Here is a 115,343-nt window from a genome sequence, read left to right as displayed (position 1 = left end):
AGCCCTTCGAGGCGGTCGACCCGGTATCCGCCGCCAACATCCGGGACATCCTGGCGGACTACGTGTCCCACGGTGGCACCGTGGTGGTGTCCAGCCACGTAATGGACCTCGTGCAGCGCATGTGCTCCCACGTGGCCGTCATCGCACAGGGCAACCTCTTGGCGTCCGGGACAGTGGCGGACGTCCGCGGCGATTCCAGCCTCGAGGACCGCTTCGTGGAGCTCGTCGGTGGACGCGGAAGCAGCGAGGGCCTGTCGTGGTTGCACAGCTCCTAAGACTGAAGGCGCGGCTGCTGGCCAACGGATTCCGGCGGAGCCCCTGGCAACTTGTCGGCGTCATCCTGGGCGGGCTCTACGGCCTGTTCATCGCCGCCACCCTGATAGCCGGCATGTACTACCTCGGCACGCAGCCGGACGAACTGGTGCGCGCCGTGCTCGTGATCTTCGTCGCCGTGTTGGTGCTCGGCTGGGCGCTGCTGCCGGTGATCCTCACGGGAATCGACCTCACCCTGGACCCGTCCCGCTTCGCGACGTTCACCGTTCCGCCCAAGCAGCTGGTCATCGGCCTGTTGCTGGGCGGCTTCATCGGTGTCCCGGGACTCGTGACACTTATCCTGCTGTCCAGCCAGGCGGTGGCGTGGCGGCAGGATCCCGCCGCCGCGGCCGTCGCCATCCTCTGCGGCGCGCTCACCGCCGTCCTGTGCCTCGTGCTGGCGCGGTTGACCACAACGGCGGCAACGGCGCTGACTGCCAACCGCAGGTTCCGCGAGATAGGGACGGTCCTGCTCTTTGTGCCCCTGCTGCTGCTCGGACCAATCCTCGGCAGCGTGCAGAACGGATTCGAGGAGGCGCTGTCCTGGCTCCCCGCCGCCGCGGACGTCCTGGCGTGGACGCCGCTGGGATCCTTCACCGCCGTACCCGCCGATGTGGCCGCGGGCGCGTGGGGGATCGCGGCGGCGCGCTTCCTGGTCTCCGCCGGCTATCTTGCGGCGGCGGTGTGGGTCTGGAAGAACGCCCTCGTGCGCGCCCTGGAGACGCCGCCGAGGGCCTCCGACGGCGGCAAGGGCGCGGAGGGGCTCGGCGCGTTGCGCTGGTTCCCGCCCACCCCGTGGGGCGCGGTCGCCGGCCGTTGCCTGACCTACTGGCTCCGCGACCCGCGCTACGCCGCCAGCATCGTCGTGGTGCCGCTGATGCCCGTCCTGTTCTGGTACTGGGGCGCCCAGTCCGGCGACTACACGGCGATGCTCTTCATCGCGCCGCTGATCGCCGTGCTGATGGGATTCTCGATCTCGGCGGACGTCTCCTACGACAACACGGCGTTTTCCCTGCACGCCGTGGCGGGGATCCGCGGCTTCCACGACCGGCTTGGCCGGGCGCTTGCCTGCGCGGTCCTGGCCGTCCCGGTCGTGCTGCTGTCCGCGATCCTGCCGCCGCTGATCCTGGGGCGGGCCGAGCTGATGCCCGGAGTGCTTGGGCTCTCTTTCGGCGCCCTGATGACGGGACTGGGAGTCTCTTCGATCACATCCGCCCGCTTCACCTACTCCGTGCCCCTGCCAGGGGAGAGCCCGTTCAAGACACCGCCCGGGGCGGGCATGCGGATGATGGTGGTGCAGTTGGCCACATTCGGCGTGATGGGCCTTCTGCTGCTGCCGGAACTCGGCCTGATGCTGGCACAGCTGGTCACCGGCAACGACGCCTTCGGTTGGGCGGCTCTGGCGGCCGGGCTTGTGCTGGGGTCCGTGCTCCTGGTGGCCGGCCTGCGCGTGGGTGGTCGATGGTTCGACGCGCGCGTGCCGGAGCTGATGCAGGCGACGGTGTTGAACAGGTAGGCGGCACCGAACAAGCTGGCCCACCGGGGACGCCCCAAGGCGTGTTCGTCTCGCCGGCGTGGCGCTCTACGGTTGCTAGACTGGTGGGCATGAGCCTGCCCCCAGATCCCTTCGAAAGCGACCCGCGCGATCCCGGCACCGGCGGTGGAACCGCCACACTCGAACGCGAGGAGCAGCTCCAGGAAGTCGAGCCCGGCGACCGCGAGCGGTTTGCGCACTACGTGCGCAAGGAAAAGATCATGGAGTCCGCCCTGACCGGCGAGCCCGTCATCGCCCTGTGCGGGAAGGTCTGGACCCCGGGTCGGGACCCGCAAAAGTTCCCGGTGTGCCCGGAATGCAAGTCGATCTACGAAGGCATCAACCCGGGCGGGGACAAGGACAAGTAGCCGCCGGCCGGATTGCGGACGGCGCCTTCGCGACGTCCGCCCGGCCGCTGGCCCCGGGCTGCGCAGCCTGCAGTGCGCGTCCTCCGCTGGTGTGGTCCCACCAGTACGCGGAGGGCGACGGCCCGTGGGTCTTCGCCCACCCGGAACGCCGCCCCCTGAAACGTGGCGCCGGGCCAGCCGCCGCGGACCACCGCCGTTTCGGAGCCGGGGCTTTCCGTTCCAGCGGCTCGCCTCGCCCCGCACGCCGCCCCGCACGCCCGCCCCGAGTCTGCCGGGCAGGCGGCGGACACACACCATCAAGCACCGGTCCAGCCCCGCACCCTGACCATACCCACGCGCCGTTCGGCGTTCCGAGGAGTTTTTTCGTGGACGATGCCCTGTTCCATGTGGGCGAAAGCATGCCACCCGCGTACCCGGAGAGGGCCGCGTGGGGGACTGCCCCGAAGCTGCGCCAGTGGCAGAGCGAGGCCCTGGCCGCGTACTTCGCCACCGGTCCCCAGGATTTCCTTGCCGTCGCAACGCCGGGCGCCGGCAAAACGACGTTCGCGCTCCGGGTGGCGGCAATGCTGGTGGATTCCGGCACGGTGAACCGCATCACGGTGGTCGCGCCGACGGACCACCTGAAGCGCCAGTGGGCCGACGCGGCCGCCCGCATCGGACTCTCGCTCGACCCCAACTTCAAGAACGCGGACGGACGGCACGGCGCCGGCTATATCGGGGTGGCGGTCACGTACGCGCAGGTCGCGAGCAAGCCCATGCTGCACCGGGCCAAGACCGAGGCGGCCCGCACCCTGGTCATCCTCGACGAGATCCACCACGGTGGCGACGCGCTGAGCTGGGGCGAGGGAATCCGGGAGGCCTTCGAACCCGCCACCCGCAGGCTCGCGCTCACCGGCACGCCCTTCCGCTCGGACACCGCCCCCATCCCGTTCGTCGACTACGTGGAGGACAAGGCGGGCATCCGCCGCTCCCGGGCCGACTACACCTACGGCTACGGCAACGCGCTGAAGGACAACGTGGTCCGCCCGGTGATATTTATGGCGTACTCGGGCCAAATGCGCTGGCGCACCTCGGCCGGAGAGGAAATGGAGGCCCAGCTCGGCGAGGGCTTCACGAAGGACATCACCGCCCACGCGTGGCGCACCGCCCTGGATCCGCAGGGGGAGTGGATCCCCTCGGTGCTGGCGGCCGCCGACCAGCGGCTCACCGAGGTCCGGCGCACCATCCCGGACGCCGGCGGGCTGGTCATTGCCACCGACCACGACGACGCGCGGGCCTATGCAGCCCAGCTCAAGCGGATCACCGGGGAACCGGTGACCGTCATCCTGTCCGACGACGCCAAGGCCTCCGGAAAGATCGAGGCGTTCTCCGACGGCGAGCAGCGGTGGATGGTCGCGGTACGCATGGTGTCAGAGGGCGTCGACGTTCCCCGCCTTGCCGTGGGCGTGTACGCGACGTCCACGGCCACCCCGCTCTTCTTCGCGCAGGCAGTGGGCCGGTTCGTCCGCTCGCGCAAGCGCGGGGAGGTCGCCTCGGTCTTCCTGCCCTCCGTCCCGATCCTCATGGAACTCGCCAACCAGATGGAGCTGGAGCGGGACCATGCGCTGGACAGGCCGGAGCAGCATGTCGAAGATCCGGAGCACGTCCCCGAGGACGCGCTCATGGAGGAGGCCAACCGCGAGGACAAGGCCTCGGACGCCCTCACCAAGCAGAAGTTCGAGGCTCTCCAGTCCCAGGCGTCCTTCGACCGCGTCCTGTTCGACGGCGGCGAGTTCGGCATCGGAGGAATGATGGGCTCCGACGAGGAGCAGGACTTCCTCGGCATACCCGGGCTCCTCGACGCCGAGCAGGTTGGACAGCTGCTGCGGCAGCGCCAACAGGAGCATGCGACGCGGCGCAGCCGCAAGTCCGCGGTGCAGGGCCAGGAACCCGCCCCCGCCGTGGTCGACCACCGCCAGCTGATGGACCTGCGCGGCGAGCTCTCGAAGAACGTCTCCGCCTGGTCGGCGCGAACCGGTACGCCGCACGGCGTCATCCACACCAAGTTGCGCGAGGTCTGCGGAGGCCCGGCGGTGGCGCAGGCCAGCGCGGAACAGCTGACAAAGCGCCTCACCAAGCTGCAGGATTGGTTCGTCGGCCGCAAGTAGGGCAGGGCGATCCGCTCCTCCCGCCGTGCTGCCACGGAAGGGGCGGGGCATGGAATTCCTGCAAGTCGCACAGCACGCCAGCGACCTGGATCGGGCCGCCGCGTTCTATGCGCGGCTGCTCGGCGCAAAGCCGGCCGGGCACTTCGACCCGCCCGGCCTGCTGTTTTTTCGCCTCGGCTCCACCCGCCTGCTCCTAGAGGCCAATGCGCCGTCTTCCCTGCTGTACCTCCGGGTGGACAGCGTGCGGGAGACGGTGGACCGACTGCGTGCCGAGGGCGTGGAGATCGTGGCGGAGCCCCACATTATCTTCATCCACACGGACGACTCCCTCGGACCGGCCGGCAAGGCGGAGTGGCAGGCCTTCCTCAAGGACAGCGAGGGCAACACCGTGGCCGTCGCGAGCTGGGAGGACGGCGAGGCCTAAGGCCGGCCGGCCGCGCGGACGGCGACCCCGGCCCCGCGCAGGGCCGCCAGCGTCGTTTCGGCGTTCTCCGGATGGACCGCGGCCGTGAGATCGGACAGCACGGCGGTTTGGAAGCCGTCCGCGGCCGCGTCCCTGGCCGTGGCAAGCACGCAGTAGTCGGTGGCGATGCCAACAACGTCGATCGCGTCGACACCGCGCGAGCGCAACCAGTCTCCCAGCAGGTGCCCCGCCGGCCGCTCGCCCCGGTCGGGTTCGCGGTCCGGCGCGGTGGCCGCCGTGCCGGACGTCTGCGGCGCCCCGTGCCCCTCGAACCCCGAATACGCCGCCTCGTAGCGCCCCTTCCGGAACCACGCGTCCACCAACCCGGCGGCGATGGCGGGGGCGAGCCCGCGGTGGGGTTGGGCGCCCGCCGAACCCGCGACACAATGTGGCGGCCAGCTGTCGACGTAGTCGGGGCGTTCCGCGAAGTGCGAACCGGGATCGATGTGCCAATCTTGCGTGGCCGCCACGGCGAGGTATTCGGCGCGGTAGTCCGCCAGGTGTGTGGCAATGAGGGAGGCCACCGCGGCTCCACCGGACACGGCCAGAGACCCTCCCTCGCAGAAGTCGTTCTGCACGTCCACGATGATCAGCGCCCTGCCCGCCATGGCGTCCTTCCGGGTCCCGTTCGGCTAGTCCTGGTCGATGAATTCGGTGGGAACGACCGCCTCGCCCTTCTGCAGGCGGCGCGCCACCCCCGGCATCTCCTGGACGCTGTCGTGGTGCCGCTGCGCGGCGCGCACGACGCCCGCCGCGCCGGTCCAGCCTTCCAGGACCCTACCCGCGTCGACGAACTGGTGCAGCAGCTCCCGGTCGTTGGCGTCGGAGACCGGCCGCTCGCCCACGCCGACGAGTTCCGCCGTCGCGCGTCCGCGCTCGTTCAGCCGCCGGACGGCCGTCTTTCGCCCGCCCACGCTCGCCTTGTTCTTGGCAGCTTTGGCCACATCGACGAACGTGCCGGCGTCGTCCTCCCGGCTGACGAGCTTGTAGACCATCGACGCGGTCGGCGCGCCGGAACCGGTGACCAGCTCCGTGCCGACGCCGTAGGCGTCCACGGGCGCGGACTGGAGGGCGGCGATGGCGTACTCGTCCAAGTCCGAGGTCACCATGATGCGCGTGTTGTGGTTGCCGAGATCGTCGAGCAGGGTGCGCACCCAGCGCGCCTGCTCCACGAGGTCGCCGGAGTCCAGCCGGACGGCCCCCAGGTCGGGGCCGGCCACCTCGACCGCGGTGCGCACGCCCTGCTCGACGTCGTAGGTGTCCACCAGCAGGGTGGTGCCCTTGCCCATGGACGCGACCTGCGCCTCGAACGCGGCGCGCTCCGAATCGTGCAGCAACGTGAAGGAGTGCGCGGCGGTGCCGACCGTCTTCAGCCCATAGCGGTGCCCCGCCTCGAGGTTGGACGTGCTGTGGAATCCCGCCACGATCGCGGCGCGCGCGGCCGCGACCGCCGACTCCTCGTGGGTCCGCCGCGCGCCCATTTCAATGCAGGGGCGCGTCCCGGCGGAGGCGACCATCCGCGAGGCGGCCGACGCGATCGCGGAGTCGTGGTTTAGGACCGACAGGATAAAGGTCTCCAGGATGCAGGCCTCCGCGAACGTCGATTCGACGATGAGGATCGGCGAGTTGGGGAAGTAGAGGTCGCCCTCGGCATAACCGTGAATGTTGCCCGAGAAGCGGAAGTCCGCGAGGAAGTCGAGAGTGACCTTGTCGACGACCTTGTGTTCGGCCAAGAAAGCGAGCTGTTCCGCGCCGAAGCGGAAGTGTTCCAGCCCCTCGAGGATGCGCCCGGTGCCGGCGACCACGCCGTAGCGGCGGCCCTCCGGCAGCCGGCGGGCGAAGGCCTCGAAGACGGAGCGGCGGTGGGCCGCCCCGGAGTGCAGGGACGCCTGCAGCATGGTGAGCTCGTAGTGGTCGGTGAAGAGCGAGGTGGGCTGCTGCCACATGCGCGGTACTCCTCGGTCGGCGTCGATCGGCTTGGCGGCCGGGGCCGCACGTTCCATGCCACTCTAGTCCGGCACCGCGCGGGCACGGTCGTAGAATGGACGCATGCCAGTGATCACCGCCCAATCCGATGTCCTGCCCCGGGCCGAGACCGAAGGCAGCGTCCACCTCGACGTTCCCTACGTGCTGATCGTCTGGAACGATCCGGTCAACCTCATGAGCTACGTCAGCTTCGTTTTCCGCAGCCACTTCGGCTACAGCGAGGCGAAGGCCGACGCCCTGATGATGGAGGTCCACCAGAACGGGCGGTCCGTGGTGTCGACCGGCACGCGCGAGAAGGTCGAGGCGGATGTCGCCGCCATGCACGGCTTCGGGCTCTGGGCCACCCTCCAGCGGGCGGACGAGTCCTAGGCGTGGCGAAGGCATTCAAGAATTCCCACCGCGGCCTGAGCTGCCAGCTCGACAAGGCCGAGCGCGACCTCCTGAGGAACCTGTTCGAGGACGTCGTGACGATGCTGGAACCCGAGCCGCCGGTGTCCGGCGCCGCGGACGAGGATCCGCTGTGGGCCATGGTCGGCATGGATCCGCGGGCTGGCGCCGACGGGTTCGCCCCGCCGAGCGACGAGGCCGTGCTGCGCCTGCTCCCCGACGCAGTGAAGGACGATCCGAAGGCGTCGCTCGAATTTCGCCGGCTCACGGAGCGCGGACTCCGCGAGTCCAAGGTAGGCGCCCTGAGGGCGGCGGCGCTTGCCGTCGAGTCGTCCCCGGTGCTGCTGGCGCCCGCGGCCGCCCCGCAGTTCGCCGCGGCCCTCAACGACGTCCGGCTGGTCCTGGCCAAGCGGCTGGCGTTGGAGACGGAGGAGGACGCCGAGCGTGTCCACGCGGTCGACGACTGGGGGCGCGCCGAAAGCGTCGACGAGTATCTGGCGCTGGTCTACAACTTCGTCACGTGGCTGCAGGAATCGCTGATGCTGGCCCTGCACGAGTCGCTGTGACGTGGGCGACACTTGCCGCGCAAGCCGCCGGAGCGCGCGCCCGAAGCAGTAAGGTCTGTAGATCATGACTCACGAACCAGGCCCGCGCGCATCGGCGGACACGGTGACCTCGCCGCGGGCGGCGTCGCCCCTGGGGATCTTCGACTCCGGCGTCGGCGGTCTCACGGTTTCGCGCGCCATCATCGACCAGTTGCCCAACGAGTCCACGCTCTACGTGGGCGACACGGCGAACAGCCCCTACGGCCCCCTGCCCATCGCCGAGGTCCGGGCCAACGCGCTGGGAGTGATGGACGAGCTGGTCGACTCGGGCGTCAAGCTCCTCGTGATCGCCTGCAACTCCGCCTCCTCCGCCGTGCTCCGCGACGCGCGCGAGCGCTATACGGCGCGCTACGGGATACCGGTCGTCGAGGTTATCCAGCCGGCCGTCCGCCGCGCCGTGGCCGCGACGCGCACCGGCCGCATCGGGGTCATCGGGACGGCCGCGACCGTGGGATCGCGCGCCTACGAGGACGCCTTCGCCGCGGCCCCGCACCTGAACATCACGGCCGCGGCGTGTCCGCGCTTCGTCGAGTTCGTGGAGCGCGGCGTCACCACCGGTGAGGAACTGCTGCAGACTGCCGAGGAGTATCTGGCGCCGCTCAAGGCCGCCGGCGTCGACACCCTGGTGTTGGGTTGCACCCACTACCCGCTGCTGACGGGCGTCCTCTCCTATGTGATGGGCGACGGCGTGACGCTGGTTTCGAGCGCGGAGGAGACCGCGAAGGACGTCTACGCCGCGCTGCTGCGCCACGGGCTGTCCCGACCGGACGGGGCCGCGCCAACCCACGAGTTCATCGCGACAGGCGACGCGGAGTCCTTCGAGGTTCTTGCCCGCCGGTTCCTGGGGCCGGAGGTGCTCGGCGTCCAGCACGTGGACCACGTCGCCGCCCGCTACCCGACCGGCTCCATCGCCCGAATCACCCCCGAGATGATCGCCCGGGCCAGCGTTGGGGCGGGTGGCCGGCCGTGAAGCTCACCATCATCGGATGCAGCGGATCCTTCCCCGGCCCCGGCTCGCCGGCGTCGTGCTACCTGGTGACGGCGCACGACGGCGAGCGGCCGTGGCGGATCCTGCTGGACCTCGGCTCCGGGTCGCTGGGGGTCCTGCAGCGCTACATGGACCTTAAGGACATCGACGCGATCTTCCTGAGCCACCTGCACCCCGACCACTGCATGGACCTCTGCGGCCTGCACGTTGCCGTCCACTGGGACCCGGCAGGCTGGAACCGGGACCGCATCACCGTGTGGGGTCCCGCCGCCACGGCGGACCGCATGGCAACGGCCTACGGGCTGCCGACGGACCCGGGCATGCACGAGGACTTCGACTTCAACCACTGGGTCGCGCGGGAGCCCGTGACGCTGGGTCCCTTCACCATTACCGCCGTGCCCGTCCGCCACCCCGTCGAGGAGGCCTACGCCCTGCGCATCGAAGCCAGCGAGCCCACGCGTGACGGCGGCATCCGCACGTCGGTGCTGGCCTACTCCGGCGACACCGACACGTGCGACGGGCTGGTCGAGGCGGCCGCCGACTCGGACATGTTCCTCTGCGAGGCCGCGTTCGAGGAGGGGCGGGACGACGGGATCGACGGCGTCCACCTGACCGGGCGCCGCGCGGGGCAGATGGCGACGGAGGCTGGCGCGCGCCGGCTGCTGCTGACGCACGTCCCGGTCTGGACGGACATCAACACCGTGGTCGAGGAGGCCAAGGCAACCTACGACGGCGGCCTGGCGGTGGCCGTTTCGGGCGTCACCTACGGCGTCTGGTCCGGGAGCCGGCTCGGGGAGCCCCAGGCGGCCCCCGAGGTGCACGACCCCACCCGAGCCTAGGGCGGGGACGGCCGGACGGGTGTTCCGGGCGGGGTCCCATCCGCGCCTAAGCTTGGATCATGACTGACGCATCCACCGTTTCCCCCGTCCTGCGCGCCGATGGGCGCACCCCCGCGCAACTCCGCCCCATCAGCATCACCCGCGGCTGGTCCCGGCAGGCCGAGGGGTCCGCGCTGATCGAGTTCGGCAACACGCGCGTGCTGTGCACCGCGTCCTTCACGGCCGGGGTGCCGCGCTGGCTGAAGGGGGAGGGCAGCGGCTGGGTCACCGCCGAATACGCGATGCTTCCCCGGGCCACCAACACGCGTTCGGACCGCGAGTCCGTCAAGGGCAAGATCGGCGGCCGGACCCACGAGATTTCCCGCCTGATCGGCCGCTCGCTCCGTTCCATCATCGACACCAAGGCGCTGGGCGAGAACACGATCGTCCTGGACTGCGACGTCCTGCAAGCCGACGGCGGCACGCGCACCGCGGCCATCACCGGCGCCTACGTCGCCCTCGCCGAGGCGGTCCGCTGGGCCAAGGAGCAGAAGCTGGTCAAGCCCAACGCGACCGTACTCCGCGACACGGTGGCCGCCGTGAGCGTCGGCATCATCGACGGCGTCCCGATGCTCGACCTGCCCTACGTCGAGGACGTGCGGGCGGAGACTGACATGAACGTGGTCGTGACCGGGTCCGGAAAGTTCGTCGAGGTCCAGGGAACGGCCGAGGGAGCCCCGTTCGACCGCGACGAGCTGGACCTCCTCCTGGACCTGGCGCTGGCCGGAACCACCGAGCTCTCCCGCATCCAGCGCGAGACGTTGGGCGAGTCCGCGTGAGCGCGGCGGGAGTCGGCGCCCCGGCGCCGCGCCTGGTCCTCGCCACGCGCAACGCCGGCAAGCTGCGCGAACTCCGCGAGCTCCTCCGCGGCCGGATTCCCGGAGTGGACGTGGACACGCAGGTGGTGGACGCCGCCGCGCTGGGGGCCCCGGACGTGGCCGAGACTGGGACGACCTTCGAGGAGAACTCCCTCCTGAAGGCGCGCGCGGTCGCGGAGTTCACGGGCGTCCCCGCGATAGCCGACGACTCGGGCCTGTCCGTCGAGGTCCTCGGGGGCGCGCCGGGCATCTTCTCGGCCCGCTGGGCCGGAAAGCACGGCGACGACGCGGCCAACCTGCGGCTGCTGCTGGACCAGCTGGCCGACATCGCCGAACCGCACCGCGCGGCCGCCTTCGTTTGCGCCGCGGCCTTGGCGCTGCCGGGCGGTGGAGAGGCCGTGGAGGCGGGCTCCCTGTCGGGCACCCTGCTGCGAGAGCCGCGCGGCGCGGGCGGCTTCGGCTACGACCCCATCCTGCGCCCGGACGGCATGGAGCTCAGCTGCGCGGAGATCAGTTCCGAGGAGAAGAACGCCATCAGCCACCGGGGGCAGGCCTTCCGGGCGCTGCTCCCGCACATTGTGGAGGCCCTGTCCCTGGATGCCCCCGATTCCTGAGGGGTTCGCCACACGGGCGGCAGGGTGGCCGTGATTCGCCGGGGATCTAGGGCACACTTGAAGGCAATGAATATCTTGACTGCAGTCATCGCCGCCCAGTCCACAGAGCCCGCATCGGGCGGCTGGTTGTCCGGCTTCGCGGACTGGGCCGTGCGGTTGATGGAGACCATCGGCGCCCCGGGCGCGGCATTGGCCATCGCCCTGGAGAACCTGTTTCCGCCGTTGCCCTCCGAGGTCATCCTGCCGCTCGCCGGCTTCACCGCGAGCAGGGGGTCCTTCACGCTCGCGGAGGCGCTGATCTGGACCACCCTCGGCTCGGTGGTGGGTGCCATAGCGCTCTACTGGGTCGGGCGCGCGCTGGGGCGCCAGCGCACCCGGTGGGTCGTCTCCAAGCTTCCCCTGGTCGACCTCAAGGACGTCGACAGGGTCGAGGCGTGGTTCGACCGGCACGGGGCCGTGGCCGTCTTCTTCGGACGGATGATACCGATCTTCAGGAGCCTGGTCTCCATCCCGGCGGGCGTGACGGCCATGCCGCAGTGGAAGTTCATCGGCCTGACGACCGCGGGCAGCCTGATCTGGAACACCATCTTTGTGCTCGCGGGCTTCTACCTGGGCGAGAACTGGCAGATCGTCGAGGCCTACGCGGACACGTTCCAGAAGATCGTCATCGCGCTGGTCGCCCTCTTCCTCGTGTACTTCGTGGTCAGCCGCGTCGTCAAGCACCGGCGCGGCCGCGCCAGGGTGTCGAGCCCCGATTCGGTCAACGACGGCCAGTCCAGCTAGGGGCTGACGGGCATGTCCTACGACTTCACGTCCATCGACTTCGAGACGGCCAACGGGTTTCGCGGCTCGGCCTGTAGCGTGGGCCTGAGCAAGGTGCGCGACGGCGCGATCGTCGAGGAGGCATCGTGGCTGATGCGTCCTCCCGAGGGGTTCGACCACTTCGACGCGCGCAATGTCCAGATCCACGGAATCACGGCGGACATGGTCGCGGCCGAGCCCCGGTTCGGGGACCTCTTTCCGGAGATCGCCGGCTTTATCGGCGGCGACACGCTGGTCGCCCACAATGCGGCCTTCGACCTCGGTGTGATCCGCTCCGGCCTGGAGGCCTCCGGCCTGCCGGGGCCCGCCTACGACTATGCCTGCACCGTGATCCTGGCCCGCCGCAGCTACCAGCTTCCCTCCTATTCGCTGCCGTTCGCCGCCGAGGCCGCGGGCGTGCCGCTGCGGAACCACCACGACGCGGTCGAGGACGCCCGCGCCTGCGCCGGCATCATGATCGACATCGGCCGCATCCACGCCGCGCACACGGTGCAGGGGCTGCTTGGGGCGCTGGCGGTGCGGCCCGGCCGCGCCGAGGCCTTTGTGCCCGGAGACCCGCTCTCCAAGGCGACCCGCGACGCGCAGGGCTGGAAGCAGGCAGGTGGCCGGGTCCCCCAGCAGCCGGATTGGGCGGTGTGGCCGCAAGAGGGCAAGGACCCAGATCCGAATCCAGACGCCGACGCCTCGCACCCGCTGTTCGGCGAGACCGTGGTCTTTACCGGAAACCTCGGCATCAGCCGCCAGGAGGCCAAGAACCGCGCCGCCGCCGTCGGGGCCGCCACGGCGAGCCGCGTCACGCGCAGGACCTCCGTGCTGGTGGTGGGGGACGGCTTCACGGCGGCCGACCTTCGGGGCGGGCGGTTGACGTCGAAGGCAAAACACGTGCTCAGGCTCCGCGACTCGGGCGCCCGGGTGGAGGTGCTGGCCGAGGGGGAGTTCCTCCAGATGGTAGGCGGCTCCTGGCCGGCCGGCCGCTAGGCCTCCCCGAACGTCAGGCGGCGCCAGCGGCCCGCCATCTCGAGGATGGTCTCCGCCGACGGCGTGGCGTCGCCCCAGCCATCGGGCAGGGCGGCCGTGCCGTGCGCGGCGGCGACGAGCGCGCCGGCGAAAGCCGCCTCGGCCGTCCGCCCCTCCGCCGCCAAGGGGCCAACCGCTGCTGCGAAGGCGGCGCGCGCGTCCGCCGTGCCCGTCCCCGCGGCCCGCGCCGCCGAGACCGCGGCGCGGAGCGCGCCCCAGGCCGGGCCCTCGCCCCACCGGGCGTCGACGCTGTCCGCTCCGTCTGGCAATCCAAGGTCGCCTTCGAGCGCGCGCCGCACCCGGAGGGCCGCCTCCGCGGCCGCCGACGTCGCTGCGGCCGAGCCGTGGGTCAGCGCCGCGGCGTCCGTCGCGAACTTCGCCGTCGTGGCCCGCGTGACGCGCGGAAGCAACGCGGCGACCGCCGAGCGCGCCAACACCCCGGGCCCGTCCGCGGACGGATCGTTCGGGCGTCCCACCGTTCCCATGGAGTCGTGCGCCAGTCCCGCCAGGTCCTGCGGGTCCGCCGGTGTGATGCCGCCGGAAGCCAACGGAGCCAGCCGATCGTCGATCCAGCGCGGCCGCGGCTCCGGGGCGCCGTCGGGGAAGGAGCCGGTGGCCAGGCGGTGCCAGCGCAGGCCGGCGAGCCACATGCACGCGGCCTCGTCCGAGCCCACGCCGTCGTTGGCCCATTCGAGGGCCTCGAGCAACCCGTCCATCAGGAACAACTGCAGGCTGGATCCCCCGTCCACTCCCGCGCGGGGCGTGGACGGGGCACCCGGCCGGAAGCCCGGCGCCACCGCGGTCGCGGCGAGCACGGCCACGACGCGGTCGGTGAAATGTTCGGAGGAGAGGGAGGTTTCGTCGGTGGAAGTCACTCGGCAAGTGTAGTGAAGGCGTGGCAAATCCAACCTGTCGGAGCGCGCCAGTAACGTGGTGGGCATGCGAATGCTCCACACTTCCGATTGGCACCTGGGCCGGTCCTTCCACGGCGCCGGGCTCCTCGACGAGCAGCGGGCGTTCATCGACGAGATCGTGCGCGTCGTCGAGGAACGCTCCGTCGACGTGGTGCTCGTGGCGGGCGACGTCTACGACCGCGCCCTGCCGGGCGTGGACGTCGTTTCGCTGTTCGACGAGGCGTTGGTCCGGATCCGCCGGGCGGGCGCCCAGGTTGTGGTCAGCAGCGGCAACCACGATTCCGCCACCCGGCTGGGGTTCGGTCGCCGGTTGTTCGAGGAGGCGGGGTTGCACCTGCGGACGAGCGTGGCGGACCTGGACGCTCCCGTGGTCTTCGACGGCGCCGACCACAGCGTGGCCGTCTACGCCCTTCCGTATCTTGAGCCGCGCATGGTCGCCGAGGCGCTCGGCGTCGAGGGCGCCAGCCACTCGGCCGTTGTCTCCGCGGCACTTGGCCGCGTCCGGCGGGATCTTGCCGCCCGGCGTGCGGAATCCGCCGTTCCCGTCTCTTCCGTGGTCCTCGCGCACGTCTTTGCGGGCGGCGGAGCGACGTCCGAGAGCGAACGAGACCTGAGCGTCGGCGGACTGGACGTGGTTCCCGTGTCCCACTTCGAGGGATTCGACTACGTGGCGCTAGGGCACCTGCACGGCAGGCAACGCCTCGCGGACCACGTCCACTACTCCGGCTCCCCGCTGGCCTACTCCTTCTCCGAGGCGGGGCACACCAAGGGGGCGCTGCTGGTGGACGTCGACGCCGGCGGGCTGGCGGCGGTTGAGAACGTGCAGTGGTCCGCGCCCAAGCGCCTCGCCGTGCTCCGCGGCGAGCTTGCCGACCTGCTTGCCGACGGCGCGCTCGACTGGGCGGAGGGGGCCTGGTGCCAGGTCACGCTCACCGACGCGGAACGGCCATCGCGGGCCATGGAGCTTCTGCGGGCCAGGTTCCCCGGGACGCTGGTGCTGTCCTTCGACCCGCAAGGGCGGCGGGACCAGCCCGCCACGACCTACGCCGAGAGGCTGGCCGCGGCGGAAAGCGCGTTCGAGGTCTGCGAGGGCTTCGTCGAGCACGTCCGCCAGCGCCCGGCCAACGGCGCGGAGGCCGTCCTCCTGAACGACGTCCTCGCGGATGCCGCCGCGACACTGGTGAGCGCATGAGGATTCACCGCCTCGAAGTAGCGGCGTTCGGGCCGTTCGCCGACCGCCAGTCCGTCGACTTCGACGAGCTCTCGAGCGCCGGCCTCTTCCTGCTCAATGGCGAAACCGGTGCCGGGAAAACCAGCGTCCTGGATGCCATCTGCTACGCCCTCTACGGCGGCCTGCCCGGCGCGCGCGAAGGCTCGACCCGGCTGCGCAGCGACCACGCGGCGGACTCGGTGGCACCGGAGGTGGTCTGCGAATTCAGCACGGGGGGCCGGCGTTTCGAGGTCCTGCGCAGTCCCGCGTGGGATCGGCCGAAGTCCCGCGGCGCGGGGACCACTAGGCAGCAGGCGCAAAGCCGCCTCCGCGAGCTCGTCGACGGCGTTTGGCTGGACAAATCGGCCCGCAACGACGAGGTCTCCGGCGAGGTGCGTGCCGTGCTCGGCCTGGACAAGGAACAGTTCACCAAGGTGGCCATGCTGCCACAAGGCGAATTCGCCTCGTTCCTGCGCGCCAAGGATAGGGACCGTGAGTCCCTGCTGAAGAGGCTCTTCGACACCACCACCTATGCGTCCGTCGAACAACTGCTGGCCGACCGCCTCGCCGCGGCGAGGACGGAGGCCGAGGACGCGGGGCGCGAACGGAGCACACTCCTGGAGCACCTGCGCACCGAGGCCGCCGCGGAGCTGGCGGTGGCGCCGTCGGCTCTCTCGGTGACCACCGCCGCGCCGGCCGTGGAAGGCGACATTGAGGCCACGGCCGCGGACGCCGCCGCGACGGCCGGGGCCGTCGGCACTGTCGACGACCCTCTCGATGTCCCAGACGAGCTGCTCCCGCGGGCCGTGGCGGACCTCCTGGAGCTTCGGCTCTCGGAGAGCGACGAGGACCTGCGGTCAGCGGAGTCGGCCCTCTCGGAGGCCCAGGCGGCCAGCCGGGACCTCGAGGCCCGGCGGGACGACCACCGGCTCTTGCGCGAACTCGACGAACGGCGTGCGCGCCACGGTGACGCATCGGCCGCCGCCCAGGAGGCGACCGCGGCCCTGCGCGCGCACGTCCGGGCGCAGGCGGCCACAGGGCAGGCCAAGGCGCTTGCCGAGGCGGAGGCGGGGGACACCTCCGCGCAGGCCGCCAACCGCGAGGCCCTGGACGCCGTTCGCGTCCACCCCCTGGCCGACGCGTATCTGGGACGGCGGGACGCCGCGGAGGAGGCCTGGGCTACTGCCTCGGACCAGGCCGCCGTCCTTCTGGCGGCCCTGCCCCGCGAAGAGGAACACCTCGCGCAACGCCGGCGCGAGCTGGGATTGGCCCGGGACATCGAGTCGCTGGAGCGCGCACTGGCCAAGGACGAGGCGGACGACGCCGCAACCCGCTCCGCGCTGCCGGCGCTCCGCGAGGACGTCGAGGAGTCGGGTGTGCTCGCCGCGACGCTGGAGGCCCGGCGTGGCGAGTTGGAGAACTCCCGGCGCACGCTTCAGTCGGTGCGCGCACGTGAGGCCCACCGGCCGGTCGTGGCGGCCGCCGCCGAGGCGTGGGTCCGGGCGCAGGAGGCTGCCCTGCGGGCGCGCGGGGACACCACCCGCATGGCCCGCGCACGGTTGGCGCAGGCCGCCGCCGCCCTGGCCATCGAACTGGTCGACGGCGAGCCGTGCGCCGTGTGCGGTTCGCCGGAACATCCCGAACCGGCGTCTCTCGGGGGCGGCACCCTGGTCTCGGAGTCGGACGAGGCGGTTGCGGAGGCGAAGGCACGGGAGGCCGAGGAACGCGAATCCGTGGCGCGCGCCGCCCTGGAGGCCGCCCGCGCGGAAGAGGCCCGGTTGGATGCCTTGGCCGGCGGAGCCGACGCGAGCGGCGCGGAGCAGGCGGTCGGCCGTTCGGAGCTCGGGCTCGCCGAGGCCCAGGCCGCGGTTGAGCGCCACCTCGCGGCCCGGTCCGCCGAGGCCGAGGCGCGCCGCGTGATCGACGAGCTCGGATCGCGCCTGGCCCAAACGCGGCAGCGGCTGTCCGGGCTGCGGTCCGGCCTGGCGGAGCTGGAGGCGGCGTCCGAGCGGAGGCAGGGCGAGCTGGCCGACCTCCGCGGCGACCACACCACGCTCAAGGGCAGGCTGGACGACGTCCGCCGGGCCGAGCGCCTCCTGAGGAGCAGGGCCGACGCCGAAAGGGCGGCGGCGGACGCGGCCGAGGCCGTGGCCGGTGCCCGCGCCGCGTGGCACGCCGCCCTGCGGGAGCAGGGCTTCAGCGACGCGGAGGATCGCCTCGCGGCCCTGCTGGAACCCGACCGGGAACGGCAGTTGCGCACCGTGGAGGCCGAACACCAGGCCGAGGCGGTGCGCCTGGAGACGCTGGCGGCGCACCCGGGGATCGTACGGGCACGGGGTGCCGTCGCGGAGGGCGGCGGCGGGCCGACGGATGCCGCGGTGGCGGAGGCCGCGGCCCTCCGCGCCGCGCGCTCCGCGGACCGGGACTCCGCGCACCGGCGTCGCGCGGTCCTGGACGCCTATGCGGCGCGCTTCGGGGCGACCCGGACGTCGCTCGATCAACTGCTCTCGGGGCTGGGGCCCGTTTTGGAGCGCTACGAGACGGTCAAGTCCGTGGCGGAGCTGGTGCGCGGCGGCGGAGAGAATCTGTTGCGGATGACGCTGTCCACCTATGTCCTGGCGGCCCGGCTTGAGGCCGTGGCCGCCGCGGCCACCGAGCGGCTGCGGGTGATGAGCAACGGGCGCTACGCCATGGTCCACGACGACGGCCGCCGGGGAAACAACAAGTCCGGGCTGGGCCTTCAGGTGGTGGACGCCTGGACCGGTCAGCAGAGGGACACCTCGACCCTCTCGGGCGGCGAGGCGTTTATGGCGTCCCTGTCCCTCGCGCTCGGCCTCGCGGACGTTGTGCAACACGAGTCCGGCGGAATCGACATGGAGACCCTCTTTGTCGACGAGGGCTTTGGTTCCCTCGACGAGGGGGCACTCGAGTTGGTCATGGATGCCATCGACGGGCTTCGCGACGGTGGTCGCACGGTGGGCGTGGTCAGCCATGTCCCGGAGATGAAGCAGCGGATACCCGCCCAGCTACGCGTTGAGAAGGGACGGCACGGGTCCCGGCTGAGCGTCGTTATGGACGCGGTAGGCGTCCACTAGTCCAGCCGGTAGAATGGGAGGGTTCACGGGTTGGGCGCTCCGGGTGGCTGGGACGGGGCGCACATCCTTTGAGGAACCCGGAAACAATGGACACCCACACCGAACGGCCGTCGTCGTTCCGCTCCCTGCTTGATCTCGCAGGTCCCGCCTTTTTCCCCATAGCCTTCTTCGCGCGCCTTCCGCTGGCCATGCTGACCATCGGCGCCCTGACCCTGGTGTCGTCGACCACCGGGTCCTACGCGGCCGGCGGCCTGGCGGCCGGTGCCGTCGGCATCGGCTCCGCAGCCGGGGCGCCCCTGCTCGGCTACGCCGCCGACAAGTTCGGTCAACGGCCGGTCCTCCTGCCGTCCTCGATCGCGCACGCCCTGGTGGTCTCGGCATTGCTCGTCGCCGCAACCGCAAGCGTCCCAACGACGTGGGTCGTTCTCCTGCTCTCCCTGGCGGCGGGGGCGACGTGCCCCCAGGTGGGCCCGATGGCCCGCGTCCGCTGGATGTCGCTGACCGCGGGCCGGCCCCGGGCGCGGCGCGAGCTCGAGACTGCCCTGAGTTACGAGAGCACGGTCGATGAACTCACGTTCGTGATGGGACCCGCATTTGTGGGCCTGCTGGCGTCGCTTGTGGCGCCGTGGCTTCCGTTGGCCCTTGCCGCCGCCTTGACGGTGGTGTTGGTGCCCGCGTTCGCCATCCATCCCACCGGCGCGTCCGTCCCGCGGCACGGACGCCCGGGGCAGGCGCCTGCCGCCCAGTGGGGCCGGAGCCGGATCGTTCGTGTCGGCACGGCCGTGGCCGGCATGGTGGGAATGGGAACCCTGTTCGGGGCCACGGCCGCCGGCACCGTCGCCTTCGCGGGCCTGCGCGGCGACTCGAGCGCCGGCGGGCTGCTTTACGCGGCACTGGGACTGACGTCGGCCGCCGCGGCCCTCTCCGTGTCCGCCTGGCCCACCGGTTGGGCGCAGCCGGCGCGTTGGGTGGCCTGCGCGGCCGCGCTGGTGCCGCTGACCCTCCTGCTGCAGCTGCCAAACTCCATGTGGAGCATGGTCGTCGCGCTCTTGCTCGTGGGCCTTCCCGTGGGTCCCGTGATGGTCACCATCTTCACCGTCGGGGGCGACGTGGCGCCGTCCGGCCGTCTGGGAACTGTCATGACGCTCCTCGCCAGTGGCATCGTCGTGGGGACGGCCATCGGCAATTCGCTCGCCGGAGCCCTGGCCGACGGCTACGGGCACCGCGGCGCCTTTATGGTCGCCGCGGCGGCCGCGCTGGTCCTGCTGGCCACCGGGAGCCTGATGGCCCGTCTCCGCCGCGCGGGACACCGGACGGTGTAGCGCGGCGCCCTGGTTGTGACTTGGCGGCAAGGGGGTGTCGCGACGGTAATCGTGCCGTAGTATGAGCTTCAACACATAAACCGTCCGAACGGTCGGTATAGCCCATCTGCACCGGTCAACCCGCGCACCCACAGCGCCGAACAACGGAGTTCACATGTCAGGAGCCACCACCCTCCCCTCGGGGTCGTCAAAGGCGGAGGAGCGCAAGGTCCTCGCCGGCACACTGGTCGGCACATCGATCGAATGGTACGACTTCTTCATCTACGCTCAGGCGGCCGCTTTGGTGCTCGGCCCGCTCTTTCTGGCGCCGGTCTCGAAGGACAACCCCGGCCTGTCCCAGGTGATCGCCTTCGCGACGATTGGCATCTCGTTCCTGTTCCGCCCCCTGGGCGCCGTGGTCGCCGGACACCTCGGCGACAAGCTCGGCCGCAAGCAGATGCTCGTGTTCACGCTGGTCATGATGGGCGCGGCCACGGCGCTCATCGGCGTCCTGCCCACCTACGCGCAGATCGGCGTGTGGGCACCCGTCCTCCTGGTGTTCCTCCGCATCCTGCAGGGCTTCTCCGCCGGCGGCGAGTGGGGCGGGGCGGCGCTGATGTCCGTCGAGCACGCCCCACTCAACAAGCGCGGCTTCTTCGGTGCCTTCCCGCAGATCGGCGTCCCGATCGGCATGATCCTGGCCACGAGCGTCCTGTGGATCCTCAGCTCCACGATGAGCCCGGAATCCTTCAACTCGTGGGGCTGGCGCGTACCGTTCCTCTTCTCCATCGTGCTGATCGTCGTCGGCTTCCTGATCCGCCGTTCGGTGGAGGAGTCGCCGGTCTTCAAGGAGATGCAGCTGCGCAAGAAGGAGTCCTCGGCCCCGCTGGGGAGGCTCTTCAAGCACAACACCCGCGAGGTGGTCCTGGCCGCCCTTATCTTCGTCGCCAACAACGCGGCGGGCTACCTGCTGATCGCCTTCTTCCTCTCCTACACCACCCGTGTCCTGGGCATGGAGCGCCCGCCGGTGCTCTTGACCACCACGGTGGCCGCGTTCGGCTGGCTGATCTTCACCCTCGTCGGCGGCATCCTCTCCGACAGGATCGGCCGGGTCCGCACCTTCCAGATCGGCTACGCGCTGGTCTTGGTCTGGGTCATCCCGATGTGGTTCCTGATCGACTCGAAGAACCTGTTCCTGTTCTTCATCGCGGCGTTCGTGCTGACGATCGGCCTGGGCATCTCCTACGGTCCGCAGTCCGCGCTCTACGCCGAGATGTTCCCCGCCAACGTGCGGTACTCGGGCGTTTCCATCGGCTACGCGTTCGGCGCGATCCTCGGCGGTGCCTTCGCGCCCATGATCGCCGAGTCGATCTTCAACGCCACGGGCGTCTCGTGGCACATCGGCGTCTACCTGGCCGTCGCCACGCTGGTGTCGCTGATCGCGGTGAGCATGGTGAAGGAGACCAAGGGTGTCGACCTGCATGTCAAGGAGGTGCACGAGGAGTTCCTCCGCGCGCACCCCGAGGCGGCGCAGGAGTTCGGCCTGGCCGGCGAGCACCAGACCAAGTAGCGCTCCGGCGATGAGGGGCGGGACCCAACGGGTCCCGCCCCTTTTTCGCGTGCCCGCCCCGCCCGCGTGCCCCCGTGCATGCACGTCCCGCCGACGGTCCCGAGCGCGCGGGCGCGCCTTTCCGCGCGGTGCGGCGCACTCAGGCGCCCGTGCCCGGTTCTGCCTCGGCGGCGAGGAAAGCGATGGCCTCCCGCTTGAAATCCCGCGATGTGATGGCGTTGGCGTGGGTCCGCGCGGGCAGGATGTGCTCCCTGACCTCGGTGCCGCGCCCACGCAGCAGCCGTTCGAGCTCGCCCAGCGAGCCGGCGACGTCGTCGCGTTCGCCGGAGACCAGCAGAACGGGCATGGGCGGCACCGTGTGGGCCGGATCGAAGGGCTCGGACTTGACCGCCTCCACCATGCTCATCAGCGCGAAGAGGTCGTTGTCGGGCACCAGCCGCGCCATGCGCAACAATTCGGCGGTGGTCGGGTCCGAAATGGGTGAGCCGTCCGCCAGGTGGCGCTGCGCCGCCACGAGGTCGAAGTCGGCCAACGGATCGCGGGCGGCCGCACCGCCCAGCACCAGGCGGTGGACGAGCTGTGGCTGTGTTGCCCCGAACTCCCAGGCCAGCCGCGCGCCCAGTGAATATCCCAGCACGTCGACGCCCGATCCGGGGTCGCCGTCGCGCAGTGGCCGCACGTGCTGGTCCAGCAGGACCTGCAGGATGTCCGCCCGGATGCGGCTGGGAGTGTAGGCATCCAGCTCGTTCGGCGCCGGGCTCTGGCCATGGCCGGGAAGGTCGACCGCGACGACGCGGCGCCCGCCGTCGTTCAGCGCGGCGATCCATCCCGTCGCGACCCAATTCAGTTCGCTCGACGACGCGAAGCCGTGCACCAGAAGCACCGGCCGAGCCCCGCCGTAGTCGGCCGGAGTGAAGAGCCGAACCGCAAGCCCGTTCGCGGATCCCTCCACCAGGTGCCCGGCGGTCAGCTCAGCCACGGCGGTACTCCAATCCTTGTCGACGCGAACCGGGGGCCCTTCTGCGCGGTCCCTCGAGGGCTACGGTACGTCGAATCCGGTCGCCTGCTCAACGGGTGCCCCGGAGTTCCGCCGGCGGCGGCGCACCGTGGGCTCGGCGAATCGTTTGTTGTGGGGACCGCATCGGCGTATCCTGAGTTAGAGTCATAGTGACAATAACTGAGCAACTTCGGACCGAGGGGTGGGCACGTGGAATTCGCCAACGTCTCCGAGCGTCGGGACCTGACGCCGGAACTCGCCGTTTCCACCGTGATCTTCTCCCTGCGCCAGGACGAGGCCACCGGCAGGAAGTCGCTCTGGCTCCCGTTGGTCCGCAGGACGCGCGAGCCTTACAGGGGGCGGTGGGCCCTGCCGGGCGGACCCCTGGGGGCCCGGCAGACCCTGCGGGACGCCGCCGCGCAGAACCTGCTGACCACCACAGGCCTGGTGCCGCGCTACCTGGAGCAGCTCTACGCGTTCGGCGGGCTCGATCGTTCACCGACGCGGCGAGTCGTCTCGATTGTCTATTGGGCGCTGGTGCGGGAGAGCGACTCGCCGGACTCCGGCCCGGGCACGGGCGACGCCACCTCCGTGCTGCGCGAGGACCCGAACGTTGCGTGGTTCCCCGCGGGGGGAGCCGAGGAACAGGAGGCGCTGGCCTTCGACCACACGGAGATCGTGCGCTACGCCCTGTGGCGGCTGCGGAACAAGGTCGCCTACGGGTCCATAGCCCACCGCCTGCTGGGGGACCGGTTCACGCTGGCCCAGGTCAGGGAGGTCTACGAGGCCGTCCTGGGCCGCGAGATCGATCCGGCCAACTTCCGCCGGCACCTCCGAGGCGCCACGGACATTGAGCCCACGGACGACTACCTCCACGGCGGCAAGCACCGGCCGCCGCGTCTCTACCGCTACACAGGGCCGGCCGCCGCGGCGGGCCCGGACGGCCCCGCCGCGCAACCCGGCGCGTCGGGCACCATCGAAATCCCCATCGGCACCCTCGGCAGAACCAGGAACCAAGCATGAGCAGCGTGAACACCACCATCCAGCGTCTGACCCTGGGCAAGGCCCCCGACGCCACCTGCACCACGGACCTCGCGAAGGCGCCGTGGAACTTCGACGCCGGCGCGCCGACTTACGGCCCCGGCTCGTCGATGTACGACCCGGCACCGCCGGCCACGCCGCGGCAGGGGGAGCTGCCCCAGGGGTACCGGACGGCCACGGACGAGGAACTCGACACGCGCATCCTCGCCGCAAAGCGCGAGCTGGGGGACCGGCTTGTGGTGCTCGGCCACTTCTACCAGCGCGACGAGGTGGTTCGCTACGCGGACTTCGTCGGCGATTCGTTCCAGCTCGCGAACGCGGCGCAGTCCCGCGGCGAGGCGGAGTACATCGTGTTCTGCGGAGTCCACTTTATGGCGGAGACGGCGGCCATCCTCTCGCGCGACGACCAGGCGGTCGTCCTGCCGAACCTGGCCGCCGGATGCTCCATGGCGGACATGGCCGACGAGTCCTCCGTCGAGGAATGCTGGGAACAGCTGATGGAGTTGTACGCGGACGAGTCGGACGCCGACGGCAGGGCACCGGTCCTACCCGTGACCTACATGAACTGCTCGGCTGCGCTGAAGGCCTTCGTCGGCCGGAACGGCGGAATCGTCTGCACCTCCTCCAACGCCGCGACGGTGCTGGAGTGGGCCTTCGAGCGCGGGCGCCGCGTGCTGTTCTTCCCGGACCAGCACCTGGGACGGAACACCGCCAAGGCCATGGGGATCCCGCTGGAGCGCATGCCGCTGTGGAGACCTCGCAAGGCGCTGGGCGGAAACAGCGCGGTGGAATTGATGGACGCGCGGGTGATCCTGTGGAACGGCTTCTGCTCCGTCCACAAGCGCTTCAGCGTTGCGCAGATCGATAAGGCCCGCGCCGATTTCCCGGGCGTGCGCGTCATCGTGCACCCTGAGTGCCCGATGGAGGTGGTCGACGCCGCCGACGCGGCCGGGTCCACCGACTTCATCCAGAAGGCCGTTGCCGCCGCCCCTGCGGGATCCACGTTCGCGATCGGCACGGAAATCAACATGGTCAACCGATTGGCGGCCCAATACCCGCAACACACCATCTTCTGCCTCGATCCGGTGATCTGCCCCTGCTCAACCATGTACCGCATCCATCCCGGCTACCTGGCCTGGGTGTTGGAGGAGCTCGTCGCCGGGAGAATCGTCAACCGCATCAGCGTGGCCGGCCCGGTGGCCTCCCACGCCAAGGTGGCGCTGGACCGCATGCTGGCCGCCCGCCCGTGACCGCGCGCCGCACGCTGATCGTGGTGGGATCCGGCATCGCCGGGCTCTACGCGTGTGTTGTGGCCGCCGAGCGCGGCCATGCGGTCCGCCTGCTGACCAAGGACCGGCTCCAGGACTCGAACACCTGGTACGCACAGGGAGGCCTGTCCGCCGTCGGACCTCAGGGTGTGGCCGCCGGCGACTCGGTCATGGCGCACGTGACGGACACCCTCGTTGCCGGCGCCCACCTCAACGATGTGCGGGCCGTGCGCATGGTGTGCCAAGGAGCGTGGGGACACGTGGAGCGCCTGGCCGGGCTGGGGGTCGCCTTCGACGGGGAGACTGGGACGGACGGCGCGACGCGCCACCATCTGGGCCTCGAGGCGGCGCACTCCCGGCCGCGGATCCTGCACGCGGCCGGAGACGCCACGGGGCGCGGCATCGTCAGGAGCCTCATCGCGGCCTGCCGACGCCTGGAGGCCGCCGGTCGGTTGGCCATCGACGAGAACGTCTTCGTCGACGCGCTCGAGCGCGACGCCGGGCGGGTCACCGGCGTGCGAACCACGGTACCCTCCGCCGGGGAGGCCGTCCGGACCACGCACCGTGCGGACGCGGTGCTCCTCGCCACCGGGGGGATCGGGGGGCTATACCCCCGAACCACGAACCCGGCGGGGGCGACGGGCGACGGCGCGGCGTTGGCCTGGGAGGCCGGCGCGGCAATCGCCGACGCCGAATTCGTCCAGTTCCATCCGACCCTCGTGCCCGACGGCCCCTTTATGGTTTCCGAAGCCGTCCGCGGCGAGGGCGCGGTCCTCCTCGACGGCACGGGACACCGTTTTATGCCCGGCATCCACGCGGACGCCGAGCTGGCGCCACGCGACGTGGTCGCCCGGGCCATCCACCGCGTCCGTGCCGACACCGGCGCCGTCTTCCTCGACGCCACGGGAGTGGAGTCCGCCCGCGGGGCCGGGTTCCTCGCAGGGCGGTTTCCCGGGATCACCGCCCGGCTGCGCGAACTCGGGCACGACCTTGCCTCGGCGCCGGTACCCGTCGCGGAGGCGCAGCACTACTGGATGGGCGGGATCCTCACGGACTCGGGGGGCCGCAGCACAGTTCCGGGGCTGCTGGCCGCGGGGGAGGCGGCGTGCACCGGTACGCACGGCGCCAACCGGCTCGCCTCCAACTCGCTGCTCGAGGCGTTGGTTTACGCCTGGGCCTGCGTCGCGGGACTGGAGCACGCGGGCGCCGCAGAGGCCGAAGTTCCGGCTGTAATCGACGTGGTCGGCGTAGCTTCCGACGCCGCGCCCCATCGCGAGCCCGGCAACCAGCCCGTGGACACGCCCTCCCTGCACGCGCTCACCGGGCGTGCGCTCGCAGTGGAGAGGGAGGGAGGCACCCTGCGCGTGGCCACCAAACAGTTGGCCGCATGGACGGCCGGCGGGACAACGCGACCCCGGCGCGAACTGGCCAACCTGCTCACCATCGGCCGCATAGTCGCGGCCGCCGCCCTGGCCCGCGAGAACTCGCTGGGCGCGCACTACCGCACGGACTTTCCGCACCCGCCGGCCTCTCCGGCCAGAACCGCACTCGTCAAGACAGGACACTAGGACATGACCCCGCCCGCCACCTGGCCCGTCCCGGCGCGCATCCTCGGCCCGATCGTCGACGCGGCGCTCGCCGAAGACGCCCCGTCCGGCGACCTGACCGGCTCCGTGCTCATCCCCGCCAATGCCACAGCGCGGGCGGACGTGGTGGCACGCGAACCCGGCACGTGCGCCGGCCTGGAGGCCTTCCGCAGCGCAATGCTGGCGTCCGATCCCACCCTCGAGGTGCGGTTCGTCGCGGTGGACGGGGCGCGGTTCGAGGCCGGGGACACCCTGGCGACGGTCACGGGCAACGCCCGTGCCGTGCTGGCGGGGGAGCGCGTGGGCCTGAACCTGCTCCAGCGCCTCAGCGGGATCGCCACGGCGACCGCCGCCTTCGTCCACGCGGCCGCCGGACACCGCGCGCGAATCGCCGACACGCGCAAGACGACGCCCGGGCTGCGGGTGCTCGAACGGTACGCCGTCCGGTGCGGCGGGGGCTTCAACCACCGCGACAACCTGTCCGAGGCCGTGATGGCCAAAGACAACCACCTGGCCCTGCTCGGGACGGGCGACACCCTGACCGCGGCGCTCCGCCAGGCCCGGGGACGCCTTGGGCACACCGTCCACTTCGAGGTGGAGATCGACTCCCTGGACCAGCTGGAGTCGGTGGTTGCGGCCGGAATCGACACGGTCATGCTGGACAACTTCACCCTCGCCGACCTCGCCGAGGGCGTGCGGCGCGTGGACGGACGATGCCTGGTGGAGGCGTCCGGCAACGTGCGGCTGGACACCGTGGGGGACATTGCCGCCACGGGCGTTGACGTGATTTCCTCCGGAGCGCTGACCCACAGCGTCCGGGCGCTGGACTTGGGCTTGGACTTCCGCCTGGAGGGCACGCCACGGGGGAGCCTCGCGTGATCTACCTTGACGCGGCGGCGACGACGCAGACACTGCCAGAGGTCCTGGACACCGTCTGGCCGCTGATGACAACGGAGTTCGGCAATCCCTCCAGCCGCCACACCGTGGGGGAGACGGCGGCGCGGGCCCTGGACTACGCGCGCGCCACGGCCGCCTCCGTCCTCGGCGTCCGCGAGGGGGACATCGTCTTCACCTCCGGAGGGACGGAGTCCAACAACCTTGCCCTCAAGGGACTGGCGCTCGGCCGGCCGCGGGGCCGGCACCTGGTGGTCTCCGCCGTCGAACATTCCTCCGTCCGCGAGGCCGCCGGGTATCTCGAGCGGCACCACGGGTTCGCCGTGGATGTGTTGCCCGTCGACCGGTTCGGGCGCATCGACGTCGACGAACTCGCCGGCACGGTGCGCGCGGACACGACCCTCGTGTCGATCATGGCCGTGAACAACGAGGTGGGCACCATCCAGCCCGTCGCCGAAGCGGCCGGCGTCGCGCACGGCGCGGGTGCGCTGTTCCACACCGACGCGGTGCAGGCCGCCGGCTGGCTCGACCTGGGGCCGCTGGCCGCCGCGTCGGACGCGCTCAGCGTCTCCGGACACAAGCTGGGCGGCCTCAAGGGCGCCGGCCTGTTGATGGTGCGGGGCCGCCACGAGCTCGAGCCGGTGGCCCACGGCGGGGGGCAGGAGCGCGGCCGCCGCAGCGGAACCGAAAACGTGGCCGGCGCGGTCGCCACCGCCACCGCGCTGCGGATCGCGGCGCGGGCCGTCGAACGGGGAGGCCCCGAGGAGGGGTACGGCGGGTACCTCGTCCGGTCCGTCGTGGACGGGCTCGCCGGGGACGGCGCGGTCCAGCCGACCCCGACCGGCGACCCGGCACGCCGTGTGCCGGGCATCGTCTCCTTCTGCTTCCCGGGGACCTCGGGCGAGGCCGTCCTGCTCGAGCTGGAGCGGCGCGGCGTCGTCTGTTCCTCCGGCTCCGCCTGCCACGCCGGCTCGACGGACCCGTCGCACGTCCTGTTGGCGATGGGCTACGACGCCGATACGGCACTGACCGCCGTGCGGCTCAGTTTCACCCGCAGGGTGAAGGAGGCAGAGATCACCACGGCGGCGCGCAGCCTGGTCGCGGCGGTGCGGGCGGTGGCTGGCAGCGCGTCGCGCCCCTAGCTTTGCGTGGCCGACGTCCGCAGGCACTACGCTGGACGCGTATCCGCCGAAAGTGCCCACGACGGTCCCCGCCGGCGCACTTCGGACCCAGGCCGACCCAGCAACGGAGCCACACCCTATGAAGCGCACTGTCTCCTCGCGGATCGTTTCGCGAACGAGCGCCGGAACACGCCTGGTATTCGCCGTGGCCGCCGTGCGGGATCCCGGCTACGACTCCTTCTCGGAGGAGCTTTCCGTGCAGGTCGACGGCAGATTGGTCGAGGCGCGCGAGGTGGCGGACCACCATGGGGGGCGCTTCCACGTTGTCGAGACGCCGGAAGCGGCCAAGGTCGTCGTGGAGTACCGCGCGGAGGTCGCGGGACTGGCGCGCCCGGCGCCCGCGGAGCCCGCGGACCTCATCCGCTACGTGAGGCCCTCCCGCTACTGCGAGTCCGACAAGCTGCTGCCGACGTCGTATGCGGAGTTTGGTTCCCTCGGCGGCGAGGAGCTGGTGCTGGCCGCCCGCCAATGGGTGGCGGGCAAACTGGACTACGTGCTGGGTTCGTCGCGCGGGACGGACGGCTCGGTGGACACGTTGTTGGCCCGCCGCGGGGTGTGCCGCGACTTCGCACACCTCGTTGTGTCGCTGCTGCGCGCCAAGGACGTGCCGACGCGGCTGGTGGCGGCGTATGCGCCGCATCTGAACCCGATGGACTTCCACGCCGTGGTCGAGGCCCACGTCGGAGGCCGCTGGGTCGTGGTCGACGCCACCGGCCTGGCGCCGCGGCAGGGGCTCCTCCGCATCTCCACGGGGGCGGATTCCTCGGACACCGCCTTCCTGTCCACCGTCGGCGGCTCGCTGACCCTCGACGAACTCAAGATCACCGCCGGCAGCGACGGGCCGCTCGTTGACCCGGGCGGGGAGACGCTCGTCGAACTGCGCTAGCGGATGCCGCGGCTAGGGACGCGGCTGGAGCTCGGCCACGCGGCCGGAGTCGACGCCCCACCTCTGGTCCAGTCGCACGTTCTCCAGGAGCCGCCGGTCGTGCGAGACCAGGAGTAGCGCGCCCTCGTAGCTCTCCAACGCCTCCTCCAGCTGTTCGATGGCGGGCAGGTCCAGGTGGTTGGTCGGCTCGTCCAGGACCAGCAGGTTCACCCCGCGAGCCTGGAGCAGGGCCATGGCGGCCCTGGTCCGTTCTCCAGGGGAGAGCCGTGCCACCGTGCTGGACACCTGGTCCGCCTTGAGGCCGAACTTGGCCAGGAGAGTCCGCGACTCGGCCGGGGCCACGTCGGGCAGCGCCGCCGCGAACGCGTCGCCCAGGGGCAGCCCGTCGTCGAGTCCGGTGCGTGCCTGGTCGATCTCCCCGATGGCCACGCTGGCGCCGAGGCTCGCCGTGCCCGTGTCCGGGGCCTCACGCCCCAGCAGGAGACGCAGCAGCGTTGTCTTGCCTGCACCGTTGGGTCCCGTAATGCCGATCCGTTCCCCCGCATTGACTTGGACCGACGCGGGACCGAACGCGAAACCGCCGCGCCGCAGCGCCGCCGCGTTGAGCGTCGCCACGACCGAGCTGGAGCGCGGCGCGGCCCCGATGCTGAATTGGAGCGCCCACTCCTTGCGGGGCTCCTCGACCTCCTCCAGCCGCGCGATGCGGGACTCCATCTGTCGCACCTTCTGGGCCTGCTTCTCCGAGGATTCGGTGCTGGCCTTGCGGCGGATCTTGTCGTTGTCGGGGCTCCTTTTCAGGGCGTTGCGGACGCCCTGGCTGCTCCACTCGCGCTGCGTGCGCGCGCGCGAGACCAGGTCGGACTTCTTGTCCGCAAACTCCTCGTACGCCTCGCGGGCATGCCGCCTGGCCACGGCGCGTTCGGCGAGGTACGCCTCGTAGCCGCCGTCGTAGAGCGCGACCTTGTTCTGGGCGAGGTCCAGCTCCACGATCTTGGTGACGCACCGCGCCAGAAACTCCCGGTCGTGGGACACCAGCACGACGCCGGAGCGCAGTCCGCGCACGAAGCCTTCCAGGCGTTCGAGCCCGGCCAGGTCCAGATCGTTGGTGGGTTCGTCGAGGAGGACCAGGTCGAAGCGGCTCAGCAGCAGCGCGGCCAAGGCCACCCGGGCGGCCTGGCCCCCGGAGAGCGCGGTCATGTGCGTTTCCGCGGCCAGGTCCAGCCCCAGCTCGGCGAGGACGGGGGGGATGCGCTCGTCAAGGTCGGCCGCGCCGCACGCCATCCAGTGGTCGAAGGCCCTCGAGTACGCGTCGTCGACTCCGGGATCTCCGGACGCCAGCGCCTCAGCGGCGGACTCCATGGCCCGGGTTGCCTCGGTGCCGCCGGTTCGCCGTCCCAGATAGGCGGCGATGGTTTCGCCGGGCAGCCTCTCGTGTTCCTGCGGCAGCCAGCCGACGAAGGCGTCGGAGGGGGCCGTGGAGACGGTGCCCGCCTGTGGCCGGTCGGCGCCGGCCAGCAGGCGCAGGAGCGTCGACTTGCCCGCACCGTTGGCACCGACGACTCCGACCACGTCCCCGGGCGCGACGGTGAGGTTGAGGCCGGAAAAGAGGGTGCGGTGGGCGTGGCCTCCGGAGAGGTCCTTGGCCACGAGGGTAGCGCTCATCCCTCCATCTTAGGAGGCCGCGATCGCCGCACCCAGCCGGCGGGTCAGGGTGGCCAGCTGGGCCAGCTCCTCCCCGTCGAGCGCGGGCGCGAGCAGTTCGTGGATGTGGCGGACATGCTCGCGGCCGATCGCGCGCTGACGGTCGGCGCCGGCCGCCGTCAGCTTCAGGAGCACGGCGCGCTGGTCCCGCGGGTCCGGGCCGCGCTCCACGAGGCCCTTGGCCTCGAGGCGCTCCACCATGCGGCTCAGGCTGGGCTGGCTCATCACCAGGTGCTCGTTGAGGTCGCCGAGCCGCTGCCCGCCCTCCGGGCAGCGGGACAGGTTGAACAGCACGTCGTATTCCCGCATGTTCAGGTCCTTGAAGACGGGGTGCTTCTGCAGGCGCCGCATGATCGTAACCTGGCAGCGGAACAGGGACTCCCAGGCCTCGGAGGTTTCCCGGAGGGACGGCTCAGGCACGGCCTGCCTCCACTTTCTCTGCGGCGGGCTGCGCTGCGGCCTGCTTGGCGGCGACCCTATTGGCGTGGGTGGGGGACGCCGGGTGGTCGGCGGGCTTGCGCTTGGCGTACTCGGCGCGCAGCTCGGGAAGCACGGTCTCTCCGAACAGGTCCAGCTGGTTGAGCACGGTCTTCAGTGGCAGCCCCGCGTGGTCGATGAGGAAGAGCTGGCGGTGGTAGTCCCCGAAGTACTCCTGGAACGAGAGTGTCTTCTCCAGCACCTCCTGGGGGGATCCGACGGTCAGCGGGGTCTGGGACGTGAAGTCCTCGAGCGATGGCCCGTGGCCGTAGACGGGGGCGTTGTCGAAGTACGGGCGGAACTCCTTGACGGCGTCCTGCGAGTTCCGTGCCATGTAGAACTGGCCGCCCAGGCCCACGACCGCCTGGTCCGCCCGGCCGTGGCCGTAGTGCTCGTAGCGCTCGCGGTAGAGGCCGATCAACTGCTGGTAGTGCTCCTTGGGCCAGAAGATGTTGTTGGCGAAGAACCCGTCGCCGAAGTACGCCGCGATCTCGGCGACCTGGGGGGTGCGGATCGATCCGTGCCAGACGAATGGCGCGACCCCGTCGAGGGGGCGCGGGGTCGAGGTGAAGTTCTGCAGCGGGGTCCTGTGCTTGCCGGACCAGGTCACCGAGTCCTCGTCCCAGAGGCGCCGCAACAGGTTGTAGTTCTCGATGGTCAACTCCACCGAGTCCTGGATGTTCTTGCCGAACCAGGGGTAGACCGGCGCGGTGTTCCCGCGGCCGAGGACCAGGTCCACGCGGCCGTCGGAGACGTGCTGGAGCATCGCGAAGTCCTCGGCGATTTTCACCGGGTCGTTCGTGGTGATCAGGGTCGTGGCCGTGGAGAGGATGATCCGCTCCGTCTGCGCGGCGATGTTCGCGAGCAGGGTCGTAGGCGAGGAGGAGAAGAACGGCTCGTTGTGGTGCTCGCCAATGGCGTAGACGTCCATCCCGATCTCTTCGACCTTTTTGGCGATCGCCACGGCGGCCTTGATGCGCTCGTTCTCGGTGGGGATCCGTCCGGTGGTCGGGTCCGCCGTGATGTCGCTGACGCTGAAGACGCCGATCTGCATGGGGTGCTCCTCTGTGTGGTTGCCGGTTTCCATTATGCCAGACTTTAGATGCATATGCATATAAAAGGTCTGTCGGGGCCGGATCATTCCCCGCGGCCGGCGTGACGTTGCTTACGCGCCCGGGCACGCAAAAGGCGGCCCCGCCGGGGCCGCCTTTCGTCGGCGCGTGCCTTCGCGTCCCGCGGGTGGCGCTAGGCCAGCTCCAGCGCCCCGTTCGTGGCGGCGGTGACCTCGGCTAGCAGGGCCGGGTTGTCGTTGAGCTTGCGCCCGTAGCTGGGGATAATGTCGGTGAGCTTCGGCTCCCAGGAGGCGAACTGCTGCGGGAAGCAGCGACGCAGGACCTCGATCATGATCGGGGCGGCGGTCGAGGCGCCCGGAGAGGCGCCGAGCAGGCCGGAGATGCTGCCGTCGGCGCTGGTGATGACCTCGGTGCCGAACTGGAGAACCCCTCCCCGCTTGGCGTCCTTCTTGATCACCTGAACGCGCTGGCCGGCGCTGATGAGCTCCCACTCGGAGCCGTCGGCGGTCGGGAAGTATTCCGTCAGCGCTTCGTCCTTCTTGGAGCGGGACTTGGCGACCTCCTTGACAAGGTACTTCGTCAGGTCAAGATTGTCCTTGCCCACCGCGAGCATCGGAAGGATGTTGTGGAGGCGGACGGACAGCGGCAGGTCCAACAGCGACCCCGTCTTCAGGAAGTTCGTGGAGAATCCGGCGTAGGGGCCGAACATCAGGGAACGCTTGCCGTCGACGAAGCGGGTGTCGAGGTGCGGGACGGACATGGGAGGGGCGCCGACCGAGGCCTGGCCATAGACCTTGGCATGGTGCCGCGAGATCGTGGCGTCGTTCGTGTTGCGGAGGAACTGGCCGGAGACGGGGAACCCGCCGAAGCCCTTGATCTCAGGGATGCCCGCGTCCTGCAGGAGCCGGAGCGCGCCTCCGCCGGCACCGACGAAGACGAACTTCGCGGCGACGTCGCGGGACTGGCCGGTCGCGTTGTTCTTGACCGTCAGCTTCCAACCGGCGCCCGCGCGCTCCAGCTTTGTGACGCGGTGCCCGAAGTTCAGGTCGGCCCCGACCACGCCAAGGTGGCTGGTCAGCTGGCGGGTCAACGAGCCGAAGTCGACGTCGGTTCCGCCCGCGACGCGGGACGCCGCGACGCGGATCGCGGGATCGCGGCCCTCCGCGACGAGCGGCGCCCACTGCCCGATGGTGTCCAAGTCTTCCGTGTGTTCGATGGTCTCGAACAGCGGCTGCGGGCGCAGGGCCTCATAGCGTGTCTTGAGGTAGTCGGCGTGTGCGTCGCCAATGACGAAGCTCATGTGCGGGAGGGCGTTGATGAACGACTTCGGCGAACCGATGAAGCCCTTGCGGACCATGTGCGCGTAGAACTGCCGGGAAACCTGCCACTGCTCGTTGATTCCGATCGCCTTGGCCGGGTCCACGCTTCCGTCGGCGGCCGCGGGCGTGTAGTTCAGCTCGCACAGGGCCGAGTGGCCAGTGCCGGCGTTGTTCCAGGGCCCGGAGGACTCGAGTCCGGCCTGGTCAAGGTTCTCGAAGAGGCCGATGCTCCAGTTGGGCTCGAGCTCCTTGATGAACGTGCCAAGCGTCGCGCTCATGATGCCACCGCCGATCAGGGCGACATCGAGGTTCTGCGAGGGGGTTGTGGCGGGCACGTTGTTTCTCCATCCGACGGGTCTGGTGGCTTAGGGCAAGGTTAGCGCTCCGTCGTCACGGGGAAGAAATCATAACGGGCCGGGTGCGGACTACGTGGCGAGGGTCACCCGGTTGAACGCCTCGTCGAGGACCGGGCTCGACGGGTAGCTCGTCACGCGGTCGCTCACGGCCACCGCCGAGATCGGGTACGCGATCGGCAGCGCCGGCAGGTCGGTGGCGAGGAGCTCGCCGATCTGTTGGTAGGCGGCGGCCCTGTCGTCGCCGTTGGGCATGGAACGCGCCGTGACAACCATCGATCGTAGCCGGGGTGAGTCGTAGCCGAACTCGGCGGTCTCCGACCCGAACATGGATCCGATGAAGTGGTCCGGATCCCGGTAGCTGCCGTTCCAGCCCAGGAGGTGGAACCCCGGCCGCTTCCCGGAAACGACGGTGTCCACGTAGCCGTCGGACCAGTCGATCGGGACGGGCTCGATGTTGAAGCCGACCGCGGTGAGCTGGCTGCTCAACTCCGCGTAGATGCGTTCCGGCAGCGGCAGGTAGGCGCGGGTGACGTTCAGCGGGTAGACGAAGGGGATGGGCTCGCCGTCGTATCCCGACGCCGCCAGGACCTCGCGCGCCCTGCCTTGGTCGAATCCAAAGTATGTCTCGGCATCGGGCACGCCGAGGCTCGGCGGCACAAACCCGCGCGCCTCCTTGGTGCCCGCGATAAAGAACTGCTCGATCAGTCGCTGGCGGTTGACCGCGCGCGCGGCTGCCTGCCGGACGTCGTCGGAGGCAAGGTGTCCGTTCTTGCGGTTCATGCCCAGGTACAGGACCGAAAAGGGATCGCGCTGCAGTATCTGCTGGCCGGCGCGCACCAGGTCGCGAAGTTCGTCCAGGGTCACCATGTCGTAGCCGTCGATCTCGCGGCGCCGCAGCGCGCGCAGCCGCGAGGGCGGATCGCGCAGGACGTCGAAGGTGACCGAATCGATCTGTCCCCGCTCCTGCCAGTGCCCCGAATGGGCCTCCAGGGTCACCGAGTCCCCCTCGCGGGACGCGAAGGTGAACGGGCCGGTGCCTACGGGATTGCGCCCGAATTCGGAAGCTGTCCTGCCCGATTTGTCTGCGACCGGGTCGTCCGCCGAAAGCTCCTTCAGGGCCGTTGGCGAGGCCATGCCGAATCCGGGCATCGTCAACGCATCGATCAGCCCCGTCAGCGGCTTGCGCAACCTGAGCACGAAGGTGTGGGAGCCCTCGGCCCGGCAACCGCCGTAGTAGGTGGCCGCCGTTCGGGCCTTGCCGGCGTTTTCCTGGTCCAGGGCGTCGGCAACAGGCAGGTCGTTGTGGTGGAACACCGACTCGAAGGCCTGCCCGGCGGATCCGCCGATCTTCTTGCGCAGCGCCGTCCAGCGACGGAAGTTGGCAACGACCGCGTCGGCGTCGAACGCGGTGCCGTCATGGAAAAGGACGCCCTCGCGCAGCGTGAACGTATAAGTCAGCCCGTCGTCGGAGACCTGCCACGCGGTGGCCAGCGACGGGGTAGGGGCGCCCGTGTTGGGATCAACGCCCACAAGACCCTCGAAGATCTGTCGGCTAATGCGAAGGGACTCGGTGTCGGAAGCCAGGGCGGGATCCAGCGTTTCCGCTGCCGCGGCCGCCCCGAAATGGAAAACGCGAGGCGCCGTCGCCGTACCGCCTGTTGTGCTCCCGCTGGAGCCCGGCAGCGGACCGCCGGCTCCCGTGCAGCCCGTGAGCGAGGCAAGTGCCACCGCACCGAGGCCCAGCACCGCGCGGCGGGACGGCTGCCTGCTCCGGACGTTGGTGTCCAGGGGTGCGCCTTCGGTGTGGGGGCTGCGCTGCACGCCGTGTTGCTCCTTGCCGCCGGAGGGCCTTGATGGGTTTGGCTGGACGAACTCGAGCCGGGAACCATTGTGGGGCGCCCAAAAACCAGTCTATGGGGAGAACGCGCGGGCCCCCGGAAAGTTCCGGGGGCCCGCGCGGATCCGAGTCGGGGATCGCGACCCTCTTGTGCGAGCGGGGGGACTTGAACCCCCACGTCCGAAGACACTGGAACCTAAATCCAGCGCGTCTGCCAATTCCGCCACGCTCGCCGGTTTGCCGGGGAGTTCTCCCCGGCGCCCTCCCGCGCCGACCGCCGCGGCCCGGGGCCGCGGCCCCTAGCGGGAGCCTGAACCAGTGTAGCGGAACCGCACCCGTGGGCCGCGGCCGATCGGCGTCAGGCCGCGTCGAGCCCCAGGTCCCGGCGGAGCTTGGCGACGTGCCCCGTGGCCCTCACGTTGTATTGGGCCAGCAGGACGGCGCCGGACTCGTCGACGACCACGGTGGAGCGGATGAGGCCCTCGTAGGTGCGGCCGTAGTTCTTCTTTTCGCCCCATGCGCCGTAGGCCTCGGCAACCGCGTGGTCCTCGTCGCTGAGCAGGGGGAAGGTCAGGGCCTCGTCGTCGACGAACTTCCTGAGCTTGGGGACCGGGTCCGGCGACACGCCGACTACCTTGAACCCCGAGCCGGCCAGCGCCGCGAGGCTGTCGCGGAAGTCGCAGGCCTGCGTGGTGCAACCCGGGGTCGCGGCCGCGGGGTAGAAGTAGACGACGACCTTCGATCCGGCGAAGTCGGCCAGCGAGACGGTCTTGCCGTCGGCGTCGGCCAAGGCGAAACCTGGTGCCGTGTCTCCGGGGGACAACCGGTTGGCGGTGGTGGACATGACGCTCCTTGGGCTCTGAATGCGGATGCTTCGGTGGAACGAAAAAGGAGGCCGACCCAGCGGGTCGACCTCCTTTTTCCGTGGTGCACCCCCCGGGACTTGAACCCGGAACCCATTGATTAAGAGTCAATTGCTCTGCCAATTGAGCTAGAGGTGCATCATGCTCCGCAGCCCGTCCGTTTCCGGCCCGGCTGCTTCAGCAACGGGATGAAACATTACCAGCGTCTTGGCCCCGATGCAAAACGGAACGGCCCCCTGAGATGGACGTCACGTCCCCTTCCGCCGGGGGCGGGGGAGCGCGGGCCGGCCGGCTAGACCGGGTCGGAGTCCGTGGCGGCCTCGAAGCCGTCGATGATGGTCATGAACTCGTCCATAAACGCGGTGAAGTCCAGCGCGTCCGTGCTCTGGTCCAACCGCACGCGGCTTGCCTCGCCGGGGACGACGGCCGCGGGGACGTCGATGGTCGGGACGTCCGCCACGTCGAACCGGAAGACGCGACCCGTGCTGGTTCCCACCTCGTGGCCGCCGGCGCGGACCTCGGCCAAGTGGCTGAGGTTTGTCAGGTTGATGGCCACGGCCGGCTCGAGCGCGGCCAGCGTGGTCGGGTGGAGGGGCGCGACCACGATTTCCATCGGCTGGCGGCGGAAACCGACCACGAACTGCCCGCCTTCGCCCGCCCTGCCCGCGGCGTACACAAGGTTGTAGCTGCCGAAATTGGGGATCTGCTCGTCGAATGCATGGTGCAGGTGGGCCTTCAAGGCCGCGTCCTGACCGTTGGCGTTTGCGTGGGTCCCCATGTCTCCAGTCTAGGCGGGGAGGATAGTTCGCCCGCGCAATGAATGTTTCACGAGCGGGTCACGGGTTCGTTGTGGCCCGCGCCGAGTCCTAGAATCGGGAGCATGAGCCAGGACACCACCCCAGACATCAAGCCCCGTAGCCGCGCGGTCACGGACGGCATCCACGCCATGCCCGCGCGCGGCATGTTCCGCGCCGTCGGCATGGGCGACGACGACTTCGCCAAGCCGCAGATTGGCGTGGCGAGCTCGTGGAACGAGATCACGCCGTGCAACCTCTCGCTCAACCGCCTGGCGCAGGGGGCGAAGGAGGGGGTCCACTCCGGCGGAGGTTTCCCGATGCAGTTCGGGACCATCTCCGTCTCCGACGGCATCTCCATGGGCCACGAGGGCATGCACTTTTCGCTGGTTTCCCGCGAGGTGATCGCCGACTCGGTCGAGACCGTAATGATGGCCGAGCGCATCGACGGCTCCGTCCTGCTGGCCGGCTGCGACAAGTCGCTGCCCGGCATGTTGATGGCGGCGGCGCGCCTGGACCTTTCCTCGGTCTTCCTGTACGCGGGGACGATCATGCCCGGCTTCGCCCGGATGAGCGACGGCACTGAAAAGGAAGTCACCCTGATCGACGCCTTCGAGGCCGTCGGCGCCTGTGCCGCGGGAAAGATCAGCCAGGAGGACTTCGACGCCATCGAGCGCGCCATCTGTCCGGGCGAGGGCGCCTGCGGCGGCATGTACACGGCCAACACCATGGCCTGCATCGGCGAGGCCCTGGGTATGTCGCTTCCCGGCTCGGCGGCCCCGCCGTCGGCCGACCGGCGGCGCGACATGTACGCGCGCAAGTCTGGCGAGGCCGTTGTCAACCTGCTCCGCAAGGGGATCACCGCCCGCGACATCATGACGAAGAAGGCGTTCGAGAACGCCATCGCCGTCACCATGGCCTTCGGCGGCTCCACCAACGCCGTCCTGCATCTGCTGGCCATTGCGAGGGAAGCCGAGGTCGAGCTGACCCTCGAGGACTTCAACCGCATCGGCGACAAGATCCCGCACCTGGCCGACCTGAAGCCCTTCGGCCGCTACGTGATGTTCGACATCGACAAGATCGGCGGCGTCCCGGTCATCATGAAGGCTCTCCTCGATGCCGGACTCCTGCACGGCGACTGCCTGACGGTGACCGGCAAGACGGTCGCCGAGAACCTCGCCGAGATCGACCCGCCCGCCCTCGACGGCGAGGTGCTCCGCACGATGGACAACCCGATCCACAAGACGGGCGGCATCACGATCCTCCACGGCTCGATGGCTCCAGAGGGTGCGGTCGTCAAGAGCGCGGGCTTCGACGCCGACGTCTTCGAGGGGACCGCGCGCGTCTACGAGCGCGAACAGGGGGCACTGGACGCCCTCGACAACGGAGAGATCCATGCGGGCGACGTCGTGGTCATCCGCTACGAGGGCCCCAAGGGCGGCCCGGGAATGCGCGAGATGCTCGCGATCACCGGCGCCATCAAGGGCGCCGGCCTGGGCAAGGACGTGCTTCTGCTGACGGACGGGCGATTCTCCGGGGGCACCACGGGCCTGTGCATCGGCCACGTTGCGCCCGAGGCTGTCGACGGCGGGCCGATCGCCTTTGTCCGGGACGGCGACAGGATTCGTGTGGACATCGCGGCGCGGACCTTCGACCTGCTGGTCGAGCCGGCCGAACTCGAGGCGCGCAAGGCCGACTGGACCCCGTTGCCCGCAAAGTTCACGACGGGGGTTCTGGGCAAGTACGCCAAGCTGGTGCACTCCGCCAGCACGGGAGCGTACTGCGGCTAGCGTCCGCGCGTCCGATGGGTGGATGTCCACCCATCGGACGTCTTGTCCGCATTGTGAGACAAGCAGTGGGTTTGTTGACAGTCCACCCGGCGAGGGGAAGACTGGCAGCATGCTGATCCGCACCGACGTCCTACGAGTTACCAAGCGCGTGGCCTAGGCCCTCGTTGGTAGGACCGGTGACGCGCAAACCCCACTGAAGCCGCAAGGCCAAGAGGGGTTTTTTTATGCGCAGAACAAGAGAAGAGAAGGAAGAATCCTATGAGTAACGGAACACCCATCAGCCCATCGCTGGTGGCCAAGGCCGCTGGCCGCGCCAAGGATGCAGCTCCTGTCTCTTCCGTCGTGGATGCGTCGAGCCCCGTCCAGGGCCCGAACAACATCGTTGCGCCCACGGAGATGACTGGCTCACAAGCCATCGTCCGCTCATTGGAAGAACTGGGCGTCACAGACGTCTTCGGGTTGCCGGGCGGGGCCATCCTCCCCACCTACGACCCGCTGTTGGACTCGACCAGGATCAACCACATCCTGGTCCGCCACGAGCAGGGGGCCGGACACGCGGCCCAGGGCTACGCCATGGTCACGGGACAGGTCGGCGTCTGCATCGCGACCTCGGGCCCGGGCGCCACCAACCTCGTCACCGCGATTGCCGACGCCCACATGGACTCGGTTCCGATGGTGGCGATCACCGGCCAGGTCAACAGCGCGTTCATCGGCACGGACGCCTTCCAGGAGGCGGACATCGTCGGCATCACCATGCCGATCACCAAGCACTCGTTCCTGGTCACCAACGCGGACGACATCCCGCGGGTGATGGCGGAGGCGTTCCACATCGCCGGGACCGGGCGCCCCGGACCGGTCCTTGTGGACATCACGAAGGACGCGCAGACGTCCAACACGGTCTTCTCCTGGCCGCCGAAGATCGACCTGCCCGGCTACCGCACGGTGATGCGCGGCCACGCCAAGCAGGTCCGCGAGGCGGCCAAGCTGATCGCCGGCGCCTCCCGCCCGGTCTTCTATGTGGGAGGTGGGGTGATCAAGGGCCACGCGTCGGTCGAGCTGCTGGAACTGGCCGAGTTCGTGGGTGCCCCTGTCGTCACCACATTGCAGGCGCGGGGCGCCTTCCCGGACTCCCACACGCAGCACGTGGGCATGCCCGGCATGCACGGCTCGGTCTCGGCCGTGACGGCCCTACAGCAGTCGGACCTGCTCATTACCCTCGGCGCCAGGTTCGACGACCGCGTCACCGGCGTGCTCAGCTCGTTCGCGCCGAACGCGAAGGTCATCCACGCCGACATCGACCCCGCGGAAATCTCCAAGAACCGGACGGCGGACATCCCCATTGTGGGTTCCGTCAAGGAGATCATCCCGGAACTGCTCGACGCCTGCCGTACGCGCTTCGAGGCGGACGGGACGCCGGACCTCGACGCCTGGTGGGCGACCCTGAACCGTCTGCGCGAGACCTACCCGATCGGCTACACGGACACCGCGGACGGGCTTTCCGCCCCGCAGAACGTGATTGGGCGGATCGGCGCCCTGACCGGGCCCGAGGGCGTCTATGTCGCGGGCGTCGGCCAGCACCAGATGTGGGCGGCGCAGTTCATCAAGTACGAGCGCCCGCACCAGTGGCTGAACTCAGGGGGCCTCGGAACCATGGGCTATTCGGTCCCCGCTGCCATGGGCGCGAAGGTAGGCAACCCCGACCGCGTGGTGTGGGCCATCGACGGGGACGGCTGCTTCCAGATGACCAACCAGGAGCTGGCCACCTGCGTGATCAACAACATCCCGATTAAGGTGGCCGTGATCAACAACTCCTCGTTGGGTATGGTCCGCCAGTGGCAGACGCTCTTCTACGAGGCGCGGTACTCGAACACCGACCTGAACACGGGGCACGGAACCGTGCGCATCCCCGACTTCGTGAAGCTGGCGGACGCCTACGGCTGCGCGGGCCTGCGCTGCGAGCGCGACGAGGACATCGACGCGACCATCGAGGCGGCACTGGCCATCAACGACCGCCCCGTGGTCATCGACTTCGTCGTCAGCCGCGACGCGATGGTGTGGCCCATGGTCCCGTCAGGCGTCCCCAACGACGCCATCCAGATCGCCCGCGGCATGACCCCTGACTGGGAAGAGGAGGACTAGGGCATGGCACGCCACACCCTTTCCGTACTGGTGGAGGACGTCCCCGGCGTCCTCACCCGCGTCGCCGGGCTTTTCGCCCGCCGCGCGTTCAACATCCACTCGCTCGCCGTGGGCCCGACCGAGGTCGCGGGCATGTCCCGGGTCACGGTCGTCGTCGACGCGGAGGGCGATCTGCTGGAACAGGTGACGAAGCAGCTGAACAAGCTGATCAACGTCATCAAGATCGTAGAACTGACCCCAGAATCTTCCGTGCAGCGCGACCACATCCTGGTCAAGGTACGCGCGGATGCCGCAACGCGACTGCAGGTAACCCAGGCAGCCGACCTCTTCCGCGCCTCTGTGGTGGACGTGTCCACCGACTCGGTCATCATCGAGGCCACCGGAACCGCTGAGAAGCTGAACGCCCTCCTGGCCGTTCTCGAACCCTTCGGCGTCCGTGAAATCGTCCAATCCGGGACCCTGGCCGTCGGCCGCGGTTCCAAGTCGATGTCGGACCGCGCGCTGCGATCCGTCTCCGCCTGATCCCCAGTCCAACCAAGGAGTAAACAAAGTGACCGACATGTTCTACGACGACGATGCCGACCTCTCGATCATCCAGGGCCGCACCGTTGCCATCATCGGCTACGGCTCCCAGGGCCACGCCCACGCGCTGAACCTGCGCGACTCGGGCGTCGATGTCCGCGTTGGCCTCAAGAGCGGCTCCAAGTCGATCGCCAAGGCCGAGGCCGAGGGCCTTCGGGTGCTTTCCGTTGCCGACGCGACCGCCGAGGCCGACCTGATCATGATCCTGACGCCGGACCAGGTCCAGCGCTCGGTCTACGCCGAAGAAATCGCCCCCAACCTGCAGAAGGGCGACGCCCTGTTCTTCAGCCACGGCTTCAACATCCGCTTCGGCTACATCACGCCGCCGGCCGACGTCGACGTCGCGCTGGTGGCTCCGAAGGCTCCCGGCCACACCGTGCGCCGCGAGTTCGAGGCCGGACGCGGAATCCCGGACCTGATCGCCGTGGAACAGGACTTCACGGGCGCCGCCAAGGGCCTGGCGTTGTCCTACGCCAAGGCCATCGGCGGCACCCGCGCCGGCGTCATCGAGACCACCTTCACCGAGGAGACCGAGACGGACCTGTTCGGCGAGCAGGCGGTCCTCTGCGGCGGCACCTCGCAGCTGGTCCAGTACGGCTTCGAGGTCCTCACCGAGGCCGGCTACAAGCCGGAGATCGCCTACTTCGAGGTTCTCCACGAGCTGAAGCTCATCGTTGACCTGATGTGGGAGGGCGGCATCGCCAAGCAGCGCTGGAGCATTTCCGACACGGCGGAGTACGGCGACTACGTCTCCGGCCCCCGCGTCATCACCCCGGAGGTCAAGGAGAACATGAAGGCCGTTCTCGCGGACATCCAGAGCGGCGCCTTCGCCAAGCGCTTCATCGACGACCAGGACGCCGGCGCGCCGGAGTTCCTGGCCCTGCGGAAGAAGGGCGAGGAGCACCCGATCGAGTCCACGGGCCGCGAACTCCGCAAGCTCTTCTCCTGGGTCAAGAGCAGCGACGACTACACCGAGGGCGTCACCGCCCGCTAGGGGCGTTGCCTCCCACACCGTTGCGCCCGCCCGGGCTCCAGTCCGGGCGGGCGCTCCCGTTTCCACCGCGGAATCGCCTCCTCCGCGTAACATCCGTGCCCAACCCGTCCGGTCGACCGGACGGACCATAAACTTGGCCCCGGGCGGGCTTGCCCGTCCCACGTCATTCCCCTTCACAGCAAAGGTGCCACTCCCGTGTCAGTGACCAAACCCGTCGTCCTCCTCGCCGAAGAACTCTCGCCAGCCACCGTCGAGGCCCTCGGCCCGGACTTCGAGATCCGGCAGACCGACGGTTCCGATCGCGCCCAGCTGCTTGCCGCGATCGCCGACGTCGACGCGATCCTGGTGCGCTCGGCCACGAAGGTCGACGCCGAGGCCATTGCCGCCGCCAAGAAGCTGAAGGTCATCGCCCGCGCCGGAGTGGGCCTCGACAACGTCGACATCAAGTCCGCCACCCAGGCCGGTGTGATGGTGGTCAACGCGCCGACGTCGAACATCATCTCCGCCGCCGAGCTCACGGTCGGGCACATCGTCTCCCTGGCGCGCCGCATCCCCGCCGCGAGCTCCTCCCTGAAGTCGGGGGAGTGGAAGCGCTCCAAGTACACCGGAGTCGAGCTGTACGAAAAGACCGCCGGAATCATCGGGCTCGGCCGCATCGGCGCGCTCGTCGCGGCGCGCCTCCAGGGCTTCGGCATGGACGTCGCGGCCTACGACCCCTACGTCACCTCGGCACGCGCCCAGCAGCTCGGCGTGCGCCTGCTCGAGCTCGACGAACTGCTGGCGCAGTCGGACTTCATCACCATCCACATGCCCAAGACGCCGGAAACCATCGGCATGCTCGGCGCGGAGGCCTTCGCAAAGATGAAGGACACGGCGTACGTGGTCAACGTCGCGCGCGGCGGCCTGGTGGACGAGGACGCTCTCTACACGGCGCTCAAGGACGGGACCATCGCCGGCGCGGGCATCGACGTTTTCGTCAGCGAGCCGAGCACGGACCTCCCGTTCTTCGGGCTGGAGAACGTTGTGGTCACGCCGCACCTGGGCGCGTCCACGGACGAGGCGCAGGAAAAAGCGGGCGTCTCCGTCGCCAAGTCCGTTCGCCTGGCCCTCGGCGGCGAGCTGGTGCCCGACGCGGTCAACGTGGCCGGAGGCGTCATCGACGAGAGCGTCCGCCCCGGCATCCCGCTGATGGAGAAGCTCGGGCGCATCTTCACCGCCCTCACCCAGGATTCCCTGACCTCCCTGGACATCGAGGTCGCCGGCGAGATCGCGTCGCTGGACGTGAAGGCGCTCGAGCTGGCGGCGCTGAAGGGCGTCTTCACCGACGTCGTCTCCGAACAGGTCTCCTACGTCAACGCGCCGGTCCTGGCCGAGCAGCGCGGCATCACCACCCGGCTGGTCACCACCTCCGAGTCACCCGAGTACCGGAACCTGCTCACGCTCAAGGGCGCGTTGTCCGACGGCACGCAGCTGTCCGTCTCCGGGACGCTGACCGGCCCCAAGCAGATCGCGAAGCTGGTGGGCATCAACGGCTACGATCTCGAGATCCCGATCGCCGAACACCTGATAGTGCTGCTGTACCAGGACCGCCCGGGCGTCATCGGCGCGCTGGGCACCGCGTTCGGCGCACACGGCATCAACATCGCCGCCATGCAGGTGGCGCGCAAGGAGGAGGGCGGCTCGGCGTTGGCCGTCCTCGCCGTCGATTCCGCCGTGCCGGCCTCCGTGCTGGATCAGGTGCGCTCGACCGTCGGCGCGACCGTGGCCCGCGGGGCCGACCTAGCCGACTGATCCCGGTGCGCGACGGCGGCGGGCGGCTTCACATCGGAGCCGCCCGCCGTCGTCGTACGGTAGATTTCTTAGGTGACTTCGACCCAGGACCAGACCCCTTTCTACATCACCACGGCCATCTCGTACCCCAACGGCGTTCCGCACGTCGGCCACGCCTACGAGGTCATCGCGACGGACGCCATGGCGCGCTTCAAGCGGCTCGACGGGTTCGACGTCTTCTTTATGACGGGCACGGACGAGCACGGCCAGAAGATGCTGCAGACGGCCGAGAAGGAGGGGATCACCCCGCGCGAGCTGGCCCAGCGGAACTCGGACGCGTTCCAGGCCATGAACGACGAGCTGGGCATCAGCTACGACCGCTTCCTCCGGACCACGGACGCCGACCACTACGAGGCGGCCCAGGCCATTTGGAAGCGCATGGAGGCCAACGGCGACATCTATCTGGACAAGTACTCGGGCTGGTACTCCGTCCGCGACGAGGCGTTCCACAACGAAGAGGACACCGAAGTCCGCGAGGACGGCCTGCGCTACGCGAAGGACACGGACACGGAGGTCACGTGGACGGAGGAGGAGTCCTATTTCTTCCGGCTGTCCGCCTACCAGGACAAGCTGCTGCGGCTCTACCGGGACCGGCCTGCCTTCGGCGCGCCCCAGTCGCGCTTCAACGAGGTCATCCGCTTCGTCGAGCGCGGCCTTGAGGACCTGTCGATCTCCCGCACCACCTTCGACTGGGGCGTGCCGGTGCCCGGGAACAAGGACCACGTGATGTACGTCTGGGTGGACGCGCTGACCAACTACCTGACGGGCGTCGGTTTCCCGGACGTCGAGTCCGCGGCCTTCCGCAAATACTGGCCGGCGGACGTGCACGTGATCGGCAAGGACATCTCCCGTTTCCACGCCATCTACTGGCCGGCATTCCTGCTCTCGGCGGGCCTGGAGCTGCCCAAACGCGTGATGATCCACGGCTTCCTGAACAACAACGGCGTCAAGATGTCCAAGTCGCTGGGCAACGTGGTGGCGCCGTCGGAATGGGTCGACCAGTACGGCCTGGACCAACTGCGCTTCTTCCTCCTGCGCGAGGTGCCCTTCGGGGCGGACGGCGCCTACAGCCACGAGGCCATTGTGGGGCGGATGAACGCGGACCTCGCGAACAACCTGGGCAACCTGGCCCAGCGTTCCTTGTCCATGGTGGGCAAGAACTGCGGCGCCGCCGTCCCCGCGCCCGCCGGCTTCGCGCCGCAGGACGAGGCCCTGCTGGAGGCCGCCGACGCGCTGATGGAGTTCTCCCGCGACGCCTACTCCCGCCAGGAGTTCAGCCGGTCGCTCGAGGGCATCTGGACCGTCCTGGGCGACACCAACGCCTATTTCGCCGAACAGCAGCCGTGGGTGCTCCGCAAGACCGACACCGAGCGCATGCAGACCGTCCTCTACGTGACCCTCGAGGTGCTGCGCAAGGTGGCCCTGCTGGTCCAGCCCGTGATGCCGGGCTCCGCCGGCGCCCTGCTGGACGCGCTGGGCCAGTCCGGCGGTTCGGCGCGCACCTTCGCCGCCTTCGGCCACCGGATCGAGCCCGGGACGGCGCTGCCCGCTCCCACCCCGGTGTTCCCGAAGTACGAGGAGGCCGCGGCCTAGCCACGCCCTCCACCGTGCGAAAGCGGCCGGGATCCGCATGGATCCCGACCGCTTTCTTGTGTGGTTGTTTGCCTTGGGCTACTTCTCGGCGCCCGTGCCCGGGAGCGGGTCCACGTCCCCGGGGTTCTCGGCCTCCGACAGTGCGGAGGACTCTTCCGTCTCCGGTGCCTGGACCGCGAACGGCACGGTGCTGGGCACCGCTACGGCGCCGCGAACCGGGCCCATCCGGCGCTGGCGCAGCGGGTCGCGGCGCAAGTCCACGTACAGCGAGACGCACAGCCCGATGATGATCAGCACAAACGGAGTCGACGCCAGAATCGTGAAGGTCTGGAGTGCCTGCAGCCCGCCCACGTAGAGGAGCACCGCGGCCACGGCGCCGGTCAGGACGGCCCACAGGATCACCAGCGGTGTCCACGGCTCTTGGCGGCCCCGCGAGGACAGCGTGCCCAGCACCAGGGCACCGGCGTCGGCGCCGCTCACGAAGAAGACCGCGGTCAGGACCATGACCACCAAGGCCGCCCCGAAGAAGAACGGGTACTGCTGGAGGACGGCGAAGAAGCCGGCGGCCTCGTCCCCGAGACCGGCAATGTCGTTTCCGCCCAGCTGCTGCTGGATGCCGGCACCGCCGAAGATGGTGAACCAGACGACGCTGACGGCCGTGGGCACCAGCAGGACGCTGAGCACAAATTCCTTGATGGTGCGTCCGCGCGAGATCTTGGCGATGAACGTGCCGACGAACGGCGTCCAGGAGATCCACCATGCCCAGTAGAAGATGGTCCAGCTCGCGAGCCACTCGGAGCCGCCGAAGACGGCCGAGTGGAAGCTCATGGGAACGAGCTCGGAGAGGTAGGCGCCGATAGTCGACGGCAGGAGGTCGAGGATGAAGACGGTCGGGCCGACGACGAAGACGAAGATCAGCAGCACGAACGCGAGGACCATGTTGGTGTTGCTGAGCCACTTGATGCCGCGCGAGACGCCGCTTGCGGCCGAGATGACGACGCCGACGGTCAGCACGCAGATGATGATGATCGGAACGGCGGCGCCGGGGTTCTCCTCGAACTCGCCGGTGGTCAGCAGGGACAGGCCCGCGGCGATCTGCAGCGCGCCCAGGCCCAGCGAGGTAGCCGAGCCGAACTTGGTGCAAATGATGGCGAGGATGTCGATGGGCTTGCCCCATCCCTTGTCCTCGATGCGTTCCTTGCCGAAGATCGCCTGGAAGGGCGAGCTCATCAGGTTCCCGCGGCCCATGCGGTAGGTGGAGTAGGCCAGCGCGAGCCCCACCACCGAGTAGATGGCCCAGGGGTGGAGGCCCCAGTGGAAGAGGGTGTACGCCATGGCCGTGCCCGCGGCATCCGGCGAATTCGCGGCGGAGTCGACGAAGGGCGGCGGCGAGGCGAGGTGGGTGACCGGCTCGTAGACGCCGAAGAACATCAGGCCGATGCCCATGCCGGCGCTGAACATCATGGCCACCCAGGACAGCGTCGAGAACTCGGCGGCCTCGCCGTCCTTGGACAGCGGGATGTTGCCATAGCGGCCGAACGCCAGCACCAGGGAGAAGACGACGAAGCCGCTGGCGCTCAGGATGAACAGCCAGCCGAAGCTGCCGGTGATCCACGCGAGCGCGGCCGCCGCGGCGTCGCCCATGGCGGTGGTGAACAGAACACCGAGAAGACAGACGACGACGATGATGCCGAACGACACACCGAAAACCGTCTTGTCCACTGTGGCCCATCCGCGCTGGGGCGGATCGGCCAAGGGTATGTCCTCATCGAGGATGTGGTCGGGGGATTTATCGCTCATACTCCAACGCTACCCGCTCCGCAATAGTTGGAGTTAAGCCGATGGCGGTTCGCAACCCCCGGAAGTGGACGGTTCCACCCTTAGTACGGTAGGGAAATGTCCACTTCGCGGGGTGGGTGCGGCGGGCAAAGCGCGTTCCGTATAGTTGAAGGAATGACCCACAACCCCGACCCGACCAATGCAGACCAGCCAATCATCGAGCACCGCGGTGACACCGGGACCATTGTCCTCGGCGGGCACGGCGAAATCTCCAAAAACGATGTGCGCGCCGTTGCGGTGGCGGAATGCGACGCCGCCAACGCGGCCATCGCGATGGCGATGGCCGGCGGGGGACTGCCCACCGACATCGTCGCAATGCTGCTCAGCACGCAGAACGACCTTTTCGACCTCGACGCCGACCTCGCCGTGCCCACCACGGCGGGGGAGGAGTCCACGGTGCGGATCGTGGCGGCGCACATCGACCGCCTCGACCGTGCGATTGAACACTATCGGGAGCACGCCTCCGACCTCGACGGGCTGATTCTGCCCGGCGGGACCGTGGCCGCGGCGCTGTTGTACCAGGCCCGCGCGTCCGTGCGGACGGCCGAGCGCGCCGTCTGGGCGGCGGCCGAGGCCCACCCGACCGCCATCAACGCGGAGGCCGCGCGCTACCTTAACCATCTCTCCACCCTCATCTTCACGATCGCGCGCGGCGCGAACGCCGAGCACGGCGACGTGGCCTGGGTGCCGAACTGGTCGGTTCAGGCCACCCCCGAAGAGCAGTAAAAGAGCACTAGCAGCGCCGCAGCGGGAGGTGGCTGCCGAGGGGCCGCAACGGTTCCTCGCCGACCGGGGCGGGCCGGACGGGCCCGCCCCCGGGGTACTCCGCTACTCGGTGGCCAGGCCCGCCACCGGCGACATCCGGGCGGCCCGCCGGGCCGGCAGCACGGAGGCGGCCAGGGCGGCGATGCCGGCCGCCGCGACGACGCCAGCCAACTGCGCCCAGGGGAGCGCCACCACCAGGGCGCTGAAGGATCCCAGCGCGGACTGGGCGCCCAGGATGCCGTAGGCGGCTCCCAGCACGCATCCGAGGACGGACGCGACGGCGGCCACGAGGACGGCCTCGAGGGCAAGCATGCCCCGGAGTTGCCCCCGCGTCAGCCCCAGCGCACGCAGCAGCGAGGACTCCCTTGTCCTCTCCAACACGGAGAGGCTGAGGGTGTTCCCGACGCCGACGAGCGCGATGAACACTGCGACCGCTAGCAGCCCCGTCACCACCAGCAGCAACGTGTCGATGACCTGCGTGTACATCTGCTTCTCCATCAGCCCGCCGCCGACGGCGTACTCCTCCACGCCGAGCGAGGCGGCGAGTTCGGTGCGCAGGTCAAGGGCGTCGTCGGTCCCCAATCCGGGCACGGCCTTGATCCACAGGACGGCGGCCGCCGAGGCGACCGAATCCCCGCCGCGGGCGGCGCCGCCGAGAGCCTCGGCGGTCTCCGACGTCATCACGGCCGGCATAAAGGCCCCGCCCGACTTGACCATGGACAGGTCCGACGTTCCCGACGCTCCGGCGACGCGAAGTATGGTGCCCTCCATCTCCTGGGCGACCAGAACCTGCCCCTTGCCCGGGACCTGCGAGGGGTCGTTCAGAACCCGGGTCAGGTCTGCGGCGGGGGCCGCATAGACGGGCGTCTCTCCCGTGCCGGTGCCCCCGGGGCGCAGGAGCGCCACGCTCCTGACCCCGTCGAGGGTGCGGATCCTGACCACGTCCTCCTGCGCGAAATCGGCGCCATCGCCCATCGGCTCGACCGTGATGTCCACGGGGAACTCCGAACCGAGTGTCGCGTCGAGGCTGGCCTTCGTTGTCTGGGCGCCCACCATCATCATGGACACCAGCGTGACGCCGATCAGCAGGGCCGTGGCGGTGGCGGTGGTCCGGCCCGGATTCCTGACGGCATTCAGCGCGGCGAGCCGCCCGGGGACTCCGGCGGGGCGCGCGAGCGCGCCTGCGGCGGCGACGGATGGCGGCAGGAACAGCGAGCCGAGCAGCATGATGCCCGGGAACGAGAGGAAGCCCCCGCCGAAGGCGACCAGAAGATCGCCCTCGGCCGCGCCGAGAGCCAGGAGGATGCCGCCGCAGACCACCATCAGGCCGCCGCACACAAGTCGGATTTTCCCGCCGCGGTTGCGCAACCTCGCGGGGTCGGCCGGCCGCAAGGCGGCGAGAGGTGCGATCCGTGTGGCGTTCCGGGCAGGAACCCACGCGGCAAGGAGCGTCGTCAGCGTCCCGACGGACACGGCCCAGGCCACCGTGGGCCAGGTGACGGACAGCACGGCGAAGCCGCTGCCCGGCAGTGTCGCAACGTAGGCGACGAGCGCGGCCATGATGCCGGTCGCGAGGGCCACTCCCAGCACCGACGACACCAGGCCGACGAGCAGCGCCTCGGCGAGCACCGCGGATCGCAGCTGACGCCGCAGGGCCCCGATGGTGCGCAACAGGGCAAGTTCCCTGGTGCGCTGCGCCACCAGCACCGAGAACGTGTTCATCACCACAAGCCCGGTCACCATCAGTGCAACCAACGCGAACACCAGGAGCACGATGGTCAACTGGTCCTGCCCGCCCGACAGGCTGGCCACGTCCGCCACCGTCTGCTCCCGTGCCGTCAACACGCTGGGATATTCGATCCCGTCCGCGCGCAGTGCGGCGGCGATGTCGGCGACGGCCGCCGCCGGGTCGACGCCGTCGCCGATCCGGAGATGCAGTTGTTGGTAGACGGGCGTCGCGCCGAGCAGTTGCCCCATAAACGACGGAGCGACCGTGGCCTGCATCATGCCGCCGGCGAGCGGATCGCTGCTGGGAACGGTCAATCCCGTCAGGACAAGCCCGGTGGCACGCCCCGGCGCGTCCCCTACGGACGCGAGGGTCACGGAGTCGCCGATGGCCAGGCCGGCCTTGGCGGCGGAGGTCTCGTCCAGCGCGACGTCGCCGGCCGAGGCGGGCAAGTCGCCTGAGGCGACCTCCACCGAGCGCAGATCGCCATCGGATGGATAGTCGGAGACCAGCGCGTTCTGTTCCGCGTCGCCGGTGTCGATGCGGCCGGAGAGGACGGCGCGGCCGTAGGACGCCTCGACGCCGGAGACGCGGCCGGCCGCCTGGAGGGAGCCGGCGTCGAGGGAATCCTCGACCGCCCCGGGATAAGCGTTCCAATCGATGCCGACAACCACGTCGGCGCTCCGGTACGCGGCGCCGACGCTTTGTTGGAGCGAGGCCGTGGTGCTGGAACCGACCATTAGGGTCGCCGCGAGGAAGGCGGTGCCGATCATCACCGCAAGGCATACGGCGACAAAGCGCCGGGCGCGGGATTTCAGGTTGGCGAGGGCAAGCGTCAGCACCGTTCAGCCGCCCAATCCGGCCAGCGCGGCCGAGACCGAGGACGTCGACGGGCCGACGATGTTGCCCACCAGCGCGCCGTCGCTCATTAACAGCACCTCGTCGGCGTAGGTGGCGGCCACCGGGTCGTGCGTCACCATGATGACGGTCTGCCCCATTTCCCGCGCCGAGGAACGCAACAGCGACAGCACCTCCATGCCTGAGCGTGAGTCGAGGTTGCCGGTCGGTTCGTCGGCGAAGACGACGTCGGGGCGCGTCAGGAGGGCGCGCGCGACGGCGACGCGCTGCTGCTGGCCGCCGGAGAGTTCGTGGGGCTTGTGCGCCAGGCGTCCACCGAGACCGAGGGTGGCGACGACGGTGGCCAGCCGCGGGGCTTCCGGAGAGCGGCCGGCGAGTTGCAGGGGGAGCAGGATGTTTTGTTCCGCGTTCAGCGTGGGCACCAGATTGAACGACTGGAAGACAAAGCCGATCTTCTCCCGGCGGAGCCGCGTCAGCCGGTTGTCGTCGAGGCCCGTGATCTCCTGTCCGCCGATGCGGATGGAACCGGCGCTGGGGGAGTCCAGGCCGGCGAGGCAGTGCATCAGCGTGGACTTGCCGGAGCCGGAGGGGCCCATGATCGCGGTGAAACGGCCCGCGCCGAACTCCACGTCGACGCCGCGCAGGGCTTCCACGCGCGTCGAGCCGCTTCCATATGCCTTGGTCAGGCCGCTCGCTGCGACCGCGAGTGTGCCGGTGTGTTGTTCGCTGGTGATCGTCATGCAGACAACGCTATGCATCCGGGCGGCGGACCGCGTCACCCGCACGGCCCCCTTTGCCCGCCCCCACGTCATACCGGGGTATGACGTGGGCTAACGCGGCATGGGCCCTAGGGAGTCACCACCCCGGTGGCGTAGGCGATCAGGACGGCCTGGACCCGGTCCCGCGCACCCAGCTTGGCCAGGATGCGCCCCACGTGTGTCTTGACCGTCGCCTCGGACAGATACAGGCCGGAGGCGATCTCCGGGTTGGAGTGCCCGGCCGCGATCAGCTCGAAGACTTCGCGCTCCCTGGCGGTCAGGGAGGCGACCGCGCTGGCATGCACGGGCGACTGGATACTTTGCCGGCGCAGCATGGGCGCCACATGGTCCAGCAGGCGGCGCGTCGTCGACGGCGCGATGACGGCGTCGCCCCGGTGCACGGTGCGGATGGCCTCCAGCAGTTCCTCGGGCGGCGCGTCCTTTAGCAGGAAGCCGCTGGCCCCCGCTTCGATGGCGGAGATGGCGTACTCGTCCAGGTCGAAGGTGGTCAGGACGATGATCCGCGGACCGGCGCCGATGGCCCCGACGGCCGGGCCTCCCTCGGCCCCGAGAAGGCGCCTTGTGGTGGCGATGCCGTCCAGCACGGGCATGCGCACGTCCATCAGGACCACATCGGACTGCCGCAGCGCGGTCGACGCCAACGCCTCGCGCCCGTCGGCGGCCTCGGCCACGACGTCGAGGTCCGGCTGGGAATTGATGAGCATGCGGAAGCCGCTGCGCACCAGGAGCTGGTCGTCCACGAGGGCGACCCCGATCGGTCGCATTGGGATGGTGTCCACTAGTCCTCCGTATAGGGAATGAAGATGCGCGCGGCGAACCCGCCGCCGGGGAGCGGGCCGGTCTCGACCCTGCCGTCGTAGAGCGCCGCCCGCTCGGCCATGCCCACGAGGCCTTGGAGGGATCCCGCGGTGTCCTCCGCGGCCGCGGCGCCGCGGCCGTCGTCGGTGACGGACACGGTCAATCCCTGGCTGGTCCACTCGAGTGCCACCTCGCTGCGGGCCGCCGGTCCGGCATGCTTGAGCACGTTCGTCAGGCCCTCCTGCACGGCGCGGTACGCGGTGAGCTCCGCCCCGGCCGGCAGTTCGCGGCGGGGCTCGGAGGTGACCGTGCTTTCGACCTCGAGTCCTGCGCGCCGCGCCACGTCGACAAGGCCGGGGATGTCCCCGAGCGTTGGCAGCGGCCGGACGGAAGCCTGTTCGTCGCTGCGGAGGACCCCCAGGAGCCTTCGCATCTCCCGCAGCGACTTTCGGCCCGCCCCGGAGATCGTCTCGAGGGTCTGCCGCGCGACGTCGGGATCGGCGGCGCTGGCGTACCTCGCCCCGTCCGCCTGGGTGATGATCACCGAAAGCGAGTGGGCCACGATGTCGTGCATCTCGCGGGCGATGTGGTTGCGCTCGTCGGCGGCCGCGAGCTCACGCTCCTGCAGGCGCTCGACCTCGAGGCGCCGGGCACGGTCCTCCAGTGCCCTGACAGCCAGGCGGCGGGTCCGGGCCAGGTCTCCGAAGGTCCATGCAAGCAGGACGATCAGGCCCAGTCCGAGGAAGCTGAGCACCAGCCCCTGGGCGCTGAACGTGCCGCCGACGGTTCCGAACCTCAGTGTCGCCATGGCCGCGCCCGCGAATCCCGCGGCCAGGCCCGCGAAGGACTGCCAACGGCGGCCGTACGCCGCGAGCGTGTAGACGGTGATCGGCACGGACAGCTGGGACAGGAGGTACGTGTCCAGCAAGAGGACCTGCACCAGGCTTCCAAGGACCACGACGGCAGCGCTGGCGGCCGGTCGGGAACGGCGCCAGGCGAGGGGAACGGTCTGCATGGTTCCGGCCACGAAGGCGACGGCGGAGAGCCCGGCGCTGTACCCGAAGCCCCAGGTGCCGATCGCGACCAACGCGAACCACAGGCCCAGGGCGATGGCCCGGTCCACCTCGTGGGGGTGCTCGCGCACCCAGCGGTCGATGGTGCGGTGCGGCGTCATGTGGTCAATCGTAGTTTCGCCCCGCACCGCTCCGCGTCATGCCCTGGGTTGACCCCTGGCCGCCCCAGACCGGCGCCACAGCCGGCGCATCGTCGTCTTCTCAGATATTGAGATGGTTTGTTCATGATGTGGACAACGTCTTAAAGTTGGGTCATGAGCACAACCATTGATCTTGCAGTCATCCCGGGCGACGGAATCGGACCGGAAGTCATCGCCGAGGCCGTGAAGGTGCTCGAACGGGCGACGTCGGGAGAGGACGTCGCTCTGCGCCTGACCCACTACCGCCTGGGTGCCGCCCATTGGCTGGAGACCGGGGAAACCCTCACCGACGAGACCCTCGCCTCCCTCCGCCGGCACGACGCCATCCTCTTCGGGGCGGTCGGAGCGGCGCCTGGGGACACGCGCGTCCCTTCCGGCCTGATCGAGCGCGAGATGCTGCTCAAGCTGCGCTTCGCCCTGGACCACTACGTCAACCTTCGCCCGTCGCGCCTCTATCCGGGCGTTCCCAGCCCGCTGGCGGACGCCGGCGACGTCGACTTCGTGGTTGTCCGCGAGGGAACCGAGGGCCCCTACGTCGGCAACGGCGGCGCGCTGCGCGTGGACACTCCCCAGGAGATCGCCACCGAGGTCTCGGTCAACACGGCCTACGGCGTCGAGCGCGTCGTGCGCGACGCGTTCACGCGGGCATCCGCTAGGCAGCGCAAGCGGGTGACCCTGGTCCACAAGCACAACGTGCTGGTCCACGCGGGGCACCTCTGGCGCCGCACCGTGGAGACGGTCGCCGCCGAGTTCCCCGCGGTCCAGCACGACTACATGCACGTGGACGCGGCCACCATTCACATGGTCACGGACCCGGCGCGCTTCGACGTGATCGTTACCGACAACCTCTTCGGCGACATCCTCACCGATCTGGCCGGCGCCATCACGGGCGGCATCGGGCTCGCGGCGTCCGGCAACCTGAACATGGACCGCACTGCACCCTCCATGTTCGAGCCGGTCCACGGGTCCGCCCCGGACATCGCAGGACAGCAGAAGGCCGATCCCACGGCCGCCATCCTCTCCGTCGCGCTCCTGCTGGACCACGTGGGGCTGCCGGGGGCTGCCCGTCGGGTGGAGGCCGCCGTCGAGTCGGATATCTCCTCCCGGGCGGAGCTCACCGACTCCCGCACCACCACAGAGATCGGCGATGCAATCGCCTTGGCCGTGTCATAAGCTGAGGTGGCTCCCGAGGGGGCCACCGCGGTGGCATGCGCACGGCAAGCCACCGTCCGAAAGTCGAAGAGGAAGTGCGCCGGCACCATGGAATTTTCCCAGAAGCTCTCCACCAACCCGAAGAGCGCGGAACAGCGCGCCGAGATCCTGGCGAACCCGGGATTCGGCGACTATTTCACCGACCACACCGCCGTGGTCGATTGGACGCAGACCGCCGACGGCCACGGAGAGTGGCATGACGCCCGGATCGAGCCCTACGGACCGATCGCCATGGATCCGGCGGCCGCCGTGCTGCACTACGGCCAGGAGATCTTCGAGGGCCTCAAGGCCTACCGCCACGCGGACGGTTCCGTCTGGACGTTCCGCCCGCAGGCGAACGCCGCGCGGTTCAACAAGTCCGCCGTGCGGCTGGCGCTGCCGGAACTGCCGGAAGAGACCTTCGTCGAGTCCCTGCGGGAACTCGTCGCAGCGGACCAGGCGTGGGTGCCGGAGGGCGACGGCGAGGCCCTGTACCTGCGTCCGTTTATGATCGCCACCGAGGCCTTCCTCGGTGTGCGCCCGTCGCGGGAGGTGTCCTACCGGGTCATCGCCTCACCGGCGGGCAACTATTTCGGCGGTGAACTCAAGCCCGTCTCCATCTGGCTGTCCACCACCTACGCCCGCGCGGGACGCGGAGGCACCGGCGAGGCCAAATGCGGGGGCAACTACGCCGCTTCCCTCGCCGCCCAGCTGGAGGCCGAAGCCCACGGCTGCAAGCAGGTGCTCTTCCTGGATCCGTTCAACGACAACGCGGTCGAGGAACTCGGTGGCATGAACGTGTTCTTCGTCTTCAAGGATGGAACGCTCGTCACGCCCGCGCTGAACGGGACGATCCTCCACGGCGTGACGCGCTCCTCGGTGCTCGAGCTGGCCCGCGACCGGGGGCTGCGCGTCGAGGAACGCAAGTTCACCATCGACGAATGGCGCCAGGCGGTCCGGGACGGCGCCCTGGCGGAGGTGTTCGCCTGCGGAACGGCGGCGGTCATCACCCCCATCGGCGAACTGAAGACTGCGGAGGGTTCCATCGTCTCTCCCACCGCGGGCCCCGATTCGGTCAGCATGGACATCCGGGCACAGCTGCTAGGCATCCAGACGGGCACGGTCCCGGACACGCACGGCTGGCTGACGCGGCTGGCCTAGCCACACGCCACACGACGGGGTCCCGCTTTTCGGCGCGGGGCCCCGCGCTTCTTCTAGACTTGACCCATGCGCATTCTTGTCACCGGCGGGGCCGGCTACATCGGGTCCCACACGGTCCTCCAACTGCTCGACGCCGGACACGACGTCCACGTGCTCGACAACCTCAGCAACTCCGCGCCCGAGGCGCTCAGGCGCGTCGCCGAACTCGCCGGGCGGGAGGCCACCCTCCACAAGGTGGACCTGCTCGACGTTGAGGGGACCCGGGCCGCGCTCGCCGCCGCCCGCCCGGAGGCGGTCGTCCACTTCGCGGGTCTGAAGGCCGTGGGGGAGTCTTCCGCGAAGCCCCTGTGGTACTACCGCAACAACGTGGTGGGCACGCTGAACCTGCTCGAGGCCATGGAAGCGCAGGACGTCCGGACCCTGGTGTTCAGCTCCTCGGCGACGGTCTACGGAGAGGCCGGAGGCGTCGTTCAGTACGACGAGGACCTGCCGCTGGCGGCCATGAACCCGTACGGGCGGACGAAGATGCACATCGAGCAGATGCTCGACGATCTTGCCGGGTCCGATCCCCGCTGGGCCATCGCCAAGCTGCGGTACTTCAATCCGGTGGGGGCCCACGAATCCGGACGGATCGGGGAGGACCCCCAGGGCATCCCCAACAACCTCATGCCGTTCGTGGCCCAGGTCGCCGTGGGGCGCCGCGACCACCTCGACGTCTTCGGCGACGACTACCCGACGGCCGATGGCACGGGCGTGCGGGACTACATCCACGTCGTGGACCTGGCCACCGGGCACCTCACCGCGCTCGAGTACCTTGTGGCCCACGGTGGACTCCACGCGTGGAACCTCGGCAGCGGCGCGGGTTCCTCGGTCCTCGAGGTCGTCGACGCCTTCGCCCGCGCGTCCGGAAAGGACATCCCGTACCGCATTGTCGAGCGCCGCCCCGGCGACCTCCCGGCATACTGGGCGGATCCCACGCTCGCGCGCGTGGAGCTGGGGTGGAAGTCGGAGCGCGGCCTGGAGGACATGGTCGTGGACGTGTGGCGGTGGCAGTCCGAAAACCCCGAGGGCTATCTCCCCGAGCCGGATGAGGAAGAGGGCGCGGGCTCCCACTAGGCTGTAGTCCATGCGTATAGCTCGATTTGTGGTTGACGGTGATCCCCTCTACGGCGTGGTTGAAGGCGACGAGGTGGCGGTGATCGCCGGCGACCCGTTCTTCCAAGGCATCAAGCCGACCGGCACCAGGCACCAGCTGGACGACGTCCGACTGCTGGCGCCGATCATTCCGCGCTCCAAGGTCGTCGGCTTCGGCCGCACCTACGCGGACCACGCCCGCGAGCTCGGCAATCCCGTGCCGGTCACTCCGCTGATGTTCCTGAAGCCGAACACCTCGGTGGTGGGACCGGGCGATCCCGTGACGCTGCCGGCGTTCTCGGAAGAGGTCTCCTATGAGGCCGAGCTCGCCGTCGTCATTGGACGCATCTGCAAGGACGTCCCGGCGGACAAGGTGGCGGACGTGGTGTTCGGCTACACCTGCGCCAACGACCTGACCGCGCGCGATGTCCAGAAGACGGACGACCAGTGGGCGCGCGCCAAGGGCTGGGACGGGTCTTGCCCGCTTGGACCTTGGATCGAAACGGACCTGGATCCCGAGGACCTGCGCATCAGCGGCCGGCTGGACGGGCAGACCGTCCAGGACGGCAGCACCAACCAGATGATCTGGAGCGTCGCCGACCTGGTCGCCTACGCGTCGCAGGCGTTCACGCTCCTTCCCGGCGACGTCGTGCTGACCGGCACGCCGGCTGGCGTCGGCCTGATCCGCGAGGGTCAGCGCTTCGAGGTGGAGATCGAGGGCATCGGCACGCTCTCCAACACCTTCCGCAGCTAGGGTTCCGGCCGGGGAGGGCGCCCCGGGCGGCGGGCCGAGGCGCGGGGCGCGCAGCCGGGCCGCGCGCGGGCGGCGTACTAGGATTGGATCATCATGACTGACGCATCCCAGATCCCCACTGTCACCGCAGAGACGCCCGTCCGCGTGCGCTTCTGCCCGTCCCCGACCGGCACGCCACACGTGGGGCTGATCCGCACGGCCCTGTTCAACTGGGCGTACGCCCGCCACACCGGCGGCAAGCTGATCTTCCGCATTGAGGACACCGACGCCCAGCGCGACAGCGAAGAGAGCTACAACCAGCTGCTCGAGGCTTTGGACTGGCTTGGCATCACGTGGGACGAGGGCGTCAACGTGGGCGGCCCGCACGAGCCGTACCGCCAGTCGCAGCGCGCGGACATCTATCGGGGCGTCATCGCCAAGCTCAAGGATGCAGGGCACCTCTACGAATCCTTCTCCACCCCGGAGGAGGTCGAGGCCCGCCACCGGGCCGCGGGCCGGGACCCGAAGCTGGGGTACGACAACCACGACAGGACCTTGGCGCCGGAAGAGGTTGCCGAGCTCCGCGCCCAGGGCCGCGAGCCGGTGCTGCGGGTTCGCATGCCCGACGACGACATCACGTTCACCGACCTCGTCCGCGGCGAGATCACCTTCCGGGCGGGCTCGGTCCCGGACTTTGCGGTGGTGCGGGCGAACGGCAAGCCCCTCTACACGTTGGTGAACCCGGTCGACGATGCGCTGATGGGCATCACGCACGTGCTGCGCGGCGAGGACCTTCTCTCCTCGACTCCGCGGCAGATCGCGCTGTACCGCGCCCTGATCGATGTCGGGGTGGCGCCGTACATGCCGCTCTTCGGCCACCTTCCCTACGTCATGGGCCAGGGGAACAAGAAACTTTCCAAGCGCGACCCCGAGTCGAGCCTGTTCCTGCACCGCGACCGCGGCTTCATTCCCGAGGGCCTGTTGAACTACCTCTCGCTGCTCGGCTGGAGCCTGTCCGCGGACGAGGACATCTTCACGCGCGAACAGCTGGTCGAGGCCTTCGACGTGCACAGCGTCCTGTCCAACCCGGCGAAGTTCGACCTGAAGAAGGCTGAGGCGATCAATGGATCGCACGTCAGGCTGCTGGAGGCCGACGATTTCCGCGGCCGGCTGGTTCCGTACCTCCGCCACGCCAAGCTCGTGGGGGAGACGCTGACGGAACGGCAGGAGGAGATCCTCACGGAGGCCGCGCCGCTGATCCAGGAGCGCATCACCCTGCTGGGCGAGGCCCCCGACATGCTCGAGTTCCTGTTCCTCGCAGACGACGACGTGGTGGTGGCCCAAGACGCGCTCAAGGGGTTGCCCGGAAACACGGACGAGGTTCTGGACGCCGGCATCGCCGTCCTCGAGGAACTGCAGGAGTGGACCGCGGAGTCGATCCAGACCGCGCTGCGTGCCGCGCTCATCGACGGCATGGGGATCAAGCCGCGCCTCGCCTTCGGCCCCATCCGCACCGGCGTATCCGGCAAGCGCGTCTCGCCGCCGCTGTTCGAATCCATGGTCATCCTCGGGAAGGAATCCTCGCTGGCCCGCCTGAGGGCCTTCCGCCTGGACATCGACTCGCTCTAGGGAAACGGTGCGCACCGCCCCGGCGTCGGTGCGCGCCGCCGCCCGATTTTGGATTTGCGCGAGGGGTCGGGTAAAGTAATTACTCGTGCTGAGGCGCCGGGAACTGCTCGAATAGGGCGGTAAACGGGAGTCCACAGCCCATTGGGATATGGTGTAATTGGCAACACATCGGTTTCTGGTACCGACATTCTAGGTTCGAGTCCTGGTATCCCAGCGCTACAGTCCCCGCAGATTCTGTGGGGACTGGCATTGTCGGAGGACATGCTCCGGCAGAGCTACGGCCCCATCGTATAGCGGCCTAGTACGCTGCCCTCTCACGGCGGTAACGCGGGTTCGAATCCCGCTGGGGTCACGGTTCGCGAGAACTCAGGCGGCATCAGCCTCTAAACGATGCAAGCTATGCGGCCCCATCGTATAGCGGCCTAGTACGCTGCCCTCTCACGGCGGTAACGCGGGTTCGAATCCCGCTGGGGTCACGTGTTTTTGGAAGGGTCCCGGACTTCGGTCCGGGACCCTTCTTGTGTTCCGGCCGCGGCGTCCGGGGCCGGACGCGGCGGAGCCGGGTGGCATCTTTGGCATGATGTAGGGGTGAGCACAGACCAGCAGTCAGACGGACCGGATCCAGCAGCGGGGGCCGTCGGCGTGCTTGAGGGCGCCAGAGACTCCCTGGCCCGCACCACGCTGCCACTGGAGCTTCCCGGCGCAGCCTCGGCCCGCGAAGCGGCCCATGCGGCGGTGGGGCAGTTGGACGACTATGTGCTGCCCCGCTACCGCAGTCTCGAGGCCCCGCTCCTCGCCGTGGTGGGCGGGTCCACGGGCGCCGGAAAATCCACGCTCGTCAACGCTCTGGTGGGCCACCCCGTGACCCGAGCCGGCGCAATCCGGCCCACAACGCGCCAGCCGATTCTCCTGCACCACCCGTCCGAGGCCGGCTGGTTCACGGACCAACGAATCCTTCCCGGCCTCTCAAGGGTTGTCGGCCGCAAGGCGGACCCGTCGCGGCCGCTGCCCGCGGACCGCGTGGGGGCCGAACCCGATGCCGGTGCGATGGCGTCGCTCGTCATGCTGGGGGACGAGGCCATCCCCGCCGGCATCGCCCTGCTCGACGCCCCGGACATCGACTCCGTCTCCGACGACAACCGCCGCCTCGCCGGCCAACTGCTGGCGGCGGCGGATCTCTGGCTGTTCGTGACCACCGCCAACCGCTATGCGGACGCCGTCCCCTGGCGGCTCCTGGTCGAGGCCGCGGGACGCGACATCACGGTGGCCGTGATCCTGGACCGCGTACCGCCCGGCGTCGAGGACGAGGTGGCGTCCGACCTACGGGGCATGCTGGGCCGCCAAGGGTTGGGAGACGCCGAGCTGTTCATCGTGCCCGAAGCGCGGCTCGACGAATTCGACATGTTGCCGGCGGCCGCCGTGGCCGAGCTCCGGTCGTGGCTTGCCCGGCTGGCCGGGGACGCCGCGGCCCGGGCCACGTTGGCCCGGCGGACCCTGGACGGCGTCGTCCGGCAGTTGGCCACCAGGATCACGGACATCGCGGACGCCGAGGAATCCCAGCACGACGCCGGCGCAAGATTGCGTTCGGATGTCCTCGAGGCCTACGCCACGGCGGCCGACCGTATTGGCGAGTCGACGCGGGACGGCACGCTGCTGCGCGGCGAGGTGCTGGCCCGATGGCAGGACTTCGTGGGGACCGGGGAGTTCTTCAGGTCCCTCGAGTCCGGGATCGGACGGCTGCGCGACCGGATCGGGGCGTTCCTCTCGGGCAAGCCCCAGCCCGTGGAAACGGTGGAGGAAGCCATCGAGTCGGGCCTGCTCGCCGTGGTTGTGGATCAATGCGCGCAGGCGGCCGAGGAGGCGGACGCCCGCTGGCGATCGGACCCTGCGGGACGGCAACTGCTGGGATCCCAGGACCTCGCCCACCCGGGCGCCGACTTCGCGGAGCGGGCGGCGGCGGAGATCCGCGCGTGGCAGGGCGACCTGATGGAGCTGATCCGCACCGAGGGCGAGGGGAAACGCTTCACCGCGCGCATGGTCTCCTTCGGGGTCAACGGTGTGGCGGTCGCCCTGATGGTGGTTGTCTTCGCGTCGACCGCGGGCCTGACCGGACTCGAGGTGGGCATCGCAGGCGGTTCGGCGATCGTCGGGCAGAAGCTGCTGGAGGCGATCTTCGGCGAGGATGCCGTGCGGCGGCTCGCGAAACAGGCGCGGGAGTCCCTGGACCGCCGCTGCCGGACACTCCTGGACGCCGAAAGCGGGCGCTTCCTGGACCGGCTGGACGTCCTCGGCGAACCTGGCGCCGCGGAGCTGCTCCGCGGCCATGCCCGAAGGTTGGAGCGCCTGAACGCGGGGGAGGCAGCGTGAGCCGGCGGCGGCTTGAGGGGAGCGCGTCGCCGCTCGTGGCGCAATTGGAGGCCCTGAACCTGGCGCGGGAACTGGGAGAGGGACGCGTCGACGACACGGCGGCGGCCGCCGCGCTGACCGTTCTGGAGCGCGCGTCGACACGCCGTTCGCTGAGCGCGGAGCACACGGTCGTCGGGTTCTTCGGCGCCACGGGCAGCGGAAAGTCCTCCTTGTTCAACGCGGTGTCGGGAGAGCAGTTGGCGCGGGTGGCGGCGACCCGGCCCACCACGTCCAGCCCGCTGGCCGCCGTCTGGGGCGCGGCGGGGAGCGCGGAATTGCTGGACTGGCTGGGAGTGGACCAACGGCACGAGCTCGGGTCGCCGCTGGGCGCCGGCCGCCGCCCGGGATGGCTCGGAGGCCAGCGGGAGGAGCCAGGGGGGCTCGTGCTTTTGGACCTGCCGGACTTCGATTCCACCGCGCTTGCGCACCGGGAGACCGTGACACGGCTCTCGGGGCAGGTGGACGTGCTGGTGTGGGTGTTGGACCCGCAGAAGTACGCCGACGCCGCGGTGCACCACGACTTCATCCGCCCGTTGTCGGCCTACGGAGCGGTGACCATGGTGGTGCTCAACCAGACGGATCGCCTCCGGCCCGGCGCGCTGGAGCCCGTCCTGGATTCGCTCAGGGGCATCCTGTCCGACGACGGGCTCGGCAAGGTGCCGATCTTCCCGGTCTCGGCGGTGACGGGCGACGGGATCGAGGAACTCCGGGCAACCATCGCGGCCGTAGCCGCCAAGCACGACGCCGCCACCCAGCGGCTCCGCGCGGACGTCTCCGGGGCCGCCGGCCTGCTGGGCGACGGCACCGCGTCCGCGGCCATCGACCCCCCGGGAAAAGACGCGGAGCGCCGCCTGGCCGGCGCGCTGGCGCAGGCGTCCGGCGTCGACACCGTGGTTTCCGCCGTCGCGCGCTCCTACAGGATCAGCGCCGCCGCGAGAACGGGCTGGCCGGTGACCAGATGGCTGGGACGGCTGAGGCCGGATCCGCTGCGCCGCCTGAACCTGACAAGCCGGGACGTCAATCCCGCCGTCAACCGGACCTCGCTGCCCGCGCCGGGCGCGGCGCAGCGCGCGCAGGCGGACTCCGCCGTGCGGGCCTATGCGGACGCGGCGAGTGGCGGCGCGCCCGAGGCCTGGCGCGGCTCGATCCGCCGCGCCGCCAGGGCAAGCGCGCCGACGCTTCCGGACGCGCTGGACCAGGCGATCGCCCGCACCGACATCGGCGCGGGCAAGGGGTCCTGGTGGTGGCCGGTGGTGGGCGCCGTCCAGTGGATCGCCCTGGCAACCGCGCTGGCCGGAGCCGGGTGGCTCGGCGTCCTGTTCGTCCTGGGATACCTCCAACTCGACGTGCCGGAGGCTCCCGCCGTCGAGGGCTTCCCGGTCCCCACCCTGATGGTCGCGGGCGGCGTGCTGCTCGGCGTCGTCCTGGCATTGGCGACCGGACTGGTGGCCCGCTTGGCGGCCCGTGCGAGGGCGGCTGCGGCCCGGCGAAAGCTGAGGGCTGCCGTGGCCGACGTCGCGATGGCGCGGGTGGTGGCGCCGGTGGTCAACGAGATCGATCGCTACAACCGGTTCCGCGCGGCCGTGAAGGCCGCACGTGGCTGATCCCCAAGCGGATACGGAAACCGTCGGCGGGATGTCGGAGCGCGGTGTCCTCGAACGAATCCTTCCCAGGCTGAGGGGAGCGTCGGCGCTGCTCGGACCGGGCGACGACGCCGCGCTGGTGGCCGCGCCGGACGGCCGCTTTGTCTTCAGCGTGGACACGGTGGTCCAGGACCAGGATTTCCGGCTCCGCTGGCCCAACGGCAGGGTGGGCACCGGGTACGACGTCGGATGGAAGTCCGCCGCGCAGAACCTCTCCGACATCAACGCGATGGGCGCCGACGCCACTTCCGCGGTCATCAGCCTGACACTTCCGCCCGAGACCGCCGTGGCCTGGGTCGAGGACTTCGCCGACGGCTTCAGCGCCGCGGTCGCCGGGCTCGGCGCCACCCGCTGCTCCATCGTGGGCGGCGATCTGGGCCGGGGGAGGGAAATCTCCGCGACCACGGCGGTCACGGGAGACCTTGGCGGACGCGCTCCGGTCCTGCGCTCCGGCGCCCGGCCGGGCGACGTCCTGGCCGTCTGCGGGCGGCTCGGCGCCGCCGCGGCGGGACTCGCCCTGCTGGAATCCGGAACCGGGTCCGGCACCCTCGGCGACGCCGCGCGAGGGCTCGTGGAGCTGCAGTGCCGCCCCCGCCCACCGCTGGGCTCCGGTCCGAGCGCCGCGGCCTCGGGAGCCACGGCCATGATGGACCTCTCCGACGGGCTCGAGCGCGACGCCCCCAGAATGGCGAGGGCAAGCGGCGTGGACTTCGACCTGTCCGCCGCGGCCCTGGCGCCGTTCGCCGAGGCCCTGGCGCCGGCCGCGTCCGTCCTGGCCGGGGATCCGCTCCGGTGGGTCCTGCAGGGGGGCGAGGACTTCGCCCTGCTGGCGACCTTCCCGGGGACGTCGCCATTGCCCGAGGGGTTCGTCGCCATCGGGGCCACCACCGCCGGGGACGGCGCGGTGACGTTGGACGGGTCACCGGTCGAGGACGGCGGGTGGGACCACTTCCTGCCTACTCCGCGCCCTTCCTGAGGGCCGCGCTCAGCTGGGCCGCCGCGGAGCAGACGACCTCCGAATGAACCCGTCCCGGTTGACGGGTGAGGCGCTCGATGGGCCCCGAGATCGAGACGGCGGCGATCACCCGACCCGAGGGACCGCGGACGGGGGCGGACACCGACGCGACGCCCGGCTCGCGTTCGCCCAGGCTTTGGGCCCAACCCCGGCGCCGCACTCCGGCCAGGATGGTCGGCGTGAAGCGGGCGTTGCTCAGGCCCTCCAGCAGCCGCTCGTGGTCCTCCCACGCCAGCAGTACCTGCGCCGCCGAGCCCGCCTTCATGGACAATTGTGTGCCCACCGGGATCGTGTCCCTCAGGCCGACGGGGCGCTCGGCGGAGGCCACGCACACGCGGAAGTCCCCCTGCCGTCGGAACACCTGGCTGCTCTCACCGGTCGAGTCGCGGAGCTGGATCAGGATGGGTCCCGCGGCCGCGATCATGCGGTCCTCACCCGCGGCCGATGCAAGCTCCACCAGGCGGCTTCCCAGCACAAAGCGCCCGTGGATGTCCTTCCCGACCAGCCGGTGGTGGACCAGCGCCTGCGCCAGCCGGTGGACGGTCGGGCGGGAAAGGCCGGTCGCGGCAACGAGTTGCGCCAAAGTGGTCGGGCCGGCCTCGAGCGAGTCGAGCACCATGGCCGCCTTGTCGATGACGCCAACGCCGCTTGATGTGTCCATAGAATGATATTGCCGTCTCATTATGTGAGATGCAAGTCGAAGTGGTGGCCTCCGTGCGGGTGGGGTGCTTAAGTTGGGGGCAACAGGTTTACGTTGACGGAGGGAGCCGGAAATGTTCGGTGGCAAACCAGCGCAGACGCTGGCCGAAAAGGTCTGGGGCGCGCACGTGGTGCGCGAGGGCGACGGCGACGGTGCCGCGCGGCAGCCGGACCTGATCTACATCGACCTGCACCTGGTGCACGAGGTGACTTCGCCGCAGGCCTTCGAGGGGCTCCGCCTGGCCGGACGGCCGCTTCGCCGGCCGGACCTGACGATCGCCACGGAGGACCACAACACCCCGACGCTGGACATCGACAAGCCGATCGCCGACCTCACCAGCCGAACCCAGATCGAAACGCTGCGCACCAACTGCCGGGAGTTCGGCGTCCGCCTTCACTCCCTGGGTGACAAGGAACAGGGCATCGTCCATGTGGTCGGGCCGCAGCTCGGCCTCACCCAGCCCGGCATGACCGTGGTGTGCGGCGACTCGCACACGTCGACACACGGCGCGTTCGGCGCCCTCGCCTTCGGGATCGGCACGTCCGAGGTGGAGCACGTCATGGCCACCCAGACGTTGTCGCTGAAGCCGTTCAAGACCATGGCCATCAACGTCAACGGGGCGCTCAAGCCGGGCGTCACGGCAAAGGACATCATCCTCGCCGTCATCGCCAAGATCGGCACCGGAGGCGGCCAGGGCTACGTGCTCGAGTACCGCGGCTCCGCCATTCGCGCGCTGTCCATGGAGGCGCGCATGACCATCTGCAACATGTCGATCGAGGCCGGCGCCCGCGCCGGCATGGTCGCCCCGGACCAGACGACGTTCGACTACCTGCAGGGGCGGCCGCACGCCCCGCAGGGCGGGGACTGGGACGCGGCGGTCGAGTACTGGCGGACCCTCCGTTCGGACGACGACGCCGCGTTCGACGCCGAGGTCTTCCTCGACGCCGACACGCTCGAGCCGTTCGTGACGTGGGGAACCAACCCGGGCCAGGGCGTTTCGCTCTCCGAAGCGGTGCCCTCCCCGGAGGACTTCGAGGACGAAAACGCGCGGTCCGCGTGCGAACGCGCGCTGGAGTACATGGGCCTGGACGCCGGCACGCCCATGAAAGAGATCCGGGTGGACACGGTCTTCCTGGGGTCCTGCACGAACAGCCGGATGGAGGACCTCCGCACGGCGGCGGCCATCATCAAGGGGCGCGCCAAGGATCCGAACATCCGCATGATCGTTGTGCCGGGATCCGCCCGCGTGCGGCTCGAGGCCGAGGCGGAGGGCCTGGACCGCGTCTTCAAGGACTTCGGCGCCGAGTGGCGGTTCGCCGGCTGCTCCATGTGCCTGGGCATGAACCCGGACCAGCTCGCCGAGGGGGAGCGCTGCGCCTCGACCTCCAACCGCAACTTCGAGGGGCGGCAAGGCAAGGGCGGCAGGACCCATCTGGTCTCTCCCGTGGTCGCGGCGGCCACCGCCGTCCGCGGCACGCTCAGCTCGCCCTCAGACCTCCCGCCGGCCGCACAGGCCGCGCCAACGACCAACGCCGCCTAAGGAGAGTCACCATGGAGAAGCTCACCACCCACACGGGGATCGGCGTGCCGCTGCGCCAGAGCAACGTGGACACGGACCAGATCATCCCCGCCGTGTACCTGAAAAGGATCACCAGGACCGGCTTCGAGGACGCGCTGTTCGCCGGATGGCGCAAGGATCCGACCTTCATCCTGAACACGGAGCCGTACGCCGCGGGGTCGGTGCTGGTCGCCGGACCGGACTTCGGGACCGGTTCGTCGCGCGAGCACGCGGTCTGGGCGCTGAAGGACTATGGGTTCAAGGCCGTCGTCTCCTCCCGGTTCGCCGACATCTTCCGCGGGAACTCGGGCAAGCAGGGGCTCGTCGCCGCGGAGGTCGCGCAAAGCGACGTCGAGCTGATGTGGAAGGAACTGGAGAACCACCCGGGCACCACGGTGACTGTGGATCTCGTCTCACGAACCGTCACCTGCGGGTCCCTGGTCGCACCCTTCGAGATAGACGACTACACGCGCTGGCGCCTTCTGGAGGGACTCGACGACATCGGCCTCACACTGCAGCACGGCGCCGAGGTCTCGGCCTTCGAAGCCTCGCGGCCCGCCTGGTTGCCCACCACGCTGCCCGCCAAATCCTGACGTCCGGACACGCTCAACCCGACCCTGGCCACGGCCCCCGCCCCGAGCGGGGGCTGTATGCTTACGGGGAACCTCTGGCCATCCGGAGTCCAACCAAAAGATAGGTATTTCTTTCATGGGCAAAGTCCTGACTATCCACGGCGGCGTGCCGCTCAAGGGGAAAGTAACAGTCAGGGGCGCCAAGAATCTGGTGCCGAAAGCCATGGTCGCGGCCCTTCTGGCCGACAGCCCGTCCCTCCTGCGCAACGTGCCGGAGATCCGCGACGTGGAGATCGTGACCAGCCTGCTGACCATCCATGGCGTCACGGTTGACAAGGATCCGGTGACCGGCGACCTCACACTGGACCCCAAGGGTGCGACGTCCGCACCCTCTAAGGAGATCGACGCCCACGCGGGCGACTCGCGCATTCCCATTCTTTTCTGCGGTCCGCTGATCCACAGCATCGGCGAGGCGTTTATTCCGGACCTGGGCGGCTGCCGCATCGGCGACCGGCCGATCGACTACCACCTCAACGTTCTGCGCCAGTTCGGCGCCGTCGTGGACAAGCGTCCAGGTGGCATCGCCATCTCCGCGCCCCACGGCCTCAAGGGCGCCAAGCTCGAGCTCCCGTACCCCAGCGTCGGGGCCACCGAGCAGGTGCTCCTCACCGCGGTCAAGGCCGAGGGCATCACCGAGCTCAAGAACGCCGCCGTGGAGCCGGAGATCATGGACTTGATCGCGATCCTCCAGAAGATGGGCGCCATCATCTCGGTCCAGACCGACCGAGTCATCCGCATCGAGGGTGTCACCCACCTGACGGGCTACAAGCACCGGGCGCTGCCGGACCGCAACGAGGGCGCCTCCTGGGCCTCGGCGGCGCTCGTCACCCGCGGCGACATCTACGTCGAGGGCGCGGACCAGGAGGACCTCACGGCCTTCCTCAACACGTACCGCAAGATCGGCGGCGCGTTCGAGGTCGAGGACGACGGCATCCGCTTCTACCACCCGGGTGGCCCGCTGAAGCCGCTCGTCCTGGAAACGGATGTGCACCCCGGCTTTATGACCGACTGGCAGCAGCCGCTGGTGGTGGCGCTGACGCAGGCGGAGGGCGTGTCGATCGTCCACGAGACGGTCTACGAGAACCGTTTCGGCTTCACCGACGCCCTTGTCCGCATGGGCGCCACGATCCAGCTCCACCGCGAGTGCCTCGGGGCCGTCCCCTGCCGGTTCGGTCAGCGGAACTTCCTCCACTCGGCCGTCATCACCGGCCCTGCGCGGCTCCACGGGTCGGACATCGACATCCCCGACCTGCGTGGCGGATTCTCGCACCTGATCGCCGCGCTGGCTGCCGAGGGCACCAGCCGCGTCACCGGCATCGAGCTCATCAACCGCGGCTACGAGAAGTTCCTGGACAAGCTGCAGGGTCTCGGAGCCCGCGTCGAGCTCTCGAGCACCAGCTAGAGGCCGCCGTGCGCGAGACTACCGGAGCCAAGGCGCTCTTCGCCGTCCTGGCGGGCATCGTCCGGCCATCCATGAACCTGCTCATGGGCCGGACATGGGAGCGGTTCGAGGGCATGCCCGCGGGCGGCTTCATCGCCTGCCCCAACCACGTGACCGAGATCGACCCGCTGGTGGTGGGGCACGCCCTTTACCGGCACGGCCGCCTGCCCCGCTACATGGCCAAGGAATCGCTTTTTCGGGTGCCGGTCCTCGGATCCGTGCTGCGCGCCAGCCGCCAGGTGCCGGTCGAGCGTTCCAGCGTCGGCGCCAGCCGGTCGCTGGAGATCGCGCGGGACCTGATCGAATCGGGCGGCGTGGTGGTGGTGTATCCGGAGGGCACGCTGACGCGCGACCCCGACCAGTGGCCCATGCGCGGCCGCACAGGTGCGGCGCGCCTGGCCCTGCAGACCGGCGCGCCCGTTGTGCCCATCGCCCACTGGGGCGCGCAGGAGGTCTTCCCGCGGTACGGGAAGGGGCTGCGGCTTTTCCCGCGCAAGCGGGCGCGGGTCCGCCTCGGCGATCCGGTTGACCTCAGCGACCTGATGGACAAGCCGCTCACGCGGACCGTCCTTGAAGAGGCGACCTCCCGCATCATCGCCGCCCTCACCGAGGGTGTGGCGGAACTGCGCGGAGAGGTTCCGCCGAAGAGCCCTTGGGATCCCGCGGTGCATGGGCAGACGTCCACCGGACGCGATTTTCAGGCCAAGCCGGGGGCCGGCGAGTGAGGCCTGCGCCGGCCAAGATCGCCGTTCTCGGCGCTGGTAGCTGGGGCACGACCTTTGCCAAGGTGGTCGCGGACTGCGGCGCCGAATCGGGCACCGCGGTCCAGCTCTGGGCGCGCCGCGCCGAGGTAGCGGAGGAGATCAACGCCCTGCACCTGAATTCCCGCTACCTGGGGGACATCGGGCTCCCGGCGAACGTGACGGCGACCGACGACGTGTCCCAGGCGCTGGCCGGCGCCGAACTCGTGGTGCTGGCCGTTCCTGCACAGACGCTCCGTGCCCAGCTTCGCGCCGTGCGCGGTCACATGCCCGCGGGCGCGGTCATCGTGTCGCTGATGAAGGGTCTGGAACGCGGCACCGACGCGCGCATGAGCCAGATCATCGAGCAGGAACTGGACTGGCCGCCGGAGGCCATCGCCGTTGTTTCGGGGCCCAACCTCGCCATGGAGATCGCGCGCGAAGAGCCCACCGCATCCGTCGTGGCCTGCCCGGACGCCGAGACCGCCGCATGGATCGCGGCGGCCTGCACGCCCGACTACTTCCGTCCGTACACCAACACCGACCTCATCGGTGTGGAGATCGGCGGCATCGTGAAGAACGTGATCGCGCTTGCCGTGGGCATCTGCGACGGACGCGGCATGGGGGACAACACCAAGGCCTCCGTCATCACCCGGGGACTGGCGGAGACCACGCGCCTCGCGTTGGCATTGGGCGGTCAGCTGGAAACGATGTCCGGCCTGGCCGGGCTGGGCGACCTCGTCGCCACGTGCTCGTCCCCGCTGTCGCGCAACCGCACCGCCGGGCGCCTGCTGGGCGAGGGGCGGAGCCTGGTCGAAGTCAACGACGCCATGACCCAGACGGCCGAGGGCATCAAGTCCGGGCCGGCCGTGTTGGACCTCGCGCGGGGCCTTGGCATCGAGATGCCCATCACCGAGGCCGTGGTCCACGTCCTCGAGGGGGAGCTGACGGTCGACGACATGGCCACCAGGCTCCTTGGCCGAGAACTTAAATCCGAAGGGGAAAAGGCATGACAGCCGAGAACAACACGAAGACGCGCGTCGCGCTGCTTTTCGGCGGGCGTTCGTCCGAACATGCCGTGAGCTGCGTGACCGCCGCGGGCGTGATGCATTCCATCAACCGCGACAAGTACGACGTCCTCCCCGTGGGAATCACGCGCGACGGACGCTGGTCGCTCGTCGACGCGGACCCCGAAACCTGGTCCCTGGCGTCCGGCAACACGCCCGAGGTCCTCCCGGGCGCCGAGTCCCTTCGCCTCGACGTCCTCGCGGAGGGACGGGAGCTCGTGGCGCACACGGACGGCGGGGCGACGCGCAGCCTCGGCGGCGTCGACATCGTCTTCCCGCTGCTTCACGGCCCGTTCGGCGAGGACGGAACCCTGCAGGGCCTGCTCGAACTCGCGGACGTCCCCTACGTCGGTTCCGGCGTGTCCGCCAGCGCCATCGGCATGGACAAGCACTACATGAAGGTCGTCTTCGAGGCGGCCGGGTTCCGGGTGGGCCCGTACGCGGTCATCACGGACAAGCAGTGGCAACGCGATCCCGAGGCCGCGTTGGCATCCGTCGGAGTGTTGGCCTACCCCCTCTTCGTCAAACCGGCGCGCGCCGGATCCTCCGTCGGGATCAGCCGGGTCGACTCCCCGGAACACCTGCGCGAGGCGATCGAGGCCGCGCGCGTCCACGACCCGAAGGTCGTCGTCGAGCAGGGGATCGCCGGCCGCGAGATCGAATGCGGCGTCCTGGAGGGCCGCGGGCACAACGTGCCCCGGACCTCGCTTCCGGGCGAGGTGGCCGTCGCCGCCGGAGCCCACGACTTCTACGATTTCGAGGCCAAGTACGTCGACGGCGCGGCCGCGAAACTCAGCTGCCCGGCCGAGCTTCCCGACGGCGCCGTGGACGAGGTGCGGCGCCTGGCCGCGGCCGCCTTCGACGCCGTGGGCGCCGAAGGACTGTCCCGCGTCGACTTCTTCTACACCGGGGCGGGCGAGTGGATCATCAACGAGATCAACACCATGCCCGGCTTTACCCCGATCAGCATGTATCCGCAGATGTGGGCCAAGACCGGGATGGAGTATCCGGACCTCATCGACGAGCTGATCTGGCTGGCGCTGAACCGCCGGACCGGGCTGCGCTAGCGGCGCCGGCCCTCAGGCCCGGTCCTTGCCCTTCAGGGTGAGGATTTCGGCGCCGTCGTCGGTGATGGCTATCGTGTGCTCGCTGTGCGCCGTCCGGCAGCCGGTTGCGCTGCGCAGCGTCCAGCCGTCCGCGTCCGTGACGAGTTCGGCGGTGTCCGCCATGACCCAGGGCTCCAGGGCAAGGAGAAGGCCGGGCCGCAGCCTGTAGCCGCGGCCGGCCCGTCCGGTGTTCGGAATGTGCGGGTCCTGGTGCATCGTCGAGCCGATGCCATGCCCCCCAAACTCGGTGTTGACCGGATAGCCCGCCGTGCCGAGGACGGTGCCGATGGCGTGGGAGATGTCTCCGACTCGCGCCCCGGGCCCGGCCGCGGCGATGCCGGCGGCCAACGCGCGTTCGGTCGCCTCGATCATCGCGGCGCTCTCCGGTGGCCGCGAACCGCCCACGAGGAAACTGATGGCCGAGTCCGCTGCCACCCCGTTCTTGGACACGGCCAGGTCCAGGGTCAGCAGATCGCCGTCGGCCAGCGCGTAGTCGTGGGGCAGTCCGTGGAGCACGGCGTCGTTGACTGCCGTGCACACGTAGTGGCCAAACGGCCCGCGTCCGAAGGACGGCGCGTAGTCGAAATAGCAGGATTTCGCTCCGGCCTCGGCGATCATGTCCCGCGTCCACCGGTCGATGTCCAGAAGGTTCGTGCCGACCGCGCTGCGGCTCTTCAGGGTCTGGAGGATGTCGGCGACCAGCGCTCCCGTCTCCTTGGCGCGTTCCAGCTCGGCGGGGTTCAGGAATTCGATCATGTGGCGCCCTTCGTGTACGGCCAATAACTATACCGTCCATATTATCCCGGTATTACAATTGGATCCATGGTCAGATTGCCCCTCACGTCAGCGGAACTCCAGCGCGGAGAGCGCCTCGGCGCCCTCTTGCGCCGTGCCAGGGGAGAGCGCTCGATGCTTGAGACCGCCCTCGACGCCCGCGTGTCCCCGGAGACCCTTCGCAAGATCGAGTCGGGGCGCGTGGCGACGCCCGCCTTCCCGACCATCGCCGCAATCGCCGAGGTGTTGGGGCTGTCACTCGACGCGGTGTGGCTTGAGATCAACCACGCCGAAGACGACGCCGGGCCGACGGCGCCCGCGCGCGGCGCCCGCGAGCGGTTGGCGTCCTAGGAATCCGGGCCGGTCACGGAAGGTCGATGCTCTGGTCCAGCGTGGTGCAGGCGCCGTCGGCGGGAATCCGCCCGGCCGCGGCGGCGATCTCGGCCAGCACCGTGCTGGAGGGGACCGCGTCGGGGTCGAAAAGGATCTCCGTGGCGGGCTTTCGGCCGTAGGTGGTCAGGGTCCACGCGGGCTCGCCCTCCCTCGCAAGCCAGTCCACACCGTTGACGCTGACGCACGGGTCGGTCGACGGCGGGGGTGCCGGCACGCCGCACCGCAGGACGATCTCCGTCGGTTCGCCCCAGGCCGCCGTCGCCTGGCTGTTGGTTTCCCGCAGCGCCTTTCCGGCGAGTTCGTCGGGCAGGGCGACCATCATCTCGGCGCAGGTGGGGTTGGCGGCGTCGTCCGCCGCCTGGACATCGACGGGCGGCGAGCAGGCGGTCAGGGCGAGCACGGCAAGCGACAGGGCCACTGCCGCGCCGAAGCGGTTCTTGGTTGATGTGGCGGGGGTTGGCACGCCTCCACACTATCGCGTGCGTGCGCCGCTAGGATGGAACGGCAAGGATGGCGGCCTCGAGAGGGAACACACCGGAATGTCGGTCAAGATCAGCACGGGAACGCCTGCGGTGGCCCTCTGGCTTGAGGGCACGGTCCGGAGCCTCGGCAACCACAGCGACCGCCTCAACGCCATCAACATCTTCCCGGTCGCCGACGGCGACACGGGAAGCAACCTCTACGTCACGGCCCGCATCGCCCACGACGCCGTGTCCGTGTTCGACACGGACGACATCGGTGCGCTGCTGGGATCGGCCGGACGGGCGGGCATGGAATCAGCCCGCGGCAACTCCGGCACGCTGCTGGCCGTCTTCCTCCTCGGGTTTTCCGAGCCCATGGTGGGCCACACCCGGCTGACCGGCCGGCTGATCGCCGCCGGCCTCGAGCGCGGCCGGGTCCGCGCCTGGTCCGCCCTGAGCGATCCCGTGCCGGGCACCATGCTCTCCGTCATCAAGGCCGCCGCCGACGCCGCCACCGGCGCGGTTCGCTCCTCGGCGGCCGACGAGTCCAGCCGCGCGGCGGTCGTCGAGGTGCTCGACGCCATCGACGCCGCGGTCCTCGGCGCGGTCGTGAGCACAGAGGAGCAGCTCGGCCCGCTGCGCTCCGCGCACGTGGTGGACGCCGGCGCGGTCGGCATGATGGTGGTCCTGGACCAGCTGCGCGCGGCCGTGGTGGGGATCCAGGTCGACGAGTCGCGCTACGGGCCGCTGCACGGCTACGGCATCCAGGACCCGCACATCCACCAACAGCGGCCGGCGGACATCGGCGTCGAGGTCATGTGCACCATCGAGCTCGGCGCCCTCGAGGCCGCCACCCTGCGCGCCAAGCTGGACGCGATAGGCGACTCGGTCATCATGAGCGCGGTCAACGAGCGCGGCGAGAACTACCGGTGGCGGGTACACGTGCACGTCGACAACGCCGAGCTGGCCCTGTCGGCGCTCCGGCTGGCGGGCGAACCCGTGAACGTCAGCGTGACGGACCTGTGCACGCATGACGGTTGACGCCACGTCGTTCGGGCCCGCGACACCGCTGCGTTCGGCCATAGGGGCGAAGTCCGCGACCGCCGTCGAGAAGGCTTTCGGCTACGGCACGTGCGGAGAGCTGCTCCGGCACTTCCCGCGCAGGTACCTGGAGGTGGGGGAGCTGACCCCCATCGCCACGCTGCCCGTCGGGGAGGACGTCACCATCGTCGCCGAAGTCGATTCGGTCTCGCAGCGGCGCATGCAGTCGCGCAAGGGAATGCTGGTCGAGGTGGTCGTCCGCGACGCTCTCGGTCCCGAGCAGAGCATGCTGCGCATGACGTTCTTCAACGGCTACCAGGCCGCGAAGGACCTCAAGGCCAAGACGGTTGCCATGTTCAGCGGGAAAGTGGTCCTCTACCGGAAACACCTGGAACTGACGAACCCCGAGTACTCGCTGCTGGACGACGCCGAACAGGCCGAACCACGGCCCATTCCCGTCTACCCGAGCAGCGCCAAGCTCGCCAACCACAAGATCCGGGCCGCCGTCGAGACGGTGCTCGCCGGCGTCACGGAGTCGTCCTTCGAGGATCCGGTGCCGGATCCGATCCGACGACGCAGGCGGCTCGCTCCCGTCGCGACCGCCCTGGAGGCCATCCACCGGCCCCGGGACGTGGCCGAGGCCTACCGCGCCAGGCACCGGTTCCGCTACGACGAGGCGCTGCTCCTGCAGTTGGCGATCGCGCAGAGGAAGCAACACCGCCGCGGCCAGGCGGCCGTGGCCCGCCCCGGATCCCCGGCCGGGCTGCTGTCGCGGTTCGATGCCGCGCTGCCGTTCACCCTGACCGACGGGCAGATCCTGACCGGGAAAGAGATAGCCGCCGACCTCGCGGGCGGCAGTCCCATGAACCGGCTGCTCCAGGGCGAGGTCGGATCCGGCAAGACGCTCGTGGCCCTGCGCGCGATGCTGCAGGTCGTGGACTCGGGCGGGCAGGCGGCACTCCTGGCTCCCACGGAGGTGCTGGCCCAACAGCACTACCAGTCGATCCGCAGGTCGCTTGGCGCCCTGGCGGAGGCCGGCATGCTGGGCGGCGACGCCGAGGGCACGCGCGTGGACCTGCTGACGGGATCCATGGGCACGGCGGCGCGCAAGAACACCCTGTTGCGGCTGGCGTCCGGGGAGACCGGCATCATCGTGGGCACGCATGCCCTCCTGTCCGAGAACGTCTTCTTCGCCGAATTGGGCCTCGTTGTGGTCGACGAGCAGCACCGGTTCGGCGTCGAGCAGCGGGACACGCTGCGCTCCAAGGCGGGAACCACACCGCACATGCTGGTCATGACCGCCACGCCCATCCCGCGGACCGTCGCCATGACTGTTTTCGGCGACCTGGAGGTCAGCGTCCTCCACGGCCTCCCCGCGGGCCGTGCGCCGATATCGACGCACGTTGTCCCGCTCTCCGACCGCAAGTTCCGGGAGCGGATGTTCGCCCTGATGGGCGAAGAGGTCCGCAAGGGCCACCAGGTGTACGTCGTGTGCCCGCGCATCACCGAGACCCAGCCGGAGGACGACGACGGCGCGCGGTCCGGTGCGGCGGACGGTGACGACGGCTCGGCCGGGCGGGCGTCGCTGGACCACGGCGACGGCGACAGCGCCGCGCGAAGCGGGCCGCCCTCCGCCAAGCCGGCGGCCATGACCGTGGAGAAAATGCACGCCATGCTCGAGTCCCTGCCCGAGCTGCGGGGACTCCGCGTGGGCATGCTCCACGGGCGCATGCCCTCGGAGGAGAAGGCCGCCGCGATGGAGGCATTCGAGGCGGGCGCCATCGGCATCCTCGTGTCCACCACGGTGATCGAGGTGGGCGTCGACGTTGCCAATGCCACGCTGATGGCGATCGTCGACGCCGACGCCTTCGGGATCTCACAGCTGCACCAGCTGCGCGGCCGGGTGGGGCGTGGCGGGCACCCGGGCACCTGCCTCTTGGCCACGTGGCTGGAGCCGGACCACCCCTCGGCGGCCCGGCTCAAGGCCGTCCAGTCCACGACCGACGGTTTCGCCCTGGCGGAGGCCGACCTCCTGGAGCGGCGCGAGGGAGACATCCTCGGGGCGAGCCAGTCGGGCAGGAAGTCCAAGCTGAAGCTCCTGCGGGTCATCCAGGACGCCGAGACCATCGCCCAGGCACGCGAGGACGCGGAGTCGATTGTCGCCGGGCCGGGAGGGCTCTCCGCCCACCGGGGCCTCGAACGGGACGTCGCCGACTGGGTCGACGAGGACATGCAGGCATTTTTGGAGAGGGGCTGATCCGCATGGGGCGCATCATTGCCGGCGTCGCCGGTGGACTGGGGCTCAAGTCGGTGGCCGGTGACGCGACACGGCCCACCACGGACCGCGTGAAGGAGGCGCTCTTTTCCCGCTTGTCCTCCTACGGCGTGCTCGACGGCGGGCGTGTGCTTGATCTCTTCGCGGGCTCGGGAGCCCTCGGCGTCGAGGCGGCCAGTCGCGGGGCCCGCGCGGTGGTGCTGGTTGAGCAGGCCCCGAAGGCGGTGGCCGTGTGCCAGGCCAACGCCGCCCTCGTGAACAAGAAGCTTGGCCGCGAGGCCGTCGCCGTCCGCAGGGGCTCCGTCGATTCGTTTCTCGACGCGGAGACCACGACCGGTCGCGGGTGGGACCTGGTGATGATGGATCCCCCGTACCCGCTGACCGAGGACGGCCTGGCCGCGACGCTCGGGCGGCTGGTGCCTCTCCTGTTGGACGGCGCCGTGGTTGTCGTGGAGCGGTCCTCCCGCTCTCCCGAACCCGGATGGCCCGCGGGGGTCCGCCGGTTCGCCGAGAAGAAGTACGGCGAGACGGTCCTATGGTTTGCGGAACCCGTCGAGGGCGGTGCCGGCTAGCACCGTTCCGGGGTGTGGCCCGGACAGGCGGAGGGCCTCGAGTCTGTCCGCGCCCCACGGCGCGTCGGTGCCCATCAGGATCATGTTCCCGGGATAACGGCCGCTGAATAGCTCGGAGGGTGCGCTCGCGGACACAAAGCCGAAGACGGCTTCCATGGCGGACAACTGCGATCTGGCGAAGCGCAGCGGCGGATCGTCCCCGACGTTCACCAGCGCCGCGCCGCCCTCCCGCAGGTGCTCCGAGAGCTCCGTGTAGAAGCCGGCGTCCGTCAGGTGCGCAGGGGCGTCCCACCCGGTGAAGATGTCCAGCACGATCGCGTCGAAGCGACGCCCGGAGAGCTGGTCGGAGAGCACCTGGCGCGCATCCGCGCAGATCGCCTCGAATGTCGTTCCCGCCTCCAGCGGGAGGACCTCCAGCACAAAGGACATCAGCTCGCGCTCCGAATCGACGCCGACCTGCGCGCTGCCCGGCCGGGTCGCCGCGACATAGCGCGCAAGCGTCAGAGCACCGGCGCCCAGGTGGAGGACCTCGAGTGGGCGGCCCGCGGGCGCGAGGAGATCCATGTGGTTGGCGAGACGGCGCAGGTACTCGTAGAAGATCTCCTCAGGCCGCCTGGCGTTCACGTGGGACTGTTCGGCCCCGCCGATGGACAGCACCCACGCACCGGGAATCCACGCGTCCGGAGCCAGGACGGCGTGTTCGCCGATCCCGGACAACCACCTGCGCCTCTCGCTGCTCACGGTGTGCCGGCGGAGGGGAGGCGGCCCAAGGCTCCGCCCGGAGGCGGAGCCCCGAGGAGCGACCCCAGGCGGGACAGCCGCTCGACCGCCTCCTCCAGCACCTCGGCCCGCTTGCAGAAGGCGAAACGAAGCAGGGAGCGCGTGCGCCGCGCGCCCTCTTCGTGGCAGAAGGCGGACACCGGGATGCCGGCGACGCCAACCAGCCCGGGCAGCCTGCGCGCCAGCGTGGCGGCGTCGTCGAAGCCGATGGGTCCGACGTCGGCAATAACGAAGTAGGTGCCGGCGGGGCGGTACACGGTCATGCCCGTCCCTTCCAGTCCGGCGGCCAGCAGGTCCCGCTTGGAACGCAGCGCGTCGGCCAACGGGGCGAACGCGGATGCCGGCTGTGCGAGTGCCTCGGCGACCGCGGGCTGGAACGCCGGTCCCGAACTGTAGCTGAGGAACTGCTTGACCGTCCGGAGCGCCGCCACCAGCGGCGCGGGTCCGGTGGTCCAGCCAACCTTCCACCCGGTGTAGGAGAAGGTCTTTCCGGCGGAGGAAATGGTCAGGGTCCGGTCCCAGGCGCCGGGCAGCGTCGCCACGGGAACATGCTCCACGCCGAAGGTGAGGTGCTCGTAGACCTCGTCGGAGACGATGATGCAGTCGTGCCGGACGGCAAGCTCCACAATCTGGCCGAGCACCTCCGCCCCGAAGACCGCCCCGGTGGGATTGTGGGGAGTGTTGAGGATGATCATGCGGGTCCGGTCCGTGACCGCCGCGGCCAGGTCGCCGGCGTCGGGCTGGAAGTCGGGCGCCCCGAGGGGCACCGTGCGGTGGACGCCGCCGGCCAGCGCGATCGTCGCACCGTAGGAGTCGTAGAAGGGCTCGAAGGTCAGCACCTCGTCGCCGGGCCCGACAAACGCGAGCACGGCGGCGGCGATGGACTCCGTGGCGCCCGTGGAGACCACCACCTCGGTGTCGGGATCGGGGGACAGGCCGTAGAACGCCCGCTGGTGGGCCGCGATCGCCTGCCGCAATTCCGGGATCCCGCCGCCCGGGGCGTACTGGTTCCTGCCCGCGAGGACGGAGGCGCTGGCCGATTCGGCCATCCACCGCGGGCCCTCCTCGTCGGGGAAACCCTGGCCGAGGTTGATGGCGCCCGCGCGCGCGGCCAGGCCGGTGATCTCCTCGAAAATGGTCACGGCCAGGCGCCCGTCGGCGCCCAGCAGGTTGGCGCCCGCGGCGGCGCGTTGCCAGGGAAAGGTGTGGGACATGCTGCCAGTATCGCAAGGCGCGCCGCCGTGCGGCCACTCGGGTCCGGCGCCTGGACGAGTTGGTAGATTGGGGGCATGCGCCGCGCCGTCTGCCCCGGGTCCTACGACCCGATCCACAAGGGCCACATCGAGATCATTGCCCGTGCCAGCAGCCTGTTCGACGAAGTGGTGGTCGCCGTGTCGACCAACTACTCGAAGAAGTACCGGTTCGCCGAGGAGGAACGCCTGGCGATGGTGCGCGAGACGGTGACGGGCCTGCGCGGCATCAGCGTAGAGCCCATGGGCGCCGGACTGCTGGCGGACTTCTGTAGGGACATGGGCGCCGATGCGATCGTCAAGGGGCTCCGCTCCATGACCGACTACCAATACGAGGTCCCGATGGCCGCCATGAACCGCCACCTGGCCGGAGTCGAAACCGTGTTCCTGACGGCCGACAACAGGTACACGCACCTGTCCTCGAGCCTCCTGAAGGAGGTCCAGGCGCTCGGTGGCGACGTCGACGAATACCTGCCGCGCGCCGTCCTGAACCGGTTCCGCGCCGGCAACTGACGGCCTCCGTGCTTTGGGGGAACGCGCGGCCAGTCAAGTAAAGTCGAATCCATGAACCTTGCGAAGCGCGTCACAAAAGCCGTCATTCCGGCCGCGGGCCTGGGCACCCGGTTCCTTCCCGCGACGAAGGCCATGCCCAAGGAGATGTTGCCGGTCGTGGACGAACCGGCCATCCAGTACGTGGTGGCCGAGGCCGCAAAGGCCGGGCTGAGCGACGTCCTGATGGTCACCGGACGCAGCAAGCGCGCGCTGGAGGACCACTTCGACCGTGTCCCGAGCTTGGAGGCGATGCTGGAGGCGAAGGGGGACTTCGACAAGCTCCGCCGGATCCAGGAGGCGACCGCCCTGGGAGACATCCATTACATCCGGCAGGGTGATCCGAAGGGACTTGGCCACGCCGTGCTGTGCGCTCGCCACCACGTGGGGAACGAACCCTTCGCCGTCCTGCTCGGCGACGACCTCATCGACGAGCGCGACGAACTGCTCTCGACCATGATCGATGTCCAGGCCAAGACCGGCGGATCCGTCATCGCCCTGATGGAGGTTGAGCCGGAGAAGATCAGCGCCTACGGCTGCGCCGACGTCACGGAGGTCCAAGGCGAAGACCACGTGCGGGTCAACGGGCTCGTGGAGAAGCCATCTGTCGACGAGGCGCCCTCCAACCTCGCGATCATCGGGCGGTACGTGCTGCACCCGTCCGTGTTCGATGTGCTCGAAAACACCGAGCCGGGCCGCGGTGGCGAGATCCAACTCACCGACGCGCTCCAGGAACTCGCCGCCTCGACCGCCGAGGGCGGGGGAGTCCACGCCGTGGTGTTCCGCGGCCGGCGCTACGACACCGGCGACAAACTGAGCTACATCAAGGCCGTTGTCAGCCTCGCCTGCGACCGCGAAGACCTCGGCCCGGACCTCAAGCCGTGGCTCAAGGCGTTCGTCGAGACGCTGTGACGCCGCGCCGCACAGCGGTTTCTCAGGCTGATCGCATAGCCTGAGTCTCAGCGATTGTCCTCAATCGCCCCATCTTTCCCGTCCGGCCCAGCACGGACACGCACACCGTGGAGCCTGATTGACTGACAGCAAGACCCCGCCCAGCTATACGCCGCGCCGACTCGCGCGCGGTCGGCACCCCCGTGTGCGCGCGGTTCTGATCGCCGTCGTCGGACTGGTGGTCGTCGCCACGCTGGTGGCGGGGGGATATCTGGTCAACCTCGCCCAGACCTTCAATTCGAAGACCCAGGACATCGCCTCCGCGTTCCCGGACGATGCGTTGCGTCCGATCAAGGACCCGGCCGACGGCTCCATGAATGTCCTCCTCATGGGGGCCGATTTTGGCGGCGCCAACCAGATTCCGGAGAGCATGCTGGCGGGCGGGGCCACGGGCCAGCGCTCGGACACGATGATGCTGGTCCACATCCCCGGCGACCGGTCCGGCATCTACGTGATGTCGATCATGCGCGATACGTGGACCGAAATCCCGGGACAGGGCGAGCACAAGATCAACGCGGCCATGGCCTTCGGCGGCGTGCCCCTGGTGGTGCAGACCGTGGAGGGCCTCTTCGAGACCAAGATCGACCACGTGGCGATGATCGACTTCCAGGGTTTCCGCGACCTGACGACCGCGCTGGGCGGGGTCGAGGTCCAGAACGACATCGCCTTCACCGCCGACGACACCGACTACTTCTATCCCGAGGGCGACGTTGTCCTCGAGGGGGACCGGGCGTTGCGTTTTGTGCGCGAGCGAAAGTCCTTCGTCGACGGCGACTACCAGCGCGTGCGCAACCAGCAGAAGTTCATGATGGCGATTCTGGAGAAGTTCCTCACCGCGGAGACGCTCACCAACCCGGGCACCGTCTACCAGGTCATCGACAAGGTCTCGCCGTACCTTTCCCTCGACGATTCCCTGGACGCCGCTGCGGCGGCGGGCATCGCGCTCCAGCTCAAGGACGTGCGCACGGACGACGTGCACCTGTTCACGCTGCCCAACGCCGGCGGCGGAACGTCCGCGGACGGGCAGTCCATCATCCTGAAGGACGAAGAGGCCATCGCCGCCGTCGGGCAGGCGCTGCGCTCGGACGCGCTGGGCCCGTACCTCGAGACGGTCGACACCGCCGAGGACGCCACGGCCTCGAACCCCTGATCCCCGGGAGGCCCCGTCCGCGGGGCGGCGGGGACGATCCAGTAGACTCGAGTCGGCCATTGCCTCTTGGCGGAACGGCCCTCGAGCGCGAGACGAACAGGAATATCCACGCATGACAGTTGTAGACACCGGCGAGGGCCACGGCCTGCACAGGGTGGGCGCAAGGCCACCGCTGCCGGAGTACCTGCGGCAGGCGTGGGGCCGGCGGGACTTCGCCTACGAGCTCGCGAAGAGCCGGATCCAGGCGGGCAACGAGCGCAACCGGCTCGGAATGCTGTGGATCGTGATCAAGCCCACCCTGAACGCCCTGCTCTACGGCGCGATCTTCGGTGTCCTGCAGGGCGACAGCAAGCCCCCGGGCTTCCCCATGTTCGTTGTCATCGGAGTCTTCCTCTTCGAATTCTTCAGCTCTTCCATGACCAGCGGGGCCAAGTCGATCACCGGGAACTCCGCGCTGGTCCAGTCGCTGTCCTTCCCGCGGATCACCCTGCCGCTCTCCATCGTGCTGCAGCAGTTGCTCACGCTGGTCCCCATGCTGGGCGTGATGTTCGTCTACTGCCTGGTTCTCGGCGCCGTCCCCATGTGGAGCTGGCTCCTGATCGTGCCGCTGGTCGCGCTTTTCACGATGTTCAACACCGGGGTGGCGCTCGTCTGCGCCCGCCTGACCGTCCACGTGCGGGACCTGACCCAGATCCTCCCGCTGGTCAACCGCGTGTTGTTCTACACGTCCGGCGTCCTGTTCAGCGTCGACCGGATCCTGGGGCACTTCCCCGTTCTGGTCACCCTCTTTGATTTCCATCCACTCCACGAAGTGCTGTCGATCGCCCGCGGCAGCATTATGCAGGGCAACGACTTCCCGCCCATCTACTGGCTGTATCTGAGCGTCTGGTCGCTGGTCGTCCTGGTTGCCGGGGTGTTGTTCTTCTGGGCGGCTGAGGAGCGTTATGGCCGAATCGACTAGCTACGACGAAGTATCACGGGCCGGCGGGAACGCCGACGCGCCCGAGGCCGTGTCCGTTCCGGCCTCGGGACCGGAAGCGGCCGAGGCCCTTGCGGACGGGCGGCGCCCCGTCGTCGTCGTCGAGAACCTCCACGTGCGGTACAAGGTGTACTCGAGCGGGAAATCCGCGGGCGGCGCAAGCGGCCGCAAGCTCTTCACCAAGACGCGGGGACTGCGCGAAGTGCACGCGGTCAAGGGTGTCTCCTTCACCGCCTACGCGAACGAGTCGATCGGCGTCATCGGCTCCAACGGTTCCGGCAAATCGACACTGATGCGCAGCATCGTGGGGCTGACGCCGCCATCGGAGGGCGCCGTGTACGCGTCCTCCCGGCCAAACCTGCTGGGCGTCGGCGCGGCGCTGATCCCCGACCTCTCGGGCGACAAGAACATCACCTTGGGGGGCCTGGCCCTCGGGTACACGCGTAAGGAGGTCGAGCAGATGCGGGAGGAGATCGTCGCCTTCGCCGAGCTCGAGGACTTCATCGACCTCCCCATGCGCACCTACTCCTCCGGCATGCAGGCCCGGCTGAAGTTCGCCATCGCCGCGTCCAAGGAGCACGAGATCCTCATCGTCGACGAGGCGCTGGCCGTCGGCGACGCCCGTTTCCGCAAGCGGAGCGAGGCCAAGATCCGAGAGATCCGGGAAAACGCCGGAACGGTGTTCCTCGTGTCCCACTCCATGAAGTCGATCCGCGACACCTGCAGCCGGGTCATCTGGCTCAACAAGGGTGTGCTCGAGGCCGACGGGTCGCCCGAGGACATCATCAAGGCCTACGAGGCCTCGAAGAAGTGACGACGACGCCCCCCGGCCACACCACGCCCGGAGTCTCCTACATCATGCCGGTCCTCAACGAGGAGGGCTACGTCCGCGAGGCCGTCGCGTCGGTCCTCGCCCAGGACTACGCAGGCGAGAAGGAAATCGTGCTGGCCCTCGGTCCCAGCCAGGACGCGACGACGCGCATCGTCGAGGAGATGCACGCGGCGGATCCGCGCGTCCGCCTTGTGCACAATCCAGCGGGCAAGACGCCGATCGGGCTGAACCTCGCCATCCGCGCCACGCGCCATCCCGTGGTGGTGCGGGTGGACGCGCACAGCAAGCTGGCGCCCGGATACACGCGGCGCGGCATCCAGACGCTGTTTCGCAGCGGGGCCGCCGATGTGGGCGGACTGATGGACGCCCAAGGCAAGACGCCCATGCAGCGCGCCGTCGCCGCGGCCTACCATTCGCCGTTCGGACTCGGCGGCGCGGCCTACCACTCCGGGGCACCGGAAGGCCCGGCCGAGTCCGCCTACCTCGGCATCTTCCGGCGGGAGGTGTTCGACGCCGTCGGACTCTACGACGAGTCCCTGTGGAGGGCCCAGGACTGGGAGTTGTGCCTGCGCATCCGCAGGTCAGGCCGCACCGTGTGGTTCGATCCCGAGCTGAGCACGGTCTACTATCCGCGTGAAAAGCTTGCCGACGTGGCGCGGCAGTCGTTCGCCTCGGGCGTTTGGCGTGGAGAGATCGCGCGCCGCCACCCAGAGGGCAAGTCGCGGCGACACGACGTTCCGCCCGTGGCCCTCCTGGGTGTCGGGCTCGGCCTGGGCTCGCTCGCCGCGCTCCCGGTGGCCCGGGCGGCAGGGGCCCCCGCTCCGGTTCGCGCCCTGCTGGGACTGCTGGCGGGCGTTCCGGCCGTGTACGCCGCGGGCGTCGCCTACGCGGCAGCCACCGTCAAGACGAACGCCTCGGCAACGGACCGCTCGCTGATGGGGGCCGTCCTGCCGACGATCCACTTCTCGTGGGCCCTGGGCTATCTCCGCGGCCGCGTGGTCGGCGCCGGCGTCACGGAAGACCGCGGGCGGTCCCAGGCATGAGCGCGCCAGCCGATCGTCCCGTCCGCCCGACCCTCGACGAGTTGCGGGCCGTCTGCCAGCCGCCCGAGGTGCGAGCGCGGCGCAACGCCGAACACTGGACCGCCGAGCTGTACCTGCGACACATATCCATCTACCTGACGGCCGTCCTGATCCGCACGCGGATCAGCGCGAACGGGGTGACGGGCCTGATGATCCTGGCCGGCTGGCTGATGTCCGCCGCCCTGCTTGTGCCCGGGATCTGGGGACCGCTCCTCGCGGTCGTCCTCTCGCAGGTCCAGCTCTACTTCGACTGCAGCGACGGCGAGGTGGCGCGCTGGCGCGGCACCCAGAGTCCGCGCGGCATCTTCATCGACATGGTGGGACACCACACGACCGAAGCGTTTCTGCCGATCGCCCTGGGCCTGCGCGTCGCCATGGAACTCGCCGGGGGAGCGGCCTTCGGCGCCGAATCCTGGGCGATCCTGTTCGTCGGCGCGGCCGTCGCGGTGCTTCTGGTGCTCAACAGGTCCCAGAGCCTCATGGTCCATGCGGCCCGGGGGATGGCCGGCCTCGGCAAGCTGCCGGACACCGAGGACTCGCGCAGCGTGCCGCGCCAGAGCCTGGTGGGCAAACTGCGGCGGCTCGCGAGGTTCCTGCCGTTCCACCGCCTGCTCCACGCCGTCGAGCTCAGCCTGGTCTTCCTGGCCGCGGCCGTCGTCTCGGCACTCCTGGGGCAGTCGGCCCTCGCCGAGCGCTGGGTCCTGTGGATCCTCCTGCCCGCCACGATGTTCGTGAACGCCGGGCACTTCCTCGCAACCATGGCGTCCTCGCGCCTGACGCGTTGAGGCCCGCGATGGACGCGCGCGCGGACGCGGCGGCCCGGCCGCGGATCGGCGTGGTGGTGCTCACCATGGGCAACCGGCCGGTGGAACTTGGCCGCGCCCTGGATTCGCTCATGCGGCAGGAGGGTGTGGACCTGGACGTCGCAGTCGTCGGCAACGGCTGGAACCCCACCCGGATCCCCGAGGGATGCAAGGCGGTCCACTTGGAGGAGAACCTCGGCATTCCGGCAGGACGGAACGCCGGCGTCGCACACGTCGGCGGCGAGTACCTGCTTTTCCTGGACGACGACTCCTGGCTCCTGGACACCGACTTCCTCTCCGAGGCGGTGCGGCGCTTCGAGCGGCACACGGACATGGGCCTGCTCCAGCCGAGGATCGTGGACCCGGAGTCGGCCCAGACCCCGCGCCGCTGGATCCCGCGGCTGCGCAAGCGCACCGGCGACGTCCCCAGCAATGTCTTCCACGTGGGCGAGACCTGCCTGCTGATGCCGCGGGTGATTTTCGATGCCACGGGCGGTTGGGCCGGCGGGTTCTGGTACGCACACGAGGGAATCGAACTCGCCTGGCGGATCTGGGACACCGGGCACCGGGTCTGGTACGCCGGGGATCTGCGCGTGGGACACCCCGTCGTGGATCCGCGGCGCCATGCCGAGTTCTACCGCCTCAACGCCCGCAACCGGGTATGGCTGGCCCGCAGGAACCTCCGCTGGCCGTTCGTGTGGATCTATCCGCTGACGTGGGCCTTGATCGAGGGACTGCGCTTGCGGCGCGACCCCGATGCGCTGCGCCAATACTTGGGAGGCTGGCGCTCCGGTTGGCGGACGACGCCCTGGCACAGCGTTCGGCGCCGCAAGCTGGCGTGGAGGACGCATCTGCGCATGGCGATGGCCGGGCGACCGCCCGTCATCTAGCGGCGCGGGCCCCGGGCCGGGCGCGGGGCGCCCGCTCCAAGTATCCGCCGGACGGAGTGGACTAGAGTTGATGCAACCCTGGCCAGCCACGCGATGCGGAGTCACGAATGACGAGAACAGTCCTTACCTACGGGACTTTTGACCTTTTCCACATTGGGCACCTGAATGTGCTCAAGAGGCTCCACGGCCTCGGCGACAGGCTGATCGTCGGCGTCTCGACCGACGAATTCAACGCCGTCAAGGGCAAGAAGCCCGTTGTTCCGTTCGAGCAGCGCATCGAGATCGTCCGCTCCATCAAGTACGTCGACGAGGCCATCCCGGAGGAGAACTGGGAACAGAAGCGCCTGGACATCGAGAAGTACAACGTGGACGTCTTTGGCATCGGAGACGACTGGCGGGGAAAGTTCGACGACCTCGAAGACAAGGTCGAGGTGGTCTACCTGCCGCGGACCTCGGGCATCTCCACCACGGAAATGAAAAGGATCCTCAGCGCCTTCGACGAGCGCCACGTCGATGAGCTCAAGCGCACGCTGGACAGTATCAGCCAGATCGTCAAGGAACTCAGCTGATGGGCGCCAACCCCGTTTCCCGCATCGCCGCGAAGGTGCGCGATCGCCTCGTCCAGACCCAGCTCCAGCCGCAGACCCGGTCCGCCGCGCCCGCCGGCCCGTCCGGAAGCGTGGCCCCCAGCGGAACCCCTGCCCGGGCGCAGCCATTCGCACCCGGCGAGGTGTCCTCGGTGCTTCCCGAGCGCGACTACTTCATGGCGGTCTTCACGGTCGGAGACACGTTCGGCGGCATGACGGCCATGTGCCTCAAGCGCGCGGAGCTGTATTCGCGGCACGGACGCAGGTCCACCGTGCTGACCTTCGACGCCTATCCGGACTACCCGGCGCGCGCGGAACGCCTGCGCGCCAAGGGCCTGCTGGCCCCCGGCATCGAACTCCGCAACATCTATCAGGCGCTGTCCGAGTCAGAGCTGCCCACAGGCGCCCAGCCCGCCGACACCAGCGCGGACGAGGTACTGGGCGCGGGCGCATCGGAGCTCCAGGAGCACCGGTCCGACGGCACGCTGTTCCGCCGCGTCTTCACGGCCGCCGGGGACTCGGAGAAGGAGCTCCTCAAGCTTTACCTGCGGCCGGACGGGTCGGTCTTCGTCGTAGACCGCGTCGTCGACAACGGGGGGCGTCGGGTGGTGCAGCTCGTCGCCCGGGACGGGAGCCTGAGCCAGTCCTTCAGCGGGCCGGGCCCGTTCTACCGGTGGTGGCTTGACCGCATCGTGGAGGGGCGGCCCTCAGCCGTGATGGTGGACAGCGCGTTCGCCTCGCGGTTCATCGCGCCTTGGAAGCAGGGCGAGCACCTCAAGGTCGCGCTGGTGCACGTGAACCACGTCAAGGAGGGGTCCAGCCCCATGACGGGGACGGTCGGTGCCGTGCGCAAGGCCACATTCGACAGCGCCGCGGACTGGGACGCCGTGGTGTTCCTGACGGAGCGCCAGAAGAGCGATTTCGAGCGCCGTTTCGGCACACGCAGCAACATCTATCGTGTACCAAACCCGCGGGAACGCGTCGAGGCGCTTCCAGCGTTTGAGGACCGCGACCCGCTCCGTGGTGTTTCCGTCACACGGTTGGAGAAGGTCAAGAACGTCGACCAGACCATCGCCATCATGAAGATTGTCCGCGAGCGCGTGCCCGGCGCCTACGTGGACGTCTACGGGACCGGCAGCCAGGAGGCCGAGTTGCGTCGCCTCGCGGAGCGCGAGGGCATGGCGGACGCCGTGCGCTTCCACGGGCACGTTACCGACGCCGCCGAACAGTTCCGCACGGCCGCCTTCTGCGTTTTCCCGAGCCACTACGAGGGGCTTCCCTTGGCCATGATGGAAAGTCTTGGCAGAGGGTGCCCAGTGGTGTCCTACGACATCGACTACGGACCGTCGGACTTGCTGGAGGACGGTTTCAACGGCTACCTGGTTCCGGTGGGGGACGCTCGCGCGGCGGCGGACCGCATTGTGGGCCTCATCTCGGAACCGGAACTGGCCGCCGGCATGTCGCGGAAGGCGTGGGAGCGCGCCGCCTCCTTCGGTGAGGACGCTGTTGTTGAACGCTGGGCGCGAGTACTCAACGAGGCCCTGCTGCGCAGGGCCGCCACCGTCAAGGTCTCGAAAAGCTCCTTGGACACCGCGGCGGTGCGCACGGGGAGGGACTCGGAAGTGCACGTCGAGGGGCGCTTGGTCCTGAAGGCGGAGACGGGGAAGGCCGCGGCGGCGGCCCCGGGGATCGATCTGGTGCTTCGGTCGCGCAAAACGGGCGAGGCCGTCGCCCGGAGCACCGCCGACGCGCGCCCCGAAAAGGGCGGCGCATACACGGTGTCTGGCGAGGTCTTTCCTCCGGACTCCGCGCTGGACGACGACATCCTGGACGTGTCGGTCGAGTGGAGCTGGGAGAACGCCGCGGGAAGCCAGCGCGTCGCGGCGCCGCAGGGGAACGCCTGGTTCCCCTACGCCACCGTCAACGGGAACGTGAGCCTAAAGCACCACTGATACGGCCGAGCCATCCGCGGAGCCGGCCCCCCGCCGTGGGGGCCGGCTCGTGGGCGAGGACGATCTCGACGGCGCGTTCCGTCGCATGCCCGTCGTCGTGCGGATTGTAGGTGCGGACAAACTCGTCGAGCCGATCCTCGTCCGCGACACCTTCCCTCAAGCCGGACTCGACTGCATCCAGGAACCCCTCCTGTGTGGTCTCGATCCGCCCCGGTGCCGTCGCCTCGTAGTCCAGGTAGAAACCGCGCAGGGACTCGCTGTAGCGCTCCAGGTCGTAGGCGAAAAAGACCATTGGGCGCCGGAGCAGGCTGTAGTCGAAGAAGACCGACGAGTAGTCGGTCACGAGCAGGTCCGAGGCGAGGTAGAGCTCTTGGATGTCCGGGTAGGACGATGCGTCCACCACGTGCTCGCGCAGTTCCTCCGGGATGTCGATTTTTCCCGCCACAAGCACGTGCATGCGCAGGATCAGCACCACGTCGTCGCCGAGCCGGTCGTGGAACTCCGCGAGCGAGAAGGGCAGCTCGAACGAGAACCGGCCGCCGCCGACGGACTGGTCGTCGCGGAAAGTCGGGGCGTAGAGCACGGTCTTGGCGGACGCGGCGATGCCGAGCTCCGAGCGCACGCGGGCCGCCGTCTCCTCGCGGTCCGGACCCATCAGGACGTCGTTGCGCGGGTATCCGACCTCGAGGGCCGGGCCGTCGTACGCGTAGGAGCTGCGTATGACGCGCGTCGCGTAGGGGCTGGGGGAGAGCAGCACGCTCCACTGGGCCGCGGCGGTGGTGACCCGGTCCAGGTAGCCGGCATCGCGGCCGTGGATCTCCTCCACGTCGCTCGCCATCTTCTTCAGTGGCGTTCCATGCCATGTCTGGAGGTAGACCCGTTGCCGTCCGCGGGTGATGTAGTACGGCAGGTTCTGGTTGCTCACCCAGTACTTCGCCCGGCCCAGGTACCAGAAGTAGCTGGGCGAATAGGGCTTCACGACCCGGCTGTTCTCGTCGGGCAAAAACACGCGCCCCCGGTACGACCAGACGCGCAGCCGCGGGTCGTTGCGCCGCACCAGCTCGTCGTAGATGGCCCGCGGGCTGTCGTTCATCTGGCGCGCCAGGCCACTTTCGAAGAAGACGATGCCCGGATCCGGCGGCAGCAGCGACAGCAGCTTGTAGAACCTGCGCATCACGGGATGGTAGAAGCGGCTCTTGCGGAAGACCTTGACGCCCGTCGTGCGAAGCTCCTTGGTCACCACGGCCTGTCCCGGCACCAGCGGCCGGCCGGCCGGTTCGACGGCCTCGAAAATGCGTTCGGCATTGTGCGTGTCGCGGTGGGCGATGAACTTGTCGGCGCGCTCCACGAACTCCGCCTCCATGGCCAGCCCGCGGGCGCAGGCGGCCGCGAGTTCCGCCACCAGTTCGGGTCCGCTGGCGGACGCCGGGCCCGGCAGTTCGGACTCCATGTCCATGTGCGGCCGGGTGCGCGAGAACATCCGTGCGCGGTCGAACTGGTAGAAGAGGACGGGTTTGTGCAGGAAGGAGAAGTCCCACGCGACGCTCGAGTAGTCGGTGACCAGCACCGCGCTCTCCTTGATGAGGTGCTGGACGTCCACCTCGCCCTGCAGCACGATCCGCGCCGGGACGTCGGCAAAGTGCTCCAGATACGGCTGCATGTTGGGATGCAGGCTGAGGACAACGTCCAGGTTGTTCTCCTCGACCACGGCCCGGAAGGCCGGATCTCGCAGGAGTCCGTGCCACGCGGCGAAGTACTCGGACTCCAGGAACTGGCTGGTGGTGTGCATCCAATCGCGCCAGGTGGGCATGATCAGAACCTGGTTGGGGCGTGCCGGAGTCTTCCCGTCGAGGAGCGTGTCGAAGCGGGCCAGGCCGGTGACCACCACGGACTGCGGGTCGTAGCCGAGGTCGTGCACGATGAACTGCTTCTCGCGTTCGGAGCTGACCACAAACAGGTCCGTCCGGAACGAGGGCACGTCCTTGCCGTAGGTCTGGGCCATCCACTTCATGGCGATCACACCGTGCTGCAGGAACACGTGGCGGGCGCGGACCAGCTGCGCGAAGGCCCGGGAGCGGCTGGGATACAGGTACTCCGGATGGTGCGAGCCCACTATGCGCTCGGCCCGCAGCGTGAGGTCGATGTGCTCCGGGGACCGGTAGTCCACAACGTGGTCCAGACCGTCAAGGTTCCGGGCCTCCGGCGCCGTCCGGTCGATGACGTAGTAGGCGTCGATTTCCGGGTGGTTCTGGCGCAAGTGGCGGAAGAACGCCAGGCCGGTGTCCTGGGCGCGGTCCGGCTGCTCGCCGACAATCCAGATGCGGCGCCCGTGCCCGGGCGCGTAGCTGACCGCGGGACGGCGCAGCGCGCCTCGCAGGAGGTCGTAGGCGTCCGTCGAGAAGCGCTCGATGCGGAAGGACGTGTTCTTGGCCTTCATCGTGTAGTAGGGCACCACCAGCAGCGATTGCTCGGGTCCGCGGACGCCGTCCGTGTTGGACAGCTGACGTTCCAGGAACGGCGTGCGGCCGATCCGCGCCCAGTGCCTGTCCTCGGCGTCCACAGCCGCGGACACCAGCCAGGCGTCGAGGATCTGGTCCGCCGGCAGGTCGGCGGTTAGGAGCTTGCCGAAGTCGAACGTGGTCGAGAACTCGTAGCGGCCGTGCCCGAAGTGTTCCGACCGCCACGCGTCGTCTTCGACGAGGCGAACGGGGGAGGCCCAGGAGCCGTCCGAGCCACGCGCCGTCAGGACGAGCTCCGTCGACGACACGCGGGTGTGCCGGGTGCGGACCTCCCCGCGCAGTTCCAGGATGCCCTGCCGGACCCTCAGCCGCGAGACGATCACGCGCTGGTAGGGATCCACCGAGGCATTGAGCCGCAGGCCGAGCACACCGCGCCGATTGGGATAGGGAGTGAGCGAGCCCTGCCCGGCACGGACCTCGCGGAGTCCCTCCAACCGCGTGTGACGGTACCGGCCGAAGGTCACGCGATAGCTGACCCGCTCGTCCGACGTCGGGTCATGATCCGCGCCGTCGTCGAACCGCGCGCCTCCCATCACCGCCGTTCCGGGCGAGGAGACCTGGAGGTACAAGGTCGAACGGTTGTCCCACGAACCGTCCAGCACACATTCGTCCCACGTCCTGGCCGTCGAGTCCGCGTCGTCCACGGGAGCGGTCTGCGGCAACGGAGCGGGAAGCCCCTTGACGGCCGCCGCGACACGCTCGTGGACGCTCGCCAGGTTCAGCGTGATCTCACACCGGACCGTCTGGCGCCCATCGGGCCCAACAGGGGCCGTGGGCAGGGTGCGCACCGACGTCTCCAACTCGACCCACTGGTCGCCACCGAAGGAGAGCCAGAGTCCCTCCGCCGCGATTCCCGCTGCGAGTGTGACCGTTGCCGTGAGGCTGTCACCGACCTGCCGGACCTCGAGGGCGCGGCGCGGCGAGCGGTCTGCCGTGGTGCGGAGCCGGCGTGGCACCAGCCGGCGGGGAAGGGGAATCGAGGCGGGGTTCATGACTCGCTTTCAGTCGGTGGTGGCGGCGCCGGGGGTAACTGCTAGGCGGAAGGGGACGGCACGTACAGCTCGGACCACGGCTTGGCGCCCTGCCTCCAATTGAAGACCTTGGCCCCCGGGACCAGCTCGTTGGCCGGCGAATAGTTGTACGTCGCGTCCAGCTCGGCCCAGCCGGATCCAACGACCGTTGCCGCCGCCTCGCGGTAGTTCATGCCGTACTCCGCCACCAGCGCCGCCATGCGGCCCACGATGTTGTCCCGGCGCGCGCCCTCGAGGTCCACGACCATGACGTTGGCGTCCAACGGGGTGAAGTCGAAGTCCACGGACTGCGTGCCCTCGAAGTTGAGCCGCAGCGCGCGCTCGTGGTCTTGCTTCTGGCGGTTTGCGACGCGGCGGATCATGTCGAATCCGCTGCCGCGCCCGTTGCGCCGTTCGGCGCGTGCCGCGACGACGGCGCCGTCAGGCAACTGCCGGGCAAGGTCCGCGATGTCGCCGTCGAACTCCGAGGCGGCGGGCAGGAAGACGGCGCGACGGGACGAGGAGGACAGCAGAGGCGCCACAGAGACTGCGACGTCGTGCCGGTGCGACCGGGCATGCGGTCCGGTGAGGCCAGCCTCCGCCAGAGTCTTGCCGTGCAGGAACGCAACCGGGGAACCGCCCGCCGCCTTGGTCGCCGCGGACCTCTGTCCGGCGCTCGGCGCGTCGGCGACGATCGTCCACCGCAACGGGGAGGACGACTTGCCGGCGACCGAGGCGATCATCGTCGGAAGGTGGTCCTCGTCGCCGCGTCGGCAATCGACCACAACGTCGATGCTGTCGGCACCGGCCGAGGAGAATCCGTCGTCCAGGCCCGCCGTCAGGGCGGCCACCAAGGAATCGACCGTCTCGGGCGCCAGGACGGGAAGTTCCGCATCGGCCTCCAACCGGTCGGCGGCCGCCGCGACGTCGGGGGCGCACAACTCGCGCCAGTGCGCATAGACCTCGTCCTGCGGGGCGCCGGACGCGATCAGCGTCAGCATGGCCTGCAGCTTGTCCAGGATGCCCTGACGCATGGAATCGAAGGCTTCGTCCGGAAGGTCGTACAGCCCGCCGAAGCGATTGTCGGACGGGTTCTTGGGCAGGAAGGTGACCTTGCTGCCCACGGAACGGGCGGGCAGATAGCAGTGCAGGCGGGAGGTCACAACGTCGTTGTACTTGAGGTTGTAGGTGTCTACCCAGGCACGCGCCTGACGGAGGTTCTCCACGAGGCTCATGTCGCGGACGCCCTGAACCTCCTGCTCCCGCGAGTCGCCGGGACCGGTCACCGGCGCGTCGACGAAAAGCCTTGCGTTCCGCGTGTCCTCGCCGGTGCGGCGGAAGACCGTGTCGACGGTGGTTGTGAGGCACCCCGAGAAGAACGCCGGGATGCCGGCGGCTGTGAGGAGAGCCACGGTCTGCCAGTCGCGGCAGCCGATCGGCGCGTAGCGCCGGAGGTAGTCGATGGCCTCGGGGGTCAGCATCTCCGGGTAGCGGATGAAAACGGAGAGCGGGATGGGGCGCAGATTGGGGTTGAAGGGGAGGTTGTAGCCCAGGCCGAACGCGTCGTGCATGTACCACCCGAAGAGGATCGCCCAGGTGGGCTCGGGCAGGTCCTGCAGCGTGTTGGCGTCGCGGTGCAGTTCAAAGAGGTTGATGGTCGCCGACGGGCCGTCGACCCGGCGTTCGGGCTTGACGGTTGAGCGCAGTTCCCTGGCGAAGCCGACCAGCTCGGGCTCGCCCACGAACTCGAAGCCGTCCTGCCGCGCCAGGTGGCCCAGTGACGCGATGGTCTGGATGTAGTCGCCGATGTTGCGCGTGGCGTTGTCCGGCTGCTGGTAGCTGATCACGCCGAAGTTGACTGCGCCCGGCGTCGTCTGCGGGGCCAGCGTGCGCGAGCCGCCGGGCAGCCACGATTCAAGCCGCGCGAACTCCTTGCGGTAGTAGGGGAACCCGGCCTTGCCGATGCGTTCGGTGCCGGCATCCATCAGTTCGCGGGCCGACGACAGTTGGCCGAAGCGGGCGGCCTTCTGCGCGGTGCGCAGCAGCGCGCGGGTGTTCCAGGCGTGGTGGTTTCCCGCGTCGAGGTCGCGGCGGAGGTACGACTCGGCCTCCGGGCCGAGTGTCTCGTAGGCCGCGGCGTAGAACTCCTGCGCCGCTCCGGCGACCTCGGGTTCCCCGGCGAGCGGCTCGAATGCGGCCCACGCGCTGGCGGAGGTTCCGGTCTTGAGGAAGCACATTCCCAACACGGCGCGGCCCAAACGCTCCGTGTCGCGGTGGCGGTTCAGCGAGTGCCCGAAGGCCAGGGCCCGGGCAACCTGGCCCGACTTGAACAGGTCGCGCGCCACCTCGGTGAACGCCTCCGCCGGGCTGTGCCCCTCGGCGATCAGTTGGACGGCGCGCGCCTGCACACGGGCGAGCTCCGCGACGTCGGCGACCTCCGCCGGACGGGAATCCGGGGATCCGGTGACAGTGCGGGCCACGGTCTTCCAACCGCCGTCCGTTCCCCCCGCCGGGACTCCGCCGGAGCGGGCCGGCACCGTCTTGGCGGGAACCGGCTGGCTGCCCGCGGCACGTTGGACCAGCGGCAGCGCCGCGCGGGCCACCCTGCGCGCCGACTTCTTGACGACGGCGGAGGCGGACTGGAGACGGGGGTGTTCCGCCGAAGAGGAGGGGGACATTGATTCTTCCTTGGTTGGGGCAACGACGGCCAGTCTAACGGAGCGACGTCTTGGTGGGCGGGCGCCCGGGTGCGCCGCCTAGCGCGGCAAAGACTCCCTGACAACGCGCTCCAGCACCGGCGACATGGACGCCGAGTAGGTCTCGGTGAGGTGCGACTCGTCGAAGTAGACGATGGCCGCGCCAACAACGGAACGGCAGCGGGAGGGTTCGCAGATGTACTCGTTGAGTGTGGCGCGCTCGACCCCGGCCACGTCGCCCGCCGCGTCGAAGAGCGGGTCTTCGGGAATCCAGGTGTCCGCGGCGCCGGAGCACGCGTCGGGGTCGTCCTCGTTCTGCGCCAGGCATTCCGGGACGTCCTCGAGCGTCGCCCCCGGGAACGGGGTGTCGTGCAGGACAAGCAGGTTCGTTTTGGCCGACGCCCAGCGCTCCAGGTATGAGCGGTACCCGTCGAACCATGCCTGGTAGGAGTCGTCGGCGGAATGGCCCTCGGCGGGCAGCACGTTGCGCTGGGTCGTGATCACCAGGTCGTACGCGTCGCCCGACGTCGCCTTCAGGACGTCCTGTCCCCAGCGGTGGCAGTTGTCCGCCGTCTCCGCGCCGCCGTACTGCAACCGCGTCTCGGTGGCGTTGCACGTCGACGCAAGGTAGGTGGTGATCCGCAGGTTGTTCTCCCCGGCCATCTTCATCAGCGGCGCGAGCCACTGCCCGGCGTGCGAGTTGCCCACGAGCGCGACGTCGACGTCGCCGTCGCCGTAGGTGCACGTCTTGAGCTCGTAGGGACTCTTGACCAGGCAGCCGTCGTCGTAGAGTACCGGCTTGTCCTCGCTTGCCGTCGCCGGGGAAACCGCCGCGGCGGCGCCGAGCATGTCCGCGCACTCGGCGGGCGACGCCAAGGACATGGCGCCGAAGCAGTCGCCCGATTCGATGGCGTCCAGCTGGGCCTGCTGACGGTCCTCGGACACGCGGGTCTCCACGATCTGGCCGGCCCCGAGCACGCCGACGAGGGCCATCCCCGCCGCGGCCGTCAACAGGGCGCGCCGGGTGGGCCGCAGGCCGCGCGGGCGGCGGAAGCGGTCCTCGATGAACCGCTTCGACAGGGCGGCCAGGGCGAGCGTCAGCGCCAGGATCACCAGATTGGTGGCGAGGGTTCTGTGCCCCTGAAGCTCTTCCGCGAAGACGATGAGCGGCCAGTGCCAGAGGTAGATCGCGTAGGAAACGCCGCCGGCCCATTGGATGGGCGCGACCCCCAGCACGCCGTCGGGTGTCGACGCGCCGGTCGCCTGCGACCAGATGACGAGGGCCGTCCCCAGCACGGGCAGGAGGGCGGCGAAGCCGGGATAGGGGAGCGACGAGGTGAGCAGGAGGCCGGCGGCGGCCACTGCGGCGATGCCTGCCCAGGCGGCCGCTCCCGAGACCCAACGTGGTATCGGCCGCTCGGCCAACGGCACCGTGCTCGCGACCAGACCGCCGACTGCCAGCTCCCAGATGCGCGTGTGCGTGACGAAATAGGCACTGGCCGGATCCGTGAACGAAAGCCAGGCGCCGACGCCGAAGCTGGCCGCGCACACCACCAGGATCAGCGGACGGATGGAGCTCCTCGTCCAGGTCCGCGCCGCGTGGAACGCCAGCAGGACGAGGATCGGCCAGAAGAGGTAGAACTGCTCCTCCAAGGAGAGGGACCAGAAGTGCTGAACCGGCGAGGCGGCTTCCTGGGCGGCGAGATAGTCGACCGAGTCGGCCGCGAACTTCCAGTTGACCCCGTAGAACGTCGCGGCGATGACGTCCGTTGCGGTGGTCCGCCATTGGGTCTCGGAACCGATCAGCCTCGAGGCCACCAGGACCGCCAGCAGGACGGTCAGGGAAGCCGGCAGCAGGCGCCGGGCACGCCGCGCCCAGAACGCCCCGAGATCGGCCAGGTTGCGTGGCGGACGCGAGATCAGGTGGGACGTGATCAGGTACCCGGAGATGACGAAGAAGACGTCGACACCGACAAACCCGCCCGGCAGGCGGTTCGGCCAGAGGTGGTAGATCACGACCAGGCCCACTGCGATGGCGCGCAGTCCCTCGATGTCGGCGCGGAAGTTCCGCGCCCGGGTTGTCCCTGGGCTCACACCATCTCCTGGGGAAGTTGATTTGGGGCGGCCCGGCGTCGTGCCCGGCATCCCGATTTGCGGCAGCGGACCTGCCAAGTACCAAACAAGTGTAGAGCCCCCGCCTACGAGGAGGCTGCGGCCCCGGCTTGCCCGTGCGCTCCCAGCAGGCCGGCGCTGGCCGCGATGAACCGAGTCAGGCCGGACGCCTCGGTGTCGCCGAAAACGTAGGACCTGTAGGCGTGTTGCCGCGCTCCGACGGGGTTGTTGGCCAAGGCAGCCAAATCGTCCGCCGCCGAGGCGGGCACGCCGCGGTCCCAGTGTGTCGCGGACTCGACCAGGCGTGGCGGCGCGCCTCCCGACCCGCTGCCGTGCCCTGCCACCGGGCGTGCCTCGCCGCCGCAAACGACGAGGGGCAGGTCCAGACCCACCGCGTCCACGGCCATCGCGGAGACGTCCGCCACAACGACGTCGGCTTCGCCAAGTGCCTCCCACGGATTCGGCGAGCGGTCGACCCGGTGTCCGTCCCCGGACGCCGCGTCTATGGATCGCGCGAGGGAGCGGTCCAGGGACGCGAAGTGCGCCTCGGCCGAGCCCGTTTTGGGGTGCGGGCGATAGATCAGGCGGAACCGCGGGTCCGCAAGAAGGGCGGCGACCAGAGCGCTGCCGTGCGAGGCGAGGGAGCTGTAGGCCATGTCCTTGCCGTCGCCCTCCCAGGTGGGTGCGTAGAGCACCGTCACTCGGTCGCCCTCGGGGCGCGTGCGCCGCACCTGATCCAGCTGCGGCCTGCCGATGGCCTTCAGATGCGAGGCGTCTAAGCGCGGGACGTTGTCCGTGATGCGGTCGACGGCGGCCTGGCCGGCCACAAAGGCGAAGTCGTAGGCCTTCAGTTGATTGGAGGCCATCGACGTCTTTTCGCTCTCGCCATGGCTCAGGTGGACGTGGGCCGGGCCGTTGATCCGAAGGGTGGTGAAGTTCGCCTGGTTGTTGTTCACGTAGAACAGCACCTGGACGCCGTGCCGACGCACGAATTCCTCGACGTCCGCGGATCCGGCCGCAAGCACAATCGGCAGCGCGGTCTCGCCGGCGGCGCGCAGGGCCGTCCGCGCGTCCCGCACAATGAGCGCCACCGGGGCCGCGTCCCTGGCCAGCGCCGCGAGTGGCGCCAACCATTGTCCGAGTTGGTAGTACCCCACTGGCGAATCGGCGAAATACAGCGCGAAGGGCGTCGAAGGCGCGGCCGGGGGGCGTTGGGCCAGCGCGGCGTGGGCGCGCCGCGCCGCCGCGAGCGATCCGATCCGGGCGGCGGCGCGGCGACCCGCGCGCCGGAGTTTCAAGACGATGGCCATGGATCCAGCCTATCCGCGTGGGGGATGGTGCCACGGCCGCGCGCACCCGGGGCGGGAGGCGGGTGCTTGCTAACATTGCTGGGGGGCCGGAGGGCCAGGGCCCCGACCCGTACTTCTGCTTGTTGCGCAGCTTGCCGCTGCCCCGGGAAGCCGGAGGCGCTATGGAGGGAATATAGATGTCAGCGTGGCGTGGACGTTTGGCGCAGGTCGTCCCGGATCCCATCCTGCGTCGCGCGATCGGCGCAGTCGACAAGGCCCAACTTCCCGCGTTCCGCGGCCCGGCGTCCGAGCTTCGCGACCGGGGGGCCGCGCGGCTGGCGGAGGCCCTGGCGGCCTACCCTGCCGAATCTGCCACGGAGACACTGCTGGGCGAGGCCTGGCACGTGGTCCGCCAGGAGCCGGGCACTGGCGAGGATCGCCTGGTCGGGCACCTGCGCCGCTCCGGGCTCGCGGTCGTGGCGGACGCGGGCGTGCACGGGCCCCCGGGCACGGTCGCATCGTTCCGGGTGGCGGACCCCGCCCTTCATGGCAGGCGCGGAGCGTTGTCCAACGCGCTCGCCGCGCCCCTGGCGCTGGTCGGTGAACGCCCCCCCGTGCCGGCGAAGGACATCTTGGCCGTGGACTTCCCCGTCGACGCCGTCTACACGTGGGTGGACGGCTCGGATCCGCGATGGCTCGAAACCAGGCGCGCCGCTGCAGGGGCCCGGGCCGCCGGCCTCCCGCCCACCTCCAACGACGACGCCAGGTTCGCCTCCCACGACGAGCTCAGGTATTCGCTGCGGTCGCTGGAGTATTTCGCCCCCTGGATCCGCCACGTGCACCTGGTCACCGCAGGACAGGTGCCGGACTGGCTGGACACGTCCGCGCCGGGCATCACCGTGGTGGACCACGGCGAGATCTTCGCCGACCCGTCCCACCTGCCGACGTTCAACTCCCATGCGATCGAGGCGAACCTCCACCGGATTTCCGGGCTGACGGAGCAATTTCTGTACCTGAACGACGACGTGTTCCTCGGGCGCGGAGTCGGTCCGGAGACCTTCTTTACCCCCGGTGGCGCGGCGCGGATCTTCCCCAGCCGCCAGCGGATCCAGGGTGGCCCCGGCGCCCTCCCCGTCGATACGGCCGCGGCCAACAACCGCGCCGTGTTGCTGGACCGTTTCCAGAGGACGGCGTCGTTCAAGTTCAAGCACACGGTGCACGCCCAGGTCCGGTCCACGCTAGAGGACATCGACAGGGACTACCCCGAGCTTGTTGCCGCCACCTCCGCGGCCCGGTTTCGAAGCGACTCCGACCTGTCCATCCCCTCGTCGCTGGCGCACTACTACGGCGTGGGGACGGGGCGCGCCGTGGTGTCGTCCGTGGACTACCGCTACGTGGACCTCGACGATCCAAGGGCCCAACTTCTGCTGGCGCGCCTGCTGTGGAACGCGCCACCGGAAATGTTCTGCCTCAACCAAGTGAGGTCTGTCCGGGACGGGCAGGCGCGCGGAGCCATGCTCGCCAATTTCCTCGGCTCCTTCTTTCCCTTCCCCTCGCGATTCGAGAAGGCGGTAGGTACGCGTGGCTGAAACACCCGCCCTACGGGCCCTGATGCGGGAAGCGGCGTCGCTGGCGGCCCGCCGCCGGTCGCTCGCCCCCGCGGTTGACCCGCTGCCCGGACGTCCCGAGCTCGAGGCCTCGGCGGCCAGGGTCGACGCCGCCGGCGGGACCGTGGCGGTGAGTGGCGTCCTGCGGACCGGTGGCGCCAGGGCGACGGGAGCGCGGCTGTCCCTTGTTGCGCGCGGAACGGGCCAGGAATGGCAAGTGCCGGTGCGGTTGCGGCACAGCCGCGCCGCCGAACGGCGCACGCTCGGCCAGGGCAGGATCCTGTGGGACGGCTCGTTGGACCTGGGCGGGCTCGATTGGACCGATTTCAGCTCCGCGGACTATTACGACCTGTGGCTGCACGTAGACATGGAGGGGACGGCCACGCCGCAGCGGGCGCGTGTGGTCGGCACCCATCCGTTGGTGCGCGCCACCACGGACTCCGGGCACGCGGCCAAGGACGGCCAAACGCTGGTCGTGACCCCCTACTACACGTTCAAGCGGCGGGCCCTCTCCCTCATGCTCGACGTCGTCGGGGAGGAGGCGTTCCAGGTCTTCCTCGACCATCGTCGGCGTCCGGCGCGTCGCCGTGGGGAAAGGCCCGTTTGGCTGGTGGGCGAACTGCCGCACAGGGCCCAGGACAACGGTCTGCACCTCTTCCGGTACCTCCGCGCGCAACACCCCGAAATCGACGCGTACTACGTCGTCGAGGAGCGTGCGCCGGACCGGCGAAACCTGGCTGGAATGGACAACGTGATCGCGCACCGATCCAGGGAGCACTTCGAGGTGGTCCTGCGGGCGGAGCGCATCCTGGGCACGCACCACGCGTCCTACCTCTACCCGACACGCCACACCGGGTTCCGCCGAAGTGTGTCCGCGACCAAGGTGTTTCTCCAGCACGGGGTCATGGGCGTCAAGTGGATGGTTCCCAACTACGGTCGCCGTTCGGAGGGATTCGATACGGACCTGGTCTGCGTCTCGTCGGAGCGCGAGCGGGCGTATCTGATGTCGGACTTCGGATACAGCCCCCGGCAGGTGGCTGTCACGGGTTTGCCGCGCTTCGATGCGCTCTTCGCGGGCGATGTGCCGGTGCGCCCCGGCCAGTTGCTGGTCATTCCCACCTGGCGCGACTGGCTGTCGACAACGGCGTCGTTCAAGCCGTCGCAATATCTGCGTGAGTGGCGGGGCCTTTTGCTGGATCCCCGCCTCAGGGATTTGTGCGAACGGCACAACCTCGAGGTCCTGTTGTGTCTGCACCCCAACATGCAGCGCCACAGGGCGCACTTCGACGACGTTCCGGCCAGGGTCGTGGACCAGGGCGAGGTGGACGTCCAGCATCTGCTCAAGCAAAGCGCGGCGCTCGTCACGGACTACTCCAGCGTCGCCTTCGACTTCAGTTTCCTGGGCCGCCCCGTGCACTATTTCCAGTTCGACCGCGAACGCTTTCTCGGTCCCAACGGATCGCACCTGGACCTCGACGCGGAGCTCCCCGGCCCGATCGCCGGCACCCGCGCCGAGTTGCTGGACCTTTTGGACGCGGGGGCCTCCAGCGGTTGGCCCCAAGAACCCGCCTACGCCCAACGCGCCGACCGGTTCATCCTCGCCCGGGACCAAAACCATTCCAGGCGGGTCTTCGCGGCCGTCTCCGGCGCGCGTCCCCGGGGACGGATTGCCGGGTTCGCGACGACGGGCCTCTTGGCCACGTCCGCCCGCGCCGGAGGGCGCAAACTCCTTGCCAAGCTCCCGCGGCGCGCCCGGCGGCCGCTCGTTTGGGCTGCCGGGTACCTTCGGGCTAAGATGTAATGTCGGTCTATTGTTCTACGGGAGTCCTCATCAGCGAAAAGCGTTCAGATCGTTCGTCGTCACACGGCATCGATCGCAGATCGCCCTTGGTCATTCAGGTCAGGGACCTCGGGCGCAGCGCCGGGAGCATGAAGACATTCGAAGAGCAGGTCGCGGCACCAGCCGAGCTGGGCGTCGCCTTGATCGGGGTTCGGGAAGGGTCGCCAGTCGACCTCGACCTGAGATTCGAGGCCGTGCACGAAGGGATCCTGGTTTCGGGAACCGCCTACGCCGGTGTCACCGGCGAATGCGGCCGTTGCCTGGGGCCCATCGCGTACGACCTCGCAGCCGACATTCAAGAGCTTTTCTACTACGAAGGCACGGAAGTGCCCGACGAGGAAGAAGCAGAGCAGTACCAGGTTGTGGACGACCATGTCGACCTCGAATCGGTACTGCGGGACGCTGTGGTGACCGCACTGCCGTTCCAGCCGGTGTGCCGGGAGGACTGCAAAGGCCTCTGTTCCGAATGCGGAATAAGCCTCAACGAGGATCCGGACCACCACCACGAGGTGTTAGACCCTCGCTGGGCAGCCCTGACGGGGCTGGCCGGCAACGCCGCGAACGACGCGGCGGAACGTTCAGATTCAGTCGAGAGAGAAGAGAGTTAGCCGTGGCTGTTCCCAAGCGGAAGATGTCCCGCTCGAATACCCGCGCACGCCGGTCCCAGTGGAAGGCAACTGCGCCCAACCTGGTGAAGACCGTGGAGAACGGCCGCGTCAGCTACAGCCTGCCGCACCAGGCCAAGCTTGTCACCGACTCCGCCGGCACCGCGCTGTTCCTTGAGTACAAGGGTCGCAAGGTAGCAGACGCCTAACCACGTCTAATGCCTTCACAAGAAGAACTTCTGAAGCGTCTCGGGGTCGACATCGACCCCGAGACGCTTCGTCTTGCCCTGACACACCGGTCCTACGCCTACGAGCAGGGCGGCATCCCCACCAACGAGCGACTGGAGTTCCTCGGTGACTCCGTGCTCGGCTTCTCGGTGACCGACCACCTCTACCGCACGTACCCCGATCTTCCGGAAGGCGACCTCGCCAAGCGGCGCTCCGCCGTCGTGAGCACGCGCGCACTCGCCGGGATAGCCCGGACGTTGGGCCTGGGGGAGTTCATCCTGTTGGGCCAAGGCGAGAAGCTCACGCATGGTGCGGACAAGTCGAGCATCCTGGCCGACACGATGGAGGCCGTCATCGGCGCCACCTACCTAAGCCACGGCGTCGAGGAGTCCCGACTGCTGGTGCTGCGCCTCGTCGCCCCCCTCTTGGCGGAGGTCGACGTCCTCGGAGCGGGAACCGACTGGAAAACCGCCATCCAAGAGATCGCGGCCGCGCGCAAACTCGGCGCCATCGACTACCTGATCCTCGGCTCCGGCCCCGACCATGCCAAGCGCTTCGAGGCAACCCTATCGATCGGCGGGACGCTGTACGGCTCCGGCTCCGGACCCTCCAAAAAGGAAGCCGAGCAGGAAGCCGCCGCCGCCTCGTGGAAGCTGCTCCGCGACGGCGACGGCCTGAACGCCTAGGCGCCACATGCCCGAACTGCCCGAGGTCGAAGTCGTCAGGCGTGGACTCGACGCGTGGGTCGTCGGGCGCCAGGTCCTGATGGCCGAGGTCGTGGACGCGCGGTCCGTGCGCCGGCACACGGGCGGCCCCGAGGACTTCGCCGCCACCCTGACCGGCGCCTCGATCGCCGGCGCGGTTCGGCGCGGCAAGTTCCTCTGGATGGAGCTGCGCGGGCTGCCGGTGCCCTGCGCACTGGTTGCGCACCTCGGTATGAGCGGTCAGCTGCTCGTCGAAGAGGCCGACGCGCCGCGGGAGAAGCACCTCAAGGCTCGCCTGGAACTTTCCTCTGCCGAGGGGAAGCCCGCGGAACTGAGGTTCGTCGACCAGCGGATCTTCGGCGGAATGCACGTCTCGCCGCTTCAACCGACACCGGACGGCGGTCCAGGTGGGCTGGGCTCGCCGCTGCCCAGCATGCCCGAGTCCGCCGGCCACATTGCCCGCGACGTGCTCGACCCCGCCCTGGATGTGGACGCGCTGCACCTGTCCCTGACCGCGCGGCGCACCGGAGTGAAGCGAGCCATCCTGGACCAGGGCCTGTTGTCCGGGGTGGGCAACATCTACGCCGACGAGGCCCTGTGGGCGTCCAAGATCCACTACGCGACGCCCACCCGGTCGCTGCGGCGTCCGGACACGGCGCGCCTGGTTGGCGGTCTGCGCGATGTTATGGAATCGGCATTGGCCGCCGGCGGAACCAGCTTCGATGCCCTGTACGTCAACGTCAACGGCGCATCCGGCTATTTCGACCGCTCGCTCAATGCCTACGGCCGGGGAGGGCTGGGGTGTCGCCGCTGCGCCAACGCCGGGCGCACAACGCTCATTCTCCGCGACGCCTTTATGGGCCGCTCTTCATACTTCTGCCCGCGATGCCAACGACCGCCTCGGCGAATGTAGGCTAAAGCTAGGCATTGTATCTGTCCCAGGTGTCACCCACAATGGGCAGGTATTCGGACAGCAGGGGGACGTCGTGTTATCCATCGAGGACTTTTTATTCCAGCGCGCCATCATCCATGGGGACGGATCCCTGGAGGTGGTGGGTGAGCTGAGAACCGATGCGGTCAACGGCGCCGACGAAGGTGGCTTGCGCGTCGTTGTCTCCGAGCGGAGCGGATCGGCGGAGGTGGCCGAGGACGTGCACGTTGTGGAACGCGCACCCAAGATGGTGGTTTCCGCCCGCATCGCCTCGGATTCGCTCGCATCCCTGACCGGAAAGTTCCACAACGTGTGGATCGAGTCCCGGGGGGCTGACGGGGCCGCGCGGCGCAAGCGCATCAAGTTCCAGGGGGCAGACCCCCTGTGGCGGCCCTACGTGACAACGGGCGGAAACGTGAGCTTGCGACGGGTGGCCGCATGACCGCCGCCGCACCCATCCGGGCGGCAGCGCCACCCGTCAAGTGTTTTATGGTGCTGTGGGGCATCGGCGAGGTGTTCGGCGGAATGACCACCATGGCACTGCAGCGGTCGGGCATGTTCGGCAGGGTCGCCGGGATCGACGCGCCGGTCCTGACGTTCGCCTTCAAACCGGACTACGAACGTGTCCTCGACACGTTGCGCTCCTCCGGGAAACTCGACCGTTCCGTGCGCGTGCTGAATCCGTACTACCACTACCGCGCGATTGACCTGGACGGCCGCGAGGCGGACGCCGAGCTGGCGCGGGTGCCCGAGGACCAGGACGCGGTGGGCTCGCCCACCGAGGAGCTGGACGTCGACGGGCGCGTTTTTGTGAGGCTGCACTGGCGCCCCAGCAACAAGACCGTGGCCTACCGCGACTACCTGCGGGCCGACGGCACCACGTATCTCCGCGACGAAAGCCCGCGGGACTCGACCGGTCTGGGGCGGGGCCGCTATCTCACCCTGCTGCGGCGCGACGGAACGCCGGTGCGCCGCTGGGACTCGACCAACGCGTTCTACCGGGACTGGATGCTCGAGCTGGCCGGTGGCGAGCCCACCGCCTTCATCGTGGACAGCAACTACGTCAGCGGGCTGGTCGCCCCGCTCCGCCAACCGCATATCCTGAAGCTTCGCGTGCTGCACAACAGCCACGTCTCGGCCGGCGGCGACCCGGTGAGGGGCAAGCTGGGGCAAAGCCAGCGGCCCGTCCACGACGATGTGAACAGCTGGGATGGACTGGTCTTCCTGACAGACGGCCACCGTAGGGACTACGAACTGCGGTTCGGGACGTCGTCGAACCTGTTCACCGTGTCCAATCCGCGCGAGCGCCAGCCCCAGCCCCCCAACCACGCGGCCCGCGTGCCCGGCCGCGGGGTTGTGCTGGCGCGCCTGGCCTCGCAGAAGAATCTGACGCACGCCGTGCGGGTCGTTGCCATGGCAAGGGAAGAGGCGCCCAATGTGGTGCTGGACATCTACGGCAAGGGCGACGACGAGGAGAAGCTCCGCGACCTGATCCACGAGCTCCGTGCGGAGGACGTCGTCCATCTCCGGGGGTACGCCCCCCGGGCCGCGGAGGAGCTGGACTCCGCCTCGTTCTCGCTGCTGACGAGCCGCTTCGAGGGCCAGCCGCTATCGCTGCTCGAGAGCATGGGACACGGCTGTCCGCCCGTCTCCTACGACATCAACTACGGACCGTCGGACATCATCACGGACGGCGAGAATGGGTTCCTGGTGCCCGCGGGCGACGTTGCGGCGGCCGCCCGGCGAGTGGTCCAGCTGTGTGGAGACCAGGCGCTTGTGGAGCGCATGGGCGACGCGGCGTGGCACGGAGCGGAGCGGTTCTCCGAGGTCCACGTCTTCGAGGCGTGGGCCGGGGTCTTGGGGCGGGCCTGGGACCAGCGTGCGGAGCGGTCGCGTGTGGAGGGCATCAACCTCCTGGAGCAGGAGTACCACCTTTTGGCCGGAGGCGGCTTCGAAATCGCCTGCGACCTCTTCTGGACCCAGTCCGCGGGCCGGCCCTTCGAGGAGGAGGCGGTTGTGGAGCTTGTCGCCGTCCCCCGTTCCAAGGGACCCGCGGAAATCTTCCCGGTCAGGATCGAGGAGCGGCTCCCGGGCCGCATCCGGCTGGTGGTGCCGGCGGCAATGGACGGCAGCCAACCAGAGGGAGCGGGCGACCCCGCGGTCGATCTGTTCATCAGGGTGAGAAGCCACGACGTGTTGAAGCGGTTCCGCCTGGGGCCCCCGTTGGCGCCCGGAATCGCGCTGCCGTACTGGACCGCGCACAAGGCCCTGAGCCTGCAGCGTCTCGAGGACTGACGCCGCGGCGGCTGGGCTAGCGCGTGGCCTGGCCCAGCACCGAGTCGGAGAGCGGGGGCCAGGCCGCGGCGGCCCAGGGTCCGAAGTCGAGGTCCGTCAGGGCGACGCAGGCCAGCCGCGCCTCGGGGTCCACCCAGAGGAACGTGCCGGACTGGCCGAAGTGTCCGAAAGTCCGGGGGGAGTTGTCCGATCCTGTCCAGTGCGGCGACTTGTGACCGCGGAGTTCGAAGCCCAGGCCCCAGTCGTTTTCCGCCTGCCTGCCGAACCCCGGAAGGACTCCGGCGAGACCGGGAAAGGACACGCGGGTTGCCTCCGCGACCGTCTGGGGAGCGAGCAGCGCGGGGGCCTGGAGTTCCGCGGCGAAGCGCGCCAAGTCGTTGGCGGTGGACACGCCGCCCGCGGCGGGCGTTCCCGCGAGGGACGTCGCGGCCATGCCCAGGGGACGGAGAACGGCCTCGTCCAGATAGTCGGCAAACCGGAAGTCGGCCGAGGCCTCCAAGGCCTCTCCGAGGACCTCGAAGCCGACGTTCGAGTAGATCCGCCGAGTTCCCGGGGCGGCCCTGACCTTGCGCTCGGAGAAGTCGTAGCCGGACGTGTGGGCCAGCAGGTGGCGCACGGTGGACCCCTCCGGTCCCGCCGGCTGGTCCAACTCCAGCGCGCCCTCCTCGATGGCCGCGAGGACGGCGTACGCGCTCAGCAGCTTCGTCACGGAGGCCAGACGGAAGGGGCGGTTCCCGTCGCCGTGGGAGTCGAGAATCTTTCCGTCCTGCGCGACGACCACGGCCGACGCGTGTGCGGAGGGCCAGCCGTCCACCTGGTTCAGGGAGTCCATCATCGTCCTTCGTCGTGCGTCGCGTTGGTGTGTGCCGCCCGGCCGCGGCCCGCGGGTGTGTGCGCGCCGTCGCCCGTGCCGGGCGCCGTGCCGCCGTAGTGGTCGGCCAGCCTTCGCAGCCCCTCGTCGAGGCCGACCTGGGGCGCCCAGTCAAGGACACGGCGCGTTTCGCGCTGGTCGAACCAGTGGGCGGTGGAGAGCTGTTCGGCGAGAAACCGCGTCATGGGCGGCTCGTCGTGGACCCAGCCGAGGTCTCCGGCCAACGTCCAGGCCTTTTCGACGACGAAGCCCGCGGCACGGGCCAGCGCTCCGGGCAGGCTCCGGCGCGGGGGCTCGACGCCGCCGGCGCGGCAGATTCCGGCGACGAGGTCTCCCACCGGCCGTGGTTGGCCGTTGGTGACCACCAGCGCGCGGCCATGCGCGTGCTCCATCCGTTCCAGCGCGCGCACGATGGCGGCCGCGGCGTTATCGACGTAGGTCGTGTCGATCAGCGCGTTACCCCCGTCAAGGAGGGGCAGGCGTCCCGCCTTCGCGCGGGCGAGGAGCCGCTCCACGAGTTGTGTGTCGCCCGGACCCCAGACGATGTGGGGCCGGACGGCGGCCACACGGAATCCCGGGGCGTCGGCCGCGAGGGCCAGCAGTTCGGCCGCTGCCTTGGAACGCGCGTAATGCCCGCGGGCCCGGTCCGGATCCGGGGGCCCGGCGACAGCCCCGGCGATGGCGGATCCGAGGTGCGCCACGGATGGCGAGGAGACGAAGACGAGGTCGCGCACGCCGGCGTCCCGTGCCGCAGCCAGGACGTTCCGCGTGCCGTCCATGTTCGTCGAAACAAACTCGTCCCAGTGGCCAGTGAAAGAGACCTTGGCGGCCAGGTGCACCACGGCGTCGGCGCCGGCCAGCGCGGACGCCAGCGTCCGCCGATCGGCAACGGAGCCCTGGTGCGAGACGCCGGGTCCGACCGTCGGTCGCCGTTGGTAGGTCCGGACCCTGTGGCCCTTGGCAACTAGGAGCGACACCACGGCGCGGCCGAGCATGCCGCTGGCGCCGGTGACCAGTATGTCCCGGGCGGCGCCGTCCGCTGGGGCGGGGGTCACAGTGCCCGCGCCCTTCCGCCGGCAAGCGTCGCGGCGGCCCATTCGGCCACGGCCGCGCGGTCGATCTTGGAGTTGTGCCGCACGTCTGTGGGCAGGCGGGGGAGGACCAGCACCGCGGCCACGTCGAGTCCGGTCGAATCCAGCACGGAGTCGCGCACGGAGAGCGCGAGGCGCTCGGGTGCGCGGCCGCCTGTCCTCGCCGGCGGCACGGTCTCAAGCACCGCCACGGCAACTTGGGCCCCGGCGGGGCCCACGCCGACGACGGCGGAACGGCCCGCCCCGTCGGTGGACGAGGCGGCAAGCTCGGCGGCCACCGGCGTCCGGACACCATCCGCCGTCGTCAGGATGTGGCCGAGCCGACCCTCCACCCACAGGCGGCCCTTGTGGTCCAGGTGGCCCACGTCGCCGGTGCGGTGCCAGCCCGGCACCGATCCGCTGTCACGTTCGGTGATCCACAGCCTGTCGTAGCGCGCCTTGACGTGGGGTGCGGAAACAAGGATCTCTCCGGTGAGCCCGGGCTCCCCCGTCGCCGAGTCCGAAGGCGCCCCGTCGGGTCCGAGCGGCGCGACGGCGACGCGCGCACCGGCCACCGGAAACCCGACGCAGACGCCGTCGCCGGCACCCGCTGCGCGGATGCCGGCGTGGTCGATGTCCGTCACCGGCAGGGCCTCGGTCATGCCGTAGGGCGTGTGGAGCGCGGCCGATGGGACCAACTTTTGGGTGCGCTCGAGGAGCGGGCCAGGAATGGGCGCTCCCGCGGAGAGCAGCAGCGACACCGCCCCCAAGGCGCCGCGCCCGGCATCATCCAGCTCGGCGGAGGTGGCGTCCACGTTCGCCAGTGCGGCGGGCGAGGCGAAGACGATCGAGGCCCCGACGGCGCGCGCGGCGTCCGCCAGCGCTTGGGCGGTCAGCGTGGCCGGTGCCGTCACGTCCATGTCCGGGGTGACGGAGGTCGCGCCAAGGGCCGGTCCCAGAAGGGCGAAGGGCGCGAACCCGGCGACCAGGGCGGACCCGGAGGCGATTCCGTAGGTCTCTCGTACGGTGTCGCGCATGGCGGCCAGCCGCCGGTGTGTGTAGACCACGCCCTTGGCCGGGCCCGTCGATCCCGACGTGAAGAGGACGGCCGCGTCCGCGTCCGGGTCCACGGGAGCGAAGGCTCCACTAGGCCCGGGGGCGGTTCCGGCGGCAACCAGATCCGGCACGCTGTGGTCGACGCCCAGTGCACGCCGCCGCGCGGCACCCAAACGGGTCGTAGAAATGCGGATCCCTGGCCATCCGTAAACGCGGGCGCCGGCCAGGGCGCGCTCGATGCCGACCAGGTAGCGGGGGCCGGCGCCCTTGATCGCGCGCCCGAGCCCCGCTGTGCCCAGCCCGGCATCGGCGACAACAACCACGGCGCCGAGGCGCAGGCAGGCGTAGATGAGGCAGGTCAGATGGATGCCGGGCGGCACAAGCAGGCTGACCCTGTCTCCCGCGGAGACGCCGACGGAGGCCAGTCCGCGGGCGAGCGCGTCCACGCGATCCGCCAGCCCGGCCCAGGAAAGTTCGGTGGGGTCCTGTTGGCCGGCGGCGCCCGAAGGCATGTCGACCACCGCGCGGCCGCCGTCGTTCCTCCGGTTATCGAGTTCCGCAAGCAGGGGCCGGAACCTGCCGACGGGTGCCGTGGTGGCCGGGGCCGTGGCGGTTTCAGCGCTGCTGCCCGCGGTCCGGGCCCGCTCACCGAGCCAGCGCAGGATCGGCGTGGCGACGTCGCGGTCCTCGGGAAGCAGATGGCCGGCGCCCTCGAAGCGGTGAACGTCCGCCGCCGGGAGCCGCTCGATCAGGTCGCGAAGATAGCGGTCGGAGAAGACCGGATCCCGGGGGCCCCACAGCAGCAGGGCCGGGACGCCGAGGCCCCGAATACCGGAGGACACCTCCGCGAGCGTCTCCCAGCTTGGATGCGAGGAACGGGCCGGGATGTCCTCAACGAAGTTGCCCACGCCCTGGCGCCGGTCCGGGGTGGTGTACGGCGCCATCAGGGCCGCCCGAACGTCCGGGGCCAGCCGCGGATGCGCGAGGGCGTGGGTGACGCGGAGGAAGGCCGCTGTGCTCTTGGTACCCCAACCGTGCACGGCCGGATGCAGGGCCAGCCGCAGGGCGGGCGGTAACGAGAAGCCGGCCGGATGAACGGCGGTGTTGGTCAGGACCACGGCGCGCAGGAGTTGTGGGTGGCGTAGTGCCCAGCCAAGCGAGATGATGCCGCCCCAGTCGTGGCCCACGGTGACCACGGGGCCTTCGAGGGCGAGGGCGTCCGTCAGGTCGGAGAGGTCCGTGATCCGATCCTCGAGTCTGCGGAATGTCCCGGTCCGCTCCGAATAGCCCATGTCCAGTTGGTCGACCGCGACCACGCGCCATGGGGCACCCGCGGCGCCCGCCGCCGCCAGGAGCCCGCGCCACAGGTAGGACCAGGTGGGGTTGCCGTGCACACAGAGCAGGGTCCCTTCCGGTTCGACGCCGCGCGCGGCGAGTTCAGGACCGTTGTCCAGCACATGCCACGTGTGGGTCGACCCCGCGGGCGATGCCGCCGCGGTCGAGGGCACCCGGACGCGCCGGGACCACTGGGGCCGCACGTCGGGCCAGGGTGCTACCACGCGAGTTCCAACATGGCGGTGTTGAGCCCGGACCCCACTCCCATGCACAACACGCGGTCGCCGGGGTTGAGCGTGCTCGACTCTTGCGCCAGGGTCATGGGAAGCGACGCCGGTCCCACGTTGCCCCACTTGGGGAACGTGATCGGCACGCGGTCCCGGACCAGATCGACGGCCTTGATGATGGCGTTCGTGTAGGAGTTGGATACCTGGTGCGTCACATAGCGATCCATGGTGCGCCAGTCCCAGCCGTCCGTGTGGGCTTCGTCCCACGCGTCGACGACGAGTTCGAGTCCGTTGTCCAGCAGCCCCTTGGTGTCCGTGAACATTCCATCCGGACCACCGACGCAGAGGCCGTGGTGTTCCGTCCCCGCGCGGGAGACTCCGCCGACAATGCGGTGGGAACCCGGGTGCCGGTCGGCGGGGCCGATCACCGCGGCGGCCGCGCCGGAACCGAGGGTCAGGGTGGCGAACTCGCGGAGGTAGTCCTCGCGGGTCGAGTCCTTGTGGTTGAGCCGGCCGAAGGTTGTCTCCTGCGTCGGCTGGGAATCCTCGCCCGCGACGATCAGGGCGTAGTCGATCTGCCGCGAATCGATCATGTTCGCCGCCAGCGTGATGCCGTTGACGAATCCAAGGCAGGCGTTGGCCAGGTCGAAGTTCATGGCCGACGACGGCAGCCCCAGGCCGTGGTGGATCTTAACGGCGACGGAAGGCTCGAGATTGCGGCGTGTCACGGACGTGTTGATCAGCAGGCCCACCTGTCCGGCCTCGATTCCGGCCTCGGCCAGGGCCTTTGAACCGGCCTCCGTGGCGGCGTCGTCGAATCCGGTTCCCGCTGGCCACCAGCGGCGTTCGCTGACTCCGGCGACGCGTTCCAACAGGCGGCGGGAGAGCCTCAGCCGCTTCAGGCTCGGTTCCAGCCGCCGGTCGAAGTCGTCGGAGCTGACCACCACCGGAGCCTCCACGCCCGTGACGGCGAGGATTGCCGAGTTGTTGTGTCGGAACGTTGCATTGCCGCTCAATATCCAGCCTTCGTCCAGTTGGTGTGGTTCGCCCGAACGCACGGCGGACCGGCGTCGTACTGCCCAAGACCTTAACTATGCACGCACCTTGGGGATCCCGCACATCCGGGAGTCGGCATGAACGGGACGCCGAGGACCGGCCACGGGGGAGCCGTAGCCGCTGGATCGGGGCATTCGGCAGTAGATTGGGTGTGTCGATTTTGTCCGCCGCGCCCGGGGCGCCCCCACCGCCAGGAACTCATCCGTGCACCTGAAGTCGCTCACCGTCCGCGGATTCAAGTCGTTTGCGTCGGCCACGACGTTCGACTTCGAACCCGGCGTCACGGCCGTGGTGGGCCCCAACGGCTCCGGCAAGTCCAATGTTGTGGACGCGCTGGCGTGGGTCATGGGCGAACAGGGCGCCAAAACGCTGCGCGGCGGCAAGATGGAGGACGTCATCTTCGCCGGAACGTCGGGCCGGCCCCCGCTGGGACGGGCGCAGGTTTCCCTGACGATAGACAACGCCGACGGAGCGTTGCCGATCGAGTACGCGGAGGTCACGATCTCGCGCACGCTGTTCCGGACGGGAGGGTCCGAATACGCCATCAACGGCGCGGCCTGCCGGCTGCTGGACATCCAGGAACTCCTGTCCGACTCGGGGCTTGGGCGTGAGATGCATGTCATAGTCGGTCAGGGCCAGTTGGACCGTGTGCTGCACGCCACGTCGGACGAGCGCCGGGGTTTTATTGAGGAGGCGGCCGGCATCCTCAAGCACCGCCGCCGCAAGGAAAAGACGGTCCGCAAGTTGGAGGCGATGCAGGGCAACCTCAACCGGCTTCAGGACCTGACCGCGGAGGTGCGGCGACAGCTGGCGCCGCTGGGGCGCCAGGCCGAGGTCGCGCGCCGCGCCAAAACGGTCCAGTTCGAGGTGCGCGACGCCCGCGCTCGGCTCCTGGCGGACGACCTCGCCACGCTCACGGAGACACTGAATCGCGACATCGCGGACGAGGCGGCCCTGAAACGTCGCCAGGCCGCCCTGCAGGACCGGATGGAGCACGCGCGCGGTGCGCTGGCCGAACTTGAGGTCGCGGCGGGACACGCGACCCCCGCGGTCACCGCCGCCCGCGATGCCTGGTATCGGATCGATGCGGCGCGCGAACGGCTCAGCTCGTTGGGGGCGTTGGCGGCCGAACGTGTGCGGCTGCTGGGATCGGCGGAACAGCCCGCGCTGGATTCCTCGAGGGACCCTGACCGGCTGCGGGACCAGGCCGGGCGGCTGCAGGAGCAGCTCCGTTGCCTCGAGGTCGAATCCGTGGAGCATCGGGCGGCGTTGGAGGCGGCCGTGGCGGCGCGTGCCGCGGCCGAGGCGGCGGCCACGGCGGAAGAGCGCCGGCTGACTGCCCTGCTGAGGGCGGCCGCGGACCGCCGCGAGGGCCGGGCCCAGCTTGCCGGGAAGGTCGGCGCGGTCAGGTCCCGCGTCGAGTCCGCCGAGGGGGAACTCGGCAGGCTGCGCTCGGCGCGCGAGGCGGCGGCGGCCCGCCACCAGGCGGCGCTCGAGGAGTTCACGGTCCTCGAACAGCGCGCCGCCGGTGTCGAGCAGGGCGAAGAGGGGCTCGACACCGAGTTCGAGGACGCCACAGCGGAGGTGGAGCGCCTCGAGTCGCGCATCGCCGACCTGAGACAGCGGGGGCAGGAGGTGGAACTCGAACGCGGAGCCCTGGCGGCCCGCCTCGAGGCGCTGCGCTCCGGCCTGGACCGCAGGGACGCCACGGAGGACGTGCTGCAGGCGGCGCCGGACGGGATTGGCGGACGCATTTCCGCCGAACTCGAGGTGGTGAAAGGCTACGAAACAGCCGTCGCGGCCGCCCTCGGTCAACATGCCGAGGCACTCGCCGCTGACGGGATCCGGGCCGCCGGGTCCGTGTTGGGCGGCCTGCGCGACGACGAGGGCGGCCGGGTGCACCTACTGCTTTCGGACGCGCCCGCTCCGGAGCGCGACGACGCCCGCCCTCCGCACCCGGCGCGCCCCATCATCGAACTTCTGACGTGCAGCGGGCGGATCGAACACGCGGTGGCCCGGTTGCTGCGCCGCACCGCCGTCGTCGAGGACCCTTCGGCGGCCGCCGACGTCGTCCTGGCGGATCCGGAGTGGTCGGTCGTGACCCGTGACGGCGACGTGTACTCGGCCGCCGCGGCGGCCGGCGGAGCCGGAACGGGGAAGTCCCTGATCGAACAGCGTGCGGCGGTCGACGAAACGGAAGCGCACTT

96 protein-coding genes and 5 tRNA genes (2 of these 101 only partly in view) are annotated in these 115,343 nt (G+C 69.7%); 70 read left to right on the top strand and 31 right to left on the bottom strand.

Features of this window, described 5'->3' with window-relative positions:
• From AC3ZJJ_RS08075 to AC3ZJJ_RS08055, 5 genes are all read left to right on the top strand, one after another.
• Positions 1-275, top strand: the 3' end of a protein-coding gene (locus AC3ZJJ_RS08075) for an ABC transporter ATP-binding protein (RefSeq protein ID WP_489895266.1). The gene continues 505 nt to the left of window position 1, outside the view; 275 of the gene's 780 nt are visible here — the last part of the coding sequence; its start codon lies off the left edge, out of view; its stop codon occupies positions 273-275.
• Positions 257-1,828: a transporter gene (locus AC3ZJJ_RS08070; RefSeq protein ID WP_489895264.1), complete on the top strand. Its 1,572-nt coding sequence runs from the start codon at positions 257-259 to the stop codon at positions 1,826-1,828. Before AC3ZJJ_RS08075 ends, AC3ZJJ_RS08070 begins: the two co-directional genes overlap by 19 nt.
• A gap of 89 nt (positions 1,829-1,917) precedes the next feature.
• A complete protein-coding gene (locus AC3ZJJ_RS08065; protein ID WP_489895262.1) occupies positions 1,918-2,214 on the top strand; it encodes a DUF3039 domain-containing protein in 297 nt (98 codons plus the stop codon).
• 398 nt (positions 2,215-2,612) lie between these two features.
• Positions 2,613-4,361, top strand: coding sequence for a DEAD/DEAH box helicase (locus AC3ZJJ_RS08060; RefSeq protein WP_489895751.1), 1,749 nt, complete (start codon positions 2,613-2,615; stop codon positions 4,359-4,361).
• Positions 4,362-4,410: 49 nt separating this feature from the next.
• Positions 4,411-4,785, top strand: coding sequence for a VOC family protein (locus AC3ZJJ_RS08055; RefSeq protein ID WP_489895260.1), 375 nt, complete (start codon positions 4,411-4,413; stop codon positions 4,783-4,785).
• Here the strand turns inward: AC3ZJJ_RS08055 and AC3ZJJ_RS08050 are convergent.
• Both AC3ZJJ_RS08050 and AC3ZJJ_RS08045 read right to left on the bottom strand, forming a co-directional pair.
• Positions 4,782-5,432 (bottom strand): isochorismatase family protein, encoded by a 651-nt coding sequence (locus tag AC3ZJJ_RS08050; protein WP_489895258.1) that lies wholly within the window; start codon positions 5,430-5,432, stop codon positions 4,782-4,784. The two genes, AC3ZJJ_RS08055 and AC3ZJJ_RS08050, sit on opposite strands and share 4 nt — an antisense overlap.
• 24 nt (positions 5,433-5,456) lie before the next feature.
• Positions 5,457-6,770, bottom strand: a complete 1,314-nt coding sequence (locus AC3ZJJ_RS08045) for a nicotinate phosphoribosyltransferase (RefSeq protein ID WP_489895749.1) — start codon at positions 6,768-6,770, stop codon at positions 5,457-5,459.
• Between the two features lie 103 nt (positions 6,771-6,873).
• Here AC3ZJJ_RS08045 and clpS point away from each other — a divergent pair, with 103 nt between their 5' ends.
• The 8 genes from clpS to AC3ZJJ_RS08005 all read left to right on the top strand — a co-directional run bounded on the left by clpS (position 6,874) and on the right by AC3ZJJ_RS08005 (position 12,900).
• A complete protein-coding gene (clpS, locus tag AC3ZJJ_RS08040; protein ID WP_489895256.1) occupies positions 6,874-7,179 on the top strand; it encodes an ATP-dependent Clp protease adapter ClpS in 306 nt (101 codons plus the stop codon).
• Positions 7,180-7,181: 2 nt separating this feature from the next.
• The gene (locus tag AC3ZJJ_RS08035) at positions 7,182-7,763 is read left to right on the top strand and encodes a DUF2017 domain-containing protein (RefSeq protein WP_489895254.1); all 582 of its coding nucleotides are present in this window, start codon (positions 7,182-7,184) and stop codon (positions 7,761-7,763) included.
• 64 nt (positions 7,764-7,827) lie between these two features.
• Entirely contained in the window at positions 7,828-8,772 is a 945-nt protein-coding gene (murI, locus tag AC3ZJJ_RS08030) for a glutamate racemase (protein ID WP_489895252.1), read from the top strand.
• A complete protein-coding gene (locus AC3ZJJ_RS08025) occupies positions 8,769-9,629 on the top strand; it encodes an MBL fold metallo-hydrolase (protein WP_489895250.1) in 861 nt (286 codons plus the stop codon). The genes murI and AC3ZJJ_RS08025 overlap by 4 nt, the downstream gene beginning before the upstream one ends.
• 59 nt (positions 9,630-9,688) lie before the next feature.
• Positions 9,689-10,447 (top strand): ribonuclease PH, encoded by a 759-nt coding sequence (rph, locus tag AC3ZJJ_RS08020; protein ID WP_489895248.1) that lies wholly within the window; start codon positions 9,689-9,691, stop codon positions 10,445-10,447.
• Positions 10,444-11,100, top strand: a complete 657-nt coding sequence (rdgB, locus tag AC3ZJJ_RS08015; protein ID WP_489895246.1) for an RdgB/HAM1 family non-canonical purine NTP pyrophosphatase — start codon at positions 10,444-10,446, stop codon at positions 11,098-11,100. Before rph ends, rdgB begins: the two co-directional genes overlap by 4 nt.
• A gap of 66 nt (positions 11,101-11,166) precedes the next feature.
• On the top strand, positions 11,167-11,883 hold the full coding sequence (locus AC3ZJJ_RS08010) for a DedA family protein (RefSeq protein ID WP_489895244.1): 717 nt from the start codon (positions 11,167-11,169) through the stop codon (positions 11,881-11,883).
• A 12-nt stretch (positions 11,884-11,895) separates the two neighbouring features.
• The gene (locus AC3ZJJ_RS08005) at positions 11,896-12,900 is read left to right on the top strand and encodes a 3'-5' exonuclease (RefSeq protein ID WP_489895242.1); all 1,005 of its coding nucleotides are present in this window, start codon (positions 11,896-11,898) and stop codon (positions 12,898-12,900) included.
• On the opposite strand, the gene AC3ZJJ_RS08000 is transcribed toward AC3ZJJ_RS08005, so the two are convergent.
• The gene (locus AC3ZJJ_RS08000; protein ID WP_489895240.1) at positions 12,897-13,814 is read right to left on the bottom strand and encodes an ADP-ribosylglycohydrolase family protein; all 918 of its coding nucleotides are present in this window, start codon (positions 13,812-13,814) and stop codon (positions 12,897-12,899) included. The two genes, AC3ZJJ_RS08005 and AC3ZJJ_RS08000, sit on opposite strands and share 4 nt — an antisense overlap.
• A gap of 64 nt (positions 13,815-13,878) precedes the next feature.
• Between AC3ZJJ_RS08000 and AC3ZJJ_RS07995 the strand changes: the two genes are divergently transcribed.
• From AC3ZJJ_RS07995 to AC3ZJJ_RS07980, 4 genes are all read left to right on the top strand, one after another.
• The gene (locus tag AC3ZJJ_RS07995) at positions 13,879-15,045 is read left to right on the top strand and encodes an exonuclease SbcCD subunit D (RefSeq protein ID WP_489895238.1); all 1,167 of its coding nucleotides are present in this window, start codon (positions 13,879-13,881) and stop codon (positions 15,043-15,045) included.
• The gene (locus tag AC3ZJJ_RS07990) at positions 15,042-18,158 is read left to right on the top strand and encodes an AAA family ATPase (RefSeq protein ID WP_489895236.1); all 3,117 of its coding nucleotides are present in this window, start codon (positions 15,042-15,044) and stop codon (positions 18,156-18,158) included. The genes AC3ZJJ_RS07995 and AC3ZJJ_RS07990 overlap by 4 nt, the downstream gene beginning before the upstream one ends.
• Before the next feature lie 86 nt (positions 18,159-18,244).
• Positions 18,245-19,480: an MFS transporter gene (locus tag AC3ZJJ_RS07985; RefSeq protein ID WP_489895234.1), complete on the top strand. Its 1,236-nt coding sequence runs from the start codon at positions 18,245-18,247 to the stop codon at positions 19,478-19,480.
• Between the two features lie 154 nt (positions 19,481-19,634).
• Positions 19,635-21,029: an MFS transporter gene (locus AC3ZJJ_RS07980; protein WP_489895232.1), complete on the top strand. Its 1,395-nt coding sequence runs from the start codon at positions 19,635-19,637 to the stop codon at positions 21,027-21,029.
• 139 nt (positions 21,030-21,168) lie between these two features.
• Here AC3ZJJ_RS07980 and AC3ZJJ_RS07975 read toward each other — a convergent pair whose 3' ends face one another.
• Positions 21,169-22,008, bottom strand: coding sequence for an alpha/beta fold hydrolase (locus AC3ZJJ_RS07975; RefSeq protein WP_489895230.1), 840 nt, complete (start codon positions 22,006-22,008; stop codon positions 21,169-21,171).
• A 228-nt stretch (positions 22,009-22,236) separates the two neighbouring features.
• Between AC3ZJJ_RS07975 and AC3ZJJ_RS07970 the strand changes: the two genes are divergently transcribed.
• From AC3ZJJ_RS07970 to AC3ZJJ_RS07945, 6 genes are all read left to right on the top strand, one after another.
• Positions 22,237-23,049: an NUDIX hydrolase gene (locus tag AC3ZJJ_RS07970; RefSeq protein ID WP_489895228.1), complete on the top strand. Its 813-nt coding sequence runs from the start codon at positions 22,237-22,239 to the stop codon at positions 23,047-23,049.
• Positions 23,046-24,317: a quinolinate synthase NadA gene (gene nadA / locus AC3ZJJ_RS07965; RefSeq protein ID WP_489895226.1), complete on the top strand. Its 1,272-nt coding sequence runs from the start codon at positions 23,046-23,048 to the stop codon at positions 24,315-24,317. The genes AC3ZJJ_RS07970 and nadA overlap by 4 nt, the downstream gene beginning before the upstream one ends.
• Positions 24,314-25,903: an L-aspartate oxidase gene (locus AC3ZJJ_RS07960; RefSeq protein ID WP_489895224.1), complete on the top strand. Its 1,590-nt coding sequence runs from the start codon at positions 24,314-24,316 to the stop codon at positions 25,901-25,903. The genes nadA and AC3ZJJ_RS07960 overlap by 4 nt, the downstream gene beginning before the upstream one ends.
• A gap of 3 nt (positions 25,904-25,906) precedes the next feature.
• Complete coding sequence (nadC, locus tag AC3ZJJ_RS07955) at positions 25,907-26,800, top strand: carboxylating nicotinate-nucleotide diphosphorylase (RefSeq protein ID WP_489895222.1); 894 nt, start codon at positions 25,907-25,909, stop codon at positions 26,798-26,800.
• Entirely contained in the window at positions 26,797-27,957 is a 1,161-nt protein-coding gene (locus AC3ZJJ_RS07950) for a cysteine desulfurase family protein (RefSeq protein WP_489895220.1), read from the top strand. The genes nadC and AC3ZJJ_RS07950 overlap by 4 nt, the downstream gene beginning before the upstream one ends.
• A 118-nt stretch (positions 27,958-28,075) precedes the next feature.
• Entirely contained in the window at positions 28,076-28,882 is an 807-nt protein-coding gene (locus AC3ZJJ_RS07945; protein WP_489895218.1) for a transglutaminase-like domain-containing protein, read from the top strand.
• A 12-nt stretch (positions 28,883-28,894) separates the two neighbouring features.
• Here the strand turns inward: AC3ZJJ_RS07945 and abc-f are convergent, their stop codons facing one another.
• The 9 genes from abc-f to AC3ZJJ_RS07900 all read right to left on the bottom strand — a co-directional run bounded on the left by abc-f (position 28,895) and on the right by AC3ZJJ_RS07900 (position 37,286).
• On the bottom strand, positions 28,895-30,544 hold the full coding sequence (gene abc-f, locus AC3ZJJ_RS07940; protein ID WP_489895208.1) for a ribosomal protection-like ABC-F family protein: 1,650 nt from the start codon (positions 30,542-30,544) through the stop codon (positions 28,895-28,897).
• Between the two features lie 9 nt (positions 30,545-30,553).
• Complete coding sequence (locus tag AC3ZJJ_RS07935) at positions 30,554-31,003, bottom strand: MarR family winged helix-turn-helix transcriptional regulator (protein ID WP_489895206.1); 450 nt, start codon at positions 31,001-31,003, stop codon at positions 30,554-30,556.
• Positions 30,996-32,114: an LLM class flavin-dependent oxidoreductase gene (locus AC3ZJJ_RS07930; protein ID WP_489895747.1), complete on the bottom strand. Its 1,119-nt coding sequence runs from the start codon at positions 32,112-32,114 to the stop codon at positions 30,996-30,998. The genes AC3ZJJ_RS07935 and AC3ZJJ_RS07930 overlap by 8 nt, the downstream gene beginning before the upstream one ends.
• A 191-nt stretch (positions 32,115-32,305) precedes the next feature.
• Entirely contained in the window at positions 32,306-33,787 is a 1,482-nt protein-coding gene (locus AC3ZJJ_RS07925) for a malate:quinone oxidoreductase (RefSeq protein ID WP_489895204.1), read from the bottom strand.
• Between the two features lie 90 nt (positions 33,788-33,877).
• Positions 33,878-35,629 carry an ABC transporter substrate-binding protein gene (locus tag AC3ZJJ_RS07920; RefSeq protein WP_489895202.1) on the bottom strand — a complete coding sequence of 584 codons (1,752 nt, stop codon included), beginning with the start codon at positions 35,627-35,629 and terminating at the stop codon, positions 33,878-33,880.
• Between the two features lie 167 nt (positions 35,630-35,796).
• Positions 35,797-35,878: transfer RNA gene (locus AC3ZJJ_RS07915), tRNA-Leu, on the bottom strand.
• Positions 35,879-36,003: 125 nt separating this feature from the next.
• The gene (gene bcp / locus AC3ZJJ_RS07910) at positions 36,004-36,489 is read right to left on the bottom strand and encodes a thioredoxin-dependent thiol peroxidase (protein ID WP_489895200.1); all 486 of its coding nucleotides are present in this window, start codon (positions 36,487-36,489) and stop codon (positions 36,004-36,006) included.
• 81 nt (positions 36,490-36,570) lie between these two features.
• Positions 36,571-36,646 (bottom strand) — tRNA-Lys (locus tag AC3ZJJ_RS07905).
• A gap of 154 nt (positions 36,647-36,800) precedes the next feature.
• The gene (locus AC3ZJJ_RS07900; protein ID WP_489895198.1) at positions 36,801-37,286 is read right to left on the bottom strand and encodes a hypothetical protein; all 486 of its coding nucleotides are present in this window, start codon (positions 37,284-37,286) and stop codon (positions 36,801-36,803) included.
• A 102-nt stretch (positions 37,287-37,388) separates the two neighbouring features.
• Between AC3ZJJ_RS07900 and ilvD the strand changes: the two genes are divergently transcribed.
• The 6 genes from ilvD to metG all read left to right on the top strand — a co-directional run bounded on the left by ilvD (position 37,389) and on the right by metG (position 46,230).
• Positions 37,389-39,092 (top strand): dihydroxy-acid dehydratase, encoded by a 1,704-nt coding sequence (gene ilvD / locus AC3ZJJ_RS07895; protein ID WP_489895196.1) that lies wholly within the window; start codon positions 37,389-37,391, stop codon positions 39,090-39,092.
• A 258-nt stretch (positions 39,093-39,350) separates the two neighbouring features.
• Positions 39,351-41,231 (top strand): acetolactate synthase large subunit, encoded by a 1,881-nt coding sequence (locus AC3ZJJ_RS07890; RefSeq protein ID WP_489895194.1) that lies wholly within the window; start codon positions 39,351-39,353, stop codon positions 41,229-41,231.
• 3 nt (positions 41,232-41,234) lie between these two features.
• Complete coding sequence (ilvN, locus tag AC3ZJJ_RS07885) at positions 41,235-41,753, top strand: acetolactate synthase small subunit (protein ID WP_489895192.1); 519 nt, start codon at positions 41,235-41,237, stop codon at positions 41,751-41,753.
• A 28-nt stretch (positions 41,754-41,781) separates the two neighbouring features.
• Positions 41,782-42,807, top strand: a complete 1,026-nt coding sequence (gene ilvC, locus AC3ZJJ_RS07880; RefSeq protein WP_489895190.1) for a ketol-acid reductoisomerase — start codon at positions 41,782-41,784, stop codon at positions 42,805-42,807.
• Positions 42,808-43,008: 201 nt separating this feature from the next.
• A complete protein-coding gene (gene serA / locus AC3ZJJ_RS07875; protein ID WP_489895745.1) occupies positions 43,009-44,598 on the top strand; it encodes a phosphoglycerate dehydrogenase in 1,590 nt (529 codons plus the stop codon).
• A gap of 72 nt (positions 44,599-44,670) precedes the next feature.
• Entirely contained in the window at positions 44,671-46,230 is a 1,560-nt protein-coding gene (metG, locus tag AC3ZJJ_RS07870; RefSeq protein WP_489895188.1) for a methionine--tRNA ligase, read from the top strand.
• A gap of 78 nt (positions 46,231-46,308) precedes the next feature.
• On the opposite strand, the gene AC3ZJJ_RS07865 is transcribed toward metG, so the two are convergent.
• Entirely contained in the window at positions 46,309-48,030 is a 1,722-nt protein-coding gene (locus AC3ZJJ_RS07865; RefSeq protein WP_489895186.1) for a BCCT family transporter, read from the bottom strand.
• A 153-nt stretch (positions 48,031-48,183) separates the two neighbouring features.
• Between AC3ZJJ_RS07865 and AC3ZJJ_RS07860 the strand changes: the two genes are divergently transcribed.
• Positions 48,184-48,795, top strand: coding sequence for an ATP:cob(I)alamin adenosyltransferase (locus AC3ZJJ_RS07860; protein WP_489895184.1), 612 nt, complete (start codon positions 48,184-48,186; stop codon positions 48,793-48,795).
• 102 nt (positions 48,796-48,897) lie between these two features.
• Here AC3ZJJ_RS07860 and AC3ZJJ_RS07855 read toward each other — a convergent pair whose 3' ends face one another.
• From AC3ZJJ_RS07855 to AC3ZJJ_RS07840, 4 genes are all read right to left on the bottom strand, one after another.
• Positions 48,898-51,402, bottom strand: a complete 2,505-nt coding sequence (locus AC3ZJJ_RS07855) for an ABC transporter permease (RefSeq protein WP_489895182.1) — start codon at positions 51,400-51,402, stop codon at positions 48,898-48,900.
• Positions 51,403-51,405: 3 nt separating this feature from the next.
• Complete coding sequence (locus AC3ZJJ_RS07850; protein ID WP_489895180.1) at positions 51,406-52,158, bottom strand: ABC transporter ATP-binding protein; 753 nt, start codon at positions 52,156-52,158, stop codon at positions 51,406-51,408.
• 107 nt (positions 52,159-52,265) lie between these two features.
• The gene (locus tag AC3ZJJ_RS07845) at positions 52,266-52,961 is read right to left on the bottom strand and encodes a response regulator (protein WP_489895743.1); all 696 of its coding nucleotides are present in this window, start codon (positions 52,959-52,961) and stop codon (positions 52,266-52,268) included.
• Between the two features lie 14 nt (positions 52,962-52,975).
• Positions 52,976-54,169 carry a sensor histidine kinase gene (locus tag AC3ZJJ_RS07840; protein WP_489895178.1) on the bottom strand — a complete coding sequence of 398 codons (1,194 nt, stop codon included), beginning with the start codon at positions 54,167-54,169 and terminating at the stop codon, positions 52,976-52,978.
• Between the two features lie 153 nt (positions 54,170-54,322).
• Here AC3ZJJ_RS07840 and AC3ZJJ_RS07835 point away from each other — a divergent pair, with 153 nt between their 5' ends.
• The 11 genes from AC3ZJJ_RS07835 to thiL all read left to right on the top strand — a co-directional run bounded on the left by AC3ZJJ_RS07835 (position 54,323) and on the right by thiL (position 65,081).
• Positions 54,323-55,381 (top strand): 3-isopropylmalate dehydrogenase, encoded by a 1,059-nt coding sequence (locus AC3ZJJ_RS07835; protein ID WP_489895176.1) that lies wholly within the window; start codon positions 54,323-54,325, stop codon positions 55,379-55,381.
• Between the two features lie 87 nt (positions 55,382-55,468).
• Positions 55,469-56,560: a branched-chain amino acid aminotransferase gene (locus AC3ZJJ_RS07830; protein ID WP_489895173.1), complete on the top strand. Its 1,092-nt coding sequence runs from the start codon at positions 55,469-55,471 to the stop codon at positions 56,558-56,560.
• Positions 56,561-56,626: 66 nt separating this feature from the next.
• Positions 56,627-57,676: a UDP-glucose 4-epimerase GalE gene (gene galE / locus AC3ZJJ_RS07825; protein WP_489895171.1), complete on the top strand. Its 1,050-nt coding sequence runs from the start codon at positions 56,627-56,629 to the stop codon at positions 57,674-57,676.
• Positions 57,677-57,686: 10 nt separating this feature from the next.
• Positions 57,687-58,448: a fumarylacetoacetate hydrolase family protein gene (locus AC3ZJJ_RS07820; RefSeq protein WP_489895169.1), complete on the top strand. Its 762-nt coding sequence runs from the start codon at positions 57,687-57,689 to the stop codon at positions 58,446-58,448.
• Positions 58,449-58,541: 93 nt separating this feature from the next.
• On the top strand, positions 58,542-60,056 hold the full coding sequence (gene gltX / locus AC3ZJJ_RS07815) for a glutamate--tRNA ligase (protein WP_489895167.1): 1,515 nt from the start codon (positions 58,542-58,544) through the stop codon (positions 60,054-60,056).
• 142 nt (positions 60,057-60,198) lie between these two features.
• Positions 60,199-60,270, top strand: a tRNA-Gln gene (locus AC3ZJJ_RS07810).
• 65 nt (positions 60,271-60,335) lie between these two features.
• Positions 60,336-60,408 (top strand) — tRNA-Glu (locus AC3ZJJ_RS07805).
• Positions 60,409-60,459: 51 nt separating this feature from the next.
• Positions 60,460-60,532 (top strand) — tRNA-Glu (locus AC3ZJJ_RS07800).
• 112 nt (positions 60,533-60,644) lie between these two features.
• Positions 60,645-62,423 carry a dynamin family protein gene (locus AC3ZJJ_RS07795; RefSeq protein ID WP_489895165.1) on the top strand — a complete coding sequence of 593 codons (1,779 nt, stop codon included), beginning with the start codon at positions 60,645-60,647 and terminating at the stop codon, positions 62,421-62,423.
• Positions 62,420-64,066 (top strand): GTPase family protein, encoded by a 1,647-nt coding sequence (locus tag AC3ZJJ_RS07790; protein ID WP_489895163.1) that lies wholly within the window; start codon positions 62,420-62,422, stop codon positions 64,064-64,066. Before AC3ZJJ_RS07795 ends, AC3ZJJ_RS07790 begins: the two co-directional genes overlap by 4 nt.
• A gap of 31 nt (positions 64,067-64,097) precedes the next feature.
• Positions 64,098-65,081 carry a thiamine-phosphate kinase gene (gene thiL, locus AC3ZJJ_RS07785; RefSeq protein WP_489895741.1) on the top strand — a complete coding sequence of 328 codons (984 nt, stop codon included), beginning with the start codon at positions 64,098-64,100 and terminating at the stop codon, positions 65,079-65,081.
• Here the strand turns inward: thiL and AC3ZJJ_RS07780 are convergent.
• A complete protein-coding gene (locus tag AC3ZJJ_RS07780; protein ID WP_489895160.1) occupies positions 65,062-65,781 on the bottom strand; it encodes an IclR family transcriptional regulator in 720 nt (239 codons plus the stop codon). The genes thiL and AC3ZJJ_RS07780 overlap by 20 nt on opposite strands.
• Before the next feature lie 112 nt (positions 65,782-65,893).
• On the opposite strand from AC3ZJJ_RS07780, the gene leuC reads away from it, so the two are divergent.
• The 6 genes from leuC (at position 65,894) to AC3ZJJ_RS07750 (ending at position 72,325) form a co-directional block, all read left to right on the top strand.
• Positions 65,894-67,360 carry a 3-isopropylmalate dehydratase large subunit gene (leuC, locus tag AC3ZJJ_RS07775; protein ID WP_489895158.1) on the top strand — a complete coding sequence of 489 codons (1,467 nt, stop codon included), beginning with the start codon at positions 65,894-65,896 and terminating at the stop codon, positions 67,358-67,360.
• An 11-nt stretch (positions 67,361-67,371) separates the two neighbouring features.
• A complete protein-coding gene (gene leuD / locus AC3ZJJ_RS07770; protein WP_489895156.1) occupies positions 67,372-67,971 on the top strand; it encodes a 3-isopropylmalate dehydratase small subunit in 600 nt (199 codons plus the stop codon).
• A gap of 115 nt (positions 67,972-68,086) precedes the next feature.
• Positions 68,087-69,412: a UDP-N-acetylglucosamine 1-carboxyvinyltransferase gene (gene murA, locus AC3ZJJ_RS07765; RefSeq protein ID WP_489895154.1), complete on the top strand. Its 1,326-nt coding sequence runs from the start codon at positions 68,087-68,089 to the stop codon at positions 69,410-69,412.
• An 8-nt stretch (positions 69,413-69,420) separates the two neighbouring features.
• Positions 69,421-70,176 (top strand): lysophospholipid acyltransferase family protein, encoded by a 756-nt coding sequence (locus AC3ZJJ_RS07760; protein WP_489895152.1) that lies wholly within the window; start codon positions 69,421-69,423, stop codon positions 70,174-70,176.
• Positions 70,173-71,204: an NAD(P)H-dependent glycerol-3-phosphate dehydrogenase gene (locus AC3ZJJ_RS07755; RefSeq protein ID WP_489895150.1), complete on the top strand. Its 1,032-nt coding sequence runs from the start codon at positions 70,173-70,175 to the stop codon at positions 71,202-71,204. The genes AC3ZJJ_RS07760 and AC3ZJJ_RS07755 overlap by 4 nt, the downstream gene beginning before the upstream one ends.
• Positions 71,201-72,325 (top strand): D-alanine--D-alanine ligase family protein, encoded by a 1,125-nt coding sequence (locus AC3ZJJ_RS07750; RefSeq protein ID WP_489895148.1) that lies wholly within the window; start codon positions 71,201-71,203, stop codon positions 72,323-72,325. Before AC3ZJJ_RS07755 ends, AC3ZJJ_RS07750 begins: the two co-directional genes overlap by 4 nt.
• 12 nt (positions 72,326-72,337) lie before the next feature.
• Here the strand turns inward: AC3ZJJ_RS07750 and map are convergent, their stop codons facing one another.
• Positions 72,338-73,120 carry a type I methionyl aminopeptidase gene (map, locus tag AC3ZJJ_RS07745; protein ID WP_489895146.1) on the bottom strand — a complete coding sequence of 261 codons (783 nt, stop codon included), beginning with the start codon at positions 73,118-73,120 and terminating at the stop codon, positions 72,338-72,340.
• Positions 73,121-73,186: 66 nt separating this feature from the next.
• Between map and AC3ZJJ_RS07740 the strand changes: the two genes are divergently transcribed.
• On the top strand, positions 73,187-73,489 hold the full coding sequence (locus AC3ZJJ_RS07740; RefSeq protein WP_489895144.1) for a helix-turn-helix domain-containing protein: 303 nt from the start codon (positions 73,187-73,189) through the stop codon (positions 73,487-73,489).
• A gap of 13 nt (positions 73,490-73,502) precedes the next feature.
• On the opposite strand, the gene AC3ZJJ_RS07735 is transcribed toward AC3ZJJ_RS07740, so the two are convergent.
• Positions 73,503-73,994, bottom strand: coding sequence for a DUF3515 domain-containing protein (locus AC3ZJJ_RS07735; RefSeq protein WP_489895142.1), 492 nt, complete (start codon positions 73,992-73,994; stop codon positions 73,503-73,505).
• Between the two features lie 76 nt (positions 73,995-74,070).
• Between AC3ZJJ_RS07735 and AC3ZJJ_RS07730 the strand changes: the two genes are divergently transcribed.
• Genes AC3ZJJ_RS07730 through rsmD form a run of 3 tightly spaced genes read left to right on the top strand, consistent with a single transcriptional unit; the run spans position 74,071 to position 77,880 of the window.
• The gene (locus AC3ZJJ_RS07730; protein WP_489895140.1) at positions 74,071-75,033 is read left to right on the top strand and encodes a DAK2 domain-containing protein; all 963 of its coding nucleotides are present in this window, start codon (positions 74,071-74,073) and stop codon (positions 75,031-75,033) included.
• Positions 75,023-77,290 carry an ATP-dependent DNA helicase RecG gene (locus AC3ZJJ_RS07725; protein WP_489895138.1) on the top strand — a complete coding sequence of 756 codons (2,268 nt, stop codon included), beginning with the start codon at positions 75,023-75,025 and terminating at the stop codon, positions 77,288-77,290. The genes AC3ZJJ_RS07730 and AC3ZJJ_RS07725 overlap by 11 nt, the downstream gene beginning before the upstream one ends.
• A 5-nt stretch (positions 77,291-77,295) precedes the next feature.
• Positions 77,296-77,880 (top strand): 16S rRNA (guanine(966)-N(2))-methyltransferase RsmD, encoded by a 585-nt coding sequence (rsmD, locus tag AC3ZJJ_RS07720; protein ID WP_489895135.1) that lies wholly within the window; start codon positions 77,296-77,298, stop codon positions 77,878-77,880.
• On the opposite strand, the gene AC3ZJJ_RS07715 is transcribed toward rsmD, so the two are convergent.
• Positions 77,842-78,621 (bottom strand): spermidine synthase, encoded by a 780-nt coding sequence (locus tag AC3ZJJ_RS07715; protein WP_489895133.1) that lies wholly within the window; start codon positions 78,619-78,621, stop codon positions 77,842-77,844. The two genes, rsmD and AC3ZJJ_RS07715, sit on opposite strands and share 39 nt — an antisense overlap.
• The gene (locus tag AC3ZJJ_RS07710; RefSeq protein ID WP_489895131.1) at positions 78,618-79,874 is read right to left on the bottom strand and encodes an aminotransferase class I/II-fold pyridoxal phosphate-dependent enzyme; all 1,257 of its coding nucleotides are present in this window, start codon (positions 79,872-79,874) and stop codon (positions 78,618-78,620) included. Before AC3ZJJ_RS07710 ends, AC3ZJJ_RS07715 begins: the two co-directional genes overlap by 4 nt.
• Before the next feature lie 75 nt (positions 79,875-79,949).
• Between AC3ZJJ_RS07710 and coaD the strand changes: the two genes are divergently transcribed.
• From coaD to AC3ZJJ_RS07660, 10 genes are all read left to right on the top strand, one after another.
• Entirely contained in the window at positions 79,950-80,423 is a 474-nt protein-coding gene (gene coaD / locus AC3ZJJ_RS07705) for a pantetheine-phosphate adenylyltransferase (RefSeq protein ID WP_489895129.1), read from the top strand.
• Between the two features lie 51 nt (positions 80,424-80,474).
• Entirely contained in the window at positions 80,475-81,371 is an 897-nt protein-coding gene (gene galU, locus AC3ZJJ_RS07700; RefSeq protein ID WP_489895127.1) for a UTP--glucose-1-phosphate uridylyltransferase GalU, read from the top strand.
• A gap of 118 nt (positions 81,372-81,489) precedes the next feature.
• The gene (locus AC3ZJJ_RS07695; protein ID WP_489895125.1) at positions 81,490-82,560 is read left to right on the top strand and encodes an LCP family protein; all 1,071 of its coding nucleotides are present in this window, start codon (positions 81,490-81,492) and stop codon (positions 82,558-82,560) included.
• A gap of 112 nt (positions 82,561-82,672) precedes the next feature.
• Positions 82,673-83,521, top strand: coding sequence for an ABC transporter permease (locus AC3ZJJ_RS07690; RefSeq protein WP_489895123.1), 849 nt, complete (start codon positions 82,673-82,675; stop codon positions 83,519-83,521).
• The gene (locus tag AC3ZJJ_RS07685) at positions 83,505-84,353 is read left to right on the top strand and encodes an ABC transporter ATP-binding protein (RefSeq protein ID WP_489895121.1); all 849 of its coding nucleotides are present in this window, start codon (positions 83,505-83,507) and stop codon (positions 84,351-84,353) included. The genes AC3ZJJ_RS07690 and AC3ZJJ_RS07685 overlap by 17 nt, the downstream gene beginning before the upstream one ends.
• Positions 84,350-85,414 (top strand): glycosyltransferase family 2 protein, encoded by a 1,065-nt coding sequence (locus AC3ZJJ_RS07680; protein ID WP_489895119.1) that lies wholly within the window; start codon positions 84,350-84,352, stop codon positions 85,412-85,414. The genes AC3ZJJ_RS07685 and AC3ZJJ_RS07680 overlap by 4 nt, the downstream gene beginning before the upstream one ends.
• Positions 85,411-86,238, top strand: coding sequence for a CDP-alcohol phosphatidyltransferase family protein (locus tag AC3ZJJ_RS07675; protein ID WP_489895117.1), 828 nt, complete (start codon positions 85,411-85,413; stop codon positions 86,236-86,238). Before AC3ZJJ_RS07680 ends, AC3ZJJ_RS07675 begins: the two co-directional genes overlap by 4 nt.
• A gap of 8 nt (positions 86,239-86,246) precedes the next feature.
• Positions 86,247-87,146, top strand: coding sequence for a glycosyltransferase family 2 protein (locus AC3ZJJ_RS07670; RefSeq protein WP_489895115.1), 900 nt, complete (start codon positions 86,247-86,249; stop codon positions 87,144-87,146).
• 107 nt (positions 87,147-87,253) lie between these two features.
• A complete protein-coding gene (locus AC3ZJJ_RS07665; RefSeq protein ID WP_489895113.1) occupies positions 87,254-87,715 on the top strand; it encodes an adenylyltransferase/cytidyltransferase family protein in 462 nt (153 codons plus the stop codon).
• Positions 87,715-89,685: a glycosyltransferase gene (locus AC3ZJJ_RS07660; RefSeq protein ID WP_489895111.1), complete on the top strand. Its 1,971-nt coding sequence runs from the start codon at positions 87,715-87,717 to the stop codon at positions 89,683-89,685. The genes AC3ZJJ_RS07665 and AC3ZJJ_RS07660 overlap by 1 nt, the downstream gene beginning before the upstream one ends.
• Here the strand turns inward: AC3ZJJ_RS07660 and AC3ZJJ_RS07655 are convergent.
• From AC3ZJJ_RS07655 to AC3ZJJ_RS07640, 4 genes are all read right to left on the bottom strand, one after another.
• Complete coding sequence (locus AC3ZJJ_RS07655) at positions 89,654-93,196, bottom strand: CDP-glycerol glycerophosphotransferase family protein (RefSeq protein WP_489895109.1); 3,543 nt, start codon at positions 93,194-93,196, stop codon at positions 89,654-89,656. The two genes, AC3ZJJ_RS07660 and AC3ZJJ_RS07655, sit on opposite strands and share 32 nt — an antisense overlap.
• Before the next feature lie 41 nt (positions 93,197-93,237).
• On the bottom strand, positions 93,238-95,892 hold the full coding sequence (locus AC3ZJJ_RS07650) for a glycosyltransferase family protein (protein WP_489895107.1): 2,655 nt from the start codon (positions 95,890-95,892) through the stop codon (positions 93,238-93,240).
• Positions 95,893-95,970: 78 nt separating this feature from the next.
• The gene (locus AC3ZJJ_RS07645) at positions 95,971-98,004 is read right to left on the bottom strand and encodes an acyltransferase family protein (protein WP_489895105.1); all 2,034 of its coding nucleotides are present in this window, start codon (positions 98,002-98,004) and stop codon (positions 95,971-95,973) included.
• A 104-nt stretch (positions 98,005-98,108) separates the two neighbouring features.
• Positions 98,109-99,332: a CDP-glycerol--glycerophosphate glycerophosphotransferase gene (locus AC3ZJJ_RS07640; protein WP_489895103.1), complete on the bottom strand. Its 1,224-nt coding sequence runs from the start codon at positions 99,330-99,332 to the stop codon at positions 98,109-98,111.
• A 176-nt stretch (positions 99,333-99,508) separates the two neighbouring features.
• Here AC3ZJJ_RS07640 and AC3ZJJ_RS07635 point away from each other — a divergent pair, with 176 nt between their 5' ends.
• The 8 genes from AC3ZJJ_RS07635 (at position 99,509) to AC3ZJJ_RS07600 (ending at position 107,521) form a co-directional block, all read left to right on the top strand.
• Positions 99,509-100,900 (top strand): stealth family protein, encoded by a 1,392-nt coding sequence (locus tag AC3ZJJ_RS07635; protein ID WP_489895097.1) that lies wholly within the window; start codon positions 99,509-99,511, stop codon positions 100,898-100,900.
• Positions 100,893-102,719, top strand: coding sequence for a CDP-glycerol glycerophosphotransferase family protein (locus tag AC3ZJJ_RS07630; protein ID WP_489895087.1), 1,827 nt, complete (start codon positions 100,893-100,895; stop codon positions 102,717-102,719). Before AC3ZJJ_RS07635 ends, AC3ZJJ_RS07630 begins: the two co-directional genes overlap by 8 nt.
• 128 nt (positions 102,720-102,847) lie before the next feature.
• A complete protein-coding gene (locus AC3ZJJ_RS07625; protein ID WP_489895085.1) occupies positions 102,848-103,366 on the top strand; it encodes a YceD family protein in 519 nt (172 codons plus the stop codon).
• Positions 103,367-103,368: 2 nt separating this feature from the next.
• The gene (gene rpmF, locus AC3ZJJ_RS07620; RefSeq protein ID WP_373970294.1) at positions 103,369-103,572 is read left to right on the top strand and encodes a 50S ribosomal protein L32; all 204 of its coding nucleotides are present in this window, start codon (positions 103,369-103,371) and stop codon (positions 103,570-103,572) included.
• Positions 103,573-103,581: 9 nt separating this feature from the next.
• On the top strand, positions 103,582-104,277 hold the full coding sequence (rnc, locus tag AC3ZJJ_RS07615) for a ribonuclease III (protein WP_489895083.1): 696 nt from the start codon (positions 103,582-103,584) through the stop codon (positions 104,275-104,277).
• Positions 104,278-104,284: 7 nt separating this feature from the next.
• The gene (gene mutM, locus AC3ZJJ_RS07610) at positions 104,285-105,208 is read left to right on the top strand and encodes a bifunctional DNA-formamidopyrimidine glycosylase/DNA-(apurinic or apyrimidinic site) lyase (protein ID WP_489895082.1); all 924 of its coding nucleotides are present in this window, start codon (positions 104,285-104,287) and stop codon (positions 105,206-105,208) included.
• A gap of 73 nt (positions 105,209-105,281) precedes the next feature.
• Positions 105,282-105,668, top strand: a complete 387-nt coding sequence (locus tag AC3ZJJ_RS07605; protein ID WP_489895080.1) for a hypothetical protein — start codon at positions 105,282-105,284, stop codon at positions 105,666-105,668.
• The gene (locus AC3ZJJ_RS07600; protein ID WP_489895078.1) at positions 105,665-107,521 is read left to right on the top strand and encodes a glycosyltransferase; all 1,857 of its coding nucleotides are present in this window, start codon (positions 105,665-105,667) and stop codon (positions 107,519-107,521) included. Before AC3ZJJ_RS07605 ends, AC3ZJJ_RS07600 begins: the two co-directional genes overlap by 4 nt.
• A gap of 16 nt (positions 107,522-107,537) precedes the next feature.
• Here AC3ZJJ_RS07600 and AC3ZJJ_RS07595 read toward each other — a convergent pair whose 3' ends face one another.
• The 4 genes from AC3ZJJ_RS07595 to AC3ZJJ_RS07580 are packed head-to-tail and all read right to left on the bottom strand — an operon-like array spanning position 107,538 to position 113,096.
• Positions 107,538-108,353, bottom strand: a complete 816-nt coding sequence (locus tag AC3ZJJ_RS07595) for a serine hydrolase domain-containing protein (RefSeq protein ID WP_489895076.1) — start codon at positions 108,351-108,353, stop codon at positions 107,538-107,540.
• Positions 108,353-109,387 carry an NAD-dependent epimerase/dehydratase family protein gene (locus AC3ZJJ_RS07590; protein WP_489895739.1) on the bottom strand — a complete coding sequence of 345 codons (1,035 nt, stop codon included), beginning with the start codon at positions 109,385-109,387 and terminating at the stop codon, positions 108,353-108,355. The genes AC3ZJJ_RS07595 and AC3ZJJ_RS07590 overlap by 1 nt, the downstream gene beginning before the upstream one ends.
• A gap of 56 nt (positions 109,388-109,443) precedes the next feature.
• The gene (locus AC3ZJJ_RS07585) at positions 109,444-112,077 is read right to left on the bottom strand and encodes an alpha/beta fold hydrolase (RefSeq protein ID WP_489895074.1); all 2,634 of its coding nucleotides are present in this window, start codon (positions 112,075-112,077) and stop codon (positions 109,444-109,446) included.
• Positions 112,071-113,096, bottom strand: coding sequence for a 3-oxoacyl-ACP synthase III (locus AC3ZJJ_RS07580; protein WP_489895072.1), 1,026 nt, complete (start codon positions 113,094-113,096; stop codon positions 112,071-112,073). Before AC3ZJJ_RS07580 ends, AC3ZJJ_RS07585 begins: the two co-directional genes overlap by 7 nt.
• 244 nt (positions 113,097-113,340) lie before the next feature.
• Between AC3ZJJ_RS07580 and smc the strand changes: the two genes are divergently transcribed.
• On the top strand, positions 113,341-115,343 hold the 5' portion of the coding sequence (smc, locus tag AC3ZJJ_RS07575; RefSeq protein ID WP_489895070.1) for a chromosome segregation protein SMC. The gene runs 1,588 nt beyond the window's last position; only the first 2,003 of its 3,591 coding nucleotides appear in the window; it begins with the start codon at positions 113,341-113,343; its stop codon lies beyond the right edge, outside the window.

The sequence above is a fragment of the Arthrobacter sp. AOP29-A2-19 genome, assembly GCF_058138025.1.
The sequence above is the reverse complement of the archived record's forward strand: the minus strand, read 5'-3'. Positions and strand labels throughout refer to the sequence as shown.

Bases quoted from the DNA above. Each gene is read 5' to 3' on its own strand.
- AC3ZJJ_RS08065 (WP_489895262.1), top strand. From the start codon at position 1,918: ATGAGCCTGCCCCCAGATCCCTTCGAAAGCGACCCGCGCGATCCCGGC.
- AC3ZJJ_RS08060 (WP_489895751.1), top strand. From the start codon at position 2,613: ATGCCACCCGCGTACCCGGAGAGGGCCGCGTGGGGGACTGCCCCGAAG.
- AC3ZJJ_RS08055 (WP_489895260.1), top strand. From the start codon at position 4,411: ATGGAATTCCTGCAAGTCGCACAGCACGCCAGCGACCTGGATCGGGCC.
- AC3ZJJ_RS08050 (WP_489895258.1), bottom strand. From the start codon at position 5,432: ATGGCGGGCAGGGCGCTGATCATCGTGGACGTGCAGAACGACTTCTGC.
- AC3ZJJ_RS08045 (WP_489895749.1), bottom strand. From the start codon at position 6,770: ATGTGGCAGCAGCCCACCTCGCTCTTCACCGACCACTACGAGCTCACC.
- clpS (WP_489895256.1), top strand. From the start codon at position 6,874: ATGCCAGTGATCACCGCCCAATCCGATGTCCTGCCCCGGGCCGAGACC.
- murI (WP_489895252.1), top strand. From the start codon at position 7,828: ATGACTCACGAACCAGGCCCGCGCGCATCGGCGGACACGGTGACCTCG.
- rph (WP_489895248.1), top strand. From the start codon at position 9,689: ATGACTGACGCATCCACCGTTTCCCCCGTCCTGCGCGCCGATGGGCGC.
- AC3ZJJ_RS08010 (WP_489895244.1), top strand. From the start codon at position 11,167: ATGAATATCTTGACTGCAGTCATCGCCGCCCAGTCCACAGAGCCCGCA.
- AC3ZJJ_RS08005 (WP_489895242.1), top strand. From the start codon at position 11,896: ATGTCCTACGACTTCACGTCCATCGACTTCGAGACGGCCAACGGGTTT.
- AC3ZJJ_RS07995 (WP_489895238.1), top strand. From the start codon at position 13,879: ATGCGAATGCTCCACACTTCCGATTGGCACCTGGGCCGGTCCTTCCAC.
- AC3ZJJ_RS07990 (WP_489895236.1), top strand. From the start codon at position 15,042: ATGAGGATTCACCGCCTCGAAGTAGCGGCGTTCGGGCCGTTCGCCGAC.
- AC3ZJJ_RS07985 (WP_489895234.1), top strand. From the start codon at position 18,245: ATGGACACCCACACCGAACGGCCGTCGTCGTTCCGCTCCCTGCTTGAT.
- AC3ZJJ_RS07980 (WP_489895232.1), top strand. From the start codon at position 19,635: ATGTCAGGAGCCACCACCCTCCCCTCGGGGTCGTCAAAGGCGGAGGAG.
- nadA (WP_489895226.1), top strand. From the start codon at position 23,046: ATGAGCAGCGTGAACACCACCATCCAGCGTCTGACCCTGGGCAAGGCC.
- nadC (WP_489895222.1), top strand. From the start codon at position 25,907: ATGACCCCGCCCGCCACCTGGCCCGTCCCGGCGCGCATCCTCGGCCCG.
- AC3ZJJ_RS07945 (WP_489895218.1), top strand. From the start codon at position 28,076: ATGAAGCGCACTGTCTCCTCGCGGATCGTTTCGCGAACGAGCGCCGGA.
- abc-f (WP_489895208.1), bottom strand. From the start codon at position 30,544: ATGAGCGCTACCCTCGTGGCCAAGGACCTCTCCGGAGGCCACGCCCAC.
- AC3ZJJ_RS07930 (WP_489895747.1), bottom strand. From the start codon at position 32,114: ATGCAGATCGGCGTCTTCAGCGTCAGCGACATCACGGCGGACCCGACC.
- bcp (WP_489895200.1), bottom strand. From the start codon at position 36,489: ATGTCCACCACCGCCAACCGGTTGTCCCCCGGAGACACGGCACCAGGT.
- AC3ZJJ_RS07900 (WP_489895198.1), bottom strand. From the start codon at position 37,286: ATGGGGACCCACGCAAACGCCAACGGTCAGGACGCGGCCTTGAAGGCC.
- ilvD (WP_489895196.1), top strand. From the start codon at position 37,389: ATGAGCCAGGACACCACCCCAGACATCAAGCCCCGTAGCCGCGCGGTC.
- AC3ZJJ_RS07890 (WP_489895194.1), top strand. From the start codon at position 39,351: ATGAGTAACGGAACACCCATCAGCCCATCGCTGGTGGCCAAGGCCGCT.
- ilvN (WP_489895192.1), top strand. From the start codon at position 41,235: ATGGCACGCCACACCCTTTCCGTACTGGTGGAGGACGTCCCCGGCGTC.
- AC3ZJJ_RS07865 (WP_489895186.1), bottom strand. From the start codon at position 48,030: ATGAGCGATAAATCCCCCGACCACATCCTCGATGAGGACATACCCTTG.
- AC3ZJJ_RS07860 (WP_489895184.1), top strand. From the start codon at position 48,184: ATGACCCACAACCCCGACCCGACCAATGCAGACCAGCCAATCATCGAG.
- AC3ZJJ_RS07850 (WP_489895180.1), bottom strand. From the start codon at position 52,158: ATGACGATCACCAGCGAACAACACACCGGCACACTCGCGGTCGCAGCG.
- AC3ZJJ_RS07845 (WP_489895743.1), bottom strand. From the start codon at position 52,961: ATGCGACCGATCGGGGTCGCCCTCGTGGACGACCAGCTCCTGGTGCGC.
- AC3ZJJ_RS07840 (WP_489895178.1), bottom strand. From the start codon at position 54,169: ATGACGCCGCACCGCACCATCGACCGCTGGGTGCGCGAGCACCCCCAC.
- AC3ZJJ_RS07835 (WP_489895176.1), top strand. From the start codon at position 54,323: ATGAGCACAACCATTGATCTTGCAGTCATCCCGGGCGACGGAATCGGA.
- AC3ZJJ_RS07830 (WP_489895173.1), top strand. From the start codon at position 55,469: ATGGAATTTTCCCAGAAGCTCTCCACCAACCCGAAGAGCGCGGAACAG.
- galE (WP_489895171.1), top strand. From the start codon at position 56,627: ATGCGCATTCTTGTCACCGGCGGGGCCGGCTACATCGGGTCCCACACG.
- AC3ZJJ_RS07820 (WP_489895169.1), top strand. From the start codon at position 57,687: ATGCGTATAGCTCGATTTGTGGTTGACGGTGATCCCCTCTACGGCGTG.
- gltX (WP_489895167.1), top strand. From the start codon at position 58,542: ATGACTGACGCATCCCAGATCCCCACTGTCACCGCAGAGACGCCCGTC.
- thiL (WP_489895741.1), top strand. From the start codon at position 64,098: ATGTCGGAGCGCGGTGTCCTCGAACGAATCCTTCCCAGGCTGAGGGGA.
- AC3ZJJ_RS07780 (WP_489895160.1), bottom strand. From the start codon at position 65,781: ATGGACACATCAAGCGGCGTTGGCGTCATCGACAAGGCGGCCATGGTG.
- leuC (WP_489895158.1), top strand. From the start codon at position 65,894: ATGTTCGGTGGCAAACCAGCGCAGACGCTGGCCGAAAAGGTCTGGGGC.
- leuD (WP_489895156.1), top strand. From the start codon at position 67,372: ATGGAGAAGCTCACCACCCACACGGGGATCGGCGTGCCGCTGCGCCAG.
- murA (WP_489895154.1), top strand. From the start codon at position 68,087: ATGGGCAAAGTCCTGACTATCCACGGCGGCGTGCCGCTCAAGGGGAAA.
- AC3ZJJ_RS07750 (WP_489895148.1), top strand. From the start codon at position 71,201: ATGACAGCCGAGAACAACACGAAGACGCGCGTCGCGCTGCTTTTCGGC.
- map (WP_489895146.1), bottom strand. From the start codon at position 73,120: ATGATCGAATTCCTGAACCCCGCCGAGCTGGAACGCGCCAAGGAGACG.
- AC3ZJJ_RS07740 (WP_489895144.1), top strand. From the start codon at position 73,187: ATGGTCAGATTGCCCCTCACGTCAGCGGAACTCCAGCGCGGAGAGCGC.
- AC3ZJJ_RS07730 (WP_489895140.1), top strand. From the start codon at position 74,071: ATGTCGGTCAAGATCAGCACGGGAACGCCTGCGGTGGCCCTCTGGCTT.
- AC3ZJJ_RS07725 (WP_489895138.1), top strand. From the start codon at position 75,023: ATGACGGTTGACGCCACGTCGTTCGGGCCCGCGACACCGCTGCGTTCG.
- rsmD (WP_489895135.1), top strand. From the start codon at position 77,296: ATGGGGCGCATCATTGCCGGCGTCGCCGGTGGACTGGGGCTCAAGTCG.
- AC3ZJJ_RS07710 (WP_489895131.1), bottom strand. From the start codon at position 79,874: ATGTCCCACACCTTTCCCTGGCAACGCGCCGCCGCGGGCGCCAACCTG.
- coaD (WP_489895129.1), top strand. From the start codon at position 79,950: ATGCGCCGCGCCGTCTGCCCCGGGTCCTACGACCCGATCCACAAGGGC.
- galU (WP_489895127.1), top strand. From the start codon at position 80,475: ATGAACCTTGCGAAGCGCGTCACAAAAGCCGTCATTCCGGCCGCGGGC.
- AC3ZJJ_RS07690 (WP_489895123.1), top strand. From the start codon at position 82,673: ATGACAGTTGTAGACACCGGCGAGGGCCACGGCCTGCACAGGGTGGGC.
- AC3ZJJ_RS07685 (WP_489895121.1), top strand. From the start codon at position 83,505: ATGGCCGAATCGACTAGCTACGACGAAGTATCACGGGCCGGCGGGAAC.
- AC3ZJJ_RS07675 (WP_489895117.1), top strand. From the start codon at position 85,411: ATGAGCGCGCCAGCCGATCGTCCCGTCCGCCCGACCCTCGACGAGTTG.
- AC3ZJJ_RS07670 (WP_489895115.1), top strand. From the start codon at position 86,247: ATGGACGCGCGCGCGGACGCGGCGGCCCGGCCGCGGATCGGCGTGGTG.
- AC3ZJJ_RS07665 (WP_489895113.1), top strand. From the start codon at position 87,254: ATGACGAGAACAGTCCTTACCTACGGGACTTTTGACCTTTTCCACATT.
- AC3ZJJ_RS07660 (WP_489895111.1), top strand. From the start codon at position 87,715: ATGGGCGCCAACCCCGTTTCCCGCATCGCCGCGAAGGTGCGCGATCGC.
- AC3ZJJ_RS07655 (WP_489895109.1), bottom strand. From the start codon at position 93,196: ATGAACCCCGCCTCGATTCCCCTTCCCCGCCGGCTGGTGCCACGCCGG.
- AC3ZJJ_RS07650 (WP_489895107.1), bottom strand. From the start codon at position 95,892: ATGTCCCCCTCCTCTTCGGCGGAACACCCCCGTCTCCAGTCCGCCTCC.
- AC3ZJJ_RS07640 (WP_489895103.1), bottom strand. From the start codon at position 99,332: ATGGCCATCGTCTTGAAACTCCGGCGCGCGGGTCGCCGCGCCGCCGCC.
- AC3ZJJ_RS07635 (WP_489895097.1), top strand. From the start codon at position 99,509: ATGTCAGCGTGGCGTGGACGTTTGGCGCAGGTCGTCCCGGATCCCATC.
- AC3ZJJ_RS07625 (WP_489895085.1), top strand. From the start codon at position 102,848: ATGAAGACATTCGAAGAGCAGGTCGCGGCACCAGCCGAGCTGGGCGTC.
- rnc (WP_489895083.1), top strand. From the start codon at position 103,582: ATGCCTTCACAAGAAGAACTTCTGAAGCGTCTCGGGGTCGACATCGAC.
- mutM (WP_489895082.1), top strand. From the start codon at position 104,285: ATGCCCGAACTGCCCGAGGTCGAAGTCGTCAGGCGTGGACTCGACGCG.
- AC3ZJJ_RS07600 (WP_489895078.1), top strand. From the start codon at position 105,665: ATGACCGCCGCCGCACCCATCCGGGCGGCAGCGCCACCCGTCAAGTGT.
- AC3ZJJ_RS07595 (WP_489895076.1), bottom strand. From the start codon at position 108,353: ATGGACTCCCTGAACCAGGTGGACGGCTGGCCCTCCGCACACGCGTCG.
- AC3ZJJ_RS07590 (WP_489895739.1), bottom strand. From the start codon at position 109,387: ATGCTCGGCCGCGCCGTGGTGTCGCTCCTAGTTGCCAAGGGCCACAGG.